Genomic DNA, 115,343 nt, shown 5'->3' on the forward strand with positions numbered 1-115,343 from the left:
CAGCGTCCATGAGAGGATGTACCATGAGATTTAGTACTTGTACTGTCTGTAGAAGTTTCTTCCCATTCACCATGTGCACTATTACCAATTGCCCAACCATAACCAACAGGTTGTGCTAAAGTAGAAACTTTACCATTATGTCTTGATAAAATTTCCATACCTAAATCATTTTTATGGTTTAAAAAAAAGCTTTGATTAACAACCGACCAATCTTTGTCTGTGCTATGTAGAGAATCGTTTTTTAACTCTAATACTTTGTATTTATGTTTATGTACTATTAAATTTTCTGTTTCATCAATCTTCATATCGTCTAAAACAATAGAAAAATCATTACTAGCTATATTTTTTAATATAGCTTGAGAAGGCTCAATAGTAATCGTCTTAACTTCTTTATCAGAAGAACCACAAGATAAAAATAAGATGCTAATTATAGTTGTATATAGAATGTGTTTGGTCATTTTATAAAGTATTTATGTTGGTTATTTTTTTTGGTTTTATTTCTTCTCCAATAAAGCTTTCGATGCTGCCATCATCCCATTTTTCGACTGAAATGCAATTATCTTTTAAGTAAAACTGATAACTTATAAGGTTTTCTGTACTTGTAAAAGTAGTCATATTTCTATAAGATCCTGAAAATGTTTCTTCTAAATTATATTTCTTATTCTCAAATATCAAATAGCCATCTTCAATGATTAAATCTAAATTTATATTATTTAAAGTTAAAGCTTCACTGTATATGACTTCAAATTTCCCTTTGTAAAATTCTACTTCTAAAAATGCTTTTTTATCAGTATTTTCAATTGTATATTCAACACTCATGTTGCCTGTGTTCCAGCTATATTCAGCAATTTCAGTAATAGTCCATTTTTGTTTAAATAGTTTAAATGTAAAGCCAACTTTAAGCTTATTTAATGGATATTTTGATTTGTTTTCAAACATTATTCGATAATTTCTTTGTTACAATGTGGACAAAAACATTGTTGTGATTTCTTTAGATTTCTTATTTCTTCAATATAAGCAGAACTAATTATACCAGTAGGTAAAGCAACAAAACCAATACCTAATAAGGCTATAACAGCACTCATTACTTTACCTAAACCTGTTATTGGGTAAATATCACCATAACCTACAGTTGTAAGCGTTGCAACTGCCCACCAAAGTGCTTGGCCAATGTTTTCAAAAGCTTCAGGTTGCGCTTTATTTTCAATGTAAAACATTAATGTAGATGCTATTATTAAAAGTATAAAAACTAAAATTGCTGAAACCAAAATTTCGTTTTTTGTCTTAACAATAACAGAACGTATAACTGCTAAACTTTTAAAATTACGATTTAATTTTAAAACTCTAAGTAGCCTAAATAAACGTAACAATCTAATAATTCTTAAATCTAAAGTGACAATAAAAGGAAGGTAAAAAGGCAAGATAGAGGCTAAGTCTACAATACCCATAAATGAAAATATGTATTTTAATCTAGCTTTTGTAGGTGATAATTTTGGGTAGATTAAATCTGAAACCCAAATACGAATTATATATTCAGTTGAAAATATTATAATTGAAAAGAGCTCAATAAAAGTGAATACAAATTTATATTTAGTATAAATTGATTGATACGATTCTAGTATGATTGCTAGAACATTAATTAAAATTAAAACAGAAATAAAATACTCTAAAAAAGCTTCACCTTTTGCATTTCCCTTCTCGTCGTCAAAATAATTAGCTATTGTTTTTTTTAAACTCATAGTTATATCATTTTGGTTAGAAAACCTCTTTGTGAAAATTGTTGTTCTATTTTATTAGATTTAAATTGTTTTTGAATCCATAAAATACCTTCTTCTAAATCGTTAAAAGTACTACAGGTAAAAAAATCTAGAGCCACATAGTTGTGTTCAGGCCAAGTGTGTATGGCAATATGACTTTCTTTAATAACAATGACACCACTTATACCAATTGGAGAAAACTGATGAATTGTTGTATTAACAATGTTTAACTGCATTAATTTAGCAGCTTTTTCTAATATGTCAGTAATTGCAGAAACAGAATTAATGATGTCATGGTTACAATTATAAAAATCTACAGTGGTTTGATATCCTAAGCTTTTTTGCATAGCTCAAATATAATATTCCTGTAGGAATATTTTTAAATCATAAAAAAAGATTTACCAATAAAATAAAAAGCCATTACTTGTTTGATAAATAATGGCTTTTAAAACTTATGTTAAGGGACTCTAATTGCTAATGTCTCCAGATCCAGTGACTTTCTTGTCAACATTTGAAGGATTACCTTTATAATGTATATCTCCAGAACCTGTTACTTTAGCTTTTAAACTATTATTGCTGTATACTTTTATACCTCCAGAACCTGTTACTTTTGCTTCAGTATTATCGGATTGTAATTTTTCTCCATGAAAATCTCCAGAACCTGTAACACTAGCGTTTAAGTTTTTAGTGTTTCCTGTTAATGTTAGATCTCCAGAACCTGTTACAGAACCTTCAACTGATGAGGATTGTACATCTAAAGTGACGTCTCCAGAACCTGATACTCTTGCTTCAAAGTTTTTGGAGTTAATGGTTGTATTAGAAGTAACATCTCCAGAACCTGATAATGTTACTTTGTCAATATCTTCAAACGGAACAGTTATTTTAATGGTTTTATTTCCGCTTGGTTTTAAGTTTATATTGTTTTCAATTTTAATTATTAAGCTGTTAGATTTAACTTCAGTTGTAATATAGTTTAATAAGTTTTCTTCTCCTTCTAAAATAATAGTACCTTCTGTACCAGAGACTAATTCAAAATCCATCCAACCTGCTAATTTAATGGCATCATAATCTGATGTAGATCTTTTTATTGTGGTGTAATTTCCGTTACCTTTTATTTTTTTTCCGTTTCCCCATTGTGCGTTACAAGAGGTTAAGCTCATTACAGTTAAGGCTAAGACTAGTGTTGTTTTTAATAGTTTCATGATGATTGATTATTTATTGTTAATTGATTATTTTTTATCAAAGGTTACGCTTCCGTATTCTGAGTTTATTTTAATTAAATTACCAGAAGTATTGTTGTTATGGTAACCTGTGTAATATTTGTCCGAGTTTTTGATGCTTTTGGTTTGTATATTAAAGTCGTCTTCTCCTTTAAGGTTACCATATTCAAGATTGATATCAAAATCAAAAGCATAATCAGGATCAATACCAATTTTGATACCTACATAATCAGATTCAATAGATACGTCACCTGCATTTTTGTTCATTTTTCCTATTTTGATAGAACCATAATCGGCATTTAGATTTACGTTTTTGTAAACATCATCTAGTACTACAGTTAGGTAGTTTCCGTTACCAGATATACTATTTAATTTATTTACACGTAAACTTCCATAGTCACAGTTGTATCTAATGTTTTCGGCTATTTCAACAAGTGTTTTTGTGTAATCGGCAATAATATTAAGATCTTTAGTTTTTGCGACTGTAAAACCACTGTAATCGGCATTAATTTTTCCACTTTGTATATATTCAAAATAACTATTATTAGTGTAGTCAAACTTGATTATGTTATTGTCTGCAAGTAACTCTTTAGTTGTTATTTTACCATAATCGCAACTAATTTCTGCACGACCTTTAAGCGTGTCTAATGTTATATTTCCGTAATCATTATTTAGATTTACATTATTAGTAATTGGTAGTTTTATTATGTAATTAATTTTCATGTTTACATCGTCATTACTAGACCAATTCCACCAAGAGCTTTTTTTCTTTTTACCAATAATAGTTTCAGCAGACACATAACTTGACGTTGCAGAAAACGCTACATCTATTTCATTTAAACGTTTTTGTACATCTTCTAAATCATTACCATTGGTAGTGATTGTAACTTCAATAGCAATGGTATTTCCTGTCCAAGTAACAATATCTAAATTTCCGTATTTGTTAGCTACTTTTAAGGTCGCATTGTCACTTACAGTATATTCTTTATTAATTTTTTTAGTTTTAGTGTGTTTACCTTCCCAAGCACCATTATTTGCTATTGCAAATACAGGTAATAAAAGACAAAGTGTTAGTTTATATAGTAGTTTCATAGGAGTTTTGTTTTAAGTTTTTAACCTCTTCAATTTGTAACAATGTACTTTGTAGTAGGTCTATTCGGTTTTGAAAATTGGTAATCATAGCGTAAATAACACGTTGATCTTCTCCACTTTCAATTAGGTTTAATTTTAAGTTTTGGTATTCGGTTTCAAGTTGCTCTAAGCGTGTTAAAGCATCGTTTACTAGTTTTTGTGTTTCAGGACTTTTTTCAGTATTTAGTTTATTTAATTCAAAAGCAATAGTGTTAGAAAAAAAGTTTTGTGTCTCTGCTAATTGTGGAGAGATACTTGCTAAATCCTTTGTTTTCTGTTCTGGTTTTAAATTAAACGTTAAGGTGACTATTAGTACTATAGATGCTGCTACAGCTAATAGAGGCTTCCAGTAAGTCTTTTTTGTGCTTACTACTACAGTTTCGGTTTTGGAACTGTTTAGTTTGTCTAAAAACCGCTGTTGGTGTCCTAAATTTGGGGTTTCGACATCAAATTGATGGTCTAAACTTTTAAATAATTTATCTATATTGTTGTTCATAACAATTAGTTTAATTGTTCTAATTTTTTTCTTAAACTCTCTTTTGCTCTAGAGACTGTTGTTCTACAATTAGCATAGCTAATTTCCATTATTTGGCTAATTTCTTCGTAATCATAACCTTCAATTAAATGTAGGGTTAGCGCAATTTTATAATTTGATTTTAATTGGTTTAAATAATCTAAAATTTGTTTCGCTTTAACTGATGTTATTTCGGTTGTTGTGTCTACACCTTGATGGTCTTCAATTTTGTATAATACATCATCCAATCCAACTTCTCCGTTTTTTTTATTTTTATTAAAAGCTTTTACGCTATTATTAACAACTATACGCTTTAACCAAGCAGTAAATGTGCTAATTTCTTTTAATTTTTCAAGCTTAGTAAATGCGGTCAAAAAGGACTCTTGCATTATGTCTTCAGCTTCAAAACTATTGTTTACAATTCTATAAGAGGTATTGTACATGGCTTTGTAATATCTGTTATATATTTCCAATTGCGCTAATTGGTTTCCAGATATGCAAAGCGTTACAAGTTGCTCTATAGTATGTTTGGTTAGTGTCAAAAATGGTTTGTTTTATATAAAGAGGAAAGTTAAAATAGTTTGTTACACTTTTTTGAAAAAATATTTTATTTTTTTATTTGTAAGTCTAAATCAACCTTTATTTAATGTTTGAAAAGTCTAAAGTGGCACATTAATTGAATTTTTAATATTGAATGTCTGCTACATTATATTGATAAACTTAAGCATATCAGCATAATAGCAAACTTTAAGTTTAATATTAAAAAAAGAAATAGTCCATTTGAAACTATTTTAGTGACATTTTGACTTATATATATCTATGAAAAAATCAAACTTTATTTCACTTGACAGTTTGTCATTACAAGACTTTGACGAAAACTCAGAGTTAATACCATTAATGACTCCAGAAGATGAAGAAAAAATAGCAAAAGAAGAGCTACCAGAATCTTTACCAATATTATCATTGCGTAATACAGTATTATTTCCTGGTGTAGTAATACCAATTACAGCAGGTAGAGATAAGTCAATAAAATTAATTAATGACGCTAATAAAGGCGGAAAAGTTATTGGTGTGGTGTCTCAGATTGATGAATCTGTAGAAGATCCAAAAGCCGAAGATTTACATAAAATTGGTACAGTTGCCAGAATTTTAAAGGTGTTAAAAATGCCTGATGGTAACACAACCGTTATAATTCAAGGTAAAAAACGTTTTGAAATAGACCAAGTTATTACTGAAGAGCCTTACATTAAAGCTACAGTAAAAGAGGTGCCTCAAGCAAAGCCAGCAGCTAAAAATAAAGAGTTTGCTGCTATTATTGACAGTATCAAAGAACTTGCAGTACAAATTATTAAGGATAGTCCAAATATCCCAACAGAAGCAACCTTTGCTATTAAAAATATAGAAAGCGATTCGTTTTTAATAAACTTTGTCTCGTCTAACATGAATTTAAAAGTAGACGAAAAACAAGCACTTTTAGAAATGAATCATCTGAAAGAGCGCGCTTTAGAAACACTACGTTATATGAACGTCGAGTTTCAAAAACTAGAACTTAAAAACGATATTCAGTCTAAAGTACAAAGCGATTTAAACCAACAACAACGTGAGTACTTTTTAAATCAGCAATTAAAAACCATTCAAGAAGAACTTGGAGGTGGTAATGCTGAGGAAATTGAAGACATGAAAAAACGTGCTAAAACTAAAAAATGGGACGATAAAGTTGGGAAACATTTTGATAAAGAATTAGCTAAAATGCAACGTATGAATCCTCAGGTAGCCGAGTATTCTATACAACGTAACTACTTAGATTTATTTTTAGATTTACCTTGGAGTACTTTTAGTAAAGATAAATTTGATTTACAACGAGCCGAAAAAATATTAGATCGTGACCATTATGGATTAGACGATGTTAAGAAACGTATTATCGAGCATCTTGCTGTTTTAAAACTACGTAATGATATGAAATCTCCAATTCTTTGTCTTTATGGACCTCCAGGAGTTGGTAAAACATCGTTAGGTAAGTCTATTGCAGAAGCTTTAGGTCGTGAATATGTACGCATGAGTTTAGGTGGTTTACGTGATGAGGCTGAGATTAGAGGACACCGTAAAACATACATTGGAGCAATGCCAGGACGTATTTTACAAAGCCTTAAAAAAGCAGGTACATCAAACCCAGTTTTTGTTTTAGATGAAATCGATAAACTTTCAAACTCTCATCAAGGTGATCCATCGTCTGCTTTGTTAGAAGTTTTGGATCCAGAACAAAATGGCGAGTTTCATGATAACTTCCTAGAAATGGGATACGATTTATCTAAAGTCATGTTTATAGCAACGTCAAATAGCTTAAATACAATTCAGCCTGCTTTAAGAGATAGGATGGAAATAATTAACGTTACAGGTTATACTATAGAAGAAAAAGTAGAAATAGCTAAACGTCACTTATTACCAAAACAATTAAAAGAACACGGTTTAACAGATAAGCATTTAAAAATAGGTAAGCCTCAACTTGAAAAAATAGTTGAAGGATACACACGTGAGTCTGGTGTACGTGGTTTAGAAAAACAAATTGCTAAAATGGTGCGTTATGCTGCCAAAAATATAGCAATGGAACAGGATTATAATATTAAAATATCAAACGAAGATATTATTGAAGTTTTAGGTGGTCCAAAATTAGAACGCGATAAATATGAAAATAACAATGTCGCAGGAGTTGTTACAGGTTTAGCTTGGACTAGAGTAGGAGGTGATATTTTGTTTATAGAATCTATTTTATCTAAAGGTAAAGGTACTTTAAATATTACAGGTAACTTAGGTAAGGTAATGAAGGAGTCGTCTACCATTGCAATGGAATACATTAAAGCGCATGCTGAGGAATTAAATATTAAACCAGAGGTGTTTGAAAAATATAATGTTCATATCCACGTACCAGAAGGAGCAACACCAAAAGATGGACCAAGTGCAGGTGTGACTATGTTAACTTCTTTAGTGTCATTGTTTACTCAGCGAAAAGTTAAGAAAAGTCTTGCTATGACAGGCGAAATTACGCTTCGTGGTAAAGTTTTACCAGTTGGAGGAATAAAAGAAAAAATATTAGCAGCAAAACGAGCAAGAATTAAAGAAATATTACTTTGTGAAGACAATAGACGTGATATTGAAGATATTAAACCAGAATATTTAAAAGGTTTAACCTTTCATTATGTTTCTGATATGATGGATGTAGTTAAAATTGCAATTACTGATCAAAAAGTGAAGCAGGCTAAAAAATTATAAATATTACTAATTGAAGAGATTAGACATCCATAATCGTGTTGTTTTATCAATTTAATAAGTTCTACATTCTAAATAATTAAACAACTTAGGTTGATATAAAAAAAAGCTCTTTTATTTTAAAAGGGCTTTTTTCATTCTATACCAATTAGAGTAATACAATAATTGTCAATAGTTTATATTTGTTAAAATAAATCCAATAATTACAATGAAAAACATATTAGTTATAGTCATGTTTTTAAGTGCATACTTAACAAAAGCACAAGATAACCCAGAAGAATTTTTACCAATTATTGTAGAAGATAAAGAGGCTTTTATGTCTACTAAAACAGGTGAATATGTTTTTAGGGCTCATGATAAAACTAATGCAGAGCTATTAAAAACGACACCTAATGGTGTATACTATAATGACATTATTGTACACAATGTAAAACAAGGAGAAACACTAACGACATTATCAAAAAAATATGATATTGATGAAGCACAAATCAAAAAAGATAATTTGCTAAAATCAAATACATTAAAGTCAGGTCAAAAAATAAAAATTATTAATCGTGTTTTAGTGCCTTCAAGTAGTCCAGTTATTAGTTATGCTGGAGAAGAACGCGTTATAGCAAAACTTAGACCTGGTCAATCACCTTCAACAATTGCTCCACCACCAACACAGTCAACACAAGTTGTGGTTCAAGCGTCAACTACAGATAAAACAACTAGTCCTGATGCTAAAAAAGTTATAAAAAATAAAAGTACTTACTCTAAACCATTAATAGTACCTGTTGTTGATAATAGTGAAGACAATAAAATAGAAAACCATGACTCAAAAGAGGTTGCTAAGGCTGAAAAAAAATTAGCTAAAGCCAAAAAGAAATTAGAAGCAGCTAAAAGAAAAGAGGAAAAAGCAAAGGAAAAAGAAAGATTAAAAGCTGAAAAAAAGGCTAGAAAAGAGGTTCAACAAGTTGTTATTCATGAAAAAAATGATGCTGTAGTCTCTGAATCGTTTAAAAATGAATTAGCAACAATTGAAAAAGAAGAAGAAAAAGTTAAGGAGTTAGTTAAAATTGAAAAACAAAAAGAATCTTCTGAGGCTAAAAAAAATATAGCGACAAATAAGCTTCAAGAAGGTGTTGATTATCATACTGTTGTAAAAGGTGATAATCTATTTAGACTTTCAAAAAAATACAATACTACGGTTAAAAAGTTAACAGAACTAAACAACGTAAAATTCAATAATTTACAAATCGGACAAAAGCTAAAATTGAAGTAAAAAATAAATGTTCTTTATCTGCGTTTTAAAGTAGATTTATTTACTTTGCATCCTATGTTTAAAAATAAAATTGTCCCACTTTTTATCCTGCTATTTGGCGCATTTGGTTATGCACAATTAGGTGGACAATCAACATATCAATTTTTAAACTTAGTCTCTTCACCAAGACAAGCAGCTTTGGGTGGTAAAGTGCTAACTAACATAGATTATGACGTTACACAAGGTTTGTATAATCCCTCTGCAATTAATCCAGAAATGGATAACCAGTTTGCATTAAATTTTAGCAATTATTTAGGTGGTATTACTTATGGTACAGCAGCTTATGCTTACACTTGGGACAGACGCACGCAAACGTTTCATGCAGGAATGACCTATATTAATTATGGCGATTTTGATGGTTATGACGAAAACGGTATATCAACCGGAACCTTTACAGGTACAGAAGCAGCTTTGTCGTTAGGTTATGCGTTACAAATTGGATATTCAGATTTTTATTTTGGTGCTAATCTTAAGTTTATAACATCAACTTTAGAGCAATATAATTCGTTTGGTATAGCTACGGATTTAGGGTTAATGTATGTTAATCAAGATTTAGAGTTTCAGGCAGCTTTGGTTGTTCGTAATTTAGGGACTCAAATCACAACATATGCTGGTCAAAACGAAAGTTTACCATTGGATATTACATTAGGTTTATCTCAAACGCTAGAGCATGTTCCATTACGTTGGCATTTAACTTTTGAAAACCTTCAGCAATGGCCAATTGCAGAAGCTAATCCAGCTAGGACAACTACAGATTTAGAAGGTAATCAAACTCAAGAAAAAGTAGGCTTTTTAAGTAATGTAATTAGGCACACAATTTTAGGAGCAGAGCTGTTTCCTGATAAAGGTTTTAATATTAGACTAGGTTATAACTTTAGACGTGCTGAAGAATTGCGTATTGTTGATCAGCGTAATTTTTCTGGTTTATCAGCAGGTTTTGCTTTAAAAATAAATAAACTTAGGTTTAGTTACACACATGCAAAATACACAGCAGCAAGTAATGCTAATTTTTTTGGTTTAAATATAGATTTAAAGTAATACTATTAATTACTTAAATCGCTCTAATTTAATAGTATTCCATTCGCTTTTTAAAATACCATAACAACAAGTATTTCGTCTAAAACCATCATTCATTACAGTGTTTTGACGCAACAAACCTTCTAAGGTAGCACCTAACTTTTCTACAGCTTTTCTGGACTTAATATTGCGTTCATCAATTCTAAATTCTACTTTTTCAAAATCTAAAGTTTCAAAAGCATATTGTAGCATTAAAAATTTCATCTGACTATTTAATCCTGTGCCTTGAAAAGTTTTTCCAATCCAAGTCCATCCAATATGTAAAACTTTATTTTTGTGATGTATTAATCCAAAACGCGTACTTCCAGCAAAAGCTTGTTTGTCTTTATCAAATACAATAAATGGTAATGTTATATTCTGTTTAAATCCATCTAAAGCAACTTGCACATACTGTTTTAAAGTTTTTGGTGTGTCTATTTGGTTAGGTGAGTAGTATATTAAGTCCTTTTCACTAGCAATAGTAGTTAAGTGTTTGTAATTGGTTAAATCTAAAGGTATTAATTTAACACGATCATTTTCCAGTGTTATAGCTTTCATTTTGTGTGCTTTGTTTTGTATTTTTACATTAAAATTAAAGATACATGAAGTATACTAAACAACAAGTAATTACTAAAGCAAATCAAGCTAGTAAAAACACATTAATGGAAACATTAGAGATTGAGTTTATTGACTTTGGTGATGACTTTTTAGTATCTAGAATGCCTGTTACGCCTAAAGTGCATCAGCCTGATGGTGTTTTGCATGGAGGTGCAACTGCTGCGTTAGCAGAAAGTGTAGGTAGTTTTGCTGCTATATTATTTTCTGATCAAGAAAAAGTAATGGTCAGAGGTCTAGAAATTACAGCAAACCATTTAAAAAGCGTAAAATCAGGATTTATATATGCTAGAGCGACGTTTATCCATAAAGGACGTACAACGCAGTTGTTGGATATTCGTGTGACTGATGAAGCTGATAACCTTATTTCAGTGTGTAAATTGTCAACCATTTCTTTACCTAAAAAGAAATAATTTATGACAACACTAGATTTTTTTGAACATTTAAATATTCATTTCAATAATGATTTGCCATTTGTAGCTTATCGTAAGCCAAATGATGGCGTTGTAAAGGCAATGCTTCAGGACGACGCTAAGCTTCATTATACCACCAATTTTAAAGCAAGTGGTTTTGTGTTTTCGCCTTTTCAAAATAAAAACGAAAACATTTTATTTCCTTTAGAAAATTGCAAAACATTAAAAACTAGTTTTAAAATAGAGGATAAGACAATTACATCTAATTCAGCGTTTTCAGTTTCTGAAACATCAAAACAAAAACATTTAGATTTAGTCGAAAAGGCTATAGCCGAAATAAATACAAACACGTTTAAAAAAGTGGTGGTTTCTAGAGTAGAAGCACAAGATTTTTCTAAAACCGAAACATTAAGTTTACTTCAAAAACTATTAAATACTTACACCACAGCTATGGTGTATTGTTGGTATCATCCTAAAGTAGGATTGTGGTTAGGTGCAACTCCAGAAACCTTGTTAAAGGTAGAAGGTAACCGTTTTTTAACCATGTCCTTAGCTGGTACACAACCTTATATTGATACAGAAGAAGTCATTTGGCAAGCTAAAGAAAAAGAAGAGCAACAATTGGTCACTAACTTTATTGTGGATAGTTTACAAGATAATGTAAATACTTTAAATGTTGGTCAAACCGAAACTATAAAAGCTGGTAAATTATTGCATTTACGTACTAAAATTTCAGGATTACTGGATCCAGAAAAAGGACTAGTATCTGTAATTAAACAATTGCATCCAACACCTGCAGTTTGTGGTTTGCCCAAACAAAACGCGCAGCAATTTATTATAAATAACGAAGGTTATAATCGTGAGTTTTACACAGGTTTTTTAGGCGAAATCAATCTAAAACAATCTAAAACAAGAAATACAAACCGCAGAAATGTTGAAAACAACGCTTATGCAACCGTAAAAAGCGTGTCACATGTGTTTGTTAACTTAAGATGTCTTCAAATAAAAGACAATCAAGCTTTAATTTATGTTGGAGGTGGTATTACTAAAGATTCAATTCCTGAAAACGAGTGGGACGAAACCGTTGCCAAATCCAAGACTGTTAAAAACCTCTTATAAACATTTTATTTAGGTTTAGGGTTTCGTATTTTTGTAACACACATGAAACACCCAAAAATACCTTTAGCACAAACCGTTGTTCAGCTTTGTAAAGCCAAGAATATACAACACATAGTCTTGTCACCAGGAAGCAGAAATGCACCTTTAACCATTGGTTTTACACACGATTCTTTTTTTAAATGCTATAGTATTGTTGATGAGCGTTGTGCTGCATTTTTTGCCTTAGGTATTGCCCAACAAATCAAACATCCAGTAGCAGTTGTTTGTACCTCAGGAAGTGCTTTACTTAACTATTATCCGGCAGTTTCAGAAGCTTTTTATAGTAATATTCCATTAGTTGTTTTAAGTGCAGATAGACCAAAATATCTGGTCGGAATTGGTGATGGTCAAACCATACAGCAAGAAGGTGTTTACAATAGCCACATCCAATATCAAGCCAATTTAAAGCAAGATTTAAATCCAGATAATGAAAACGCTTTCGCGGAAGAATTGCCGATAATAAAGAGCATTGAAAATAAAATTGAAAAATATTTAGGGTTGCAACAAAGTGTTCAACACTACAATGAAACCGAAATAAACCAAGCTTTAAATACAGCAATTACCACACAAGGACCAGTTCATGTAAATATTCCGTTTAACGAACCCTTGTATGATAGAGTAGATCAATTATCGGTAAATCCAACAAACGTGATGCCAGTTGTTAATCTTGATGCTAATCAAGATTATAACGCTTTCGCGGAAATTTGGAATGGCTCAAAACAAAAGTTAGTCTTAGTAGGTGTTTTACCTCCAAACAGTGTAGAGCAACATTTTTTAGATGTTTTAGCAGAAGATGAAAGTGTTTTAGTACTTACCGAAACCACGTCTAATTTACATCATGACAAATTTTGTCCAAGTATAGATAAGTTAATAGGAGCCTTGTCTGATAACGAGTTACAAGCCTTGCAACCTGACATTTTACTTACTTTTGGAGGTTTGATTGTATCCAAAAAAATAAAGAAGTTTTTAAGGACTCATAAACCAATACACCATTGGCATGTTGCCGAAAATGGAGCTAATGATACCTTTTTTGTTTTAAATAAAGTGTTTAAGCAAAGTATAAATTCGTTTTTTAAGCATTTTATTCCGTTAACAAAAGCTGTAAAAAGTAATTATAATCCTTATTGGTCTAATCAAATGACTATAAGACGCGAAAAACATGAGCGTTATATGGATTTAATTTCGTTTTCAGATTTTAAAGCTTTTGATTATATATTAAATGGGTTACCAGAAAATATACAATTACAAGTTAGTAATAGTTCGACTATAAGATATGCTCAGCTTTTTGATTTAAACCCTACACTAGAAGTTTTTTGTAATAGAGGTACAAGTGGTATAGATGGTAGTACAAGTACTGCAATTGGTGCAGCTTTAGCTAATCCTAAACCTACAGTTTTTATAACTGGTGATTTAAGCTTTTTTTACGATAGTAATGCTTTATGGAATAACTACATACCTAATAATTTTAGAATAATAGTCATTAATAACGAAGGAGGAGGAATATTTAGGATTTTACCAGGACATAAAAACACAGATAATTTTGACTATTTTTTTGAAACTAAACATCACTTAACAGCAAAACAGTTGTGTGATATGTATGGATTAGTGTACAAAAAAGCAGAAAACAAAACAGATTTGCAGACTGCTTTAAAAACGTTTTATACGCCTTCTAATCAACCTAAACTGTTAGAGGTGTTTACTCCATCCAGAGATAATGATGCTATATTATTAGATTATTTTAAATACGTAAAATAACTTTTACCGATAAAAAATGTAGTTTGTCGTAATTTGTTTTTAAAACCTTGACGTTTAAAAAAAGAAATAAAATTATTGTACCTTTAAATAGCTTAAAAACATTAATCTAAAATTTTTTATTATTATGAGTAAACGTGATGAATTAATCGCAAAATATGCAACTGACTTAAAAGACAAATGTGGTGTGACTCCAGATATGGATTTTTTAACTAAAGTAACTATTGGTTGTGGACCATCAATATACAATAAAGACGCTGCAACTGTTTCTGGATCTGATGATTCTGAATTAGCGACAGTAAAAAACAATTTTTTAATTAAAAAATTAGGTTTAGAAGATAGTGCAGACTTAGATAAAGCTATAGATTCTGTAATGGAAACTTATGGTAGATCAAATAGAAATAAATACAGAGCTGTAGTTTATTATTTACTAGCTAAGCACTTTAAAAAAGAAGCTATTTACAAATAGAATAAAATTTTATATAAAAAAAGCGTTACAGTTCTGTAACGCTTTTTTTATATGCTTACCTTTGCAGTATGATACAGATAGGAGAGTTTAATACACTTGAGATTTTAAGAGACACAGAACCTGGATTGTTTTTAGGTGATGCAGATAATAATGAAGTTTTATTACCAAACAGATACGTACCAAAACATTTTGAAATTGGTGATGATATAGAGGTCTTTATTTATTTAGACAATGAAGAGCGAATGATTGCAACAACTGACGAACCTTATATTGTTAAAGGTGAATTTGCGATGTTGCGTTGTAATGCTGTTTCTAAAATAGGTGCCTTTTTAGATTTTGGTTTAGTAAAAGAATTATTTTGTCCTTTTAAAGAGCAAGCTTTTCCAATGAAAAAAGGAGGTTGGTATCTTGTACATTGTTATTTAGACGAAGTTACAGAGCGTTTAGTAGCTTCTAGTAAAACAAATCGTTTTTTAGATAATAAAGAATTGACTGTAGATCAGTTTGATCAAGTAGATTTAATTGTTTCTCATCCAAGTGATTTAGGTATGAATGTTATTGTTAATAATAAGCATATTGGTCTAATATACAAAGACAATATTTTTCAAGATATTAGTGTAGGAGATCGTTTAAAAGGTATTGTTAAAAAAGTACGTCCAGGAAATAAGTTAGATATTAGCTTAGGTGATATTGGTTACAGAAATATAGAGCCTAATGCAGATAAAATCATGCAAGAGTTAACAGATGGTAATGGTTTTTTAGCTTTAACAGATAAGTCAAATCCTGAAGCAATCAAAGATCAATTGCAGATGAGTAAAAAAACGTTTAAAAAAGCAATTGGTACATTGTATAAGCAAAAGCTTATAGATTTAAAACCAGATGGCATTTACCTTAAGACGCAAGACTAGTTTTGTTGTCAATAGTTGCGTTTCTAGCTTTAGACCAATCAATTGCTTTGTAAAGGTTATCAAATCTTACAATATCTGTTTTAAAAAATAAGCGTTCCATTAAAGCATTAAACCAGCTATTTTCACTTTTTGTTACAACAGCATAACCGTTTAATTGATTATTTGAGTTTCTAAAAAACTTTAACCAATCTGATGGTTTCAAAGAGTAGTTGTTTACACGATTTGAGATGTAACAAACACTTATGTCTGGGCCATAAAAATTATGTGCAGCTTGTATTACTTTTGAGGCTTCATTAAAAGTATAGGTTATTCCTTCATTAATTTCAGAAATAACTATGCCTTCTAAAAAATAAAAATTGCCTTGATTTGTTATGTGTATATCTAATATAGAATCCGCTAGGGTAGAGTCTACTATTTTCATTCGGTAATTGTATTTGATACAAAATTAATAGATTGTAAAGTGTTGTAAAAGAACGGTAAATGTTATTCGATAACAGTTTTAAAAAATCAGTTGAAGAGATGTAAAACGATAAGCTTATGTAATTGAGCTCTATTTTTGTTTGTAGTTAGAGTTAATAGGAATAGGTTGTAATTTTGAAGAACCAATGATTGATTGTTCTAAAAACTGATTAGCAAACTTGTACGCTTTTTTTATTGTCGAAAAGCCTTTATAGGGTATTTTACAGAATTGTTTTTCAATTGAAATATTCATTTTATCAAAATGAGAATAACTAATTATTGCAAACAACTCTAAATTAGGTAATAATTGATTTATTTTGGGGTAGTCTAGGACTTCAATCGAGTAATTGTTTACTCTATTAGAGATGTAAGCAAACTTTTTATTTTTACCATAATAAATATGTATACAGTTTAATAGCTCTTGCGCATTTTCTATAGTTAAATGCTCGCCTTCATTAATTTCAGAAATAATAACATCTTCTAAGATATAAAAAGTTCCGAATTTAGATAAATAGACGTCTTTAACTTGACCTGCTAGTTGACTGTTGATTGTTTTCATAAATATTATAGCGTTTACACAAATTTATATTTAAATATATATTTTAAATAATTGATAGTCTGTGTAATATGAGTTTTCGATTAAGCTACGTTTAGTGTCGATTAAATACAAAATAAGCTATCAAAATAAGGTTAGGGCTTATTAAGATAGCTTATAAGGTTTCTAATTTTGAACTTGGTTAGTATATCAAAGTAATCACGCTATAATTATTTTTAATTAAATTAACACTTTAGGTCTAATATAATTAAAGGCTTCATTTAGACTTTTAAATGTTTTGGACTTTGTATTACCAAAATTGTTTTGTTGAAACTGTTTAGTTTCATTTAAATTAGAATAGTCAACAATACCATAAAAGTGTAAATTTGAAAACAGATTAGTGTACTTGTAACAATCTGAATAATCAATAGTATACACATTAATATTATTAGAAATTAAAGCGAAATTTTGCTGTTTTAGTTCATAAAACATATAAAGTTCCATCAAAATATCTTCAATTGAATCTTTAGTTATGTGTTGACCTTTATTAACTTGTAAAACAGCTACATCTTGAAGCATATATAAATCTCCTAAGCTGTAATTAATTTCTTTTAATACCAAATGGTAAAATGTTGAGTCAATAATATTCATTACTCATAATATTATAAAAATTTAATAGCGAATTAAAACGTAAATATAATAAAATTTATCAAATAGACAAAAAGCATATTTTATAGATAAAGTGTTTTGTTGTGTTTTGTTATTATAGTCTCAATTTACTGTTATTCAATAAGTATCGATGGATTTGTTGTCAATTTATTATATAATTAAAATTTTAAATCATTCTATATATTGAAAGTTAATTATTGTTAGTTAAAAACTAATAATTCCGTATTTTTATACTTTAAAAATTAGATAATAATATGAGTGAAATAAAATGGCAAAAAGCCAAGGATTATGAAGATATAACCTATTCTAAATGCAATGGTGTAGCACGTATAGCATTTAACAGACCAAATGTTAGAAATGCATTTAGACCAAAAACTACTAAAGAGCTATATGACGCATTTTATGATGCAGGTGAGGATACGTCAATTGGTGTTGTTTTATTATCAGCCGAAGGTCCATCTACTAAAGATGGTGTTTATAGTTTTTGTTCAGGAGGAGATCAAAAAGCAAGAGGTCATCAAGGTTATGTAGGAGAGGATGGTTACCACAGACTTAATATACTTGAAGTTCAGCGTTTAATACGTTTTATGCCTAAAGCAGTTATTGCAGTTGTACCTGGTTGGGCTGTTGGTGGAGGACATAGCTTACATGTCGTTTGTGATTTAACATTAGCTAGTAAAGAACACGCTATTTTTAAGCAAACAGATGCAGATGTAACTAGTTTTGATGGTGGATATGGATCTGCTTATCTAGCTAAAATGGTTGGTCAGAAAAAAGCTAGAGAAATTTTCTTTTTAGGAAGAAATTATTCTGCTCAAGAAGCTTATGAAATGGGAATGGTTAATGCTGTTATACCTCATGATGAGCTTGAAAGTACTGCTTATCAATGGGCTCAAGAGATTTTAGAAAAATCGCCAACGTCAATTAAAATGTTGAAATTTGCAATGAATTTAACAGATGATGGTATGGTTGGTCAGCAAGTTTTTGCAGGAGAAGCAACACGTTTAGCCTATATGACAGATGAAGCTAAAGAAGGTAGAGATGCGTTTCTAGAAAAACGTAAACCTAACTTTCCAAAACAATGGATACCATAGTCTATGAATAATACTAAAAAATGGTTGTCAGCAATGCGTTTGCGTACATTACCATTATCAATTTCTGGTATTATTTTAGGATCTTGTTTAGCCAAACTTAATGGTTTTTTTGATATCACAATATTTGTATTTGCAATACTAACAACTTTAAGTTTTCAGATTTTATCAAATCTTGCTAACGATTATGGTGATGGAGTTAAAGGTACAGATAATGACGATAGGATAGGACCAACACGTGCTTTACAATCTGGAGCAATTACACAAAAACAAATGTATAATGCCATAAGGTTTAATGTAATAGTTAGTATTATTTTGACCATTATACTAATATATGTGTCTTTTGGCGCAGACAGTGTTTTATTAGGAATACTATTTTTAATAATTGCTGGTTTTTCTATCTATGCAGCTATAAAATATACTGTTGGAGACAACGCTTATGGATATAAAGGGAAAGGAGATATTTTTGTATTCGTGTTTTTTGGTTTAATTAGTGTGATAGGTTCATATATGTTGTATGCTAAACACGTAGATGTAATAACATTGCTACCAGCCATTAGTATTGGCTTATTAAGTACAGCAGTGCTTAATTTAAATAATATGCGTGATATTGTGTCTGATAAAACCTCTAATAAAATTACATTAGCGGTTAAGTTAGGCGCTGTTAAGGCAAAACAATATCATTATGTTTTGATAATTACAGCTATTATTTTAACTGTTGTATTTGGACTTATTTATTATAAAACACCATTTAATTTAATCTATTTTATTGCTTATTTACCTTTATTATTACATTTAAAAAAGGTAAACGCTGTTACAAATCTTAAAGATTTTGACCCAGAATTAAAAAAATTAGCACTAACCACAGTTTTGTTAAGTATTTTAATAGGTATAGGACAATTATTATAAAACCCATTTTTAAAATGAAAATCACTTTTTACGGTCATGCAAGTTTAGGAATTCAAATAGAGGATACACATCTTTTGGTAGATCCATACATAACAGCTAATCCAAAAGCCAGTCATATAGATATTAACACAATAAAAGCAGATTACATTTTACTAACACATGCACATCAAGACCATATTTTAGATGTTGAGGCTATTGCAAAACAAACAAATGCTGTGATTGTATCTAATTTTGAAATTGTTGCACATTTTCAAAATTTAGGATTTGAAGGTCATCCTATGAATTTTGGTGGAACTTGGGATTTTGATTTTGGTAGCTTAAAATATGTTAATGCTGTACATACATCTTCTTTTCCTGATGGAAGTTATGGTGGACAACCTGGTGGATTTGTTTTAGAAGGCGAACATAAAAATATTTATATAGCTGGTGATACTGCTTTGACTTTTGATATGAAATTAATACCTATGCAAACCAAATTAGATTTGGCTATTTTACCAATAGGAGACAATTTTACAATGGGAATTGATGATGCTATTCTTGCTAGTGATTTTGTAAATTGTGATAAAGTTTTAGGATATCATTTTGATACATTTGGTTACATCGAAATTGATCATGAAGTGGCTAAACGTAAGTTTTTTGATAAAAATAAAGACTTAATGCTTTTAGAAATTGGTGAAAGTATAGATTTATAAAATTTAATTATTTTAATGAAAGCAACTTACCACAAACATATTTTAAACTTCAAAACACCAAGCGGAACGTCAAGAGGCGTTTTAAAAACTAAAGAAACTTGGTTTGTTATAATTGAAAAAGATGGTAAACAAGGTATTGGAGAATGCGGAATTTTAAGAGGTTTAAGTGCAGATGATACACCAGATTACGAAGCGCAATTACATTATACCTGTCAAAATATTAATTTAGGTTTAGAGGTTTTATATACCAAAAACCATGAGTATCCAAGTATTCAAATTGGTCTAGAGATGGCTTTTAATAGCCTAAAAAGTCAAGATCCATTTATTTTATATCCTTCACAGTTTACTAATGGTAAAGCTTCAATAGATATAAACGGTTTGATTTGGATGGGTAATCAAGATTTTATGACAGCTCAAATAAAAGACAAAATTGCGTCTGGATTTAGTTGTATAAAACTTAAAATTGGTGCTATAGATTTTCAAACGGAACTTGATATTTTAAAAGGTATAAGGCAAAATTTCAGCGAAAGCGATATTGAATTACGTGTCGATGCTAATGGTGCTTTTAATCCAAATGAAGCTTTAGAAAAACTGAAGCAACTTTCAGAGTATAACTTACACTCTATAGAGCAGCCTATCAAAGCTGGTCAATTTGAAGCTATGGCTAATTTATGTCAACAAACGCCTTTACCAATAGCTTTAGATGAAGAGTTAATTGGTGTGTTTGATGATAGTAAAAAAGAAACCTTATTGCAAGCTATTAATCCACAATATATAATATTAAAACCTAGTTTTATTGGTGGTTTTAAAGGTAGTGATACTTGGATTAATTTAGCAGAACAACAAAATATTGGTTGGTGGATTACTAGTGCTTTAGAAAGTAATGTTGGCTTAAATGCTATTGCACAATATACATATACTAAACACAGTAAATTACCTCAAGGTTTGGGTACTGGTAGCTTATTTACAAATAATATTAATTCGCCTTTACAGGTTAAAAACGGTACATTGCAGTACATTATTAATACAAATTGGGATTTTAAATTTTAAACTATGGATTTTATAAAACAGGCATTTAAAGTTAAGCACGAATTTTGGCGCTACTTAATTGGGTCTTTAATTATTGCAATATTTGCTTTAATCGGACAAGTGCCTTTTACCATTGCAGCTATTATGAAACATGTTGCTGAAGGTGGTTCTGTTTATGCTGTAGATGAGCAGCGCTTAATGACAATATTAGAGCCAAATTTAAATTTGTTTTTACTATTGTTGTCCTTCGCTTTTGGTTTTTTAGGCTTAATAATTGTTGTTAAATATTTACATAAACAAACCATGTTGTCTGTAACTACAGCTAGATTAAAGGTAGACTGGAAGCGTGTTATGTTTGCGTTTTTGTTTTGGGGTTTAATAAGTTCTGGAATGATTATTATTGATTACTTTGCTTCGCCAGAAAATTATGTATGGAATTTCGAGCTAGAACGTTTTTTAATTTTATTGGTAATAGCTATACTTTTAATACCAATTCAAACCAGTTTAGAAGAATATATTTTTAGAGGTTATCTAATGCAGGGATTTGGTTTATTAGCAAAAAACAGATGGTTTCCGTTATTAATGACGTCAGTTATTTTTGGAGGAATGCACGTCTTTAATCCTGAGGTTGCAAAACTAGGTTATGGTGTTATGGTCTATTATATTGGTACAGGATTGTTTTTAGGTATTTTAACTTTAATGGACGAAGGTATGGAGTTGGCTTTAGGGTTTCATGCAGCTAATAATTTATTTGGAGCTTTATTGTTAACTAGTGATTGGACTGTTTTACAAACTCACTCTGTTTTAAAAGATGTTGCAGAGCCTGGAGCAGGATTTGGAGACATTATTATACCTGTTTTTGTGGTATTTCCTATTTTGTTATTCATTTTTGCTAAGGTTTATAAATGGACTAATTGGAAAGATAAATTATTTGGAAAAATTGAAGAACCAGTAGAAAACGACTACACAATTTTAGATTAAGTTATGACACCTACCTTTAATAAAATTCATAATAGGTTTAAGCTAAACGGAAACTACTTTTCTTTTGATAGCTTAAAAGAAGTTGCTTATAGTTATATTAAGGAAGGTGAAACTTTTGAACAAGAAATTGGTGTATTTTTATTAGATTGGTTAGATGATAACGAGTTTTTATCAGTCAATACTTCAGGATCAACAGGTCAACCTAAAAGCATTACATTAAGTAAGCAAGCTATGGTTAATTCGGCTATTGCTACAGGAGATTATTTTAATTTAAAACCAGGAAACACAGCATTATTATGCTTGCCAGCAAGTTATATTGCAGGAAAAATGATGTTAGTTCGCGCTTTAATTTTAGGCTTAGAAATAGACAACGTACAGCCAACAACAACACCTAAAATTAATCAGAATAAGCATTATGATTTTTGTGCAATGATTCCTGCGCAAGCAGAAAAATCTTCAGATCAATTAGATGCTATTAAAACGCTAATTGTTGGAGGAGCTCAAGTATCTAAAGCATTAAAACAACAATTTTCAGGATTAAAAACTCAGGTTTTTGAGACCTACGGAATGACCGAAACTATTACGCATATTGCTGTTAAGCAAATAAATAATACCACAACTAATATTTTCACCACGCTTCCAGGTATTGCAATTAGCCAAAACAAAAAAGAGTGTTTAGTTATTGATGCTCCACAATTAACAGCTAATCAAATTATTACTAATGACGTTGTAAAATTGTACAGTAACACTACATTTGAATGGTTAGGTCGCATAGATAATGTTATAAATTCAGGAGGAGTAAAGCTGTTTCCAGAGCAAATAGAAGCAAAACTTCAGTCTAAAATTAAAGGTCGTTTTTTTATAACAGCTCAAAAAGATGATACTTTTGGAGAAGTCCCAGTTTTGGTACTAGAAGCAAAAGATAACCAAGTTAATCCAAACACTTTTACAGATTTATCAAACATACAAACGCCTAAAGTTATATTAGCTATTAACGCTTTCGCGGAAACTTCCTCAGGTAAAGTTAATAGGCTAAAAACAATGCAGTTGCTTAAAAAGTAAAGTTCCCTAACCCAAAATGATACTTCACTCATTATTGGTTTTAAAATTCTAAGGATGGTTATAGGTTTGTTTTAAACAAAAAACAACCATTATGAAAACAGGATTAAACTTACTAGTTGCATTATTTATGATGATGCAAGTACAAGCACAACAAAAAACAATTTCAGGAACAATAAGTGATGAAAACGGTTCACCACTTCCATCAGCCAACGTGATTATAAAAGGTAGCACTATTGGAGTAAATTCTAATTTTGATGGGTATTATAGCTTACAAGTAAATGTTGGAGACGTACTAGTCTTCAGTTATGTTGGTTATTCAAGTCAAGATATTACTGTAGGATCATCAAATACAATCAATGTGACATTGCAACCAGACAATAGTTTGGATGAAGTAGTGGTTACAGCTTATGCAATTAGAAAGCAAAAAAAGACTTTTAGTAACAGCGTTAGTAAGATTAGTGCAGAATCTTTGTCAGTGACTAAGAGTTATTCTAATCAATTAGCAGGACGAGTGTCTGGTGTTAAAATAGCAGATTCAAAAACCAAATCAAATAACAATTCTAATATAGTTATTAGAGGTTATACTTCTGTGTCAGGTAATAATACACCTTTATATGTGGTAGATGGTAAAATAGTTTCAAAGTCAAAAGTAGATCAAATTAAATCTAAAAAAGTTGAAGAAATACAAGTTGTAAAAAAGTATGCTGGACAAGCATTATATGGTAGTCAAGGTGCTAATGGCGTAATTTTAATAAAGACTAAACGTAGTAATTATCAGTTTCCTAATATTAATAAAATTGAAAATGAATCTTACACTAAAATACATGAAAATAAATTTAAGTTAGCCAATGCAAACCCATTGTCAACATTCTCAATAGACGTAGATAAAGCAGGATACAGTAACATTAGACGTATGCTTAATAATGGACAAGCAATACCTTCTAACGCTGTAAAAATTGAAGAGATGGTTAATTATTTTAATTATGATTATCCACAACCTAATGACAAGCATCCTTTTTCAATAAATACTGAAGTGGTTAATACACCATGGAATAAACAAACACAATTGGTTAGAATTGGTTTACAAGGTAAAACTTATGAAAACAAAGAGTTGCCAGCAGCTAACCTTACGTTTTTGATAGATGTGTCAGGCTCAATGAATAACCAAAACAAATTACCATTATTAAAAAATGCTTTTAAGTTATTAGTCAATCAATTAAGAGATAAAGATAAAGTTGCTATAGTTGTTTATGCAGGAGCAGCAGGAGTAGTTTTAAAACCAACCTCAGGAAAAAATAAAGAAAAAATTATTGAGGCACTAAATAATTTAAGTGCTGGAGGATCAACAGCAGGAGGAGAAGGTATAGAGTTGGCTTATAAATTAGCACAAGAGAATTTTTCTAAAAAAGGAAATAATAGAGTGATTCTAGCAACTGATGGTGATTTTAATGTTGGTGCATCAACTAATGATGCAATGGAAAAATTGATTGTACAAAAAAGAGAATCTGGTGTGTTTTTATCTGTATTAGGTTTTGGCTACGGAAACTATAAAGATGATAAGCTAGAAATATTAGCAGATAAAGGAAACGGTAACCATGCCTACATAGATACAATGCAGGAAGCACGACGTATTTTTGAAACAGAATTTGGTGGTACTTTGTTTACAATAGCTAAAGATGTTAAAATTCAAGTTGAATTTAACCCTAATCTTGTTCAGGCTTATCGATTAATTGGTTATGAAAACAGATTATTGGCTAACGAAGACTTTGTTAATGATGCAATTGATGCTGGAGAATTAGGTGCTGGTCATACTGTTACAGCTTTATATGAAGTGATACCTGTTGGAGTAGAAAGTCATTATATTAAAGATCAAATTGATTTAAAATATACAAACACAACTGAAGTAAATACTAATTATAAAGATGAATTATTTACTGTGAAATTTAGATATAAAAAACCAGATCAAGATACAAGTATAGAAATGGTGCATATGCAAAAAAACGAAACAAGTATTGCTAGCCCAGACATGAACTTTGCAAGTGCTGTAGCATTATTTGGTATGCAATTGCGACACTCTCAGTTTTATAATGACTCAACTATTAAAGACGTCATAGCTTTAGCTGAAAAGGGTAGAGGGAACGATCAATCTGGTTACAGAGCTGAGTTTATTAGATTGGTTAAAGCGTTTAAGTAGTAGGTTTAGTGGTTGTTTATTATTTAAACTTAAAAAGGAATGCTAAACGCATTCCTTTTTTTTTGTTTAAAATAGATATTAAAAACGTTTTTTAAAGACTATATTTTCTTTTAAGTCGTAAACACGCCAAGTACCCGATTGTTTATCTTTTTTGTATTTTCCAGATATTTTTAGAGCTCCATTAGGATAAAACTCTTGATATTTTCCATGTTTTAAGCCATCTTTAAGTTCTACAATAAATTTAGTTTTACCATTATTGTGTTTCTTTACAAATTGATTAGCTGTTAAATCTGTTGGATAAATTTCATTAATATTAAATACAGTATTTTTATCAATGGTATCGCTATTTACTTCTGGGTTTGTATTGTTTTTAGCTGTAGTTATTACACTATCATTAAAAATGTATTTTGCTTTTACATCTTCTGGTGCTTCATAATCAATTACTATTTTGCTTTCAAAAAAGTTTTTTTCGGGTGTTAATTGTACACCAATTAAAGGAAAGCATATAAAATAATCCTTGTTAGATTTTAATTGTTTTTTGGTAGCATAATCAACAAAATTATATGCATTATTATAAACACTTGGTGTGTTTATGTAAGCAAATATACTAGAGCGTCTATCAAAATTATCACTAAAATCATCAAATGCATCAAAAGTATCAAGAGTTTGTTTGTTGGAGTAAGAGTTAATTATGCTTTTAAGTGTATTTGGCTCGTTACTAAATACTACATAATCTTCAATAATTGTAAAATAAGGTTTTTCAATTTCAGAAAATAAATTACCTAATAGTATTTTAAAAAAGCCTTTAATGGATAAAAAATTGATATCGTATCCTTTATAATTAATAGTTTTAAATTTTACAGGTGAACGTTTCCTGATTTGTTCTAAAATAAAATCTAGGTTTTCTTTAGCATCATCAACATCGTTTGTTTTTAAAACCAAAGCAACATCTTTAGAAGATTCTGAGACATTAGAATGTAATTGAAGTAAAGCAATCTCATCATCAATCCAACTCATAAAATGCTCTTTAAGATTTATTTTTAGAAAGTTTTCAATCTGTTCTGTACCATCTAAATAACGTTTAAATTGCTCAGGACTTTGTTTTTGAATGCTCTCAAAGTTTTCATAAAACTCTTCAAAACTGCTAAACCCAAAGCTTAAGTAAAGTGCAGTTTCTTTTGGAGCCACTTTAACTATTGTGCGTTTACCTTTTCCAGATTTTTGAAGCGCTTTCAAGTATGATGATGCTTGATCGTTAGTGTTGGTTATACCATTGGCTATTATGGTATTATCATCTAAATCAAAACTAAAACCACTAAACTCTAAACTTTTGCTTAAAGTTTCGGTGGTGTAACCAGGTTTATTTGAGAATACTTTTATGTATTCATCCAAATAGTCGTACTGAAAATACAACCTAAACATATCGTCATGTCCAACTTGTTTTTTAACTTCAATAAAATTTAAATTTCGTCCTATTTCAGGTTCAGCATATTGATCTATAGAGGCTTCCACAAGCGTATGGACGTAAGACACAATCATTTGATTTTTTATAAAACTAATGTAAAGTGTCTCTCTGCTTTTAGTATCATAAACTTCAGTGATTTCATGTTCATGATATTTACGTTTACTGACTTTGTAACTGCTATTTATTAAGCTGTTAAGGTTGTTTTTTACTAGGTTTAGTTTAGCTATTTTTTGTAAGTCTACGACATATAAAAAACTGTATTTTTTTGGCGCATAAACATGAGCAGAGATTAAAACCTCACGATTACCAATACGGTTAAAAATACCTTGTTTTTGTTTAAAAATTGTGTCTAGCTTGTTTAAGTTTTTTGCTAGAGTATTAAAGTAACTGTTAGTGTTTAAATGTTTCCAGATATCACTTTTACTTACAGCGTCCCAATTGTCAACAGGTTCTTGACTTTCTATTATATAAACAGCATCTTTAGGAACTAAATATATTGACTGTATGTTGTCATTATTATCAAAATAAAACACATATAATTGATACAAACCATAACCTACAATTAGGGTAAGTAAAATCGAAATTATTGTACGTTTTTTCATGCTAACTATACCTGTAAAACTCCCATGTTAAACTGCTTTTCAATAGGAGCATGGTTTGCTGCCTCAATACCCATACTTATCCAAGTTCTAGTATCTAAAGGATCAATAACTGCATCTGTCCAAATTCTAGCTGCTGCATAATATGGTGACACTTGATTGTCATATCTGGCTTTAATTTTGTTAAATAATTCGTCTTCTTTTTCTTTTGTAATGGTTTCACCTTTCTTTTTAAGTGAAGCGGTTTCAATTTGTAATAACACTTTTGCAGCACTATTACCACTCATAACTGCTAATTCAGCACTTGGCCAAGCAGCAATAAGTCTTGGATCGTATGCTTTACCACACATTGCATAATTTCCTGCGCCATAACTGTTACCTAATACAATAGTAAATTTAGGCACCACACTATTACTAACTGCGTTTACCATTTTGGCACCATCTTTTATAATTCCTGAATGCTCACTTTTGCTACCAACCATAAACCCAGTAACATCTTGAAGGAATACTAAGGGGATTTTTTTCTGGTTACAATTAGCTATAAATCTAGTCGATTTATCTGCACTGTCATTATAAATAACACCTCCAAATTGCATTTCGCCTTTTTTAGTTTTAACTAAAGTACGTTGGTTAGCTATAATTCCCACAGCCCAACCATCTATTCTGGCATATGCTGTAATTATAGATTTTCCGTAGTCTTCTTTATATTCATCAAACTCAGAGTTATCAACTAATCGTTTGATAATTTCTTTCATATCATATTGATCAGCTCTAGATCTAGGTAAAATTCCGTAGATATCCTCAGGGTTTTCTTTAGGTTTTTTTGGTTCGTTTCGGTTAAAACCAGCTTTATCATAATCGCCAATTTTATCAACGATACGTTTAATTTTGTCTAAGGCATCTTTATCGTCAGTAGCTTTGTAATCTGTTACACCACTAATTTCACAGTGTGTTGTTGCTCCTCCTAAAGTTTCGTTATCTATACTTTCTCCAATTGCAGCTTTTACAAGATAGCTTCCTGCAAGAAAAATACTTGCTGTTTTATCTACAATAATAGCTTCATCACTCATAATAGGTAAATAGGCTCCACCAGCAACACAGCTTCCCATTATTGCAGAGATTTGTGTTATTCCCATACTACTCATAACCGCATTGTTTCTAAAAATACGACCAAAATGTTCTTTGTCTGGAAAAATTTCGTCTTGCATAGGTAAGTAGACTCCAGCAGAATCTACTAAGTAGATAATTGGTAATTTATTTTCAATTGCAATTTCTTGTGCACGTAAGTTTTTCTTTCCTGTTATAGGAAACCAAGCTCCTGCCTTTACAGTAGCATCATTAGCAACAACAATACATTGTTTACCTTGTATATAACCCATTTTTACTACCACACCACCTGATGGACATCCACCATGTTCAGCATACATGTCTTCCCCTGCAAAAGCACCTATCTCAATGCTTTTCTTTTTAGAATCTAAAAGGTAGTTAACACGCTCTCTGGCAGTCATTTTACCTTTTGCATGGTGCTTTTTTATACGTTTTTCTCCACCTCCTAATTTAACTTTGACTAATTTATTTTTAAGGTCAGAGACTAGTAATTTATTATGATCTTCGTTTTTATTGAAGTTGATATCCATAGATTATAATTTGTTACGAATTTACAAAAACTAAATGCCTTTTAAAACAGGTTTTTTTATTTAGGTTAATAATTTCTTAAAATAGAAGTCATTGTAAATAGTTTCCTTGGAATATATTATTATTTGTTTTATTTTTGAAATAAAATAACAATTATGACTAAAAAAATTATTGCTTTTGCAGGAAGTAACAGTAAAACTTCAATAAATAAACAACTTGCAACCTATGCTTCAAGTTTAATTAAAGACGCAGATGTAAATGTTTTAGATTTAAACGACTATAAACTTCCTATGTACGGAGTAGATTTAGAGACCGAAAATGGTTTTCCTGAAGATGCTTTAAAGTTTTACAAGCTTTTAAGTAATGCTGATGGATTAATTATCTCATTGGCCGAGCATAATGGAGCATATACTACAGCTTTCAAAAATTTAATGGATTGGTTGTCGCGTGTAGATGCTAATATGTTTCAGGCAAAACCTATGTTATTAATGAGTACTTCTCCAGGAGCAAGAGCTGGTCAGTCTGTGTTTGAAATTGCTGAAGATAGATTTCCTAGGCATAATGCCAATATTGTAGCTAAGTTTAGTTTACCATCTTTTAACGATAATTTTAAAGATGAAAAAGTGATTAATCCAGAACTTAATAATCGTTTAAAGGAAGAAGTTGAGACTTTAGTTAAACACCTGTAATTATATAATGGGAAACTTTGCAGAAGACATAAAGTCTAAATTTGAAAACAACAAAGTAAAGGCGTTGCTTAATGTATTATATACAGCTAATCACATTACTAGTTTGCAAAACGATTTTTTTAAACCTTTTGGTCTTTCACCACAACAATATAATATACTAAGGATTTTAAGAGGAGCGAGAAAACCTATAAAAGTTCAGACTATTAAAGAGCGTATGGTAGAACGTGCTCCAAACTTAACACGTTTAACCGATAAAATGTGTGATAAAAATTTAATCAAACGTATTGCTTATCCTGAAGATAGACGTGTGGTTTTAATTGAAATTACTGAACATGGTTTAGATTTATTAAATAAAATTCAACCAAATAATCCATTACATAATTTGTTAGATAACTTAACCGAAGATGAAGCAGGACAGTTAAGTGATTTATTAGATAAAATGAGATAATATGAAAACCGTTTTACATAAAGCCTCAGACAGAGGATTCGCTAACCATGGATGGTTACAAGCCAATCACAGTTTTAGTTTTGCTAATTTTTTTGATGCCGAAAAAATACAATTTGGAGCATTACGTGTATTGAATGATGATGTTATAGCACCAAGTATGGGTTTTAGTACACATCCTCATGATAATATGGAAATTATAACTATCCCGTTAAAAGGTACTTTAAAGCATAAAGACTCCATGGGAAACCAGTGGGAAACAATTAAAGCAGGAGAAGTACAAGTGATGAGTGCTGGAAGTGGTTTATTACATTCTGAAATGAATGCTAATACAGATGAATATCTGAGTTTGTTTCAAATATGGATCATTCCAAATAAAAGAAATGTAGAACCTAGATATGATCAACAGTTTTTTAAAGCTGAAGATAGGCAAGGTCAATTACAAACCCTAGTAACCTCAATAGACACTAATGACCAAGGTTTAAAAATTCATCAAGACGCTAAGCTATCTAGGATAGATTTAAATCAAGAACAAAAATTTACTTATAACACTAAAACGCTTAAACATGGTACATATGTTATGGTTATTTCTGGCGAGGTTGAAATTAATGAGAAAACTTTAAAAACAAGAGATGCTATTGGTGTTTCAAATACAAAAAGTTTTAATGTAATAACAAATTTAAACAGTCAGTTACTATTTATAGAAGTACCTATGTCTTAGTATTGTGCAACCCATAAATTAAAAAAGCATCCTATTTAGGATGCTTTTTGTGTTAAATAATCGATATTTGTAATTCACATTTTACTAAAAACAGATTATGGCAATGAATAAAAATACTGTGTTAGCTTGGGCTACCACAATAATGATAATAGTAGGATTAGCATTAATAGCACTTGGTGCTTTTAGATATGATGATGTAGCAGGTTGGGGTTTTGCAGCAGTAGGCGTAGGTTTTTTTGCTATAGCATGGGTTTTTTATGCATTAAAAGGACGCGTTTAATTAATATTTAAATTAAAACATTTAAAAAATGTCAGACGATAAAAAAGTAATTTTCTCAATGTCTGGTTTGACCAAGACATTTCAAAGTGCACAAACACCTGTACTTAAAAACATTTATTTAAGCTTTTTTTATGGAGCTAAAATCGGAATCTTAGGTCTTAACGGTTCTGGTAAATCTACCTTATTAAAAATAATTGCAGGAGTAGATAAAAATTATCAAGGTGATGTAGTGTTTTCTCCTGGATATTCTGTTGGATACTTAGAGCAAGAACCACAATTAGACGATGATAAAACAGTAATGGAAGTAGTCCGTGAAGGTGCTGCAGAAACCGTTGCTATTTTAGATGAATATAATAAGATTAACGATCAATTTGGTTTAGAAGAAGTCTACAGCGATGCAGACAAGATGGAAAAACTAATGAACCGTCAAGCAGAATTACAGGATCAAATTGATGCTTCTGGTGCTTGGGAGTTAGATACCAAATTAGAAATTGCTATGGATGCATTACGTACTCCAGATGGTGATAAAAAAATTGGTGTACTTTCTGGAGGAGAAAGACGTCGTGTAGCTTTATGTAGATTACTTTTACAAGAACCAGATGTATTATTGTTAGATGAGCCAACCAACCACTTGGATGCAGAATCTGTACATTGGTTAGAGCATCATTTAGCACAATATAAAGGAACTGTAATAGCAGTGACTCACGATAGATACTTTTTGGATAATGTAGCTGGATGGATTTTAGAGTTAGATAGAGGTGAAGGTATACCTTGGAAGGGTAATTATTCTTCTTGGTTAGACCAAAAATCTAAGCGTATGGCTCAAGAAAGTAAAACAGCGTCTAAGCGTCAAAAAACATTAGAGCGAGAGCTAGAATGGGTTAAACAAGGTGCAAAAGGTCGTCAAACAAAGCAAAAAGCACGTTTGAAAAATTATGACAAATTAATGAGTCAAGACCAAAAGCAATTAGACGAAAAATTAGAAATTTATATACCTAATGGTCCACGTTTAGGTACTAATGTAATTGAAGCGGTTGGAGTAAGTAAAGCGTTTGATGATAAGTTACTTTATGAAGACTTAAACTTTAATTTGCCTCAAGCAGGTATTGTTGGTGTTATTGGACCTAATGGTGCAGGTAAGACAACAATCTTCAGAATGATCATGGGAGAAGAAACTCCTGATAAAGGTGAGTTTAAAACTGGTGAGACCGCAAAAGTGTCTTACGTTGATCAAGCTCACTCTAATATTGATCCAGAAAAATCTATTTGGCAAAATTTTAGTGATGAGCAAGAGTTGGTTTTAATGGGAGGAAAAGAAGTTAATTCAAGAGCTTACCTAAGTCGTTTTAACTTTTCAGGAAGCGAACAAAACAAAAAAGTAAAGTTATTATCTGGTGGAGAGCGTAACCGATTACATTTAGCAATGACGCTAAAAGAAGAAGGAAACGTTTTATTATTAGATGAGCCTACCAATGATTTAGATGTTAATACATTACGTGCTCTAGAAGAAGGTTTAGAAAACTTTGCTGGTTGTGCAGTAGTAATTAGTCACGACAGATGGTTTTTAGATAGAATTTGTACACACATCTTAGCATTTGAAGGCGACTCTCAAGTCTATTTCTTTGAAGGAGGATTTAGTGAGTACGAAGAAAATAAGAAGAAACGTTTGGGTGGAGACTTAATGCCAAAGCGTATTAAATATAAAAAGCTAGTAAGATAAGTTTACTAGTTTATATAAATAAAAAAGCCTGCAATTTGCAGGCTTTTTTATTTATATATGGTAATCAATCTGATTTATAATTTTATTGAAATCATTTTATATTCACTATTTCTCAGGATACCAATCTAACTGCACCACTTCAATATCAGGATTCGCTTCATTTACTATAGTTTTAAATTTGTCTACATCACTTAGTCCTTCAGTACCTCTGTAATGATAAGGATAGACTTGTTTAGGTTTAAAATCTAATACAGCACTTGCAGCACTGTCAACAGTCATGGTGTAAGGTAAATTCATACATACAAAAGCTTTGTCTATACTAGTCAGTTGTCTCATTTCTGGTATATCTTCAGTATCACCAGAGATGTAAATACGTTCTTTATTAATCGTTAATATATAACCATTACCACGACCTTTAGAGTGAAATTTTAAAGCTTCTTCACGTAAATTATACATAGGTATAGCTTGTATGGTAACACTGTTAATCATGGTTACATCATCATTAGCTAAAACACTGTAATTTGGTTTAAAATCTTCAGTAAATTTATCAACAACAGCTTGAGGTGCAACAACCATAGCATTGCTTAAATCTAAAGCTTTTAAAGTTTCTAGATTTAAATGGTCACCATGTATATCTGTAATTAATACTAAAGTTGGTGATTTTTGTCCTTCAAAAGCAGCTTTTCCACCTGTTGGATCCACATAAATTGTTTCTTTACCATAGTTTAAAACCATAGTAGCATGGCTTATAGGTGTGATTTTTAAAGTATTTTCAACAGGAATTTCAGTTTTAGTTTCAGTTAATTCAGCAACATTAGTTTTTGTTTCTTTTTTACAACTAATTAATATTAAGGTTGTTGCTATTAAGGTTAGCGTGATTTTTTTCATTTTAAAAGTTTTGTTTTAAAGGTACTTACTTTTTTTTCTTTTAAATAATTTGTAACAATTTTATAACAAATAATACTGATAATATGAGCAACAAATATTTTCACAACTAATATTTTTTAACGAAATTGCTTTCAATAAATTTATCCAACCTTAAAAACTAAAATATATATGTCTGATGATTTTGATTTATTAGAAACAAACTCTAATGAAAAAACCGAAAAAGTAGATGTCAATTGGGGAAAAGCAATTGATACCATGAAATCTAAACTAGCACAAGAGGACGATCCAGAAAGTCGTCAAAAAATCTTGAATGCGACATTAGATGACGTTGTCGGAATGGCAGAAAAAGATCGTACTACACTTTTAGATGCTATTAAAGATTTAACAGATTACCAAGACGAGGTTGGTATTCTTTTTGAACGTTTTTCATCTTTAAACGAGACAGAACAAAAAGTCATTGACGATGCTCAAAAAGCATTAGAACGTTCTAAAATAGAATTAGAAGATGCACAAAACAAACCAGACACTTGGTGGAATAACCTTTGGGGACGCAAAAGCAAAATTAAAGCTGCCGAAAAAGCTGTAGAAACTGCCGAAAAAGTAAGAGCAGGAGCAGACAACAAAGCAAAAGCTATGTTCCAAGAGCGTATAGAAAGTGCAGATATCCAAACCTTATTAAGTGAACTGTCATACAAATCTCAAGCAGCAGTAACACGTCTTAAAAACCGTGAGGTAGAAATCAAAGAAGTAGAAGATAAGCTACAAGTAGCAATAGTAGAAGCCTCTAAAAACCATACCAAAGCCTTAGAGAAAAAAGCAGAGACAGAAACTAAACTAGAAACACAATACGCTTTACTAAAGCAAGCACGTCAAGCCTTAGAAGAAGTTGCAGATAAACAATCTACAGAATACTCTGAAGCATTATCAAAAGTAACAAAACTAGAGCAAGAAGTAGAAGAGTTAGAAGGACTTAAAAATGCTTACACAACACTAGCAGCATCAAAAGATAGCTTTGTGCACAAGCATAATTTAACAATAAAAGTATTAACATCATTACGTAGTAATCTACAAACACATCGTGCAAAATTAAAGTCAGATACAGAAGAGCGTCTTAAATATTACGACGGTTATGTAGTGGCATTAAAAGCACGTACAGATCAAGAGTTTGCTGCTATTTTAGAGCATTTAGGAGTTAAAACAGATGAGCATATTGGAGAGACCTTAGCATCAATGCATACCGCAAGTGCAAAAGCACGTCAAGAGATGATGGACAACATTCCAGTACACGAAAAAGTTATGCAAGGTGTATACCGTAGTTATGCAGAAGCGTTACAGGAAATCAGAGCTAAAGATGTAGATATCCAAAAGAATTTTGCAGACCGTTATGGTATTGACATGAAAGAGATTTTTGAAGAATATTACAACTCTGACAATGCACCTTCAGGAGACGATGCACCAGCAGGAGCACCAAAACCAGAAGCATCAAACGACGATTTGTTATCTTAAAATTATTATAGCGTTTCCTACTTTAGCTTTTAACTAGCTAAAGTAGGTCAGGCTTTACGTTATATCTTTTGCAAAAAAAAAGCAAAAGGATGCCACTACAATCCTTAACGCGCTTACTCAAAGACTTACTCAGACTATTTAAACCTTAGTTTTAGTCAATAATTACAATTATTATCAAAAAATAAAATGAGTATAAACCACATTGTCACACCATTAGATTCTGCAATACTAGACAGTAAAGAGCAATATGTTTTTTATCATAAAAAAGTAGATTTTGCACTAAAAGAATTAATAGTTGGCGTACAACAAAACGGGTTATGCACACCACAAGAAGTTGTGTTTTTTAAGCAATATTGTGATCTGTTATTATATTCTATAGAAGCCATGCGTGTCAAGTACATGTATGATGAAGAAGATAACATGAAGGTGGATGTTACTGACTCAGGTTTTCCTAATTATCTAGAATTTAGATACCTTTTTAACGACTTGTCATTACGAGATAATTATTTAAACAAACTTAAAGACGTATCAGAACTTCAAGACGAATTTTTAGATCAATTACTTCGTAAAAAACAACCCGTAAAACGCGATAAATTATACCAAGCAGCATCAATAGTTTATTATACTTCAGTAGAGCAGCAATATATTTTTAACCGTTTTGTACAAGGAAAAATAATAAAAGCACCAGAAAATAGCGAAGCCAAATTTATGACTAGCTGGAGTTTTTATGACGTCTCATTAAACAGACCATTTATCTGCTTTATGTATTTTGATTATGATGGTAATGATCCACTTAAAGAAAAAGATGACATCTATGAGACACTAAAAGCAGTAGCAGATCGTAAAATGAATATGGATACCATGGCTTATGGTATTGATAAACGTTTAAAAAATGTATATCCAAAATATTTTAAGCGTATAGATGTAGGTGCTTTTCATAATGTATTTGCTAAAGATGATAATGATTTAACACATACCATACTAGACGCTATTAGTAAAAAAGAAATTCCGTTAGAAGCTTACGCTTTATCCTTAAAAATACACGAAGTATATACAGGAGGCGAATTTAAAGAAGGTGGATATTTTAAAAAACAAATTCTTCAAAATTGGAGTACACCAATCAAAGAAGGTTTCGTGTTTGCACCACATCGTATTATTCAATTATTATACAACAAAAACCCAGAAATTATGAATAAGTTGGCAAAACCACCTTTTCAAGTTTCAGATTTAAAAATCAAATAAATAGACTAAACAGTTTAAGTTTTTAGTATTAAAATTATTAACTGTTAACAGAAAACCCAAAACATGGAACACAATTCAACTTTCCCTATAAAAAAATCAGAATTAGACGTTTTACGTGACGAAGCTTCATCATATTTAAAAAGTATAAGTTGGGAGCAAGGTGGACGTGCTAAAAACAAAGATAAAGAAGCAAAAGACGAGTCTATTTTATTGTACTTATCTAAAGCCAATAATGGGTCTTCAACGTCAATAACTTCGGTTTCTAAAACCATTTTAGCATTAAAAAAACGATTATTACCAGATTCGGTAGCCATACCAATTCTTTTAAATCAAACATTATATGCTGTTCAAGAAGGTTTAACCTTAGGGATTTGGATTAAAGATAGTTATTATGATGCCTCAGGTTTATCTAGTTTAAGCGAGCGTAAATCGACATTTGATACTGATGGTAAACGTGAATATGAAAGTAAAATGCAAACCGCAAGTGCTTTTATGTTATTTGCTTCAGCGTATAAAATTTTACATTTATTAAAACCTCATGCTTCAGACGATTTAAGTGTAATGAAGCAAAAATTTGCAGGTATACCAGAATTGTCATTACTATCACCATTAAAAGCTATATCTTGTGCGTTGTTTTATTATGATAAATATTTAGCACATCCTGATATTGTTAAGTCAGATAAAGATGTTGCTGATTTTACAGTAGTGTTTTTTGAAGCTTTAATAGACGAGATTAACTTACGTAAAAGTAGCCTAGATTTTACAGAAACAATTGTTGATAGAACTTATAAATTAGAAAATAGCGATTTTGCTATTTCTGGTTGGGAAAACACATTTCAAGGCACAGCAAAAAGTATTGAATTTAATAAAATTAAATTTGAACAAATTGTTGGTAACAGAGATGCAAAACACTTTTCTAGACGTTTAACAGAGCGTATGTTAAGCTATGATTTTGAAGCAAAGAAAAATCCTTTTCAAGAGCTTGGTGGATTTATGCCAGTTTTTATGGGTTACGGTATTCCTGGTACAGGAAAAAGTATGTTAATTGCTGCAATAGCAACACGTTTAAAAGAGCATTGTGATAATTTGGATATACCGTTTTTATTTCACCCAATGCCTGACACTTTAATTAGTACTTTTCAAGGTGGATCTGCTGAGAAAATGGTAGATTGGATGAAACCAATGCAAGATCCTACAAAATTAATTTTTGCACCTATTGATGATGCTGAAAACAATCTACAAGAGCGTACAGCTCAAGGTGTGTCTGCAGGTGTAAAGGAAGTTATTGGTGTATTTTTAAGATATACAGAAGGTGCTTATGCGGTAAATTACGGTAATAGCTCGATTGGTTTATTTACTAACCTTCCAGAAATGTTAGATAAAGCAGTTATTTCTCGTGTTCAAGGTCGTTTTAAAATTGATGGAGCAAGAACAGAGCATGATTTTTTAGACCAAGATCATTTATGGTGGAGTAAGTTAGATAAGACTATGCCAGACTTTGTTAATATGCAAGGTCCTGCAGATTATAAATATTTACAAGATCAAGGTTTAGCAACTAATATGGGAGAAATCTTAAAAGTATCTGAAAAACCTACAGAGTTACGTGTGTTAGAAGCGTATGACAAAGCCGAAAAACAACATAAAGCTACAGATCATTTATTTTACGCAACTTTATATAAAGAGATTCAAAAAATATTTCCGTTTTTCTCTTCTCGTGATGTTCGTAACATACAAAGTGCAGTATCATTACGATTAACAGATTTTGATTTAGAACAAAGCTGGTTTGATAATCCAGAAACATATTTCAAAAAAGATTACCAAACTAAATTTAACATGTTACAAGAGTTAATGAAGTCTAACATGAAAGGATTAAACTTTTCTGAAATTAGAAGACAAGAAGTAGTGCGTTATTTAGATAATGTAGCCACCATTGCAGACACTGATTTTAAACGTAAAGTAGATGCTAGAATAAACCAATTAAATATTGAGACTAAAGCTAGAGAGCAGTTTGGTGCATAGTTTTAAGTTTTAATACATTAAAGTCAAGTTTTATATATGAATAACAACCGAATTAAAAATCTTAAAATCAATTTACTTTCTGACCATTGGTATACTTTAAACAAGTTAACTTATGATTATTTACAAAGTAATGGTCAATGGACAGAGGTTGTTAGAGAATGTTATGATAAAGGTGATGGAGCTGTTATTTTATTGTTTAATAAAACAAAAAAAACAGTAGTGTTAACCAAACAGTTTCGTATACCCACTTTTGTTAACGGTAATGAAGATGGTTTTTTAATAGAAGCTTGTGCTGGACTTTTGGATAATGATTTACCTGAGGATTGTATTAAAAAAGAAGTAAAAGAAGAAACAGGTTATAAAATTGAACACGTAGAAAAAGTAATGGAAGCGTATTCTGCACCTGGAGCTGTAACAGAAATTTTACATTATTTTATTGCAGAATACACAGGTGATATGAAAATTAATGAAGGAGGTGGAGCAGTCAATGAAACTGAAGATATCGAGGTTTTAGAAATGTCTTTTGAATCTGCAGTAAATATGATAAATACAGGCGAAATTAAAGATATAAAAACCATTTGTTTGTTGCAGTATGCACAGATAAATAACATATTTATTAATAGCTAGTATAAACTTATGAGCAATAAAACAACTGGTAGTAAATTATCACAATTTGGATTACAAGATTATTTGTCAATTGGTTATTTGTTTTTGTTAATTTTAGGTGTTGTATATGAGACTATTTATTATAAGTTTTTAGGGATTAATATTTTAGAATATTCGTCCGTTTTAGATGTGTTAATTAGTCCCATAGCTGTAATGACAGGAAATTTAATTTTAGGACTGGCAGTTGTGTTTAGTATAATTATGGCTTATGTAATGGTTAAAATTACACCTAAATATTATAAATGGTTAAGCAAAAAGACTAAATATCAATCAGGAAAAAATAAAATTAAGCTAGAAAAAGCACAAGCTAAAATAAATGCTAAAGACGCTGTTATAACCATGATTGCTTTTTATGTCTTTTCAGTTTTTATAGGATTAGGTATAGGTAGTGGTTATAAAACCAACAAACGAGTAGAAACTAACGATTATAATATAAGTCATAAATTAACCTTTGATAATGGTTTAACTCAAGATATTAAAATGCTAGGTAAAAATAGTTTGTATGTATTTTATGTTCTTAAAGATGATAAAGAAGTAATTATAGCACCTATTGAAGGTAATATAAAAATGATTAAAAAATTGAAGAAAGAAAATAATTAGGTGTAATGCAAAAACTTAAACTAGCAAATCTTTACAGAAGCGAACTTATCCCTATTAGTGGTAAACTGGTAGACCGTTATAATCAATGTCTTCAAAAGTTAGGATTCTCACCAACCAAACTAACAAAGTTTTCAATTGATGGTATTGGTTATAGCCCAGAAATAGCTGAAGAAAAAGGGTCAACAATGTATTTAAATAATGGAGAGGCTAATCCACACGCTATAATTATTTCACCATTACAAAAAGGTAAACCTGTGTACTCACCATTTCATAGTTTTGACAGAGAAATGATGAAACAAGTGTTTCAAGTACATGGTCAAAAAATAAATGACATAACCAGGGATTCAGCTATATGTATTGATTTTGATCAAGATATTGATGCGTTTTACGAGCCTCTTGATGTTTTAAAATATAACAAGGTTTATATTAAATTTCATTTAGTTAATAACCTAGATAAAATACAAAAAGAACAACAACAGTTAATAGATACTTTTAGACATGGTAATAATTTTATTGATGAAGAATTACATGCTAAAATTTTAGCTTCGGCTAAAAAATATGGTGATTTACGTGGTCGTGATTTAAGCTTACATAGTCTTCAATATCAAACAGACTCATTTTACACCAAAGCATTTGGAGGTGTTTATATGTTAAGAGATTTTATAACACCAATTGCAGTTTTTGAAGATAAAAAATGGTACAAAGAAGCCATAAAAGATACCATACAAGACGTAACTATATTTCATATTCAACAACCCGAATTAATGGATAAGTTACGCGATCATGTTATTATTGAGCATGATTTGGAAGAAGCCCTAAATACAGACCGTTATCAGCGCATTAAAAAAATGGAATTTGCAATGGCTTTAAAAGATACACAGCATCCATTACGTGATATTTTAAGTGATCCTGTGTTATTTAAAAGTTATTTAAATAAACTGGATATTACAACGCGTAAACGTGTTATGGGTGTCGAACTGTATTTGGACAAACTAGAAGTAAGTAACCAATATAAAATAGCAGACGTGGTAGATGCTAATTTATTTAACGCATTGCATATTCCGCATAGTTCTTTAACAGCAAGGCATCAAGATCTAATTTGGAAGCTTTTAATAAATGTATCACCTAGAGATGTATTGTTTTTATATTGGTATGATAAAGAAGAGTTTTATAGACAATATAATACATGGGATGACTCATTTAAAGACTGGGTGATTGAAACTATTAGTAACAATATTTAAAAATTATAGACTAATTTAGTAGAGGCTATATAAGTAGCTATTATTACTAATCAAAAATAAAACTATGGGTTTAGAAATTATTATATTTTTTGGAGCAATCCTTTTTGGGATTTTCTTGTATTGGACAGAGTCTAAAAGTAATAAGTTATATCGTACTTTTAATAAAATTTTTAATAGCAAAGCATTGCAAATGAAATCTACTGACACGAAAGGTTTTATTTATAAACAAGATGTTTTGCCAAGAGTTTTAACGGTAGCTATTTTATTTTTAGTTCTAGCTTTAATCATTCAGTTTTTAACACCAATAGCTATTTTTGGTAGTTATTATGGTATTTCCTCTTTAGCATCAGCTATTTTTGGAACCTTAATTGGTACGTATGTTGCTAATTTTGTTATTAAATCTGGAGAAGTTTTAGAAGAACAAACAGATAGTCTTGAAGACGTTGTTAAAGATGGCTTAAATAAAGGAAAAGAATTTTTAGAAGACCTTAAAACTCAAGACACAAAAGTTGTACAGGAAGCTAAAAAAGAAATTAAAGAGACACCAAAAGCACCAGAAAAAAGCGCAAGAGAGCGTTTAAAAGACAAAGGATTAATGTAATTTGATTATTAATCAAAACCATCACGATCTAAATGCAAGTTTTCAGCTTAAAGCTGAAAATACTTTAACTAATAAATTATTCGGTTGTAATTATAAATTGTCAACCTAAATATAAAATATATGATTAAAAATTATTGGAATCAAGGCGGAAAACAAAAAACAATAGTTATCATTTTAGGTCTAATTGTATTTGGTTTGTTATTCTTTTTAAGGGATGATTATCAACCATTATTACTATTTTTCCGTAAGTATATTTTTGTAATTTTAATAAGTGCAATTGTTCTGTTTTTTGGATTGCGTAAATTTCGTAACTCTGCTTCAACAGGAACTAGATTAGGTGTTTTAGGATTACTTTTAGCCTTTTTTGGTTTGTTATATGCTGCTGGTTGGCATTTTCAGTTGTATGATTACATGCGTACATACAATGTATTTAATGACTTAAATAAAATTGAAGTTGATGAGTTACCATTAACGCAAAACGAACGTATCCAACCTTTACGTAACATTTTTTCTATGGCTAATGAAAGTGTAGGAGAAACCAAAGATGTATCCTTACCTCATTTAGTACGTATTGATGATCAAAATAAATGGACTATGGCTATTCAACCAACCGAAAAATACGTTTGGCAAGGGATAAGCGATAATACAGAAGAAGTTTTTTCGGTATCAAGTACAACACCTTTTCCTAGATTTTCTAACGAAAACCGAATATCAGCAACCTTCTCTATTGGTGAATCATTAAAATTTAGCCGAAACACATACAATGCAGTTGTGCAACGTTTTAATCCTTGGATGTTATTTAATTACGAGCCAAGTGATACTTTTTACATGAAAAACGATTCTGGTCAATGGGTTGAAGTTGTAAGTTTAATTAAATGGAAAGGTTTTTTCTTTCCTTATCCAACTTTTGGAGGTGTTATGGTAATAGATAATGGTGCACACGATTTTAACGATTATATAGAGCGTGTAACCATCGGTAAAGGGACTTTTATAGCGCCTGACCAAATGAAAAATCATCCTTATTTGACGCGTCAAAATACTTTATCAGAAAAAGTATCTCGTTTGCAAGCCGAATCTTTAAAGTTTTTAGGTGGTTTTAGCGATCCATTACCTTGGAATATGGAAACTGCAGTAAAAATTCCAAACCTTCCTGATGATCAAAACCAGCAACCATTTGTTACAGATTTTGACTTTTCAGATTCAAAGTCAGATGCCTATAGTGGTCTATACCATTGGTTTGGATTAGAACCAGTAGGAGAGGAGCGTACCAGTTTAACGTTTAGTGTTTTTGTACCTGCTGATGGAACAAATAGACTATATTATTATGATCATGCATCAAAAAAACAAGGGTATGCAGGTGTATCTGCAATGCCTTTAAAAGTTATTGAATCTAGAAAAGAATACGATTGGTCAGTAAATAAACCAGTAGAATTTAGACCATATATAAAAAATATTGCAGGTCGCAAACGTATGTTTTTTCTAGGCACAATTTCATCTATAAAAGAAGAAGGTTCACAATTTGATGGAAGTGCAACTCCAGATTTAGCTTTAATAGATAGCGAATACAGAGATGTAGTTTGGATTGATGCTAAACACCCAAGTCAATGGGAAAAATCTGTTTACGACCAATTAAACGAAGCTTGGAGATCTAGTGAAGGTATAGAAGAGTTTTATTTTGACGAAGACAAAGCAACCGAAGCTATTGTTAAAGATTTAAATGATCAATATATGGCTATTGATAGTACAACAACATTGCCTAATGCTACTAAAACCGAATCTTTAGAGGTATTACAACGTAAATATGATTCTATTTTAAAAGAAAAAGAAGCTAGTAAAATTGAAAGTCTAAAGCGTAAAATAGACTCGTTAGAAGGTCTTTAATTTAAACGTTTAAATCGTATTCCATTTTAATGTCTGCACGTTGGTAAGGTGAGTCCGCTTCAAGCACAACCTCTTCAAAACCAAATTTGCGATATAAATAAATAGCGTTTTCCAGTTTTGTACTAGAATATAATAGTAATTTTTTAAAGTTTTGTTGTTTTGCAAAAGCAATACAATGGGTTAGTAGTTGTTGACCTATTTTAAATCCTCTATAGTCAGGAGCAACACTCATTTTTGTAAGTTCAAAACCAGGCTCATTTTTTAAAGGCATAAAAGCATAAGTTCCAATAATGTTATGGTTTAATAAACCAAAAAATATAAAACCACCTTTATCAATAATATATTTTTGAGGTTGACTTAATACAGCTCTATCATAATCCTCAATTATAAAATAACGCTCTAACCATTCTATGTTTAAATCGTAAAATTGTTGAGATAATTTTGGGTCAAAAGGAATGATTTTAATTGTGCTATTAATCATTTTTAATTTAAAATTTTAATAGAAAAAAACAATAATGCTATTGAAATAACAGAAATAAAAAAGGTCAAATTAAATATAGATTTATCAGCTACATTTTTTCTTACCAAATCCACAATCATCCACAATGGAATACCAATGCAAAGTATTAACAATGGTATTGCCATAACTTGAGATAAGCTGTTAAACCAGTTAATAGTAACTTGATTTATATGTAAAAATAAAGGCGTTATAATTAGTGCAAATACAATAACCGTAAGTGCTAATCTTAAATATTCTAATTGTAATTTAGTCATTTTTTTTGTCGTTTGAGCGTATAAAGTCCGTAATTAAATAGCTAATTAATTTACCTATTTGCGGTCCATTTTTCTTTTTGCCTACAGCTTCGCAAATATGTAAATAATTGGCGTTACTATGTGAAGCAAAATGATGTAAAAATTGCCTTGTTTTTTCAACCGAAAAACCACTTGGTGTTTGTGCACTACTACTAATATTTAAAATAGCATCACAATCAATTTCTATCCCAAAATTAGTTTTTCCAACGTGTTTTGTAGCTTGTTTAAGCGCTTTTTTAAATTTTAACTCTTGTCGTACAGCAATAGCTTCGTAAGTGTTATAATCTAAATGTTTATTGTTATTAAATTGACTAAGTATAGATGCTGACGTATAGTTTTCGTGTAACCCAAAAGCATAATATCGTTTTAAAAAACTTTCAGCGTAAGCGTAACTAAAGCCATTACCACTGTGTCTGCCTTCTAAAGCTCTAAAATCTGTATGTGCATCAAGGTTAATACTATTTATTGGTCGCTTTAAAGCCAAGCTAGTCCCTTTAATCATACCATAAGCGTTATTGTGTCCTCCACCAATAGCTATTGGTATTTTACCAGCATTAACAATGGTTGAAACCAAATCAACCACATGTTTATCTATTTGAGCTACTAATTTTCTAGCTCTAATGATTTGCTTTGGATTGTCTTGTTTTAATTTGGTAACTTCTTTTTGTTCTTCCGTAAAATCTAAATGACCTAAAACTAATACTTTACTAGCCTCATTAAAAACATTGTTTTGTGTGTTTAACAAAATTTTAATTACATGCTTCCAGGTGTTGCAAGCTCCTGATTTTCCGTGGTTTGCAAAAACGCCAACATCTTCAGGTAATCCAAATAAAACATACTTAACGTCTAAACTTTTAAGTGTGTCGTATATATTGGAAACACTAGTTAATTTAATGGTTTGTTGACCAAATTTAGTTTCGCCAGAACGCGCATTAATTAAGTGGTCTGAAAAGGAATTATTAAATAAAATTAACTTATTCATTTACTTTTTATGTAGATTTGAAAAAATAAAATTACGTTTTTATTATTACAATAATAATAAGATTTTAAAATTAATGTTTAACTCATAAATTAAAAGATTATGGCAAATAACACAGCAAGTACAGGTTTAAAAGTAGCCTTAGGAATCGCTTTAGCATTATTTATTGGTACAGGAATTTACACTTCTACTTTGTACAAAGAAAAAAAACAAAATGAGGAGCAGTTAACACAAGAAAAAAACGATGTGTTAACAGACTTGAACACAATGGCAGCAAAATATGACGTTGCTTTAAGTGAAACTCAAGTAACAAACCAAAATTTAGTAGAAGCTAGAGATCGTATTCAAGATTTAATAGATTCTTTAAAAGTTTCTGAAACTAACGTAAGAAATTTAGGTCGTTATTACAATAAATATAATGCACTTAAAACTGAAATGGATGCGCTTTTAACTGAAAATGATAGATTAAAAGTTGAAAACATGCAGTTAGCTACAACATTAGATAGTACTAATGTTAGATATGAAGAAAGCAGAATGTTTAATGACTCTTTACTTATTCAAAATACTGCTTTAGCAGATGTTGTTGAAAGAGCTGCAGTACTTAATGCTGTTAACTTAAAAGGTTTTGGAGTTATACAACGTAATAATGGTAAGTTAATACCTACTGAAAGAGCGAAACGTAGTGATAAAATTAGAGTATGTTTTACTGTTACTAAAAATAGATTAGTACAATCTGGCGATAAAGAATTTTATGTTCAAGTTATTGATCCTACTAGTAATATTTTAGGAGCTGATGAGCAAGTTAAATTTGGAGAACAAGTCCTAAATTATAGTCTTATTAGTAAGTTTAATTATGAGAATGATAACCTAGATATTTGTGAGTTTATAGATGCTAAAGAAGATGAAAAATTCCCTGATGGACTTTACCAAATTAATGTCTTTAATGCAAATGAGTTGATATCAAGTACGGAATTCACCCTTAAATAGTAACTTGATTAATATTATTAAATAATCCATTAAAACCTGAAAGTGTTAAGCTTTCAGGTTTTTTTATACTCTATAGATTACTTTAGAAGACAATTATAATTTCTATTTCCATCTAAATAGTTTAAATAATAGTGCCATTAATAATAACTTGATCTATATGGTTATCTCCAAAAGCATAAGGTAAATAGTTATATCCTGAAATAGGTTTAGTTATAATAATGTTTGCTTTTTTGCCTTTAGTAATACTTCCGTATTGCTTAGATATCCCCATTGCATAAGCACCATTTAATGTTGCTGCATTTATAGCTTCTTCAGGTGTTAATTTCATTTTAATACAAGCAGTACTTACAACAAAATTCATATTTCCAGAAGGCGTAGAGCCAGGATTATAATCTGTAGCTAAAGCTAGAGGTAAACCAGCGTCAATAAGTTGTCTTCCTGGTGTATATGGAATACTTAAAAAATAGGAACAAGAAGGTAAAGCTACTGGCATTGTATTGCTATCTTTTAAAGCTTTTATGTCTTCAGTGTTTAATTCTTCTAAATGATCTACACTAATAGCTCCATATTTTACAGCTAATGCAACACCACCAAAAGCGTTAAATTGATTAACATGTATTTTAGGAATTAAATTATATTTTAAACCAGCTTCTAATATTTGTGCAGTATCGTTTAAATCAAAATACCCTTTTTCGCAAAAGATATCAATATATTGTGCTAAGTTTTCTTTTGCTATTTGTGGTAGCATATCATTAATAATTTGATCTAAATAACCTTGTTTATTTGTTTTAAATTCAAGAGGTAATGCATGAGCACCTAAAAAAGTAGCTTTTACTTTTACAGGAAAATCTTTTTTTATCCTCTTAATTACTCGTAACATTTTAAGTTCTGCATCTGGTGTTAAGCCATAACCAGATTTAATCTCAATAGCTCCTGTGCCTAAATGCATTACATCTTTAACACGTTGTATAGATTGGTTATATAAATCATCTTCAGTTGTGTTTTGAAGGGTTTTGGCACTATTGACAATACCACCACCACGATTTGCAATATCTTCATAACTTAAACCGTTAATACGATCTACAAATTCTTGAGATCTATCTCCAGCATAAACTATATGAGTATGTGAGTCACACCAAGTTGGTAATACCACTTTATTTGTAGCATCAATCGTTTTATCGGCTTTTATGCTGCTTACGTCTATCATAGATCCAAAATCTACAATTGTATCATCTTCAATTAATAAGTAGGCGTTAGTTATGCATGGTAATTCTTTCATTTGACTTCCAGAAACTTTTAAAGTATTTTCGTCTCTAACCTGTAGTAATTCCTTGATGTTTTTTATTAAAATTGTCATGTAAAGTGATTCTGTTTTATTTTTAAATATAGATAAATAACATAGTATTGAACGATTTTAGTTAGTTTACTTATTGTTGCTCTTTATTTGCGATACATCGAAAAGATACATCTTAAATAAATAAAAGGTATACATTTATCTGTGTGTAAATTAAAATTATGGTAGCAGAAAAGCAAACATCTTATGAAGATATATATGCTTATATGTGTTCTTTTTATAAAATGTCTATCCAATCGTTTGATTTGATTTTTAATTGTTCAGTGGCTAAAGCATTACCTGCTGGCACTATATTAGATAATTCAGGAGATATACCTGACAAAATTTATTTAATAGTTAAAGGGGTTATGCGTTCTTATGTTAGATTAGAAAGTGGTAAGGAGGTAACAAAGTCTTTATTTACACCAATGACAATAATAGCGTCTTTTGAGGCATTATTAAATAAGACACCTTCTGAAAGCACTTATGAATGTCTGACTGATAGCGAAATCTATGTGTTGGATTTTACTAAATTTAAAGAATTATATAAGTCTAATACTGAAATATTGGGTTTTTATGCTAAATTTTTAGAAGCTTTAGTCTGTGAGAAAGATAAAAAGTATATTGAAGTATTAACAATGAACGCTACTGAACGTTATTTAAATCTAAGAAAAATAATTCCTAATATCGATAACTTAATTCCTCAGTATCAAATCGCTAAATTTTTGAGTATTACTCCTGTTCAATTAAGTAGAGTAAGAGGTAAACTTTAGTTTTATTAACATATGTTAATGTGTGTTATTTAGAATTGTTATAAATTTGAGTGGTTATTTATCCATCCCTATTATTTTTTTATTTAATAACTAACTAAACTAAAAAACCGATAAAGCTTACTTATCGGTTTTTTAAATTTATAAAAGGTTATAAGTGCTTACTTTAAGCTTCCTACCATCTCTTCAGGTTTTACCCATTCGTCATATTCTTCAGCAGTTACATAACCTAAATTAACAGCTTCAACTTTTAGAGTTGTTCCGTTTTTATGAGCAGTATTAGCTATTTCTGCTGCTTTATAGTATCCTATTTTAGTATTTAATGCTGTAACTAGCATTAATGAGTTGTTTAAAAGTTCTTTAATTACTTCGTGATTTGGTTCTATACCTGCAGCACAATTAACATCAAAACTTACACAAGCATCACCAATTAACTGCGCAGATTGTAAGATGTTTGCAGCCATCATTGGTTTAAAGACGTTAAGCTCGTAATGTCCTTGTGTACCACCAACGCTTATAGCAACATCGTTACCCATAACCTGAGCACAAACCATTGTTAATGCTTCACATTGTGTAGGGTTAACTTTTCCTGGCATAATTGAACTTCCTGGCTCATTAGCAGGAATGATGATTTCTCCAATACCTGATCTTGGTCCAGAAGCCATCATACGTATATCATTAGCAATTTTGTTTAAAGAGACAGCTAATTGTTTTAAAGCACCATGACTTTCAACAATAGCATCGTGTGCAGCTAAAGCTTCAAATTTATTAGGAGCTGTAATAAATGGTTGTCCTGTAAATTCAGCTATATATTCTGCAACACGTTTAGAATATCCTTTTGGAGTATTTAGACCTGTACCAACAGCAGTTCCACCTAAAGCTATTTCGCTTAAATGTGGTAGAGTGTTTTCTAAGGCTTTAAGTCCATGCTCTAACTGAGAAACATATCCAGAAAACTCTTGTCCTAAAGTTAATGGTGTAGCATCCATTAAATGTGTACGACCAATTTTTACTACATTTTTAAAAGTTTCAGATTTTTTCTTTAAAGTATCACGTAATTGCTTAACACCAGGAATAGTGTTTTTTACAATTTTTGTGTAAGCAGCAATGTGCATTCCTGTTGGAAAAGTATCGTTTGATGATTGTGATTTATTTACATCATCATTAGGTTGTATTGTTTTATCACCTTCACCAATAGTTTTTCCAGCTAATTGGTGTGCTCTGTTAGCAATAACCTCATTTACATTCATGTTAGACTGAGTTCCTGAACCTGTTTGCCAGATTACTAACGGAAACTGATCATCATGTTCTCCATTTAAGATTTCATCACAAACTGTTGCAATTAAATCTCTTTTTTCAATAGGTAAAACTCCAAGTTCACAGTTGGTATAAGCAGCAGCTTTTTTTAGGTAAGCAAATCCGTAAACCACTTCAAGTGGCATTGATGCAACGTTTCCTATTTTAAAATTATTTCTAGAACGTTCCGTTTGTGCTCCCCAAAGCTTGTCAGCAGGCACTTTAACTTCGCCCATGGTGTCTTTTTCTATTCTATATTCCATCTTGATAATTGATTAAATTATGATTGTAAAATTACAAAATTTTGTGGTTTTAAATTAACACATTTCTACAATAAAAATTAAAAATTAAAGAATATTATTAGTTATTAGTTTCTGCTCAAAAAAAGCTCATTAATTATCGTTAATTCATTTTTAAAAAGATTAAGATATAATAAAAATCAGTTATCTTTATACTCTAAAATGAAGCTATTTTTACAATACTAATGTTTGTATCAAATTCTGTTAAAAATATAAAATATTACCTTATAGCATTAGTGATTTTAATTATTGGTGCTGTATTGTTGAATAGATTATTAAGTGAAAACAATCAACTAGAACAACAAAAAATTGAAGCTGAATTAAAAAAAGCTCATACAGAGGCTATTAATAATGCTAAATCCGGAATACAGGTGTATGCTACTTTAGTCTCTTCAATAAAAAGTTACACTAAAAATTCAGAAACGTTTCCTTCTGAAAAAAATCTTCAAATATATTTAAAAGATTTATTAGGAAACGTAAAGTTTGATGATTCCATACTAGTGAATTATATTGACAAAGACCACGTATTTAAATACGTTGTTACTCCTAATCAAATAGATCCTCAAAAACTAAAAGGAACATCTGGAAAATCTTTTTTATCTCCTGAAAGAACGATTGAGCTAGAGCAACACATGTTGGATGATAAGATTAGATTGTTTACTCCAATTAATTTGCGTGAAGGTTGGACAGGTTTCCCATTTAACTTTTCAGCTAGAAATAATAAAAATGAAATATTAGGTTATTTTTCTCCAGTAATTAATGTCAAGTATCTATTAGATTTTTTTTACACTCATAATCAAGAAAAAATATTTCTTCATAAATTTATAATTAAAGATAGTTTTGATCTTACACGAGAAGGTTATTATAACGACACTAAAATTTATTCTGAAGTTAAAGATGAAGAATATTATAAAAACTATAACATTAATGATTCAGATTATATTTATTCTTCAATCGATTTATTTGGTCTAGAACTTAAAGTCGGTAGTGCCTTTAAAATAAAACCACAAACTAGTATTAAAAATAATTGCTTAGCTTTTGGTTGGTATGCCATATTATCTATTTTAGTACTATTATCTTTGAGTCAATATTTAAAAAATAGACGTTTAAATCAAACTTTAAAGGAGGTTAACAATTTGGTTGTTCAAAAAAATGATGAATTAGAAATTAATTTAAGCAAAATTCAAACCTTAATTAAAGAGATACATCATCGTATAAAAAATAACATGCAAATGGTTGCAGGTATCTTATTAATGCAAGAAAATGAATATGAAGATGAAAACATTAAACAAGCATTAAAAGACAGTCAAAATAGAATACGCTCTATGTCTTTGGTACATGAAAAACTATATGGAAATGTAACTTTAGAAGATGTCAAAACCAAAGAATACGTTGAGCAATTATTAGAATATGTTGAAGATACGGTAAAAAATAAATCAATGTATTTAGTTAAAGAAATAAATATTGATGAAGGTTTGTTTTTTGATGCAGAAACAGCGTCAGACCTTGGTTTAATTTTAAATGAATTAGTAACAAACTCGTTTAAATACAGCTTTAAAAATAATGTCAAAAATAAATTAAGTATCACAATTATTGATAATAGACCTAATTTTAAATTAATCTATAAAGATTATGGAGAAGGTTTATCAGATGATTTTAATTATAAAACCTCAGACTCATTAGGGATGGAATTAATTAATATTTTAACTGAACAATTACAAGGTAAGTTAGAATATAAAAAGTTACCTGAAAGCACTTTTATAATTAATTTTAAACCTCATGAAAAAAGTTTTCATAGTTAATAGTTATAAAATTTATTAATAATACCATTAATAAATTTTTACTTTATATTGTATTAAAAATAAGATTACTTTATATTTGCAATAATAATAAACACGAAACTAAACACAGTATGTTCGAATTTGACCAATATTTAGGCTTTTTAGCATTTTTAACTATCTTAACCATAGGATTTTGGTTAATGATATTTTTAATAACATTTGTAGTTCCTTATTGGATTGGAGGAAGTTTAATTGAGCGTTTAAACGAGATAAAAGAAGAAAAAAAAGCTAAGCGTAATGCTTAGTTTATAATATATAAATAGTTTTATTTAGTTTAAACTCAATAAAATTCAATTTTAAAAAAAAGGAAATCAATTTTGATTTCCTTTTTTTTATGATCTATATTTAAAATAACAGGACTTTGGATATAAAAAAAGCTGCTAGAATTTCTAGCAGCTTTTTATTATGGTATTAATATATTATCCCTCAAATTCATCACCACCACCATCACCATAGTTTCCACGTTGAGTACGCTTCTTTTTCTGGTTAAATCTGTATGTAAATGAAAGATTAAAACTACGTTCTCTCCATTGAAATTCGCTTTCACTAATATAAGTTGGAGTAGTAGTAGTTTGTTGTCTTTTACGGCTATTAAATAAGTCACTAACATTAAATGCTAATGAAGCTCTTTCGTTAAATAAGTCTTTACTAAATGCCATAGATGTTGTGAAAATACCTTCATTATCGTTTTGAGCATCTTGACTTGGACCTCTGTAAAATAAATTTGTTTGCCAATCTATACTAGCAGGTAAAGTAAATTTATTACTTAATCTAGCAAACCAACTTGTGTTTTTATTATCAAGTGACAATCCATTAGGAGTAGTACCTTCTACTTCAGACTGGAAAAAATTAAAGTTAGTATTTATTCTCCATTTTCTTGATGGGTTATAAGTTAAAGTAAATTCGGCACCAACTCTGTCTTCAGTTGCTAAATTAATAGGAGAACGTTGTATAACGTTAACCTCTTGTCCAGAAATTGTAACGACTTCACCTGTGTCAAAACTTATAAAATTAAAACCATCTGTTGCATGTGAATAGTAAGTAGATGCATTAAATGTAAACTTACCAAAACGTCTTAAATATCCTAAATCAAATTGTCCAGAGTAACTTGGATCTAATTCAGGATTACCTCTAAATACGCTTGTTAAGCTTGAAAAAGAAGGAAAAGGATTGATAAAACGAGAGCGTGGTCTACGTAAACGTCTAGCATAACCTAGCGTTACATTTTCTCTGTCACTAATTTCATAACTTAAATTTACTGTTGGGAATAATCCAGTGTAATTACGTTTACTAAAATTTCCACTTGTTGGTTGATCAATAGTTAATCTTGTGTTTTCTAATCTTAAACCTAAAAGGTATGAAAAGTTACCAATTTTACTACCAAATTGAGAATATACAGCAATTAAATCTTCACCGTAGTTAAATAAGTTAGATTGTGTATTGTCAAGCTCTAAAGTGCCTTCATCATTTACAGATTGCACAATAAAATCTGTAGATTGAGTGTTAAAATTACCTCTAAATCCGGCTTCAAATTGACAGTTTTCTCCGATTGGAAGCACGTAGTCTGTCTGTAGTAAGATACGTTCTTGTTCTTCAAAACTAGAAATATCATTAGATATTACGTTATCTGAAAGAATGATTGAATTTTCATTTTCATTATTTTCTTCATATTGAAAATCAAAAGTCAAAGTATGACCACTATCATTAAAATTCTTATTGAAGTTTAATGAATATTGTATGGTTTTATCATCTTCTAGTTCAGGATCTAGACGAACATTTGTAGAAGTGTTTCCTAAGGCGTCTGTTTGTAAAGTTGTGTTAGTTGTGTTTCTTTCGTTATCACTATCTCTGTATAAGAAAGATGTCGTTAAAGAAGCAGAATCATTAACATACCATTCTACACCAAAATTAGTGTTTAAACCTTTTCTAATACGCTCATAATCTCTAGTTTCTTCAGTATAAGTATCTGGATCATCAGAGACTAAATTTCCGTCGTCATCAAATTCTGTATTTAAATATTGCGTGTAAGCGTATGAATTACCTGGTGATTCTCTGTAACTATAACCAGTAGTATTAAAAATATTAATATTTCCTGTTCTATAGTTTATGTTTCCTGATATTCCTGCTGCAGGATTGTAACCTACGTTTGTGGTTATGGCTCCATTTAAACCTTGTAATTTACTTCTTTTTAGTATAATGTTTAGTATACCAGCTGTACCTTCTGATTCATACCTAGCAGATGGAGAAGTAATAACTTCAACTCTTTCAATAGATTCTGCTGGTAATTGTCTTAAGGCATCTGTAGAACTTAAACCAACCAAACCAGATGGTTTTCCATTAATTAATATGCGTACGTTATCATTACCACGTAAAGCCACAGTACCTTCAACATCAACTGAAACCGATGGGACATTATCTAATACATCACTTACAGTTCCACCACGTACAGTTAAATCTTTACCAACGTTGTATATTTTTTTATCTAATCTTATCTCAACAGTAGTTTTTTCAGCAACAATTTCTATTTCGTCTAATGTTTCAGCATCAATTGCTAAATATTGAGTTGGTAATGTTTGATTAGAGTTTATAGATTTATTATTTAATACTTCGGTTTTAAAGCCAATGTATTCAAAACTTACAGTATAATTACCTGTTTTTACTTCAACTGAATAATTACCATTAGCATCTGTAATGCCTCCAGAAACTTCATTGGGTGTTGTAATACTTTTAAATACTACTGTAGCATACTCTAAAGGTGCGTTTGTGTCTTTTTCAAGAATCTTTCCTTTAATGGTTACTGATTTTTGATTTGCATTTTGCGCAAAAGAAAAATTAGCGCATAGTAGCATTAAGCAAAAGGAAATAATATTTTTAGTCATAGATTTTGGTTTGTCAATATGACTACAAAAGTACTTTAAGGTTTAAGCGTGTTTGGTTAAAGCTTTGTTAAATAAAAAAGCATAAATCATAAAGTGGAGTTCTGTTTTGGTTTGATATTAAAAATGCGTTTAGCAGGTTTGCCAACGACTGCTTTTCCTCCGTTTATTACAATTGGACGTTCTATAATGTCTTGATATTCAATCATTATGTCAATCAAGCTGTCGTCGTTAAATTGTTGACCTTCATCTACAAGAGGTTTAAAGTTTTCAATCCATACTTTATTGTCTTTTCTGATTAGCTCATCTGGTTTAACATTTAACAGATTTATAATTTTAATTAGTTTTGGTTTATCTAGAGGTCTATCTTGGTATTTTATGACTTCATGATCATGTTTTGAGGTTTCTAAAATTTCAAGGCAAGCGTTTGAGTCTGACGACTCAGGGTTGTGATATATTATTATCATTAGTTTAGTGAGGGAGTTTGATTGTGCTGAAATAATCGTTAATAAACTATAATATTGTTTTTATCAGTTCAGTAGGTCTACCAATAACAGCTAAATTTTTATTGGTAACAATAGGTCTTTCAATTAGTTTAGGATGGGCTTGTAAAGCCTCAATAATTTGATTGTCTGTTAGGGTTTTGTTTTTGTAGTTGTCTTTCCAAATGGCTTCGTTTTTTCTAACTAGTTCAATTGGCTTAATATTAAGAGCAGTAATTATCTCTCTAATTTCTTTTATAGATAATGGATTGTCAAGATACTTGATGATTTCAAACTCTTGGTTTGTGTCTTCTAATAACTGTAAACCTTGTCTAGATTTACTGCATCTTGGATTGTGGTAAATTTTTATCATTGCTTAAAGGTTTTCAGTATCAATATCTTGTTGTCCCATCATCATAAGATAGGCTTTCAAAAAGGGTTCTATATTTCCATCTAAAACAGCGTCTACATTACCTGTTTCATGGCTACTTCTAACATCTTTTATTAGCTTGTATGGATGTAAGACATAGTTTCTTATTTGGCTTCCCCATTCAATCTTCATTTTACTAGCTTCAATATCTTCACGTTGTGCTAATTGCTTTTGAAGTTCGATTTCATACAACTGTGATTTTAACATCTGCATTGCTCTAGACCTATTGTCATGTTGAGACCTAGTTTCTGAACACGAAATTTGTATTCCAGAGGGTTTGTGTGTAAGTTGTACTTTAGTTTCAACTTTATTTACATTTTGTCCACCTGCACCACTAGATCTAGCGGTTGTAATTTCGATATCAGCTGGATTAATATCAATTTCTATGGTATCATCCACTAATGGGTAAACGTAAACCGAAGCAAAACTAGTATGACGTTTTGCATTACTATCAAAAGGAGAAATGCGTACTAATCTGTGTACACCATTTTCGCCTTTTAACCAACCAAAAGCAAAATCGCCTTCAATTTCTAACGTTACAGTTTTAATGCCAGCAACATCACCTTCTTGAAAGTTTAACTCTTTAACTTTAAAGCCATTTTTTTCGGCATACATTAAATACATACGCATTAACATATTTGCCCAATCACAACTCTCTGTTCCTCCAGCTCCTGCTGTAATTTGTAAAACAGCACTTAAACTGTCACCTTCTCCAGATAGCATGTTTTTAAACTCTAAATCTTCAATTAAAGTTAATGCTTTATTGTAGCGTTCTTCAACATCAGTTAAAGTTGCTTCGTCTTCTTTGTAAAACTCATAAATAACTTCTAAATCTTCAATGTATGATTTAGAATCTTCGTAATCGTTTATCCATTTTTTTTTCTCTCTTAAGGATTTCATGACTAGTTCTGCAGCTGCAGAGTCATTCCAAAAGTTAGGATCAAACGTTTGCTCTTCTTCATTTTGAATCGCAACTAGCTTATTGTCAATGTCAAAGATATTGCCTTAACGATTTAAGGCGTGTGTTAAGGTTTTTGATGTGTTCTGAAGTTATCATAATTTTAACTTTGAGTGGATAACAAAAATAGAATTATTACTAAGATTTAAAAATATTTAACCACAATTTTAATAATTTTATCAAGATTAAAACAAAAGATATGATTATTGATTTAAGAAGTGATACCGTTACAAAACCTAGTTTAGAAATGATGGAAGCCATGATGACAGCTAAGGTTGGTGATGATGTGTATAAAGAGGACGAAACTATTAATGCTCTAGAAGAAAAAGTAGCCCAACAGTTTGGCAAGTCACACGCTATGTTTTTTCCTAGTGGTACGATGGCTAATCAAACTGCTTTAAAACTACATACTAATCCTGGAGATCAAGTTATATGTGACCAGTATGCTCATATATATAATTATGAAGGTGGAGGAGCCTCATTTAATAGTGGTATTTCTTGTAAATTATTAGATGGTCATAGAGGGATGTTTACTGCTAGTCAAGTTGAAGAAGCTATTAATCCTCCTGAATTTTACCATAGTCCTTTAACGACTTTAGTTGAAATTGAAAATACTACTAATAAAGGAGGAGGAGCATGTTGGGATTTTAATGAAATTTTAAAAATTAAAGACCTTTGTAAAACTCATAATTTAGGGTTTCATTTAGATGGAGCAAGATTATGGAATGCTTTAGTTGCTAAAAATGAAACGACAGTACAATATGGAGCTGCTTTTAATACCATATCTGTTTGTCTTAGTAAAGGATTGGGTTGTCCAATTGGATCTGTACTTGTTGGTGATGAAGCAATCATGAAAAATGCTATAAGAATCAGAAAGATCTTAGGAGGAGGAATGCGTCAAGGTGGATTTTTGGCAGCAGCAGGATTATATGCACTAGAACATAATATTGAAAGGTTAGAAGAGGACCATATAAAAGCCAAACAATTAGGTGATGTTTTACTCAAATCTTCCTTTGTAAAAAAGGTCGAACCTGTTGAAACTAATATTGTAATTTTTCAACTTAATGAAAAATATTCAGAAAATGATTTTTTAGAGGTGCTTTCTGACAAGAATATTAAAATCATTAGTATGGGAAATGGGAAATTAAGATTAGTAACCCATCTTAATTATTCTGATAATCAGCACGATAAAGTCGTTAATGTGCTAGAAAAGTTGTAATTTAGACACAGTGTTTGTTAAAATTAAAAACACTGTTCGCTTTTTTACATGTAGTTAAGCTGAATTTTAACACTGTTGGTCGAAATTTTAACTTAGCATTATGAATAAAAGTGACTATTTGTTTGATAAGTATTTTTTTTGAATGAAATTAGAGAACAGTCGTTATTAGTGTTCGACTAAATATGTTTAATAAATAACCATTTAAATTAACAACAATGAAAAAAGTATTACTAACAATTTTATCTTTTGTAGTCTGCTCAGCAGTTTTTGCACAAGATTTACCAACAAATCCTGAACCAGGGAAATGTTATGTACGTTGTGTAACTCCTGATGTATGGGTTAACCAAGACATTACAGTACAGGTAGCACCAGCTTATAAAAAGTTAAGCGTTGTGCCTGCGCAGTACAGAACAGAAAACGAACAAGTTGTAACTCAATCAGCTGGACAAGAATTATCAGTAGTTCCTGCTAAATATGAAACACAAACTTTTGAAGTTGTTACTCAGGAAGCTTCTCAGAAGTTAGAAAAAGTACCTGGATCTACAGATACTACAACTGAAGAAATGATTATTCAACCATCTTATCAAGAGCTTTCGGTAGTTCCTGCTAAGTATGCTACAGAAAACTTTGAGGTTGTTTCTTCTGAAGGAGGTCAAACTTTATCAGTAGTTCCTGCTAAATTAGGAACAGAAAATTTTGAAGTTGTTGTAAAAGAAGCTGGGCAACGTTTAGAGGTTATTCCTGCAAAATATGAAAACAGAACAGAAACAGTATTAGTTGAAGCTGCTTACACTAAGTTACAGTCTATACCTGCTAAATATGAAACAAGAACAGAAACAGTTGTTGTAAAAGAAGCCTCTCAACGTTTAGAAGTTGTTCCTGCAAAATGGACTACAGAAAACGTAACAGTATTAGTACAACCTGAGTCTTCAAGATTAGAAATTGTTCCAGCTAAATATGGTACAGAAACTTTTGAGGTTGTTGTTAAAGAAGCATCTCAACGTTTAGAAGTTATTCCTGCAAAATGGGGTAATGAAACTTTATCATATAAGAAACAAGAGTTTGGTTCTACTTTATCAGTAGTTCCTGCTAAATTTACTCCTGGTTACGAAGTAATCGAGATTAAGCCTGCAACAGCAAAATGGGGAATGAGTGATACTCCAGCAGCCGACTGTGCATCAAGTGATCCTAACGATTGTAGATACTGGTGTTACAAAAATATTCCTGCTCAAAACATTACAATTAATACAACAGAATTAGCTTCTGATGCTCAAGTAATGACAAAGCCAGGATGTGATCAAGCACCTAACAGTTCTTCTGACTGTGGAATGGGTACATATACAAGACGTGTGGTTTTAACTCCAGCTACAACAAGAGTTATTGATATTCCTGCTGTAACTAAAACAGTTAAAAAAACAGTAATGGTAACACCTCCAACAACAAGAACAATTCCAATACCTGCTGTAAATAAAACAGTTAAAAAAACGGTATTAGTATCTCCAGCTACAACAAGAGTAATTGACATTCCTGCTGTAACTGAACAAGTAACTAGAAGAGTAATGGTAACACCTCCAACAACAAGAACAATTGAAGTTCCTGCTGTAACTAAAGAGGTAACTAGAACTGTAATGGTAACACCTCCAACAACAAGAGTAATTGATATTCCTGCTGTAACAAAAACAATGAAACGTACTATAGTAGTTGACGCTGCTACAACAAGAGTAACTGAAATTCCTGCTGTAACTAAAACAATGAAGCGTACTATAATGGCAACACCTCCTACAACAAGAGCGGTTGATATTCCTTCAAAGTCTACTACATTAAGAAAAACTATCATTACTCCTGAAACTACAAGAGTAGTAACTATACCATCTACATCTACAACAATGAAACGTACTGTAATGGCTACACCTCCAACGACAAGAGTTATTGAAGTACCTCAAAAAACAGCTACTTTAAAGCGTACTGTTTTAGCTAACGATGCTAGAGTAGAAGAGAAAACGGTACCTGCTGTTAATAAAACAGTTACTAAAGAAGTATTACAGAAAAAAGGAGGTTTAACAACTTGGAAAGAAGTGGACTGTAAAATCGTTGAATATAACGACTTAAACATAAACTGGAATTTAGGTTCTGCATCATTAACTGCAGCTGCTAAAGCTGAAATCGATGCTAAATTATTACCAGTATTAGCTGATGGTGTATCAGTAGAGATTGCTTCTCACACAGATTCAAGAGGTTCTAAATCATCTAACAGATCTTTATCAGAAAGAAGAGCTCAAGCGGTAACTAACTACTTAATCTCTAAAGGAATCAATTCTTCAAGAATTGTATCTAATGGATATGGAGAGTCTAGATTAGCAAACAGATGTTCTGATGGTGTTTCTTGTACAGAAAGAGAGCACTTAGCAAACAGACGTACTCAATTTAGAGTTATCAATGCTAACTAATTAGTATATTTACATAAAATAAAAAAAGGAAGCCAATTGGCTTCCTTTTTTTATACTTCAACATTAAATTATTTAAACATATCCATTCCTGGTATATTTGGCATACCTTCTTTAGTAATAGCAGCTAATTCAGTTTCATTAATCTCTGTTGCTTTGGCAATAGCCTTGTTTAGTGTTAATATTAAGTAATCTTCAAGTTGTTCTTTATCTTCTAATAAATCATCACTAATAGTAATAGATTTAATTTCTCTATTAGCAGTTAAGGTGACTTGTAATAAATTATCACTACTGTTTTGATCTACTAAAACAGTATTTAATCTCTTTTTTGTTTCCTCTACTTTTTGTTGGGTCTCTTTTAGTTTTCCCATCATACCCATTAAGTCTCCAAACATTTTATTTAATTTTAAGGTTTAAGCTACAAATTTATTAAATTGATAGTTTAAAATTCAAAAAAATTAAATATGAAAAAACAGTTTATGCTAATTATTATAAGTTTTACATTTGTGTTTTCCTGTAAAAACGATATTATAATGACTAAAACTAATGTAAATCCACCTATAGCTAAAAAGGTTGAAAAGCAATTGCAAATTCATAATGACACCAGAATTGATAATTATTATTGGTTAAATCAAAGAGAAGATCAAGAGGTTTTAGATTATTTAAATGCTGAAAACAATTACACTGAGTCAATTTTAAATCATACAGAGGGTTTTCAAAAATCATTATTTGATGAGATGAAAGCCAGAATTAAAGAAGATGACCAAAGCGTGCCCTATAAACAAAATGGGTATTGGTACATCACTAGATATGAGGAAGGTAAAGATTATCCAATTTATACCAGAAAAAAAGAAAGTCTTGCAGCAGATGAAGAAATTTTATTTGATTGTAATCTTATGGCTAAAGGACATAGCTATTTTAAACTAGGTGGTTTAACTATTAGTACAGACAATACTTTAGCAGCCTTTGCAGTAGACACTGTTAGTAGAAGGCAATATACTATCAAAATTAAAAATTTAGTTACAGGGGAAATTTATGATGATGTTATTGTAAATACAACAGGTGGAATGACTTGGGCTAATGACAATAAAACATTATTTTACAGTAAAAAAGATGAAGTTACTTTACGTTCTGATAAAATTTTCAAGCATAAATTAGGTACTGATGCATCAACAGACCAATTAGTTTTTCATGAAAAAGATGAAACTTACAATACTTATGTTTACAAAACTAAATCTAAAAAGTATATAATTATAGGAAGTTCAAGTACTTTGGCTACAGAATATCAAATACTTGAAGCAGATCAACCTGACAATGAATTTAAAGTTTTTAATTCTCGTGAAAAAGATTTAGAATATTCAATAGCTCATTTTGATGATAGCTTTTATATTATCACAAACAAAGATGGAGCAACTAACTTTAAGCTTCAAAAAACAAACGAAAGTAATACATCAAGTGATAATTGGACAGACGTATTACCACACAGAGAAGATGTTTTATTAGAAGATATCGAAATCTTTAAAGATTATTTAGTCGTAAACGAAAGACAAAATGGTTTAAACCAATTAAGAATTATTAGTTGGAATGGAGCAGAGGATTATTATTTAGATTTTGAAAGTGAAACTTATACAGCTCAATTAGGAAATAATCCTGACTTTGAAAGCGAAACTTTGAGGTATGGATTCAATTCGTTAACCAATCCAAGTTCTGTAATAGACTACAATTTTAAAACAAAAGAAAAAACAGTTAAAAAAGAACAAACCGTTTTAGACCCTAATTTTAATAAAGACAACTATCAATCTAAGCGTATTTGGGCAACAGCTAGAGATGGTGAGAAAATACCAATGTCTATTGTTTATAAAAAAGGAATGACACTTAATGGTCAAAACCCAGTTTTACAATATGCTTATGGATCTTATGGATCTACAATAGACCCTTATTTTTCATCTATTAGGCTAAGTTTACTGGATCGAGGTTTTATCTATGTCATTTCGCACATTAGAGGTAGTGAGTATTTAGGAAGACCTTGGTATGAAAACGGAAAACTGTTAACTAAAAAAAATACATTCACAGATTTTATTGATTGTTCAAAGTTTTTAATAGACAATAACTACACGTCACAAAAGCATTTATACGCAATGGGAGGAAGTGCAGGAGGATTATTAATGGGAGCAATTATTAATATGAATCCAGAACTTTATAATGGAGTAGTAGCTGCAGTACCTTTTGTAGATGTTGTAACCACAATGTTAGACGATTCAATACCATTAACAACTGGAGAATATGACGAATGGGGAAATCCAAATGATAAAACCTATTATGATTACATGAAATCTTATTCACCTTATGACAATGTTGCACAAAAGGAGTATCCAAACTTGTTAGTTACTACAGGATTACACGATTCTCAAGTTCAATATTGGGAACCAGCAAAATGGGTTGCTAAATTAAGAGAGTTAAAAACTGACTCAAATTTATTATTATTAAAAACAGACATGGAAGCAGGTCATGGTGGAGCTTCTGGTCGTTTTGAAGCCTTAAAAGAGGTCGCTTTAGAATACGCTTTTCTATTTGATTTGGAAGGAATAAATAAATAGTCAAAAAAAATCATTACTTTTGCATGGTTTGATTTTAAAAATCAAAAAAAATAAGTAGCTTTTAAATAGCATTTATGGAACAAAAAAAACAAGTTTTTGATAACGTATTAGATTTAATTGGTAATACGCCAATGATAAAACTAAAAAAAATGACATCAGGTTTTAAAGGTAATTACCTAGCAAAGGTAGAGGCTTTTAATCCAGGTCACTCTTCAAAAGATAGAATTGCACTTTATATTATAGAGCAAGCAGAAAAACAAGGTATCATCAAACCAGGTGACACTATAATTGAAACTACTTCTGGTAATACAGGATTTAGTATTGCAATGGTTAGTGTAATTAAAGGTTACGATTGTATTTTGGCTGTTAGTTCAAAATCATCTGCAGATAAAATTGACATGTTAAAAAACATGGGAGCAAAAGTTTATGTTTGTCCTGCAAATGTAAGTGCTGATGATCCTAGAAGTTATTATCAAGTTGCAAAACGTCTTCATGACGAGATTAAAGGGTCTGTTTATATAAACCAATATTTTAATCAGTTAAATATAGATGCACATTACCATTCTACAGGTCCTGAGATATGGAATCAAACAGAAGGTAAGATAACTCATCTTGTTGCTTGTAGTGGTACAGGAGGAACAATTTCTGGTACAGCAAAATATTTAAAGGAGCAAAATCCAAATATTAAAGTTATTGGTGTCGATGCTTATGGATCGGTATTAAAAAAATATCATGAAACAAGAGAGTTTGATGATAAAGAAATATACCCTTATCGTATTGAAGGATTAGGTAAAAACTTAATCCCAACAGCAACAGATTTTGATAGTATTGATGAATTTGTTAAAGTTACAGACGAAGAAAGTGCACATACCGCTAGAGAAATAGCTCAAACAGAAGGATTGTTTGTAGGTTATACTTCTGGAGCAGCAATGCAAGCACTTAAACAACTAAATGAATCAAATGAATTTAAGGATACAGATAACGTAGTTGTTATTTTTCCTGATCATGGTTCAAGATATATGAGTAAAGTATACAGTGACAAGTGGATGACTGAACAAGGTTTCTTTGACAGTAAAAATGAAGCTGCAGCACAAAGTATTCAATATATAAAGTAAACGTTACAAAACATAGAAAAAAGTTAATCTTATATTTATAGTAAGATTGACTTTTTTTATTAGAAATACATAGGTTATTTGTTATGCATGAATAATAAAATTGCCTAATTTTGTAACATCTAACTAAAATTTAATAGCTTAAGCTAATTATACCTAACTATGATAGCTTAAAAATCGCATTTTACATGAAAGATTTATTTGAAAAAATATACAAGGACAAAGGACCATTGGGTAAATGGGCTGCTCAAGCAGAAGGTTACTTTGTATTCCCAAAATTAGAAGGAGAAATTTCTAACCGTATGAAATTTCAAGGTAAGGAAGTTATCACATGGAGTATCAACGATTATTTAGGGTTAGCAAATCACCCAGAAGTACGTAAGGTAGATGCAGAAGCAGCTGCTGCTTATGGATCAGCATATCCAATGGGAGCACGTATGATGTCTGGTCACACAGAACTACACGAACAATTACAGAATGAGTTAGCAGAATTTGTTGATAAAGAAGCAGCTTATTTATTAAACTTTGGTTACCAAGGGATGGTGTCTACTGTAGACGCATTAGTTGGTAAAGATGATATAATTGTTTACGATGTTGATGCACATGCATGTATAATTGATGGTGTTAGATTACATCACGGAAAACGTTTTACTTACAAGCACAATGATATTGAAAGTTTAGAAAAAAACTTAGAGCGTGCTACTAAAATGGCTGAAACTACTGGAGGCGGAATCTTAGTGATTTCTGAAGGTGTTTTTGGAATGCGTGGTGAACAAGGTCGTTTAAAAGAAATTGTAGCTTTAAAACAAAAATATAACTTTAGATTATTTGTTGATGATGCTCATGGTTTTGGTACTTTAGGTAAAACAGGAGCAGGAGCAGGACAAGAGCAAGGTGTGCAAGATGATATTGATGTATATTTTGCAACATTTGCTAAATCTTTAGCTAGTACAGGAGCTTTTATTGCTGCTGATCAAGAAATTATTGATTATTTAAAATATAACTTACGTTCTCAAATGTTTGCTAAATCATTGCAAATGCAATTGGTTGTTGGAGCATTAAAGCGTTTAGATATGTTACGTACAATGCCTGAGTTAAAACAAAACTTATGGAAAATTGTAGATGCATTACAATCAGGTCTTAAAGATCGTGGATTTGATATTGGTACAACTCAAAGTTGTGTGACACCTGTTTACTTAAATGGAAGTATTCCAGAAGCTATGGCTTTAGTTAGAGATTTAAGAGAAAACTATGGTATTTTCTGTTCAATAGTTGTGTATCCAGTAATCCCTAAAGGATTAATATTATTAAGAATGATTCCTACTGCAACACATACATTACAGGATGTGTCAGAAACGTTAGATGCTTTTGAAGCAATTAGAGAGCGTTTAGTTAATGGTACTTATAAGCGTATGTCTGCTGCTTTAATTAAAGCAATGGGTGAATAATTATTACGTTTTTTACATATAAAAAAATCCGATTCAGTTTTGAATCGGATTTTTTAGTTTAGATAATTATTTGTTTTCTAAAATTATAATTGTTTTTTAAATGTACAACGTCTCATATATATTTCTGGACTAAAGTGTTTCCATATTTTTTTAATAGCTTCATTGTCTTCTAACTCTGGTGTGCGATAACACATTTTTATACCTCTTTCAGTAAATGTGTTATAATATTCATTAAATATTACTGCATGTACACCTTTATTTTGGTAATCAGGATGTACACCTATTAGGTAAAACATGACATCTTTACTTTCTTTTTTAGCTTTTAATAATTTTAAAAAACCTAAAGGAAAAAGTTTTCCATTTATTTGTTGTAAAGCTTCTGCAAAACCAGGCATAACTACTGCAAATGCAATTAATTTATCATCACTATCTACAACAAATTTTATGTATTCTGGATTTATAAAACTAATAAACTTCTTTTTAAAATATTCTTTTTGAATATCTGTGATAGCTACAAAAGAGGATAGTGAAGCATAAGTTTCGTTAAATAAATCAAACATCTTATCTGCATAAGGCATGACTTCTGATGTCTTTTTTAAATCTAAAGCTCTCAGTTTGTAACGTCGTTTTATTAATTCTTGTGCTTTATAGAAAAATTCAGGTTTAACATTTTCAAAAGGGAATCTGCTTTCTATATATTTTTTTTCAACAGTAAAGCCATGGGCTTCGTAGTGTTTGACATAATAACTATGATTGTACCATGTTACCATGTTACTTAAGTTGTTATAACCTTCGGTCATTACTCCAACTTTATCTAAGTTAGAAAAGCCAACAGGACCTTCACTATATACTAAATGATGTTTTTTACCAATGGTATAAACTTCATTTAAAAGCGCTTTACTAACTTCTAAATCGTCAATAAAATCAAACCAGCCAAAACGCATTTTTTTTAAGTCTTGATCTTTGACTTCTAACCAATTTATAATTGCAGCAATACGTCCTACAACTTTGTTAGCTTTATAGGCTAAAAATAATGTAGCTTCGGCATCATTAAATATTGGGTTTTTCTCTTTATCAAATGTGGCTAGTTCTTGACTAATAATAGGAGGTACCCAATATTTAGAATCCTTATATATTTGAAAAGGGAATTTAACAAACGTTTTATAGTCTGCTTTTGTTTCTACTTTTTTAATTGTAATCATATGGTAAAAAAGGCCTAGTTAGTTTTCGTCATCAAAATCAATCTCCTTAGTTTCTTTTTTACGTTTTCCAGAATCTGAAGGAGTGTCAGAATCATCACCTTTTTTCTTGTTTTTCTTATTACGGTTGGCTTTACGCTCGTATTCTTCTAAAACATTTGTACCATTATCTATGTCAGTATCTGGATCTTTATGAAAGTCTAAACGATAAGAAGCTCCAAAGTTAAAGCTAAATACAGAAGGTGTGTCTTTAGTATTAAATGTAACTGCAGTATCTAACTGAAAATCTTTATTCCATAAATACGCTCCACCAAATCTAAAAAGGTTATCAGCATAGTAGTCACTTTTAATACCTTCGGTCTCACCAAAAAGTACCCATTGTTGGTTGATGGCTTTTGTTAGTGTTAAGATGTATTGAAAATCCGAATAATCTGAACCTATCCTATCTTTAGCAAAATTCATTACTAAAACCCAACCGCTATTAAAATTGTGTTGTGTTGAAATCATCACTTTTGGCGAAAATCCACCTTCGTAATTAGGTCGTGTCAAAGGATTAGTATATGGCACGTATGAGTTGTTTTTTGCATCATAGTTGGCTCCAACATAAATAGAAACAGCCGGAATCAAGCTACTCCATCTAAATTTACGATTAGCATGATAACTAAAAATATTTGGTTTTTCTTCACCTAGTTTTTTGTAAGGATCATAAACTAAGTATTTAGCACCAAGTGTCAAATATCTAAAATTTGCGCGATCTGTTTCAATAGGAGAGTTTACAGATCTGTTGTCAGTAAATGTGTCATTTTGATACGTTCCTTCTATATTTAATTCTAGTTGTTCCCAAAGCAAACCATATCTGGCAGCAAAATCAATACCAAAACCAGAAGCTTCATTTTTTAAAGGTGTATGTTCTTCTTTAACAAGGTAAGGTCCAACTTCAAATTGAGCCACATTTTTACCAACAGAAAACGCACTTCTTGACACACCAGGTCTGTTAGAGTTAATAACTTCAGTGTATTGCGCAGTAGCAGTAAAACTTGCTAATAGCAATACATAAGTGAATACTATTTTTGGGTTAAGCATAAATATTTGTTTAAAGTCAAATATAAGATTTTATATTTTTTTTATGTATTTAAAACTTAATTTAAAACTGAAGAATTGTATTTTTGTTAAAGAAATGATTACTTATTAAATATTACAACATGGGTTTATTAAGAACCATCCTTATAATTATATTAATTTATTACGGTTTAAAAATCTTATCTCGTTTGTTTGCTCCTGCGCTTTTTAAATATGCAGCCAAAAAAGCAACACAACGTTTTGGTGGTGCTTTTAACCAGCAAAGACAAGAACCACTAAAAAAAGAAGGCGAAATTACCATAGATAAAATGCCTGAAAATAAATCTTCAAATAAAAATGTTGGTGAGTATGTAGATTACGAAGAAATTGAGTAATTTTCGACCTCACAGTTTTTAAAATCATTTATGCAATTCTCTTTTAAAAAAATCTTACCTCATTTTTTAATTTTGGTAGGGTTTATTATCTGCTCATTAGCTTATTTTAGTCCTGTTTTACAAGGAAAAGTCATTTACCAAAGTGATATTGTTCACTACACAGGAATGGCCAAACAACAAAAAGATTTTAAAGCCCAAACAGGTCAAGAAACCTATTGGACAAACAGTGCTTTTGGAGGTATGCCAACCTACCAATTAGGTGCAAAATATCCTCACAATTATATTAAAAAGTTAGATTTGTCTTTAAGGTTTTTACCTAGGCCAGCAGACTATTTATTCTTATATTTTTTAGGTTTTTATGTTTTACTCTTAGTTTTAAAAGTCGATTGGAAATTAGCAGCTCTTGGTGCTTTGGCATTTGGTTTTTCTACCTATCTTATAATAATATTAGGTGTTGGACATAATAGTAAAGCGCATGCTATAGCTTACATGCCTTTAGTTTTAAGTGGTATTCTTTTAACTTTTAGAGGTAAGTTTATAGCAGGGTTTTTATTAACTACTGTAGCTATGGGTCTCGAGTTGGTTGCTAACCATTATCAAATGACCTATTATTTGATGTTATTAGTTTTAGTATTAGGTGGCGCATATTTGGTTGACGCGTATCGTAAAAAAATGATACCTCATTTTTTTAAAGCTGTAGGTGTATTGTTAGTTGCTGTAATTTTAGCAATAGGTTTAAATGCTACTAATATATTAGCTACTCAGGAGTATGTTAAAGAAAGTACTCGTGGGCAAAGTGAGATTACCATTAATGCAGATGGTTCTAAAAAAGAAATCACAAACGGGTTAAGTAAAGATTACATTACAGAATACAGTTATGGTAAATTAGAAACCTTTAACTTGTTTGTGCCAAGATTTTTAGGAGGAGGAAGTGGAGAAGACGTCGGAAAAGATTCTGCAATGTATGATTATTTTGTATCTCAAGGTGTACCACCTGTTCAAGCTAGAGACTATGCTAACGGATTACCAACATATTGGGGAAGCCAAACCATCGTTGAAGCTCCAGCCTATATTGGTGCTGTTGTTATATTTTTATTTGTACTTGGTTTATTTTTAGTCAAAGGACGTTTAAAATGGTGGCTTGCTGGCGGAACGGTTTTGTCATTATTACTGTCATATGGTAAGAATTTAGAGTTTTTAACTAACTTTTTTATAGATTTTGTACCGCTTTATAATAAGTTTAGAGCAGTCAGTTCTATTCAGGTTATTATGGAATTGTGTATTCCTGTTTTAGCTGTTTTTGCATTAGTTAGACTATTTAATGATGTTGTAAAAACCGAAGAAAAATTAAAAGCTTTAAAATATACCGTTTATACAACAGCAGGTTTAGCAGTTTTGTTTTTAGTAGCAAAATTTGCAGGACTTATAAGTTTTGTTGGAGGATCTGATGGACAAATAAGAGCCAGTTACGGTCAAGCCTTTTTGGATGCTTTAAAAGAAGACAGAGCAAGCTTTTTTACTAATGATACTCTCAGGACTTTAGTTTTTGTTTTATTAGCAGCAGCAGTTATTTATTTCTTTTTAAATAAAAAAATAAACGAAACTAAAGTTGTAGTAATTATGGCTTTATTAATTGTTATAGATCTTGTTGGTGTTGATAGACGTTATGTTAACAACGAAGATTTTGTATCTAAACTAAAAATGGAACGTCCATATCAAGCTAATGGAGCAGATTTAGAAATCCTTAAAGATAAAGACAACTTCCGTGTGTTTGATATTACTTCAGGAGGAGCAAAAGCTAGTTATTTCCATAATGCATTAGGTGGTTATCATGCTGCAAAACCAAAACGATATCAGGATTTATACGAGTTTTATATTTCTAAAAATAATATAAACGTGTTAAGTATGCTTAATGCAAAATATATTATCGGTCAAGCCGAAAACAACCAGCCATTTCCGTATGTTAATAATGATGCTAATGGTAATGCTTGGTTTGTGCAAAACATGAAAGAAGTTGCTAGTCCTACTGATGAAATATTAGCATTAGATACATTAAAAAGTAAGGAAACAGCCATTTATTCAAGAGAGCAAATTAAAAGTATTAACTTACCTAAGACATTTAAAACGGACTCTTTAACATCAATTAAAGTAGCGAGTTATAAACCAAACTATATAAAATATCAATCTGATAATACAAACAATGGTTTTGCTGTGTTTTCAGAAATGTACTATGGTAATGGATGGAATGCTTATATCGACGGTCAAGCTAAACCACATTTTAAAGTTAATTATGCTTTAAGAGGTATGGAAGTACCAAAAGGTAATCATACTATTGAGTTTAAGTTTGAGCCAAAGGTGGTTGAAACAGGAAGTACTATTGCATTAGCAAGTTCATTAATATTTGGACTGCTTGTATTTGGTGGTTTATTTTTAGGATTTAAAAGTTTTCGTAAAAAGGAAACTGCTTAATCATACTTGGCTTAATTTCCGCGAAAGCGTTATATCATGGATAAAAAAAAGGTACTTATAATTACATATTATTGGCCACCAGCAGGAGGACCAGGAGTACAGCGTTGGTTAAAATTTGTAAAGTATTTACCAGAGTTTAATATTGAGCCAATTGTGTATTGTCCTTCTAATGCTAATTACCCTATTTTAGACCAGTCTTTACAGTCAGAAGTTGATCCAAGTATAACTATTTTACAACAGCCCATTAAAGAGCCTTATAAACTTGCACAATTGTTTTCTAAAAAAAGTAAAACAATTAGTAAAGGGATTATTGCCGAAAAAAATAAACAAAGCTTAATCGAGCGTTTGATGTTATTTGTTAGAGGTAATTTTTTTATACCTGATGCTAGAAAAAATTGGGTTAAGCCTTCAGTAAATTATTTATCTACTTACATTTTAGATTTTAATATTGATACAATTATTACTAGTGGTCCTCCACATAGTTTGCATTTAATTGGTATACAATTACAGCAAAAATTAGGTGTTAAATGGATAGCAGATTTTAGAGATCCGTGGACAAGTATAGGTTACCATAAACAATTAAAACTGACTAAAACATCTGCTAAAAAACATAAAAATTTAGAGTATAAAGTGCTTAATAGTGCCAACCAAATTATTGTAACTAGTCCTAGTACTAAAACGGAGTTTGAACAGATAACTAATCAGTCAATTTCTGTCATAACTAATGGTTATGACAAAGAAGAAGTTGTTGTAAATCAGTTAGATAAAAAGTTTACTTTATCGCATATTGGGTCTTTGTTATCCAAACGAAACCCTCAAGTTTTATGGAAAGTACTCCAAGATTTAAAACAGGAAGATCAAGATTTTGCAAATCAGTTTCAGTTAAATTTAGTAGGTTCAGTTGGTGAAGAAATACTTCAATCTATCGCTAAATTTGATTTAACTAATAGTTTAAATAATGTTGGTTATTTAACTCATATTGAAGCAATTGAGTATCAAAAAAAATCCCAATTATTATTATTGATTGAAATAGATAGTGAAGATACAAAAGCAATCATACCAGGAAAAATATTTGAATACATGGTTGCTAATAGACCAATTATTGCAATTGGTCCAAAAGGTGCAGATGTGGCTTCGATTATTAAAGACACAAACACTGGAGTATTTTTTAATTATCAAGAATATGAAGCTTTAAAACAAACCATAAAAAATCATTTTGAAGCTTATAAAAATAATAATTTGTCGACCAATCCTGTTGGATTACAACGTTACTCAAGACGACAATTAACCAAAAAATTAGCAAGCTTAATTAACCCTTGCTAACTTAGTTTTTAATCCACCACTACCTTATGGGAATCGTTGTTAATCAATCTATCAAAAATACTGTAATTACATACATTGGATTTGGTGTTGGAGCTATTAATGTCATTTTTTTATATACTCAATTTTTAAGTGAAGCTTACTTTGGATTAATAACTTTTATATTATCTACAGCTAATATTTTAATGCCTTTAATGGCTTTTGGTGTACATAATACTATTGTTAAATTTTATTCTTCCTTTAAGACTAGACAATCTCAAAATAGCTTTTTAACCTTAATGTTAGTGTTGCCTTTAGCAGTAGTAATTCCTGCAGGAATTGTAACACATTTTGGTTATGATTATATCGCAAATTGGTTATCTAAAAAAAATAGTATAATCAAAGATTACACATGGTTAATATATGTTTGCGCAGTTATGTTTGCTTATTTTGAAGTGTTTTATGCTTGGAGTAGAGTGCAAATGCAAAGTGTTTTTGGAAACTTTATGAAAGAGGTGTTTCATAGAGTATGCATTATGGTTTTATTGTTGCTATTGCATTATAAATACCTATCTGTAGATCAATTAATATACAGTATTGTTTTGGTTTATATTTTAAGAACTTTAATAATGAAATTGTATGCGTTTAGCTTGAGACTTCCTGTTTTAAAGTTAGTTAAGATTCCAAATTTAAAATCGGTTTTAAAATATTCTGCTTTAATAATTATTGCAGGCTCTGTAGCAAACATAGTTTTAGAAATTGATAAGTTTATGCTTGGTCAGTTTGAAGCTATTACTAATGTAGCGTATTATGGTGTAGCTATTTATATTGCAGCTGTTATTGGTGTGCCTTCAAGAGCTATGCATTTAATAACGCATCCAATTACTGCTAAGTTGTTAAACGATAAGGATAAGATTGGTCTAAATACTTTGTATCAAAAAAGCTCTATTAACTTGTTTATAATTAGTGGGTTTATTTTTTTATGTATTATCATAAATATTAATCAACTGTATTTATTAATTCCTGATAATTATAGTGAAGGCTTTATGGTGGTTTTAATAATAGGATTAGCTAAACTGTCAGATAGTTTAACAGGAAATAACAACGCTATACTTTTTAATAGTGACTATTATAGAATGGTTTTGGTTTTTGGAGTGATGTTAGCAATTTTGACGGTATTATTAAATTATATGTTTATTCCGTCGTTTGGATTAAACGGAGCAGCTTACGCAAGCGGTATTACTATTGTTTTATATAACATGGTTAAACTGCTGTTCGTTTACAGTAAGTTTAAGATTCAACCCTTTACAATTTCAACTTTAAAAACTTTAGTTTTAATAGTTGTTTTTGGTGTAGCACTTTATTTTTGGGAGTTTAGTTTTAATCCAATACTTAACATTGTTTTAAAAACTATAATTTTAATAATCGCTTATGGAGTTTCTGTGTATAAATTTAATTTATCCGAAGATATTTCTGTTATAGTAAAACGTTTTATCCCATAAAAAAAAATCCTATTTAAATTGTTTGATTAACAATCTATAATAGGATTTTTTGACTATTCAAATGTGTCTATTTCTATCTTCTAGATCTTGTGCTTCTTGATTTGCTTGAAGATTTACTTCTAGAGTTTGTACTTCTTGTAGTAGATTTGGCTCTACTAGTATTTCTAGTGCTTTTTGTTTTAACAGCACTTCTTGTTCTTGGCTTAGCAACAGATGTTTTTGTTCTAGTTCTAGGTATACTTGTTCTAGTGTTATTAGTTCTAGGTTTAGAGGTTACCGTTTTATTTGTTCTAGTTCTTGGTGTACTAGTCGTAGCTCTATTGTTTCTAGTTCTAGGAGTAGAAGTTGCAGTTTGGTTACCTCTAGTTCTTGTGGAAACAGTTTGGTTTCTTCTTGTTCTAGGTGTTGAAACAGCATTGTTTCTTGATCTAGTTGTACTTGTTGCTCTTGGAGTTCTTCCATTTGTTCTAGAGGCTAAAGCTCTGTTTCTAGAGATAGTGTTTCCTCTTCTGTTAGCAACAGCTGTTCTACGTCTGCTATTGTTTAAATATGGTCTATCATATCTGTATCTAACAGGTCTGTAATGTTGTCTATACGGTGTTGTATATAATACTCTGTAATGTACAGTAGGTAAGATATAGTAGTTGTGCCATGGTCTATAAACATAGGCTCTGTTGTAAATGTTTATAAATCCAGTACAATGTGAGTATCTGTTATAACGGTTATAATGAACATATAGTCCTCCAACACGTGTTACATAGCCTCTGTTGTTATAGTTTATGTATACATTTCCAACTTGAGTAACACGACCGTAATAATCATAATAAACAGGTGTGTTTTCTACTTGTATAACAGCTCCATATTCGTCATACTGTACATAAGCACCATAATCATAACCAGTGTTAAAGCTAATACTAATGTTTCTAGTATTGATGTTTACATTAACTTTAGGACCATAATTAGGCATATAAAAGTCAAACTGACCATCTGCATAAACCGAAAACTCGATACCTGCTTCTTGAAATATAAATTGATTACCATATCCTCTTACATAAGAGTTGTTAATAATACCATTATCTACTGTGTTGTTAGTGTCTGCATTAACAGTAAATCCGCTAAGGAATAAAGCTGATAATAAAAGGAATAAATGTTTCATAACTAATTGTTTTAAGATTGAACAATTAACTAATTACAAGCATCGTGCCAAAAACAAAAATGTAACAATATCAAGGGTTTATGAAGGTTGTTGCTTTTTAAAACAACAAAAACCCATAACGCTTGTTTATGGGTTTTTTATATTTAAAATGTAAAAAGGGTATTATCTTTTTCTAGTTTCTGTTACAATCTTTTTTTGTTCTTGTCTATAATAATAGTTGTCATTGTTATTTTGGTTATACTCATAATGACCATTATTAGTTTGGTTAACAATAGGAGTGGAGTTATGGTTATTATTATATCTGTTTATTTGACCTATAGTTCTTACCAATTGACCAAATCTGTTATATTGTAAACGCATACCACCAATTTGACTAACAAAACCTTGACGGTTATAACTTACATAAACCGATCCTAATCTTTTAATTTGCCCGCTTCTGTTATAATTTAAAAACACATTACCAACACGTCTAACTTTACCATCTCTATCATGTGTAATGATAACACCATTGTCTCTTGGGTTAAAATATTGTGTTCCAGGTGCACCATAAGTAGTATTTAAAGCACGTCTTTTATTAGTGCTTTGTCTATAATAATTGTCACCTTGAGTTTGTGATAACTGTGTGTTAAAATCAAAAGTTCCGTCATTAAATAATAAAAACTCAACACCACGTTCAATAAAAGTAATAGGTTGTGTGTAATAATTTCTGTTTTGTACTAAATCTTCACCTTGCGATGCAGACTTAGTTTCTGCTGTAACGGTTGTTAATCCCATTAACAAACCTGTAAATAATAGTACTAATTTTTTCATAGTAAAAAGGATTTAGATTTTGCCTACTTATCAAGCGTTTCGGCATTCGCTATATTGACTAGTTAGTTTCAATAGCTGTGCCAAACTTGTTAAGTGTTGATTTCACTATGCTTTTCAGCTTATTTTTAAAGTGTTTTTTATTCGGTTAAACCGAAATTAAAGCGCATGATAAATACGCTTGCCAGCTAATTTGAAATTTACTAACAAAAATTTTAAGACTGTTTCAAACCGAAACATTGTTTCAAGATCTATAACTTCTCTTTTAAGTACTGGGCAGTTAAACTGGCTTTTTCTTTAACAACGTCTTCTGGAGTACCAAAAGCAACTAAATGACCACCATTTTCACCTCCTTCAGGACCTAAATCAATAATATGATCGGCACATTTTATTAAATCTAAATTATGCTCAACCACAATAATTGAATGTCCTTTAGCAATTAAAGCATAAAACGATTTTAATAACTTTTGAATATCATGAAAATGTAAACCAGTCGTTGGTTCGTCAAAAATAAATAAGGCTTTATCTTTAGTGTTTCCTTTACCTAAAAAGGTTGCTAATTTTATACGTTGTGCTTCTCCACCAGATAAGGTTGAACTACTTTGCCCTAAAGCAACATAACCTAGACCAACATCTTGTAATGGTTGAAGCTTGTTTTTTATTTTAGTTACTCCGTTTTTATCAAAAAAGGCAATAGCATCATCGATAGTCATATTTAATATATCGTCAATGTTTTTATCGGCAAAGGTGACTTCTAAAACTTCTTTTTTAAAGCGCTTGCCTTTACAAGTTTCGCATTCTAAATGGACATCAGCCATAAATTGCATTTCAATAGTTACAACACCTTCACCTTTACAGGTTTCGCAACGTCCACCATCCACATTAAAACTAAAATGTTTAGCAGCATAATTGCGTATTTGACTTAATTTTTGCTTGCTATAAAGCGCTCTAATATCATCATAAGCTTTGACATAAGTAACAGGATTAGATCTTGAGGATCTACCAATTGGATTTTGGTCAATAAACTCGATATTTTTAATATTAACAAAGTTACCTTGAAGTTCAGAGAACTGTCCAGCTTTATCGCTAACACCTGTTAAATGTTTTTGAATAGCAGGATATAATATTTTTTTAACCAATGTACTTTTTCCACTTCCGGATACACCAGTAATTACAGTTAGCATCTCTAAAGGAAAGGATACGTCAATATTCTTCAAGTTATTTTCTCTTGCTCCAATAACATCAATACTATATTTACTAGTACGTCTGGTTTTAGGGACTTCAATTTGAAGGGATTCGTTTAAATACTGTGCAGTTAAAGATTTAGATTTTAAAATATCTTTAAATGTACCGACTGCGACAACCTCACCACCTAATGTACCTGCTTCTGGACCAATATCTATAATTTGATCGGCTTCTTTCATGATGTCTTCATCATGCTCTACCACAATTACAGTATTACCTAAATCTCGTAATTGTTTTAATACTAGTATTAAACGTTCGGTATCTTTTGGATGTAAACCAATGCTAGGTTCGTCTAGAATATACATGGATCCAACCAAGCTACTACCTAAAGAGGTGGCTAGATTAATACGTTGACTTTCACCACCAGATAAGGTATTTGACTTTCGGTTTAAGGTTAAATAATTTAAACCTACATTATGTAAAAATTTTAGTCTGTTTTTAATTTCGACTAATAATCGTTCTGCAATTTTAGTATCGTATTCATTTAATTTTAAGTTCTCAAAAAATACGGATAACTTGTTTAAAGGAAGTTCGACTAAATCTGTAAGTGTTTTATCTCCAATTTTTATAAAATTAGATTCTGGTCTTAAGCGTTTACCATGACATACTTTACACTGTGTTTTACCTCTGTAACGCGATAACATTACTCGGTTTTGAATTTTATAAGCTTTGCTTTCTAACTCTGCAAAAAAGCTATTAAGACCTTCAAAGTGTTTATTACCATTCCAAATAAGATTTTTATGAGCTTCGGTTAATTCAAAATAAGGTTTATGTACAGGAAAATTAAATTTATGAGAATTGTTAACCAGTTGGTCTTTGTACCAACTCATACTGTCTCCACGCCAAGGATAAATAGCGTTTTCGTAAATTGATAAGGCAGTGTTTGGTATGACTAATTCTTCATCAATACCAATAACATCACCATATCCTTCACATTTTGGACAAGCTCCATAAGGATTATTAAAGCTAAATAAATGAACATTTGGTTCTAAAAACTGAAGTCCATCTAATTCAAATTTATTACTAAAATGACGTAAGGTTTGATCTGCTAAGGTTTCGATATAGCAATTGCCTTTACCTTCAAAAAACGCAGTTTGTATAGCATCAGCTAAACGGTTGTAAAAGTCATCATCATCTTTAGTTACAATCCTATCAACAACTAAAAATACGCCTTCTGTAGAGGTTAAATCTTTAGCATCATCAATACGTACAACTTTATCTTTGACTTTTAGTCTTGCATACCCTTGAGCATTTAAAGCTTTTAGTTTGTCTTGTAATTCTCGACCTTCTTCTAAAAATAAAGGTGCTAACAATAAAAGTTTTTGATTTAACTCTAAAGTTTTTATGTGATTTATAACATCTGTTACAGTATCTTTTTTTACTTCCTGACCAGAAATAGGAGAGTAGGTACGTCCAACTCTAGCAAATAATAGTTTTAAATAGTCGTAAATTTCGGTGGTTGTACCAACGGTTGATCTTGGGTTGGTGCTATTTACTTTTTGCTCGATTGCAATTGCAGGAGCAATACCTTTAATATAATCTACTTTTGGCTTGTTTAATCTACCTAAAAATTGTCTAGCATAACTGCTTAAGCTTTCTACGTAACGTCGTTGACCTTCAGCATACAATGTGTCAAACGCTAAGCTGGATTTTCCAGAACCCGATAATCCAGTTATGACCACTAATTTACGACGTGGTATAACAACATCTATATTTTTAAGGTTGTGCAATTTTGCACCTTTAATAATAATATTTTCTTTTGGATTTACTTCAGAAAGTATAGTGCTCATAGTTATTTTAGCCTGTAAGAATGCAAAGATAACATAAGTTACGCACCTTTTAAAACAGATTATTGTGCAATAGAATGTTAAAAGTTTAATTTATTTTTGTTTTTTCGGAATGATTGTTGTTATATTTGAACCGTGTAAAACCCGAATAAAACTTTTAGCCTATACTATAACATTACTTTTTAATTTATAACCCCCAACCAGAACACTTTTTTGGTGCCTAAAAGTAATGATTATGCGAAAAGACACAATTACAGATGCTATTCTTGTTAGTAACTATATTAAAGGAGAGGAATCTGCTTTAGAAGTTCTAATCACAAAACACAAACAACGTATTTATAGTTTTATTTACTCAAAAGTCTACGACAGAGATGTTGCTGAAGACGTATTTCAGGATACCTTTATAAAGGTTATCCGAACTTTAAAACGAGGAAAATATAACGAAGAAGGTAAGTTTTTACCATGGGTTATGCGTATTGCACATAACTTGGTGATTGATCATTTTAGAAAAAATAGTAGAATGCCTAAATTTGATAACTCAGGCGAGTTTAATATTTTTTCAGTCATTAGTGATAATGCATTAAATGCAGAAAAAGTGATTATTAAAGAGCAAGTTGAAGCTGATGTAAGACGTTTAGTTGATGAGTTACCAGAAGATCAAAAAGAAGTTTTAATGATGCGAATGTATAATGATATGAGTTTTAAAGAAATATCAGAACGTACAGGAGTTAGTATTAATACTGCATTAGGACGTATGCGATATGCTTTAATAAATATGCGTAAGGTTATTGATAAGCATAATATTGTTTTGACCAACTAAAGGTGCAATAAAGTTATTTTTTTGTCGTTATCTTTTAAGAACAAAACTAAAGATATATGGCAAAAATTTACTCTGAAGAATCTAATACCCCAAAAAAGCAGGATTTTAAATTAAATCCTAAAATTGAAACGATTAGTTTTATTTTAAATTACTCCAAGGCTTTAAGTGTTATAAATTATAAAAATTTGAAGTTTGAAGCACTTCAAAACTAAATTTTAAAAACGTCCTGAAAATAGCTTCAGGACGTTTTTTTATAGTAATCATTGCAATTTAAGGCTGTTAATAGGTGTATTAATACAGCATTATTTTTTTGCATATTCTTTTAAAACAGATGCACGACCTATAGTTTTTGTTATAATATCTTTATCCAAATCCCAACCTCTTGCTGGCGAATATTCGCGACCATACCATATAATTTGAAGATGTAAATCATTCCATAGTTCTCTAGGAAATAATCGTTTAGCATCTTTTTCGGTTTGTTGTACGCTTTTTCCATTAGTTAAATTCCAACGATACATCAATCTATGTATATGTGTGTCCACAGGAAAAGCAGGTACACCAAAAGCTTGACTCATAACTACGCTAGCGGTTTTATGACCTACAGCAGGAAAAGTTTCTAAAGCTTCAAAAGATTCTGGTACAACTCCGTTATAATCTTCGACTAACATTTTAGATAAGCCATAAATACCTTTACTTTTCATTGGAGATAAACCACAAGGTCTGATAATGTCTTTAATTTCATCAACACTCATTTTAATCATATCATAAGGATTATCTGCTTTTGCAAACAGTAATGGTGTGATTTGGTTTACCCTAACATCTGTACACTGAGCAGATAATAATACAGCTACTAGCAAAGTATAAGGGTCTTTATGGTCCAATGGAATAGGTATTTCTGGATATAACTTTTTTAACGTATTTATAACAAATTCTACCTTTTCTTGCTTAGTCATTAGTTGTATTTTTGAATGAAACCAAAATTACAACTATGAACACATTAAAACAAGGTGATAAAGTACCTAATTTTACAGTAAATGATCAGGATGGAAACCCTATATCTTTATCTGATTATAAAGGAAAAAAACTAGTGGTTTTCTTTTACCCAAAAGCGAGTACACCTGGTTGTACTGCTGAAGCTTGTAATTTAACAGATAATTACACTGCTTTACAAGACAAAGGTTATGAAATTTTAGGTGTTAGTGCAGACTCTGAAAAAAGACAAACTAATTTTAGAAATAAATACAGTTTTCCGTTTCCATTATTAGCCGATGAAGACAAAGAAGTTATTAATGCTTTTGGTGTTTGGGGTTTAAAAAAGTTTATGGGTAAGGAATATGATGGTATCCATAGAAAAACATTTTTAGTAGATGAAAATGGAGTAGTAGCACATGTTATTGACAAAGTAAAAACTAAAGATCATGCAGCGCAAATACTTGAACTGTAACCTTATAAAATAGACACAAAATTAAAAAGCGACCATTGGTCGCTTTTTTTATTTATAATAGTGGAATAGACTAATCTTCGGTTTCTTCCATTGTGTGATAGACGTTTTGTACATCATCATCTTCTTCTAACTTTTCTAATAATTTTTCTACGTCAGCAGCTTGTTCTGGAGTTAATCCTTTTGTGACTTGTGGTATGCGCTCAAAACCTGAAGATAATATTTCTATTTCACGACTTTCTAATTCTGCTTGAATAGCTCCAAAGCTTTCAAAAGGTGCGTAGATTAAAATTCCGTCATCATCAGCAAAAACTTCTTCTGCTCCAAAATCTATAAATTCTAATTCTAATTCTTCTGGATCTAAACCTTCTGCATTCACTCTAAAGTTACAAGTGTGGTCAAACATAAAAACTACAGATCCTGACGTCCCTAAGCTACCATCACATTTATTAAAATAACTACGTACGTTGGCTACTGTTCTTGTATTATTGTCTGTTGCAGTCTCAACTAAAACAGCAATACCATGAGGAGCATAACCTTCAAAAATAACTTCTTTATAATCGCCTTGTCCTTTTTCGCTAGCTTTTTTAATGGCACGTTGCACATTATCTTTAGGCATGTTTACTGCTTTGGCATTTTGTATAACTGCACGTAAACGCGAGTTACTAGCTGGATCTGGTCCACCTTCTTTTACAGCCATTACAATATCTTTACCAATACGTGTAAAGGCCTTACTCATAGCAGACCAACGTTTCATTTTACGTGCTTTTCTAAATTCGAAAGCTCTTCCCATGTTATATATGTTTTTAAATTTCCGCTACAGCGGAAACTAAATAGTTAAATTTTTAATAGTTACAAATTTAAAAAAACTTTAATTTTTTGATGCAGTCGGTTTGAATAATTTTAAAATTGATTACTTATTGACTGATTTTAATTAAATCCTTTAAAATATTATAGCTTTCTGCAATATAAACATCTTTAGATAATTGTAAAATGACGTCTTGATTTAAACGATTGTCATCTGGATTTTTATCTAATAATTGTTGTGTAGGTTTTGTGTTGTTAACAGTTATTAACGCTTGGTTAGTTTGCTCTTGGAAAACTTGATTGTATAATGCAGTTTTGTTGTTTTGATTTTTTAAAACATCATCTATTGTAAGTGTATATTTTTTACCTTTATTATAAATACTTTGTTTTAGTTTTATGTTACTATTGGCTATATTAGTAAATGTAGAGTCAGACTTTAAGCGTTGTTTGTGATTGTTAATAACATAATTATAATCAAGTTTAGCTAATGGATTATGTTTTAAGGTTGGCGTTACACTATGATTTTTTAGCGCATAACTATAGTATTGCTCTTGACTATTTAGATTGTCATAGATAGATGGTAATTTAATATCTGGTATTACACCTATGGATTGGTGGCTTTGTCCTGTTACGCGATAAAAGGTTTCTACGGTAATTTTGCAAAACCCTAAGTTTTTTTCAATATCAAGCGGAAGTATACCTTGTGCACTAGATTTACCGTGAGTTGTAGATCCAACAATTAAAGCGCGATTATAATCTTGCATTGCAGATGCAAAAAACTCTGACGCAGAAGCGCTATAAGAATTAACTAGTACAGCTATTGGTTTATTAAAAAATGTGCCACGTTTAACGTCTCTAATGGTGTAAGTTTCTTTTTGATTGGTTTCAATAATTGTGACAGGTCCACGATCTATAAGCATACCTATTAACTCGATTGCTTCTTGCATAGATCCACCACCATTAAAACGCAAATCTATAAGTAAACCTTGAATTTGCTGTTTTTGTAGTTTGTATAATTCTTTTGCAAAATCAGAGGATACACCACGACCATTTAATGATTCGTCATTAGTATAAAAACTTGGTATTTTTATATATCCTAAATCTTGATCAGAACCAATTAAATAACCTCTAATAGCATTGTCTTCGACTTTAATTTTAGTTTTAGTAATGCTTATTGTTTGTATGGTTCCGTTTTTCTTTTTTATAGTAAAAGCAATAGTTTTATGACCTTCTTTATTACTAAATGCTTTTATGGCGTCATTAGACACGCACAAAGTATTGAAGGTTGTTCCGTTTGCAGTTAAGGATATAATGATGTCGTCCACTTCAAAGTTTCCGTTAATAAAAGCAGCACTTCCTGGAGTAATTTGTGCTATTGTGATTTGTCCTTCTTTATTTTTTTCGGTAGTAATACCAAAAGACAATTGGTTGCTTGATAGCTCTCCTTCATATATTAACTTTTCGGTTGGATTAAAAAATACAGAATGCGGATCATGATATTGTAAAAAGGCATTTATAAATGCGTCTTTTACATATCTATCTAAACCACCACTATTAGTAGTAAATTCTTCTAAGACACAGAGTTGGTTTTTTACAATGTCTAATCTAGATTTAACTTCTAAGGTCTCAAAATTGTCTTTTATATATTGAATATCATGATTAGTATTTAATACGTCTTTTAGAACTTTTAGAGCAACAACTTTTTCAATATTTAAAGCTAAAGCATCTAAGTTTTTAGCATAGGTATACTCTTTTTCAGGTAAGTATTGCATTATTAAACCTCCAGAATAATCCGGTGTTTGGGTGTTTAATGACTCTAGGATTGTTTTTGTGTTTTTTATACGTTGTGCTAATACCGTTTTAAAAGAATCAATAAATAAACAATTGTCAGTATTTAAATACTCGTCAAATTGTAATTGTTGGGTTTTAAATTGTGCGATGTCTGATTGTAAAAAAAAATCTTTATCATTATCTAAATTAGTGATAAATAAATCGAATACAGCTTGTGATAGGCTGTCATTAATAGCTTTAGGTTGGTAATGTTTGTCTGCCACTAATTGTTTTACAGCGACTAATTGCTGACAAAAAATAGAGTCGTTTTGAGCTAAAGAGACATTAAAAAATAAGGTAATAAGTAGGAGTAAGGGTTTATACATTTAGGGCATTTATTGTTTTAGTCTTCTTCCTCTTCAACAATATGCTCTATTGCTAACGCTAATTTAAAATCTTTATCAGTAACACTTCCAGCATCATGTGTTGTTAATGTTATTTTTAAGACATTATACTCGTTGGTCCATTCTGGATGATGGTTTAATGCTTCGCACTCAAAAGCAATACGACTCATGGCACTAAAACAATCTTTAAAGTTTTCGAATTCAAATTCTGCATGAATCGCATTATCATAATATTCCCATTCAGGAAGCCTAAGTAAACGTTGTTCAATTTCTAATTTGGTAAGTGCTGTCATAAATTTTTTATTTAAAAATAAGAAATTTATACTTCTAAATCTGTTAAAATATCTTGACTTACTAATTGTAAATGGTCTGGAAGTTTATTTTTACTTGATAATACAGCAAGATAACGGTCGTTATTGGTTGTAAATACTTGCTTAAAGATAGGTTTGTTGACTCCAAGCGAATTTAAAATTTCTTTAAAAAAATCGTCATGATGCACTAAATCTTCACTTCCTAAGTGAAAAATTCCAGATTTATTCTGATTAATGATATAGTGTATTTGTTGGGTGACTTTACTATCAGTAGTCACATTCATTATTAAATTAGGAAAGACCTCAATGGGTTGTTTTTCTTTTAAAAAAAACTTTATTTCTTCTACTCTAGGTGAGTAGGCGCCAAATACCATTGGTAGTCTAATTATAGCATAATGTTGTTTTGGAAGACGCAACAACATGTTTTCTATTTTAATTTTAAAATGACCATACATACTATGACTTAAGGTTTTGTCGTCTTCATAGCTTGGAAACTTGCTGTAAGCGTCAAATACATTTGCTGAAGACAAGAATATAAGTTTACTATCGTTGGCAACTAGATATTCGGTAATATGATGATGAGCTATAATTTGAGCCGAAAAGTTACCACGTAAGGCCGAAATAATTATGGTAGGTTTTACTATATCAAGGATTTCAAAAATATCGTCTTCTTCTATATTATATTGAAAATAATGCTGGTTTTTACTAAACGCATAATTGTCCACAAAATAGGTTCCGTAGGTGTTAAAGTAGCCACAAAGCTCTTTATACAAAGCTTGTCCTAAAAAGCCACTAGCACCTAAAATTAGTATACGATGTTTGTTATTTATCCCTTTCATTATAAAATATAACGTTTAGAAAATGGATAAATTGGTTTGGGTAGTAAATTGCTCTAAAGCTTGCATGCCAATTAATGAGTTTCCTTTGGCATTTAAACCAGGAGCCCAAGTCGTTATAACATATTGATTAGGTAATAAGGCAACAATACCACCACCAACACCACTTTTACCAGGTAAACCAACCTCAAAAGCAAACTCACCAGACTCGTCATAAAAGCCACAAGTTAGCATGATTGCATTAATACGTTTGGCTTGACTGCTTGAAATGTGTTGTTTGTTATTAACACAACGTCCTTTATTAGCAAAGACATAAAAGGCTTTAGCAACCTGAGAACAAGTCATCTCTAAAGCACACTGATGAAAATAAAAATCCATAACAACATCTACATCGTTATTAAGATTACCAAAAGACTTTAATAAATTAGCAGCAGCTAGATTGTTAAAACCTGTTTCTTTTTCTGAAGCTGCAACTTTTAAATTATAGTCAATAGATTGGTCGTTAGCAATAGCTCTAACATACTGTAAAAACTCTTGTTTTGGGTTTTTAAACTGACTACATAATATGTCTGCAATTACAATTGCACCAGCATTTATTAACGGATTTCTAGGAATACCGTTTTCTAGTTCTAATAAAGATAAATGGTTAAAGGGGTTTCCAGACGGTTCTACATCTACACGTTTCCAAATGTCATTATTTTCAAAAGCTATTGCTTTGGACAAGGATAATACTTTGGAAATACTTTGTATAGAAAAAGGCACTTCGGCATCACCAACACTGAAATTTTCACCATTCATGTGTTGTATAAAAATACCAAACTGATTAACATCTTGTTTGGATAACTCTGGAATATAAGAAGCAACAACACCCTTAACGACATTGTCTTTTAAGTTGTTATGGATGTTGTTTATAATTGTATTAAAATCTTGCATATAGTATTTACGCCTTGTAAAACGGAAGTTTTACAACAGTTGCAGCAACTGCTTTTTTACGTATTTGAATATTAATTTTACTGTTTACATCTGCAAATACCGTTGGCACATAACCAAGACCAATCCCTTTACCTAACATTGGCGACATAGTACCAGAGGTTACAACACCAATAGTTTTACCTTGACCATCAACAATATCATAACCTTGTCTAGGTATACCACGTTCGTCAAGCTCAAAAGCGACTAATTTACGATCTACACCTTTACGTTTTTGAGCTTCTAAAGCTTCACTATTAGTAAAGGTTTTAGTAAATTTTGTTACCCAACCTAAACCAGCTTCAATAGGTGATGTTGTATCATCAATGTCATTTCCGTAAAGGCAATAACCCATTTCTAAACGTAGCGTATCTCTAGCAGCTAATCCAATTGGTTTAGCACCAGCTTCAGTAACTTTGTCCCAAATTTGTTTGACTTCGTCATTTTTGCAATAAATCTCAAAACCACCACTTCCAGTATATCCAGTTGCAGAAATAATTACATTGTCAATACCAGCAAAATCACCAACTTTGAAGTTGTAAAATTTAATTTCTGATAAATCATGACTAGATAAAGCCTGCATTTTTTCAACTGCATTTGGACCTTGAATTGCTAATAACGAGTAGTCTTCAGACAAATCACGCATATCTGCACCAACTGTGTTTTTAGAGCTAATCCAGTTCCAGTCTTTTTCAATATTACTAGCATTAACCACTAATAAATACTGTTCTTCTTTTAATTTATAAATAATTAAATCGTCAACAATTCCGCCATCATCATTTGGTAAACAAGCATATTGTGCTTTACCTATAGTTAACTTAGACGCATCATTACTACTTACACTTTGTATTAAATCTAAAGCCTTAGGACCAGAAATTAAAAATTCTCCCATATGTGATACATCAAACACACCACAGTCTTTTCTAACTGCTTCATGTTCTATATTTACACCATCATATTGTACAGGCATATTGTAACCTGCAAAAGGGACCATTTTTGCACCAAGTGCTTCGTGTGTTGCTGTTAAAGCTGTGTTTTTCATGAAATATATTTTTGTTTTACCGTCAAGCGGAAATTTTAAAACCTTGTCTAACAAAAGTATTGAAAATTATTGATTTGGTTTTTACGTTTTCAGGTAATATCAAGTTAAAATTTAGGATTCTGTTAGAATGCTTTTGTAGCAAAAAAATGAAAGTAACATATTATACAATGTTAAGTGTTACAAATCTTAGTCATTTAATGCCATAAACAAAATTACCTAGTATAAATATTTATACTAGGTAATTTTATATTAGATAATTGGAGTATTTAAATCTCAAATACTTCTAATTGCTTATCAAGAAGTCTTTTGACGTATAATATATCATTATAGATTATTAATTGACTGTAACCAGTTGTATTGTTGTTGTTGGATTGAATAATTTTAGGAGATTCTGTTGGTGTATTTAAATCAAAACTATACAAATTAGTACTACCTATTTGACTGTAGTAAATCTTATCTTCATGGATATCAAACCCTAAAATATAACCTTCATTGCCTATAGCATCTTCAATATCTTCTGCAGTGTAAACAATTGACGAGCCTTGAGAAGGTGAATTTAAATCTATTCTATGAACTTTGTTTTCTGAAGAAAAATATAAGAAGTTATCTATAACTTTACCGTTTTTAGGAATCACAAATTCGTCAGTAGCGACTAAATTATCAGTGCCAGAAGTATTAAACTGATAAAAATTATTTATTGGTGACAATCCATTTGGACTAGATACATAATATAAGTTAGTATGGTTTTTTATTAGTAAGGATCTAGGAGTATCAATAACAGGTGTTACTTGCGTACCTCCTGCAATATTATTGACGTCAAGTTGTTTTATACTAGAAAATGCAGGCCAATAAGTCTGATAATATAACTGATTATTAATTACTTTTAAGGTTACAGGTGCTTCATCATCTTCTATAATTAATTCAGCGGTAGCATTATCATCTTCAAGATTAATGCGGTATATGTTATATTGATAATCAAAATACAAATATCCATTATCAATATCAAAAGATTCAATTTCAGAAACATAATCAATAGAGCTAGAAAAGTCCATTGTTTTAATATATGTTGGTTCTGAAGATTCTTCAATAACCACAGGTGTGGAGATGTTGTCATCAACTGCACCTGTAGTGATGTTGTTATCAAACTTTTCATTAGAACAGTTAAAGCACAATAATAATGTTTTGAATTAGGATAATACTTGAGTGTTTCATTTAATATTTTAATATGGTTAGTGTTCAACATCAAGTATACAAGAGGTCTTTAAAATAAGTATATTATTGATGTTTTACACAAACAAATGTAATATTCAGTTTCACCTGTTTTTATTTATTACTGTTAATTAAATATCAATTAACATTAATTAACATTAATATCAAAAGTATAAACAAAAGTGATGTTCTTCTATTTAAAGTATTACTTACTGTTAAGTTTAAAGTAAGACAAATAATATGTTTTTTTGCTATAACGTTTACTCCCAAGTATTACTCTTGACTAAAGTTAGCCAATCCATGACTTGATTACTTAAGGTTTCTAGTTTAGCAACATAATTAGGGTTAGGTTTATACCAACTTTGTGTTAAGTAGTAATCTTGAATCACTTTTGTTTTAAAAACATAACCTTTAATAGCGAAGGGTAAATTTCTTAATATTTTGTATGAATCCTCATCAATGGATTTTGTACACGTTTTATTATCTTCTTTATAAAATATAATATCATGTGGCAAATTATGTTTAGTGTAATCAAATACATCATAATAGTCTTTCATGTACGTAGCGCTAGAGTAGAGGCTTAATTCGCCTTTAGGCTTAAAGTTTTTCTTTTTAAAACTAATTATGCCACTATTGGTAATAAACTTTGTGTCTTTTGCTTTACTGTATTCATTTACATGATTAAATACTCTACCATCCTCAATACTCCATTCTTTTTTATCTTCAAAAAAAGTATTAGAAATATTAAAATCTTGGTTATTTCCCATATCAATATTAAGAGTAAAGTCATCTATCTGATTATTTCCCCATCTATTGGCAGCAGTTAAAATATAATCAAAACTATATCTTTCTAAGACTGATCCTGACATATTAAAACGGTAGGTATGTTTGATGGTATTTATACCAGGTTTAAAATTAGCATTAAAATAATATACGTAGTAAAACTCTGGGCTATTGCTATTAAAGTCCTCTCCAATAACTTCTGCTTCAGTTTTTGCATCAATTGCACCATTAATGTAATAATTATTAGTGTTTACCATAGCGGTTTTATGTTTCAAAAACTGATTATTCATTATCACATCAAAATTTGATATGTATGGATGTGCGCCATTTTTAGGATAGCCATTAACATCTCCAAAAGGTGAAGGAGCTTCAAAACCCACTAAAATAGTTTTGTTTTTACCTGAATTAAAAAAAGTGTAATCCACAGTAACATATACATAAGTTTCTCCATCTACAACTTTTCTAACAAGTGTTAAAACCTCTTTAGTAACTGTAACATCAGTCTCGTTAATAGGTATTAATTGGTTTCCGGAAGCGTAATAAGCTCCATCATTTGCAAAGCAGTTAAATCCAAAAAGGAATAGGAGTAAACCCAATTTAAAATTCATTATATACTATTTAAAAGTTTTATGTTTTTACCGTCAAGCGGAAAATAAGCCTGTGGTCTAACAAAAGTATTGAAAATTAAATTGCCAATTTAAAGTATAACAGCTTATATATAGCTTTAAGTTTTCAGCTGAAGCTTATTGCTTTAATTTAAAATATACATTAATGAAAATACAGATATAAAAATCCATAAACTAACTGCTAAAAGTACAGGTTTACTTCCCAAAGCTTTTAAGTCCTTGATGTATAAAGTAGATCCAACAACAAATAATGTTAATACCAAAAGACGTTTGGCAATTGTAACAATGCTTAAAGTTATGTTTTGAGGTAATAGTTGGTAGCTATTAATAATTATAGCAATTATAAAAAGAATAATAAAGTATGGTATTTTTATTTTTTCGCCTTTAGTTTTAAAATAAAACATCGTGAAAATAGATAACGGAATAATCCACAATGTTCTAGATAATTTAACTGTAGTTGCAATTTTTAAAGCTTGATCTCCGTAAGTTAATGCAGCTCCAACAACAGAGCTGGTGTCATGAATAGCTATAGCACACCATAATCCAAATTGCTCTTGAGTAAGGTTGAAAGCATGACCTAAGGCAGGAAATACAAATAAGGCAAACGAATTTAATAAAAACACAATCCCTAAAGCAATACTAATAACACTACTTTTTGCTTTAATAATTGGTGAAATTGCAGCAATTGCACTACCACCACAAATAGCAGTTCCAGAGGTAATTAAATGTCCTAATTTTAAATCCATTTTTAAAGCTTTAGCTAATAAAACACCAAAGGTTACTGTTAATACAATAGAAAACACTGTTAATCCAAATCCTTGTTTTGTGGTTTGTAATGTGTCTTTAAAAAGCATACCAAAACCTAATCCAATAATTGATAACTTAAGTAAATAGCTAATAACTTTATGACTGTAAGTTTTAAAAGGGTTATCAAAAAGTAATGTAAATCCAAATCCTAACAACAATGCTGAAGTACTATTTATGTAACCCAAAGCAATAGTTATTACAATAACAAGGTATAAGATTTTAGATAGTTTAGATTTCATATTACAAAATTAATGCAATACAAAAGTAAACTTAACAAATAACTAATTAGAGTATTAATTTGTTATTTAGTATAACTATAGGTTATAGTTGTTTGTGATAAAAGTCTCAAAATAATCAAGCATATTAGATTGAAAACCAGTGCGTTTAACAAAGTAAAACCATCTTTGGATGGATAGGTTTTTTATGTCAATAATTTTTAATTGATTGTTTACTAAGTCCTTACTTACTGAATGTATTGATAATAAAGCATAATGATCAGAATGGTACAAGTAGTTTTTAATAGACTCTGTACTATTTAGTGTTACAACTGTGTTTAAGGATTTAATATTATTTTTTAATAAAAACTGATCTATAATATCCTTAGTTCCAGATCCGTTTTCACGAACTATCATTGGTAGACTTTGTAAAGTTTGTGTGTCAATGCTTCCATTTTTAAAAGCAGGATTATTACTACTTGTAACCAATACAATTTCGTCTTTAATAAACTTATCATAATGTAGTTTAGGGTTGGTTTTAGTACCTTCGGTTATACCAAAATCTAGATCTTCGTTTAAAATTAAGTCTTCAATAGTCTCAGAGTTATTACTAATTATTTCAAATTTAGTTTTTGGATATTGTTGTCTGAATTTTGAAATAACTTTAGGTATAATGTAATTAGATACTGTAGTGCTAACACCAAAGCTAAAGTGTTCAGGGAAAGTATCGTTTTTATGTAAAAACTGAGTGTCCATTTGATTATAAACGGCTAATATTTTATTAACATATAACAAAAAAGATTGACCCTCTGTGGTTAACTCAATCGAGTTTCGTTTTCTTACAAAAAAGGTTGTTTTATATTCTTCTTCAAGATTTCTAATAGATTTTGAAACTGCAGGTTGCGATATAAACAATTGTTCAGCAGCCTTAGTAAAACTTAAAGTTTTAGCTACAATCTTAAATATGTGTAATTTAGTTTTCATGTACTGATAATTGAAGTCACAATATACAAAGCTTACTAGTAGTTTAGCTTTAATTTATAGCATAGAAATGTTAAAAATATTAGTAAACATGGTGTTTTTGCCTTGCTTTATACTAAACTATAGTTAAACCAAGTGTTATAATTTGGTGTTATCTAATGTGTTGATTAACTTGAAGTATGGAAAATATATTAGTAGCAGGTGCCAACGGTACCACAGGAAAAAAAATAGTAAATCTTTTAAATCAATCTCAATATTTTAACCCAATTGCAATGGTTAGAAAAGAAGAGCAAAAAGCTTTTTTTGAGGCCAAGCAAATAGATACTGTTTTAGGTGATTTAGAAGACGATATATCTCATGTATTTAATAATAAAACTATAGATAAGGTTTTGTTTGCAGCAGGATCTGGAGGAAAAAATGTAGTTGAAGTTGATCAAGAAGGCGCAAAACGTATGGTTGATGCATCTAAAAAGAATAACATTAAAAAGTTTGTGATGCTAAGTTCAATGGGAGCAGACCAACCTGAAAAAGCTGAGCAATTACAAGACTATTTAAAAGCTAAACATAATGCAGATGAGTATTTAAAATCCTCTGGATTAAACTATAGTATTGTTAGACCTGGATCTTTAACTAATGGAGAGTTAACCAATAAGATACAGCTAGATCAAAAATTAGATACACAAGGCGAAATTAGTAGAAATGATGTTGCACAAACTTTAGTTAGTACATTAAATGATGATGTTGCCAATCAAGTAACTTTTGAAATTTTAAAAGGTGAGACCTTAATTGGTGAAGCTTTAGATAAAGTATCTGCAGTTAATGCATAAGATTAATTTTACTATTAATTTTGAATAAAAAAAAGCTACCATTTGGTAGCTTTTTTTATGGATTTTTATCTGTATATATGGCTTTTAAGTAGTTGTTTTAAATTCATAAAATTGTTCAAATTCTGATTTTTTTTTGAACTATTAATCTTATAAAGTTTCTATAACTTTAATTCTTATGCCAATAAAACAATCGTCCTCACATTGATTATTTTCATAACCACAAGTCGAAATCATTCCATTATTTTCAGTTTCAAAGTAAGTTGTCGTATTACTTCTTTCAATTAGCCAATCATTTTGAGCTTTATCATAAACTTCATCTAATGTAATTGGTTCAGCTCCGTTTTCGTGAGAACCTATTTCAGAACCTGTTTCTGTCCATTGGATTTCGTCTGGCTGAATGTCAGTTGATATGCCATCTGTAACCGTGTATTCAAAATCTCTTTGAGTTACAATTCCATTTTCAACGATTATAGTAGTTTCCCAAACGAATCCTACCCACGAACCAAGTGTTACAATGTATTTGTATGAGTTGTTAGAACTTTCTTTGAAATTTAACCAAGTTTTTTGACTGATTTCAAATTTGTCTTGGTATTCTAAATCATCTGAATCACAAGAGTTGAATATACTCCCGATTAATAATAGAATAATTAAATAAGCTTTATTTTTCATTTTTTATAGACGTTTTTTTTATTCATTTGATTGCTATTAAATGTTTTGTCCTAAAATTTGGAATAGGTTAAAATTGAATTATGCTGATAATTTATATACGCTAATTTAGTGTTTTAAATTTATCTAAAGATAAGCTTAATATTATTTTTTGTATAATCAATTGCGTTTTGTTAAGATTACTTAATACGTTCTACGTTATTAAAAGTTTGGAACCGATAAAATTTGCCTTTTAAGATGATATTTGAATGTTCAGACATTTCTTCTTAGTAACAATGAATTTATTCTGTCATACTAATGTCTATTTTTTTTCTTTTGAGTATTTTTGTGTTTGGTGTCTTTAGCTTGATAAATATCCTTATTACAATGATTAATATTTACTTCGGGAAATTCATTTTTAGCGACATTAAGTTTCTTAAAAAGTTATTTAACTTCGACACTTAAATTTGTTCAAGTTCTATTTCTCTCTCCTTTTTATATGTCGGTATTTTGTAATTTAATTATTAAAAATAAATCAAAGTGAAGTCTTCCCTAAAGATAGGTTAGTTAATAATTCAAATTCACTAATTTTTAAATTCAAACTGTCACAATCTAAAGAAGCAAATCTAGTGATAGTAAAAAGCTGTAAGCGTTTATTGTCATTTACGATAGTAAACTTGAAGCTTTAGCAATAGATGTATAACTATCTTATTTTGAAAAAATATTGTAGAATGCTTAAATAATTATTTATCAAACTTTAAGATGTCTTAAAAAGGTGAAGACTTAAAAGTATATTTCTAACAAAGGAAAATTAAAAGTATTTCTTTTTTAAATTTTCTTTTTTTATAATTTCTGTTTCAGCTATAAACTTCATACATAAATATATTGATATTACGTGTGTTATAGTAATCAAAACAGTAAATGTTTGTGTAAAATATATAAACTCGTTAATTGGTGTTAAAGCAATATGAAACATGCAAAATATACCAGATGTTAGTATTAACGTGGCATTATCATAATAGTCATTTATATAAATAATAGCACATGATATAACATAAGTAATTAATATAAAAGTAATCATGATAGTATACACTAAATTTGTGTTTGATAGGTGTTTAATAAGTAAATCTAATACAGAATATATTATATAACTGGCCAATAATAAACCAATTAACACAGATAAAAACAGGATATTTTCTAGTTTAGATTTATTTAAATATTGTTTTAATATAAGACTACTACAAATTAGATAAATAGATGTTAAAATAGTTATCCAAGAAAATAATTTATCAAAATCTTTAAAAGTTAAAATGTCAGAAATAATGATAGCTATTAATCCTATTATATATAAATAGTTAGGCTTACCTTTTGTAATATTAATGTATTTAAGTAATAATGTAAAAATAACCACAGGTGTAAAATAGATTAGTGTGTTTTTTTCCATTACAACACTGATTAAAATGGTTAGCGCAAAACTTAAATAAAATAATAAATCATACAAATAGCCTTCTTGTTTAATAAAATTTAAATAAATTGATTTTAAATTAAACATTTATGCTTCTAGGTTAGAGTAGTTGTTATAGTCTAAATATAACCAATAGTTTCTATACTTAGACTAATAATTGCTATCCACTTTTTTAATTAGCGTATAAAATTAACCCAACACCAATCAATATTCCGATTAAAGATATTAATTTTTGTCTCTTATTTTTCTCTTTAAAAACAAGTCCACCAATAACAACAGCTATAATAATTTGACTTCGTTTTATTGCAGAAAGTAACATAATTAAAGCGTCAGGATCCTGTAGCGCCTTAAAGTAAAAATAATCTGCAGACTGTAATAAAATACCAACTGCTATAATAGACCATCTAAAGGTAAATGCTTTACGTTTTTCGGCATAAGGAAACCACGTTATGGTTAGAATTACCAATAAAATTAAAATGGTGTATAAACAAAACCAAAACTGTAAAGTTTGTGGATTTAAACTTAAATTCTGAATTAAAAATTTATCATATAATCCACTAGAAGCACCTAAAAAAGTGGCTCCAATAATGGCAAAAATCCATTTATTTCGTTTAAAATTTATGCCTTCTTTTTTACCAATTCTAGAATATAATATTACCGAAAAGATAATGAGAAAAAATCCAATCCATTGGTAAGCATTTGGACTTTCTTTGTAAATTATTATTGCACCAATAAAAGTAAAAAATGGTCCAGCAGATCGTATTGGTGTGACAATTGTTATGGGTAAATGTTTTAAAGCTTGATAAGCTAACACCCAAGAACTAGCCATTATCATAGATTTTATAAAAATAAAACCATGTGTTGTTGCTGTAATATCTTGAAAATCGTAACCTTTTTCTAAAGCATATTCTGAATTAAATTTTGAAAACAAATAAAAACCAGCTATAAATAAAAATCCGCTAGAAACAGTTCCTAAAAGTACCGGAAACACTTCGTTTCCTTGTACTGCATGTTTTTTACACAAGTTGTGTAATCCTAAAAAAAGTGCTGCTAATAAGCCTAAATACATCCACATGACGCGAATATACTTTATTGTAGTGTTTTGCGATTATTTTTTATAAAATTAATCAGATTTGGTTTTATCATAGTGCATAAAAATATTGATCCAAATATTTCTAGATAACCTTAAAATAATTGGTAAACACAGTAGCATAAATAAAACAAGTATAATGTAAGATATTAATAATGAAAACTCTAAAACCATATAAGAAATAAATAAAGAAAATGAACCAAATATTAAACCAACAGGATAACTAACATACATAGCTCCAAAAAAGAATGAGGGTTCAATCTTGTATTTGGTGCTACAGTGACTGCAACGTTCTTCCATTGTTAATGTACTTGTAACTTTGTATGGATTATTTACAGTGTACATACTTTCATTTTGACAAACAGGACAACTACCTAATAGTATACTGTTTAGTTTTGTTCCTTTTAAAAAACTCATTATTAACCTAAAATTGAATAAACTAGCTTTGTTACTTTAATATTTTTAATATTAACTTATATTACTTTGTAAAAGTAGTTTAAACACTTTATAATTAAATAGTATCAATGTTGCTGTTTTTTGTATATTTAGGACATTATAATATGAAAAAGTTACCAGTTTTAAATATAAATCAATTTAAGAATCAAGAAGAATTAACTGATTTTTATAGTAATGATTTAAACGTGCATTTAAAACAAAATTCTAAAATTGTACATAAACCTCATAGTCACAATTTTTATTTATGTGTTTGTTTTACAGAAGGAAATGGTACCCATGAAATAGATTTTGATAGTTATACTATTTCTAAAGGAAGCGTCTTTTTTTTACGTCCAGGACAAATGCATCGTTGGCATTTTACAAGTTTAGTTAATGGATTTATCTTTTTTCATACTCAGGAATTCTTTCAACTTAATATTATAAATACTAATTTAAATGAATTCCCATTTTATTTATCATTAGAAAACACTCCTAAACTTCAGCTTGATAATTATCAATTAAATAAAATAGGTACTATCTTTCAAAGTATTAATGATGAATTTAATGGTCAAATGTTTTTTAAAACTGAAAAAATAGCAAGTCTAATAAATTTGGTTTACATTGATTTATCGAGGTTATATTCTGAAAAAGACTCTAAAACGATAAATGTGTCATCGTCTTATTTAAATATTTTAAGAATTTTAGAACAAAAAATAGAGCTACATTTTAAAACAGAAAAAACTGTTCAGTTTTATGCAAATCTTTTAAATATTACTCCTAAGCACTTAAATAGAGTTGTAAAATCTACAATAGATAAAACAACTTCAGAGTTTATTACAAATCGAGTTTTATTAGAAGCAAAACGATTAATTGTACATTCTAAAAATCCATTATCACATACTGCTGAAACTTTAGGATTTTATGATTACGCTCATTTTTCAAAATTATTCAAGTCTAAAATTGGCATTACAGCTATAGAGTTTAAGACTAAACATAGATTGTAATTATTCTGACTGAAAACTGTGTCTTTTTTCCTGAGTAGAAGAGGCCTCCAATAAGGTGTTAAAAGTTTTAATTGAATCAAAATTTTGTGTTATTGCAGATGAAATAGCTAAACCAGATATACCTGTTTTTAAAATTGGCTTGACATCATCAGTAGTTATTTCACCAAAACCTAAAATTGGAGTTTCTGTATTTAATTCTTTGATAATAGATTTAAAACCATCAAGGCCTAAACTCTCTAAAGTTAAACTATTATTTTCATTTTGTTTAAAAGGGCTTAAGGTAATATAGTCTGTTTGCTTTTGTAAAACAGTTTTACAATCTTGTAAGTTATTTACAGTAACACCTATTATTTGCCAAGTATATAAATGTTGTCTAACAGTAGGAGTGAAGTCTTTTTTATTTTTAAAGTGCACACCATCTGCTTTGATGGTTTTTGCAACTTTATAAAACTGATTAATGATTAATCTAGTCTGAAAATGAGAAGTAATTTTTATAGCTTCTTTCGCTATTTTTAATACTTTTTTTTCTGAAGCATTTTCAATTTTTAATTGTACTAATTCAGCACCAGATGTACAAGCTTTTTGAATATTTTCTAATATTATTTTAGTAGATTCACCTTCAGTGATGTAATGTAATTTAGGTATTACCATTGTAATAAAGCTTTATTAGGTTTGCAAAAGTACAATTATTATAATCTAAATGACATTACATACAACTTAGGTTTTTATTATATTATTTTTTATTTAATCCAGCTTCTCTATATCTTCTCCAGCTAGTTCCTTGTGTACATCTACAACCTGTTAATCCTTGTAAAAAGTCTATACCAATTGTTATTGCATGTGTACCAGAATTAAAACTAGATAAGTCATTCATAGTAATTTGGTAAGAATAGGCAAAGTAAAATCCATTTTTCATGATTCCAGCCATAGGTCCAAGATTAAGAGGTCTAAATGGTTGATCATTTAAAAAACGATATGAAGCTCCTGCCCAATAGTAATCACCAGAACGATTAAATTTTCTATATTTCAAATTGACATCTGTACTGGAACGACCATCGTTATTATATCTTTGGTAAAAGATAGAAGGCTCTAACTCGGTGTTTTTTGATGTTTGAAAAATATAACCAGTATAAGCTTGAAAGTTTAATAATTTACTAGGTTCAATTCCTGTAAAATTATCGATGTCTTTGTCTAAAATATTATTAGCATTTAAACTAGCATAAAATAGCTTATAACGGTATAAAATACCAACATCAAAATTACTATTATTAATAGACCTGTCATCTGTTATACTTGGATCAACAATTGGCATTTCATCATTACCTTCAAAATTTTCTATATCAACTCTAAAACTATTTAGGTTATACGATAAACCAAAGGATAGGTATTGTTGAGAATAATCACTCAAAGTAATATGATAAGCAAAAGAAAATTTAGCTCCTTTTTGTCTAGTATTACCATTTTTATCATTGTATAATGATAAACCAACTCCTGTTTGATTTCCTATTCTAAAATCTGCATACAATGCTTGATTGTCTGGTGCATTTTTTATACCAACCCATTGTGTTAATCCATTGGCTCTAATTCTAACATTATCACCAATACCAGCATAAGTAGGAGAAATAACAAAATCGTTATCTGCTAAATACTGAGTAAATACAGGTAAATTTAATTCTTGCGCAAAGGAGAAAGAAGTAAAAAGAACAACGATGTATAGTGCTAATTTTTTCATTTGTCTATTTTTTTAAATTCTTTTTATCTGTATAATGTGAAATGTCCAACATACTCTTTATCTAATAATGTACTGTTTGTTTTTACAACATACCAGTAATCTCCAGTTGGTAATTCTGTTCCATCATATTTACCATCCCAATATTCTCCAACTCTGTAAGTCGCTACTTTACGACCATATCTGTCAAAAATATCAAAAGTTAAATCTGGGAAATCTTCTACACAACCTGGAGCCCAAGTATCTGCAACACCATCATTATTAGGTGTAAAGTAATTAGAAATACAAGGTCCAACAACATCTATATCTATTGATGCTTCAGCTTGACATCCAGCACTGTCAGTTACAATTACTATGTAAGTACCAGTTTGAGTTACAAAAAATTGATTTGTACTTCCGTGATTAGTATTATTTAATGTGTAAGTATAATCACCTGTACCACCAGTTGTTTCAGCAATAATTTCTCCAGGACCACTTCCTTCAGACAATATTAAAGCAAGAGGTTGATAATCTTCAATAGTAAAGAACTCGGTGTATTGTACACATCCATTTGTATGAGTCACCTCTACAGAATGGTTTGTTCCAACAGGTACATTATTAAAAATGTTACTTGATTGAGGAGTTCCACCATCTAATGAGAATTCTAAAAGACTCATATCCGTAATACTTTCATCAAACAATACAGTAACGATGTTAGTCAATATATTATTATCACATAAGTAATCAACTTGAACTGTTGGATCAATAGTGACAGAATCTGGGAATGTGATATTCCATTCAGATTCACAACCTGCAGCATCTATAATGTATACAATATGATCACCACCACCTAAATTTGTGAAGTCAAAAATAGTTTGTGTTGGACCACCTGTTGTATATGTTGCATTAGGGTCATCAAGGACTACACTGTAAGGTAAGCTACCTCCAGATATTTCAATACTAAATGCTCCATCAGCTTCACCTTCACAAGTTTCGCCCATTAATGAGTCTGGAACTATTTGAATTAATACAGCTTGAGGATCAACAATCGTAAACGTATCAGTATAGTAGCAACCTAATTCATCTTGAGCAATAAAAACATAATCACCAGCTTCTAAGTTTTCAAAGATATTAGTATCAAAGAATTGGTTTAATTGTGGTGATAGTGCATATTTTATTACACCAGTTCCGCCTGTAGCATTGATTTCTAATGTACCATTATCTTCACCGCTACAAGTAATATCTGTAGCTACAAATGTAACTTGTAATGCAGATGTAGGTTCTGTAATAGTTATAGTTTCAACTTCAGTTAAACAGTTATCACTAACTACTTCAACTTGGTAAGTTCCAGCAAATAGATCTGTGAAACTTGCAGGACTATCTGTTGTAGTTTCTATAACAGTTCCTGATCCGTCTAATAAATTATAAGTATAGTTTCCTAATCCACCTTGAGCTGTAGCTACAATGCTTCCGCTATTATCTCCAGCACAATTGATTGTTGGATTATCACTTTGTAAGTTAATTACTAAATCTTGCAATGGTTCTATAGTTATTTCATTTGAAACCATTGCTGTACAGTTATTAGCATCTGATACATAGTATTGGTGTGTACCAGTTGATACTGGAATTGTAGTAGATGTTGTAAACGTACCTAAAATATTTGTAAAGTTACTATCATCACTATAGCTATAAACACCTGTTCCTCCAGTTGCTGATAAAGTAAGCTCATAAGCTACAGGACAAACATTTGTACTAGAATTAACTAGACTAACAGCTATTTGTTCTGGTTGTCCAATAACAATATCTGCAGAAGTAAATGTACAATTTAAACCATCTGCTACAGATACTGTATATGTACCAGCAGCTAAGTTTGTAAATACATTTGAAGTTTGAGGTCCAGAGTTACTTGCTGTAGGAGAAGAACTATTTAAAATATAAGTATAGTTTTCACCTTGGCCACCAGTTACATTACTTACAGTAATACTAGCATCTTGATCTCCGAAACATAACAATGTTGAAGCACTTGCAGTAACAGTTGCATCAATAGGAGTTGGTAAACTTAAAACAACAACTTCTGAAACGATACATCCTTGGAAGTCTCTTACACTAACTGTATAAGTACCAGCAGATAAATCTGTAAACGTTCCATTAGAAGAATACGGTACAGTAGCATCACCAGATAATTCATATTCTAAATTACCCCATCCACCTGTTCCAACAGCTGAAATACTTCCCATACCATCAAGACATGTTACTGATGTTTGTGTTGTACTTAAAGCTAAAGTTTCTATTGGTCTTGTAATTGTAAAACTTTGACTAACAGTACAGAATGGAGTAGATGTTAAAGTCGCATTTACTGTATATGTACCACCTACTAATCCTGAAACTGTTACTGGTCCAGCATCTGTAGTTGTTCCAGAATTAACAGTTGTACCAGAACTATCTAAAATAGTGTAGTCAAATGGTCCTGCTTGATCTGGGTTGTTTGCATTAATAACTTGATCTATAAAAGTAATATTTACACTTCCATCATTGTCATCAAAACAAGTTACATCTACAACAGTATCTATTAATAATTCAAATGTATTTGGATCATTAACATAATGTGTGTCTTGTAAACTACAACCAGTATCTAAATTAGTAACTGTAATTATATAGTTAGTGACATCTAATCCTGTAAATACTCCTGTAGTATTTGTTTGACTATAAACACCACCTGTTACAGATCCAGTGACATCTTCTAAAGTAAATTCTAAATTAGTAGGTGTACCATTAGTAGCTGATACAGTTACTGTAATATCTTCAAGATTAGTACAAGTAATAGCATTATCAACTACAACTGTTATAGCATCTAAATCAATGTAAGGGTCAATAGTTACTGTACTAGCTGTTGTACCTAAACATCCTTGGTCATCATAAACATTAATTGTATATGTTCCACCAGAACTATCAGATTCAGTATAAACATTACTAGTTCCTGATTGAACAACAGTACCACCTTCAACAAATTCATAAATTGTATAAGTACCAGATCCGCCTATTACAGTATCTACTGTAATAGAGGCATAATTAATAGTGTTTGTTCCTGTAGTACATTCATATTGAACAACTGTTGGAGCAGATACAACTATTATGTTAGGTTCTGCAATTACTACATCTTCAGTAGCAAAACATCCTCTTCCAGAATTAACTTGTACAGTATAAGTACCAGCAGCTAATCCTGTAAATATGTTTGAGTTTTGTGGACCAACTGTAATTGGTGCAGTTATTTGATATGTATAAATTGGGTTATCATTACTTGCAGGTAAATCTACAGTAATAACTCCATTACTTTCACCATTACAAGTAACATCATTTACACTAGTAGTAAATGTTACTGGTGTTGCAGTATCTAAAGTTATAGTAGCATCATTAGTACATAAAGTAGTTGTATCCGTAATTGTTACGACATATGTACCAGAAGGCACTCCTGTAAATACATTACCTGTTAAAGTTATTGATGCAGGATTTGGACTAATTGAATATGCATAGTTACTAGTTCCACCAAAACCAGTTGCTGTAATTTGACCATCATCATCACTACAACTTGGAGATATTCCTGCAAGTGAAACAGCTACAGGATCTTCAATTAAGTAAGTTACTGTATCTGTACAACCATTAGCATCTCTAACTGTTATAGTATAAGTTCCAGAAGTATTAACTGTAAATGTAGAACTAGTTTGGAATCCATTACCAATACTATATTCAAAAGGAGCAATTCCTGAAGCAACATTTACTGTAAATGTGTAGTCGTTTGAAGGACTTGGACATTGAGAACCAGTAACTGCAATACCAGATGGAATTGGATCAGTATCAATTGTTATTGTTAAAGGCGTTGTAATTACACAACCATTAGTATCTTGTACGTATACATCCCAAGTCGTAGAGACTGCTGGATCTAATACAGCTGAATTTGAACTTGAATATGTTCCTGCTGGCGAACCACTAACTACAAATGAGTAGCTGTAATTTCCGTTTCCACCTGAAGCACTAACGCTAACTTGAGCACCATCATTACAATTTGCATTTACAAATGCATCAGCAATTAAATCTAAAGGAGCCGATTGATCAACGTCAATTGAAGCAGTAGCTGTACAGCCTGTAGCTTCGTCAGTAATCATTATTGTTTGTGTACTTGCAGATGTTAATCCAGAAACTGTAACTGTTGGGTTAGTTTGCCCTGTCACAACTGGAGCTCCGTTTATAGAATAGCTGTAAGTACTTTCAAAATTAGAAATTGTAAACGTCACTTCTCCATCTGTTCCAGGATTACAAGTTACGTCACTTACTAATTGACCATTTACTTCTATATTTTCTACATCTTCAATAGTGTAAAGTTCTTCATAAGTACAGCCATTTGCATCTGTAACTTGGAAAGTATAATCACCTGTTGTTAATCCAGTAAATATTCCATTTGATGCACCTGATGTGTTAACTGTAGCACTTGCAGGTGAAAGTATTTCAAAACTTAAAGCAGTAGTACCTCCAGTTGCTGTAACTGTAACGTCACTTGTGCTTACTAAACATGTAATTGGAGTAGAGGTGAAGTCTAAGTCTGTTGGTGGATCTAAAGGATCTACCATTACAGATCCTGTTACTTCACAACCATTAGCATCTCTAACAATATAAGTTATAGTTTGAACTGTCCCGTTATCATTTACGGTATAGGTATTTGTTGTTGAAAAACCATTTCCGTTAAACTCATAGAAATATTCACCAGCAGTTGTTGGTGTACCATCTTGACCTAATACAGTAATAATAGTTTCAATATCACAATTAGTTATTGCTGATAAAGAATCTGTAGCAGATAAAATAATTGGCTCATCAATAGTAATAGGCGCACTTACATAAGTACAAGAACTAGCATCTATTACTGTTACAGTATAAGTTCCTTGAGTTAAACCAGTAAATACATTTGAACTTTGAGTTGTTCCTGAATCTAATTGATACATGAAAGGACCTGTAGCAGATGTTGTTGTTACTGTAATAGTACCGTCATTTCCTCCATTACAGCTTACATCTGTCTCTACAGTTGTAAATGTCGTTGGTTGGATAGGATCTAATGTATAAGTTGTGGTAGACTCACAACCTGCAGCATCCGTAACCATAAAAGTATAGGTTCCAGCAGCAGCAGCAGAATACACATTGGTAGCCATTGGACTAAATGTTATGCCGTCTGTTGATACTTCATAAGTATAAGTCGTATTATCTCCACCTGTAGCAGTTAAAGTAATTTCTGCATTTGGTGTTGCAGTACAGTCTAAAGGACTCGTTAATGCTGCACTTAATAATAACTGATCATTAACAATATACGGTGTTGAAGCCACACATCCATTTCCATCTTGAATATACAAAGTATATGTTCCTGGAGAGGATACTGAGAAATCAGGACTAGAAACAAATGTTGTTCCATTCATACTGTATAATGGACTACCAACAGATACACTACCTGTAATTGTGATGTTTATTGGATTACCATCAAAACAAGGTGCTGTTTGAGGATCAATAATAGGCTCTGCATCTCTAGTTAAAGTTAAATCTACATCTCTAATACATCCATAAGCATCTATAGCATATACAGTATAAACATCAGCTGGTACATTAAATGTATTTGCAGAACCCCAAGCTGTGCTAGTTGCATCTGGAGCAGTATCAGTTTCTAATAAAATTTGATATTGATAAGGTGCAGTTCCATCTGTTGCAATACCTGTTATTACTCCTAGATCATTACAATTTTCGTTAGAGGTTACAGAAGCTGTAAGACCAAAACTAATCGCTGATTCTGTTATATTAAAAGTTGAAGTTATCACTCCACAACCTGCATTTGGACCAGAAGTTTCAGTAATTAAAACATAATAGTTACCATAAGGTAATGGACCTAAATTGTTAACTGGTAAAGTTCCATTTGCTGGTACAGTTCCCGTTCCAGTTATACCGGTTGAAGTTAAAGATAATGAATTAAAAATTTCATAATCAACATCAATAGCCGAAGTTTCAGGATTATTTACTGTAAACGATACGTTACCATCTGCACTTCCTGTACAAGTTATGTTATTTGAAGTTTGATTACTAATTGATAACGTCGAATTAGTTGGAATAGGTGTAGAAGCAGTTTCAAAATATGTACAACCAGTTAAAGAATCATATACAATAAAAGTATAAGTAACTCCAGATGTTAGACCTGTAAATGTTACTGATCCTGGAGATGTCTCTAGTTGCCAAGTTCCTCCTGGTGGTGGTGGTGGAATAGTTCCATCATAAATATCAAAATAGAATGGTCCATTTCCTGCTAAAGCAGTACTTACTGTAACTACAGCTTCACCTCCTGTTGTACAATCAACTGTTGTATCTATAACTATATCTAAATCATCTGGAGGAGATGCTACTAATACATCTTGTATTAATACAGAACATCCATTGCTATCAACTATGTTTATTTGGTATAATCCAAAATCAACAACATCAAAAGTTGTAGAAGTATCTCCAATATTATTTAATTCTGATTCATCATAACCATTAGTTCCTGTTACAAAGTAGTTATAAGGACCTGTACCACCTGTTACACTATCTACAATAACTGATCCTTGTGAAGTTCCGTTTGTTGTATCACAAGTAATTGGTACTGTAGAGTGATTTACTATAATAGCATCTGGTTGGTTAATTGTAATAGGTTCAACTTCTGTACAACCATTTGCATCTGTTACTGTTACAGTATAGTCTCCTGCTGGTAGACCTGAAGTTTGAGAACCATAAGAAGTACTTGTCGTTGTATTATATACTTCATAATCGTAAGGTGCTTGACCTACAGTAGTATCTGGTGTTATTGAAATTGAAGCAGTTTCTTCTGCATTACAATTAATAAATCCTGTTTGAGTTACTGTAATATCTGGAGTAGTTGCTGGAGTAATTTCTATAGCTGTTGTTGTTTCAACAGTACAAGTATTAGCATCAGTTACCATAAAAATATAACTTCCTGGAGTGTTAGTATTAAACACATTACTAGCTATAGTTGTAAAAGTTGTACCTCCATCAGTTGAATAGGCATAAGTATATGTTGTAGCATCACCACCAGCAGCAGTTAATGTAACTTGAGCTTGATCTGGTAATGCACATGTTATGTCTTTATCTAATACTGCAGAAAGAGATAATTGAGGGTTTACAGTTACGGTATCTGTAACAGTACAACCATTTCCATCTCTAACCGTTATTGTATAAGTACCAGCTGTTACAGTAAATGTGTTACCAGATTGAAAGTTTGTACCATCAATACTATACATTAACGTAGCAACACCTGTTGCAGTTGCAGTAATATTAAAGTTATTTCCTGTTCCTGTACATTGATTATCAACTGTAGCAGTAACAGTAGGTAAAGGATCACTAATAATAGTAACAGTTTCCATAACAGCACAATTATTACTGTCCATTACATAGACATCAATAACTAAACCTAATATAGCTGTATCAACTATTGTATTTGTTCCATAGTCACCAGTTAAAGGTGCGCTACCTCCAGAACTTACATATGCATAAGTATAGCCACCAGAACCACCAGTTAAACCAGTAAAACTAATAGTGGATTCTGTTGTATTACAATTTACATTAGTAGCAGATGCTGTAAAAGTAATTTGCGTTGTAGGATCTATTGTAATTGATGCAGAGTCAGAACAACCTGTTGCTGTATCTATAACATCAAAAGTATATGAACCTGTTGGTAGGTTTGTGATCGAAACTTCATTATCAGTCTGAGTGATTGTTCCAGCTGAAGGAGTTAGAGTATAGGTATAGTTACCTAAACTACTAACATCTGTCATTGTAAATACAGCAGAACCATCATCTGAACCAAAACATACTTGATCTGTATTAGTTTGAGCAATAGCTATGTTAATTGCTGGATCAATTGTATGAGAAGCACTAACAGTACATCCATTTACATCTGTAATCTGGAAAGTGTAATTACCAGGTGCTAAGTTTGTAAATGTTCCAGAGGTAGCTCCTGAAACGTTTGATGTTTCTGAAGCTGGAGCTGTAATTTCATAGCTAAATGGAGCTACACCATCAATCGGAGTAACTGTTACATCTGTAGTAGTATCATTACAAGTAATTACATTAGAATCCGCAAATGTCATACCTGTTAAAGGATTGTATGGCGGAATGTCTATAGTTTCTGTATCAATACATCCATTTGCATCTCTCACAGAGTAAGTAATAGTTTGTGTAGTAGTTGTATTAGTTACAGTTAAAACATTATTAGCTGTATAAGATGTACTTCCGTTAAAACTATATACGTAATTTCCTGCACCACCTGTAGCACTAACTGTAATATCTGTAGTTGTACTACAATTAGTATTATTAGAAAGTGTAGCAGTAGCTTCAACTTCTGTAGGGTTATCTAATATAATAGTATAAATTGGAGACAGACAGTTATTACTATCTTGTATTTGATAGGTATATTCTGTAGTAGTAGCAGTTGTTGTATTTGCATCTAATCCATCATAAAATGAAGTTGAAGTAAAGGCTCCACCATTAAAGCTAAAAGTATAACCTCCAGAACCACCATCTGCAAATAATTGAATTTCTCCATTGGCATCATCAAAACATAAAGGATCTGTTCCATCTGCAGTTCCTGTTGGTGTTGATATTGCATCAATGGTATTTACTTCTGATTCTGCAATACAACCAAGAGCATCTGTTACCTGAAATTGGTATGTTCCATCAGTAGTTGCAGAGTAAGTAAATGGAGTACCTGTAGTCCCTAAATCTGTATATGCACCACCATTTTCTGAAACAGCGTAAGTGTAAGGAGCAGTTCCTCCTGTAATAGTTCCGGTAATTACAGCATCTGGTGATGTTGTACAATCTAAATCTTTAGTAATTATAGTATTTAAAACTAATTCAGGTTCTATAGTTTCTGCTGGCAAAGTAACTTCACATCCATAAGTATCTCTAACAATTATAGTGTAAGTACCTGGAGTAAGGTTCTCAAAAGTATTTTCATCTTGAAATTCACCACCATTTATATTGTATTCATAAGGTGCTACACCACCAGAAGCAGTAACTTCTAAAGTGGCACCATTAGCAGCGTCATAACAATAGTCTGAAGTTGTACTAATGGTTGCAGTTGGAGCAACAGGTGCATCTAAAACTAACGTTGTAGAGTTTGTACAGTTAGCTGCATCAGTTACTTCAACTGTATATGTTCCAGGAGCAACATCTGTTAGGACACCATTATTAAAATCTGTAGCTGTAAAAGGAGCTACAGTATCAATTAATTGAAAAGAATAACCAGGAGTACCATCAGTAGCTGAAGCTGTAATTGTTGCTCCTTCAAGACATGTAACTTCTGTATTAGTTATATTAATTGTCAAAGGATCAGCTGAAGTAATAGTTTCAGTAAAATCTAATTGACAGGTATCGGCTTCATCATCATATCTAACACTAATATTATAAGTATCATCTGTTAACCCTGTAATTGTAAAAGGAGAAGTTGATTGTGCAATCCAAGTCACTCCATTATCAATTGAGTATTCAAATCCATTTGTTGTATCAAAATTTTGTACAGCTATAGTTACTTCACCATCTGCATTACCTGAGCAGCTTACCATTGATGTACCAGTAATATCTGCAGTAAAAGCATTTCCTGAATCAATAACAAATGGGAAGTCTACTACTGTAGTACAGGAAGCTGGTAATTGATATACTTTTAGATCATCAATCGCTACGTCATTTCCACTTGTTTGCTGTACGTTAGATCTTAAAATAAATGTTAAAGAAGTATTATTTCCTGGGTCTAATGTAATAGGAGTAGTTGGATACTCTATCCAGTTTTCTGTTTTAGGAATATCTCCTGTATTGTAAAATGAAATCTCAGTACCACTTCCGTCTACTAAAGCTACTCTTAAATCTGGATTGAATTGGTTATTATTTGTTTTTAGTAAGTTAATGGCTGCAAACTCAACTTGAATCGGTTGATTTGGTATGATATCATCAATTACTTTTTCATATAAAATTTCTGTAGCTGGAATTGTTGCACCAATATTTACTACTAAATATCGACCATCAGCGGTTGGAGGAGTAGTAGCAGGCGTATAATCGTTTGGATTAATCCAAGCACCAAAAGGATTTTCTATGCTAGATGTAACTGAATATTCACCATCATTAATATGTGTACTATTGCCACATTGTGTTGCTGCAACTTGTTGCTCAAAACAATAATATACTGGATTAATTCCTGGTGAAGTTGTGTCTTCTCCATACCCAAACGTTTCGTATAATAAATTACTAAATGTAGGAACATCAATTAAAGTATATTCTACACTAATTGTATGAGAACCTGAAGGTACATCCGTAAAAATTTCAGGGTTTGAAGTATTTGGGTTTAATACTCCATCAAGATAATAATCGTAAGAATAATTTGAACCACCATTGTTAGTTACTGTTACAGTAGCATTACCAGATCCATCACAATTATAAACTGTGTCACCAACTACAATAGTTGGAGCAGGAGGTTCTTGATCTAAAATTATATCCTGCATTACAAAAACACAACCATTAGCATCACGTATGTAAACTGTATAAGTTCCAGGTGTTACATCAGCTTCATTTGTTGTAACCCAAGTAGCTTGATTATCAAAACTATATTCATATGGGTTTGGCTCTGGAAAAGGAGTACCTCCTTGAGGGTTAGTAATTCTAATAGTTCCTTCTCCATTTGGTCCACAGCCAGCTAAAGCTGAAATACCAGCAGTTGCACTCAAGGCAGCATCAGGCTGATTTATTGTTACAGTTTCAGGGGTTGTAAAACATTCTGAACCATCTAGCTCATAACTGATAACAACTTCGTAATCGCCAGCATCTAAATTATCAAATGTTGGGTTAGCAGAAAATGTAGTTCCATTATCAATACTATATTCTAAAGTATAACCATTAGCATTAGTGATAGTAATATCAATTTGACCATTTGCATCATTATAACATAAAATATCTGTACTATTTATTGTATAGTCTGGAGCTGGAATATCGTCAATTGTAATAGTAGTAGTAGCAATACAGTTATTAGAATCTACAACTGTAATGTCATAAGTTCCAGCTGAAGTAACAACTACTTCAGGAACCGTTTGAAAATCTGTTGTACTATTTATAAAATAGAAGTAAGGAGCAGTTCCACCATCAGGATAAATTGTTATTTCACCATCATTACAAGTTAAAGGACTTGTAACTGCTGCAGTTACAGTTAATAAAGGTGGTTCTACAATAATTACATCTTCAGTGTAAGTACAACCATCTTCAGTTTCGACTGTAGCGGTATAAGTTCCAGGGTTTAAATTTTCAAAAGCATGAGTGTTTTCTAATATTGGGCCAACACTATTAACTAGAGTTCCGTTTTGGAATAGTTCAAAAGTATATTGTGGTTCTACATCATTAGCTGCTAGTTGTATGGTTCCTAAATCACCATTACAGAAAGGCTGAATAATTGTAGATGATACAGTAAAATCACGAACTCTTATTTGAACATCTGGTACTGTAAATACACATGGATTAGTATCTACACCGACCTGTCTTATATATACAGTATAAATTCCAGCTGCTGTAACAGTAAAAATATTACTTGATTGATAATTAACATCATCTAAACTATATTCATAACCAGAAGGCACGTCATTTACAGTAATACTTCCATCAGTTGTACAAATTATATCTGTTGATTCAACTGTAGGATTTAAAACATTTTGGTATACATTAAAATAAAATTGAACAAAACATCCTCCATCATAATTAATTGTTATTCTAAATTGTCCAGATGTATTTGCTAAATAGTTTGGTCCATTTGCAACTTCATTCCACACACAACTATTATCCTCATTTGCACAATCGCTATTTGAAACAGCAGTACAACTAGTTTCATCTAATTGTTCCCATATAACAGATTCGGCACCAGCTATATTTGTTTCTATAAGAGTTGAATCATTAATACCACATAAAAATATATTTGGTAATAATTTTCCGTTATCAGGACAAGTGACTACTTCGTCGGCATAAGGAATAACTGGATTTTCAATATTACCTCCAAAAAGTTCTACAACAAATTCCTGTTGAATAGATTGACATGGTGCAATAGCTGTATTATAAACATAGTATGTACCTGTTTGATCAACAGTAATATTTTGACCTGTACCAATCACAGGTGTACCTGATTCATTAGTTGACCAAGAATAAGAGTCATATCCATTTGCAGCAGTTAACTCTAATGTCGCTCCACAAAGAATTTCATTTTGTGTAAATTCACAATCTAAATTCGCTAAAAAGTTAGTAGCTTGAGGCGTAATTAAACACCCTGTATTAGCATTTAAACTAGGATCGTCTGTAATTTCAAAATTTGGATTGAAAAATCCATTGTATGTTGCATAAGCTTGATTGTTAATTATATTAGAACAAGCATCTGCTAGTTGGTTACAAGCATCAACTACACGTGCCTCGATCCTAATCTCATAAACAGGATCATTTTCTTCTACTAAATAATCTTCAATATCTAAAATTAATTCACGTGTAATTGGATCGTAACTAGCTACAGAAACTCCTGGTGGTAAAATTAAATCCGTTGGATAGTCAAACAAAATATTAACAGGAAGTATATCTCTTATTTGAAAATTAGTAGCATTATCATTTCCTGTATTTTGAAAACCAATAACATAATTTAAACTATCACCTAAACCTACTTCAAGTCCTCCAATATTATTACCCGCATCATCCTCTACAATTTTTGTTAAAACAATGTTAGGTTCTATTATCTCTACCGCAAAAGCGAAAAAATAAGGAAAATAAGTATCTCCACTAGTTTCTAATCTAACGGTAGCAGAAGTGGCATCATTTGCAATTACAGAATTGCCTGGGTTTGGTATAGATAATATACCTGTATCAAACCCTAATGTGTTTGTACTGTTAGGATTACGGTTATTTACTGGAGTAGCATCTAATTGAGTAACAGAACTATTAAAAAAGTTGTTTACGGGTCTATCCGCAGCAGATAGTGCAGTACCATTTAATCTTAATCTATCTCCAGGAATTGGTTTATCACCTTCTAAAGCTGCAAAAGCAAAATTAGCTCTAACAGGTGCAGGACCTGGTATCGTTCTAAATCCATTAATAGGGATATCTGCTGTCGGGTTTTGAGATGCACTTATAGCACTAAAACCATCAAAACTTGTGATAGATTTTCCTGGCAAAGTTGGGTCTTCAAAAACTATAAATAAAGACCATCCAGCTGATTGACCAGTTCCATTATAAGGTGTGAAGTTAGAGGTTTCTCCGGTACCAGATGATACGTTGGCTACAGTATATGTACCTAAATCATTACCTAATGCTGTAACTATGTTTGTGACATCAGCATAACATGCGTAGGAAAAACTATTACCACCATCAACTGAGTTACCATTAGCATCATAAATAACTGTTCCTTGGATATCTATATAATCACCTACTGGACCTTTGAATTTGATATCTCTTATGGGTTCAGTACCTGGATTTACTGCTCCCCAATATAAACCAGCATATTTAATTTCATAACAGTTAGGATTTGGTATCTCTAAATCAGCACTAGAAGAACTAAATGTGGTATTGTCATTATCAATATCAATATAGTTCATTTCTACATTGTGATTGAAAGATGAGTTATTATTGAAAGCATTATTACTTGGGCCTAAAATATTATTCCCAATTAATAAAATATCTCCTTTTAAATCATCATCAAATCGAGGTGTAAATCCTTGAAAGTTTTGAGCGACCATTGAATAACTACATAGGAACAGTAGAAATAAAATGGTAATCTTAGAATAAGTAGGTTTTTCCATGATACTATTATTTTTTTAATCTATTTTCAAAGGATGTTTTCTGATAATAGATAAGGGATTAATTTACTTTATTATTATTCAATCTTTACAATTGACATGTTTTTATTGTATGGCTTATCTTTTATTGAATTAGAAGCCTTATTTGCATTTTGAATACTATTATATTTATCGTAATAGATATAATATTTACTTGTATTTACATCATAAAAGAAATTAATATCATTACGACCTGCTTGTACAGCCTTAGTTAAAAATTCATCACGTTTTTTAACATCAGTATGAACTGCTAATACTAAATAAAATCCTTTTTCTTCTCTATTAATATTTTTAAGAATTTCTATACCATTTTGTTTTTCACCAAAATCAAAATCTTCTTCTGTTAATGGTGTATTACTTAATGTAGTTGTTTCTTTTATTTTCTTTAGTGCTGCACGATCTTCTTCATAGCGCTCTCCTTCATCAACAAAAGTTGCTCGTTTGATACTTCTTCTTTTTTCAAATTCTGTAGAGATTTTGATATCTTCTAATCTTGCTTCTAATCTACTTTTAGCATTAATAGCTAATGCTTGTTCAGATTCTAATTCTTTAATCTTTTTTGTAAAGAATAAATTTACATTATCTAACATTTCAACATCAGAATTAGATTGCTCTTCATAAAGCTTTTTAAGATTTGTAATCTCTTCGTTTCTTTCAGCTATATTAGTTTCTAACTGTAATTTAATTCTATTTAATCTATTATTTTCTTCAGTAATACTTTTGAAAGCTCTCTGTTTTACAGCAATTCCTTGTTCTACTAAATCATTTTCTTCTTTTAAAGTTTTAAGATCATCATCTTTAACTTGAATAATATCCTCAAAACGTTGTAATAAATCGTCTTGATCATCTTTAGATTTATCTGCTTGTTTTGTTAGAGCTAATAATTCTTTTCCCGCATCAGTAATAGGCTCTATTTTTGTTTCTTCTTTAGCTTTTTGTTGTGCTAAACGTGCTGCTTCAGCATCAGCTTCTTCTTTAGCTTTCTGTTCAGCTAAACGTGCTGCTTCTGCATCAGCTTCTTCTTTAGCTTTTTGTTGTGCCAAACGTGCTGCTTCTGCATCAGCTTCTTCTTTAGCTTTTTGTTGTGCCAAACGTGCTGCTTCAGCATCAGCTTCTTCTTTAGCTTTCTGTTCAGCTAAACGTGCTGCTTCTGCATCAGCTTCTTCTTTAGCTTTTTGTTGTGCCAAACGTGCTGCTTCAGCATCAGCTTCTTCTTTAGCTTTTTGTTGTGCTAAACGTGCTGCTTCAGCATCAGCTTCTTCTTTAGCTTTTTGTTGTGCTAAACGTGCTGCTTCAGCATCAGCTTCTTCTTTAGCTTTCTGTTCAGCTAAACGTGCTGCTTCAGCATCAGCTTCTTCTTTAGCTTTTTGTTGTGCCAAACGTGCTGCTTCAGCATCAGCTTCTTCTTTAGCTTTCTGTTCAGCTAAACGTGCTGCTTCAGCATCAGCTTCTTCTTTAGCTTTTTGTTGTGCCAAACGTGTTGCTTCTGCATCAGCTTCTTCTTTAGCTTTTTGTTGTGCTAAACGAGCAGCTTCAGCATCAGCTTCTTCTTTAGCTTTGTTTTCTTTTAAATTGTTTAACTCAGCTAGTCTCTCTGCTTTAAGATTTTCTCTTTCTTGTAATTTCGCTAATCTTTTTGCTTCTAATTCAGCTTTTTCTAGTTTTTTTCTTTCAGCAACAGCTTTACGATCTACTTTTACTGTTGATGTTCTTTTATTTTTTCTAGGATTTCCGGACAAAAGACTACTAATTTCATCATCACCACTATAATAGTAGCGTTTTTTGTTTTTAAACCTATAGGCTAGTGATATTTCATGTGATGGACCAAAATCTGTTAAGTCTCCAATAGCTTTTTCAAAATTGTATTCAATTGCTATTTGATTTGTAATATTTAAACCTAATCCTGCAGATGCACCATATAAAGTGTTATATCCAATTTGTCCCCAAATACCTTTAGGAACAGTCCACATTGCTAAACCAGAGATGATAGTTTTATCTTTTGTAAACTCAGACTTTATCAAACCAGAAAATTTGGTTTCGTCAAAAAAACCACGTGTATCAAAATAACCTGTATACATTAAATGAGCTTGAATACCTTGTTCGGGATTATCTTCGAGCATTAGAGAAGTTTGCAAATTATAGGCTACTATATTTTTTAGAGAAACACCAAAATCAAAAAAACCAGTACCATAATTAATTCCTGGATTAACGGTTAACAAGAAATTTTCTGGAACATTTTCAATTGATGGATCATCAAAATTAACAACAATACTTCCTGTATTTAAACCACTTTTGTATGCACCAATATTAAGACCAAAAGTTAGGTTACTATCTCTGTCTAATTCTACATTATAGGCAAAATTTAAAATCCCTCCAAATGTTGTTAGTACACCATAATTTTGCTGAAATACTCCTATTCCTGCACCAATATTTTCACCAAATCGTCCGGAATAACTAGCCAAATAGGTTAGGGGAGCGTTTTCAAACTGAACCCACTCACGTTTATTAGATATACTAATATATTTATTTTGCTCTCTTACAAAACTAAATGTAGGATTTATTGTGTAACGATTAAATGTTAATGAGTTTCTTAAAGGCATATTGAATGCAACAATCCCATCATCTACCTGAGATAATGAGACTTGAAATGTACATATACATAAAAGTAAAATTAAAAAATACTTATTCATTTTATTTTATGATGGTTATCGAACCTTTTTTTACTTGGTTATCTGATGTTGTAATAATGTAATAAAACACCTTGTTTATATTAGTTAGTTCAAGATCGTTTTCTGGCCAATTATTTAAATATTCATTAGATTGAAAAACGACTTCACCACGGTTTGTTAGAATTGTTATTTGGGTATCAGAACCAGCAGTGTATTCCTGTGGTATTATCCATGTATCATTAATATTATCTCCATTTGGACTAATAAGGTTTGGGATTTTATCAATATCTGGAAAAGGATTAAAAGGCTCAATTATTGAGAAAAAGAAAGACACAGAAGTCTCACAACCTTGAGTTTCTGTGACTATTATTTCGTAATC

96 protein-coding genes (2 of these 96 running past the window's edge) are annotated in these 115,343 nt (G+C 30.7%); 46 read left to right on the plus strand and 50 right to left on the minus strand.

Annotation, left to right across the window (positions count from 1 at the left end; all coding sequences use genetic code 11):
- The 8 genes from JAO71_RS03155 to JAO71_RS03190 form a co-directional block, all read right to left on the minus strand.
- Positions 1-458, minus strand: the 5' portion of a protein-coding gene (locus JAO71_RS03155) for a hypothetical protein (protein WP_202998777.1). 310 nt of this gene lie to the left of the window's left edge; 458 of the gene's 768 nt are visible here — the first part of the coding sequence; the start codon lies at positions 456-458; its stop codon lies beyond the left edge, outside the window.
- 1 nt (position 459) lies between these two features.
- Positions 460-939: a DUF4178 domain-containing protein gene (locus JAO71_RS03160; RefSeq protein WP_202998779.1), complete on the minus strand. Its 480-nt coding sequence runs from the start codon at positions 937-939 to the stop codon at positions 460-462.
- Positions 939-1,739, minus strand: a complete 801-nt coding sequence (locus JAO71_RS03165) for an ion transporter (protein WP_202998781.1) — start codon at positions 1,737-1,739, stop codon at positions 939-941. Before JAO71_RS03165 ends, JAO71_RS03160 begins: the two co-directional genes overlap by 1 nt.
- A gap of 2 nt (positions 1,740-1,741) precedes the next feature.
- The gene (gene speD / locus JAO71_RS03170) at positions 1,742-2,104 is read right to left on the minus strand and encodes an adenosylmethionine decarboxylase (RefSeq protein WP_054851172.1); all 363 of its coding nucleotides are present in this window, start codon (positions 2,102-2,104) and stop codon (positions 1,742-1,744) included.
- Positions 2,105-2,224: 120 nt separating this feature from the next.
- Positions 2,225-2,959: a head GIN domain-containing protein gene (locus JAO71_RS03175; RefSeq protein WP_202998783.1), complete on the minus strand. Its 735-nt coding sequence runs from the start codon at positions 2,957-2,959 to the stop codon at positions 2,225-2,227.
- Between the two features lie 27 nt (positions 2,960-2,986).
- On the minus strand, positions 2,987-4,069 hold the full coding sequence (locus tag JAO71_RS03180; RefSeq protein WP_054851170.1) for a hypothetical protein: 1,083 nt from the start codon (positions 4,067-4,069) through the stop codon (positions 2,987-2,989).
- Entirely contained in the window at positions 4,053-4,604 is a 552-nt protein-coding gene (locus tag JAO71_RS03185) for a hypothetical protein (RefSeq protein WP_202998785.1), read from the minus strand. Before JAO71_RS03185 ends, JAO71_RS03180 begins: the two co-directional genes overlap by 17 nt.
- Positions 4,605-4,609: 5 nt before the next feature.
- On the minus strand, positions 4,610-5,164 hold the full coding sequence (locus tag JAO71_RS03190; RefSeq protein ID WP_202998787.1) for an RNA polymerase sigma factor: 555 nt from the start codon (positions 5,162-5,164) through the stop codon (positions 4,610-4,612).
- 277 nt (positions 5,165-5,441) lie between these two features.
- Here JAO71_RS03190 and lon point away from each other — a divergent pair, with 277 nt between their 5' ends.
- The 3 genes from lon to porQ all read left to right on the plus strand — a co-directional run bounded on the left by lon (position 5,442) and on the right by porQ (position 10,227).
- Positions 5,442-7,889 (plus strand): endopeptidase La, encoded by a 2,448-nt coding sequence (gene lon / locus JAO71_RS03195; RefSeq protein WP_028290900.1) that lies wholly within the window; start codon positions 5,442-5,444, stop codon positions 7,887-7,889.
- 205 nt (positions 7,890-8,094) lie between these two features.
- Positions 8,095-9,150 carry a LysM peptidoglycan-binding domain-containing protein gene (locus JAO71_RS03200; protein ID WP_236011149.1) on the plus strand — a complete coding sequence of 352 codons (1,056 nt, stop codon included), beginning with the start codon at positions 8,095-8,097 and terminating at the stop codon, positions 9,148-9,150.
- A gap of 54 nt (positions 9,151-9,204) precedes the next feature.
- Positions 9,205-10,227, plus strand: a complete 1,023-nt coding sequence (gene porQ, locus JAO71_RS03205) for a type IX secretion system protein PorQ (RefSeq protein WP_116822896.1) — start codon at positions 9,205-9,207, stop codon at positions 10,225-10,227.
- 9 nt (positions 10,228-10,236) lie between these two features.
- Here porQ and JAO71_RS03210 read toward each other — a convergent pair whose 3' ends face one another.
- Entirely contained in the window at positions 10,237-10,803 is a 567-nt protein-coding gene (locus JAO71_RS03210) for a GNAT family N-acetyltransferase (protein ID WP_116822895.1), read from the minus strand.
- Between the two features lie 44 nt (positions 10,804-10,847).
- On the opposite strand from JAO71_RS03210, the gene JAO71_RS03215 reads away from it, so the two are divergent.
- The 5 genes from JAO71_RS03215 to JAO71_RS03235 all read left to right on the plus strand — a co-directional run bounded on the left by JAO71_RS03215 (position 10,848) and on the right by JAO71_RS03235 (position 15,560).
- Entirely contained in the window at positions 10,848-11,273 is a 426-nt protein-coding gene (locus JAO71_RS03215) for a PaaI family thioesterase (RefSeq protein WP_028290896.1), read from the plus strand.
- Between the two features lie 3 nt (positions 11,274-11,276).
- Entirely contained in the window at positions 11,277-12,392 is a 1,116-nt protein-coding gene (locus tag JAO71_RS03220) for a chorismate-binding protein (RefSeq protein WP_202998789.1), read from the plus strand.
- A 42-nt stretch (positions 12,393-12,434) separates the two neighbouring features.
- Positions 12,435-14,186: a 2-succinyl-5-enolpyruvyl-6-hydroxy-3-cyclohexene-1-carboxylate synthase gene (gene menD, locus JAO71_RS03225; protein ID WP_116822893.1), complete on the plus strand. Its 1,752-nt coding sequence runs from the start codon at positions 12,435-12,437 to the stop codon at positions 14,184-14,186.
- Positions 14,187-14,310: 124 nt separating this feature from the next.
- Positions 14,311-14,652, plus strand: coding sequence for a DUF2853 family protein (locus JAO71_RS03230; RefSeq protein WP_028290893.1), 342 nt, complete (start codon positions 14,311-14,313; stop codon positions 14,650-14,652).
- A 68-nt stretch (positions 14,653-14,720) separates the two neighbouring features.
- Entirely contained in the window at positions 14,721-15,560 is an 840-nt protein-coding gene (locus JAO71_RS03235) for a CvfB family protein (RefSeq protein ID WP_202998791.1), read from the plus strand.
- Here the strand turns inward: JAO71_RS03235 and JAO71_RS03240 are convergent.
- From JAO71_RS03240 to JAO71_RS03250, 3 genes are all read right to left on the minus strand, one after another.
- Positions 15,544-15,981, minus strand: a complete 438-nt coding sequence (locus tag JAO71_RS03240) for a hypothetical protein (RefSeq protein WP_116822891.1) — start codon at positions 15,979-15,981, stop codon at positions 15,544-15,546. The two genes, JAO71_RS03235 and JAO71_RS03240, sit on opposite strands and share 17 nt — an antisense overlap.
- Positions 15,982-16,110: 129 nt before the next feature.
- Positions 16,111-16,578 carry a hypothetical protein gene (locus JAO71_RS03245; RefSeq protein ID WP_116822890.1) on the minus strand — a complete coding sequence of 156 codons (468 nt, stop codon included), beginning with the start codon at positions 16,576-16,578 and terminating at the stop codon, positions 16,111-16,113.
- A gap of 216 nt (positions 16,579-16,794) precedes the next feature.
- Positions 16,795-17,205: a hypothetical protein gene (locus JAO71_RS03250; protein ID WP_054851159.1), complete on the minus strand. Its 411-nt coding sequence runs from the start codon at positions 17,203-17,205 to the stop codon at positions 16,795-16,797.
- Positions 17,206-17,477: 272 nt separating this feature from the next.
- On the opposite strand from JAO71_RS03250, the gene JAO71_RS03255 reads away from it, so the two are divergent.
- From JAO71_RS03255 to JAO71_RS03285, 7 genes are all read left to right on the plus strand, one after another.
- Positions 17,478-18,317: a 1,4-dihydroxy-2-naphthoyl-CoA synthase gene (locus JAO71_RS03255; protein ID WP_028290889.1), complete on the plus strand. Its 840-nt coding sequence runs from the start codon at positions 17,478-17,480 to the stop codon at positions 18,315-18,317.
- Between the two features lie 3 nt (positions 18,318-18,320).
- Positions 18,321-19,223 (plus strand): 1,4-dihydroxy-2-naphthoate octaprenyltransferase, encoded by a 903-nt coding sequence (gene menA, locus JAO71_RS03260; protein ID WP_202998807.1) that lies wholly within the window; start codon positions 18,321-18,323, stop codon positions 19,221-19,223.
- Between the two features lie 14 nt (positions 19,224-19,237).
- Entirely contained in the window at positions 19,238-19,915 is a 678-nt protein-coding gene (locus tag JAO71_RS03265; RefSeq protein ID WP_202998809.1) for a metal-dependent hydrolase, read from the plus strand.
- Between the two features lie 15 nt (positions 19,916-19,930).
- The gene (locus tag JAO71_RS03270; protein WP_202998818.1) at positions 19,931-20,965 is read left to right on the plus strand and encodes an o-succinylbenzoate synthase; all 1,035 of its coding nucleotides are present in this window, start codon (positions 19,931-19,933) and stop codon (positions 20,963-20,965) included.
- A gap of 3 nt (positions 20,966-20,968) precedes the next feature.
- Complete coding sequence (locus JAO71_RS03275; protein WP_028290885.1) at positions 20,969-21,925, plus strand: CPBP family intramembrane glutamic endopeptidase; 957 nt, start codon at positions 20,969-20,971, stop codon at positions 21,923-21,925.
- Positions 21,926-21,928: 3 nt separating this feature from the next.
- Positions 21,929-22,987, plus strand: coding sequence for an AMP-binding protein (locus JAO71_RS03280; RefSeq protein WP_202998820.1), 1,059 nt, complete (start codon positions 21,929-21,931; stop codon positions 22,985-22,987).
- Between the two features lie 91 nt (positions 22,988-23,078).
- A complete protein-coding gene (locus JAO71_RS03285) occupies positions 23,079-25,181 on the plus strand; it encodes a VWA domain-containing protein (protein WP_202998822.1) in 2,103 nt (700 codons plus the stop codon).
- Between the two features lie 78 nt (positions 25,182-25,259).
- Here the strand turns inward: JAO71_RS03285 and JAO71_RS03290 are convergent, their stop codons facing one another.
- Positions 25,260-27,248, minus strand: a complete 1,989-nt coding sequence (locus tag JAO71_RS03290) for a DUF3352 domain-containing protein (RefSeq protein ID WP_202998824.1) — start codon at positions 27,246-27,248, stop codon at positions 25,260-25,262.
- A 5-nt stretch (positions 27,249-27,253) separates the two neighbouring features.
- A complete protein-coding gene (locus tag JAO71_RS03295) occupies positions 27,254-28,882 on the minus strand; it encodes an acyl-CoA carboxylase subunit beta (protein ID WP_202998826.1) in 1,629 nt (542 codons plus the stop codon).
- A 153-nt stretch (positions 28,883-29,035) separates the two neighbouring features.
- Between JAO71_RS03295 and JAO71_RS03300 the strand changes: the two genes are divergently transcribed.
- The 5 genes from JAO71_RS03300 (at position 29,036) to ettA (ending at position 32,735) form a co-directional block, all read left to right on the plus strand.
- Positions 29,036-29,569 carry an NADPH-dependent FMN reductase gene (locus JAO71_RS03300; protein WP_202998828.1) on the plus strand — a complete coding sequence of 178 codons (534 nt, stop codon included), beginning with the start codon at positions 29,036-29,038 and terminating at the stop codon, positions 29,567-29,569.
- Between the two features lie 7 nt (positions 29,570-29,576).
- A complete protein-coding gene (locus JAO71_RS03305) occupies positions 29,577-30,017 on the plus strand; it encodes a MarR family winged helix-turn-helix transcriptional regulator (RefSeq protein ID WP_202998830.1) in 441 nt (146 codons plus the stop codon).
- Between the two features lies 1 nt (position 30,018).
- Positions 30,019-30,735: a pirin family protein gene (locus JAO71_RS03310; RefSeq protein WP_116822884.1), complete on the plus strand. Its 717-nt coding sequence runs from the start codon at positions 30,019-30,021 to the stop codon at positions 30,733-30,735.
- Positions 30,736-30,832: 97 nt separating this feature from the next.
- Complete coding sequence (locus JAO71_RS03315; RefSeq protein WP_028290877.1) at positions 30,833-31,015, plus strand: CAL67264 family membrane protein; 183 nt, start codon at positions 30,833-30,835, stop codon at positions 31,013-31,015.
- Positions 31,016-31,043: 28 nt separating this feature from the next.
- The gene (gene ettA, locus JAO71_RS03320) at positions 31,044-32,735 is read left to right on the plus strand and encodes an energy-dependent translational throttle protein EttA (RefSeq protein ID WP_028290876.1); all 1,692 of its coding nucleotides are present in this window, start codon (positions 31,044-31,046) and stop codon (positions 32,733-32,735) included.
- A 105-nt stretch (positions 32,736-32,840) separates the two neighbouring features.
- Here the strand turns inward: ettA and JAO71_RS03325 are convergent, their stop codons facing one another.
- Positions 32,841-33,623: an MBL fold metallo-hydrolase gene (locus JAO71_RS03325; RefSeq protein WP_202998832.1), complete on the minus strand. Its 783-nt coding sequence runs from the start codon at positions 33,621-33,623 to the stop codon at positions 32,841-32,843.
- A gap of 168 nt (positions 33,624-33,791) precedes the next feature.
- Here JAO71_RS03325 and JAO71_RS03330 point away from each other — a divergent pair, with 168 nt between their 5' ends.
- The 8 genes from JAO71_RS03330 to JAO71_RS03365 all read left to right on the plus strand — a co-directional run bounded on the left by JAO71_RS03330 (position 33,792) and on the right by JAO71_RS03365 (position 43,379).
- Positions 33,792-35,129 (plus strand): coiled-coil domain-containing protein, encoded by a 1,338-nt coding sequence (locus tag JAO71_RS03330; protein ID WP_202998834.1) that lies wholly within the window; start codon positions 33,792-33,794, stop codon positions 35,127-35,129.
- A 186-nt stretch (positions 35,130-35,315) separates the two neighbouring features.
- Complete coding sequence (locus JAO71_RS03335; protein ID WP_202998836.1) at positions 35,316-36,371, plus strand: hypothetical protein; 1,056 nt, start codon at positions 35,316-35,318, stop codon at positions 36,369-36,371.
- Between the two features lie 63 nt (positions 36,372-36,434).
- A complete protein-coding gene (locus JAO71_RS03340) occupies positions 36,435-38,390 on the plus strand; it encodes an AAA family ATPase (RefSeq protein WP_202998847.1) in 1,956 nt (651 codons plus the stop codon).
- A 36-nt stretch (positions 38,391-38,426) separates the two neighbouring features.
- Positions 38,427-39,017 carry an NUDIX domain-containing protein gene (locus JAO71_RS03345; protein WP_202998849.1) on the plus strand — a complete coding sequence of 197 codons (591 nt, stop codon included), beginning with the start codon at positions 38,427-38,429 and terminating at the stop codon, positions 39,015-39,017.
- A gap of 9 nt (positions 39,018-39,026) precedes the next feature.
- Positions 39,027-39,656: a hypothetical protein gene (locus JAO71_RS03350; protein ID WP_028290870.1), complete on the plus strand. Its 630-nt coding sequence runs from the start codon at positions 39,027-39,029 to the stop codon at positions 39,654-39,656.
- 5 nt (positions 39,657-39,661) lie between these two features.
- A complete protein-coding gene (locus JAO71_RS03355) occupies positions 39,662-40,897 on the plus strand; it encodes a DUF6638 family protein (RefSeq protein WP_028290869.1) in 1,236 nt (411 codons plus the stop codon).
- A gap of 64 nt (positions 40,898-40,961) precedes the next feature.
- Complete coding sequence (locus JAO71_RS03360) at positions 40,962-41,498, plus strand: hypothetical protein (RefSeq protein ID WP_116822879.1); 537 nt, start codon at positions 40,962-40,964, stop codon at positions 41,496-41,498.
- Positions 41,499-41,618: 120 nt separating this feature from the next.
- A complete protein-coding gene (locus JAO71_RS03365) occupies positions 41,619-43,379 on the plus strand; it encodes a hypothetical protein (protein ID WP_116822878.1) in 1,761 nt (586 codons plus the stop codon).
- Position 43,380: 1 nt separating this feature from the next.
- Here the strand turns inward: JAO71_RS03365 and JAO71_RS03370 are convergent, their stop codons facing one another.
- Genes JAO71_RS03370 through JAO71_RS03380 form a run of 3 tightly spaced genes read right to left on the minus strand, consistent with a single transcriptional unit; the run spans position 43,381 to position 45,174 of the window.
- Positions 43,381-43,860, minus strand: coding sequence for a GNAT family N-acetyltransferase (locus tag JAO71_RS03370; RefSeq protein ID WP_036600356.1), 480 nt, complete (start codon positions 43,858-43,860; stop codon positions 43,381-43,383).
- A 2-nt stretch (positions 43,861-43,862) separates the two neighbouring features.
- Positions 43,863-44,153 (minus strand): hypothetical protein, encoded by a 291-nt coding sequence (locus tag JAO71_RS03375; RefSeq protein ID WP_116822877.1) that lies wholly within the window; start codon positions 44,151-44,153, stop codon positions 43,863-43,865.
- On the minus strand, positions 44,146-45,174 hold the full coding sequence (locus JAO71_RS03380) for a formimidoylglutamase (RefSeq protein WP_116822876.1): 1,029 nt from the start codon (positions 45,172-45,174) through the stop codon (positions 44,146-44,148). The genes JAO71_RS03375 and JAO71_RS03380 overlap by 8 nt, the downstream gene beginning before the upstream one ends.
- A 99-nt stretch (positions 45,175-45,273) precedes the next feature.
- Here JAO71_RS03380 and JAO71_RS03385 point away from each other — a divergent pair, with 99 nt between their 5' ends.
- Positions 45,274-46,158: a hypothetical protein gene (locus JAO71_RS03385; RefSeq protein ID WP_028290863.1), complete on the plus strand. Its 885-nt coding sequence runs from the start codon at positions 45,274-45,276 to the stop codon at positions 46,156-46,158.
- Between the two features lie 121 nt (positions 46,159-46,279).
- On the opposite strand, the gene hutI is transcribed toward JAO71_RS03385, so the two are convergent.
- Positions 46,280-47,515: an imidazolonepropionase gene (gene hutI / locus JAO71_RS03390; RefSeq protein WP_116822875.1), complete on the minus strand. Its 1,236-nt coding sequence runs from the start codon at positions 47,513-47,515 to the stop codon at positions 46,280-46,282.
- Between the two features lie 221 nt (positions 47,516-47,736).
- Here hutI and JAO71_RS03395 point away from each other — a divergent pair, with 221 nt between their 5' ends.
- Positions 47,737-48,264 (plus strand): Crp/Fnr family transcriptional regulator, encoded by a 528-nt coding sequence (locus tag JAO71_RS03395; protein ID WP_162874835.1) that lies wholly within the window; start codon positions 47,737-47,739, stop codon positions 48,262-48,264.
- 158 nt (positions 48,265-48,422) lie between these two features.
- Here the strand turns inward: JAO71_RS03395 and fumC are convergent, their stop codons facing one another.
- Positions 48,423-49,820 carry a class II fumarate hydratase gene (gene fumC / locus JAO71_RS03400; RefSeq protein ID WP_028290861.1) on the minus strand — a complete coding sequence of 466 codons (1,398 nt, stop codon included), beginning with the start codon at positions 49,818-49,820 and terminating at the stop codon, positions 48,423-48,425.
- Between the two features lie 221 nt (positions 49,821-50,041).
- Between fumC and JAO71_RS03405 the strand changes: the two genes are divergently transcribed.
- Together JAO71_RS03405 and JAO71_RS03410 are read left to right on the plus strand one after the other, a co-directional pair.
- The gene (locus tag JAO71_RS03405; protein WP_116822873.1) at positions 50,042-51,658 is read left to right on the plus strand and encodes a sensor histidine kinase; all 1,617 of its coding nucleotides are present in this window, start codon (positions 50,042-50,044) and stop codon (positions 51,656-51,658) included.
- A gap of 110 nt (positions 51,659-51,768) precedes the next feature.
- Complete coding sequence (locus tag JAO71_RS03410; RefSeq protein ID WP_162874834.1) at positions 51,769-51,942, plus strand: hypothetical protein; 174 nt, start codon at positions 51,769-51,771, stop codon at positions 51,940-51,942.
- 174 nt (positions 51,943-52,116) lie between these two features.
- On the opposite strand, the gene JAO71_RS03415 is transcribed toward JAO71_RS03410, so the two are convergent.
- The 4 genes from JAO71_RS03415 to prfB form a co-directional block, all read right to left on the minus strand.
- A complete protein-coding gene (locus JAO71_RS03415) occupies positions 52,117-54,576 on the minus strand; it encodes an outer membrane beta-barrel family protein (RefSeq protein ID WP_202998851.1) in 2,460 nt (819 codons plus the stop codon).
- Positions 54,577-54,662: 86 nt separating this feature from the next.
- Entirely contained in the window at positions 54,663-55,040 is a 378-nt protein-coding gene (locus JAO71_RS03420) for an ArsC/Spx/MgsR family protein (protein ID WP_028290858.1), read from the minus strand.
- 46 nt (positions 55,041-55,086) lie between these two features.
- Positions 55,087-55,428, minus strand: a complete 342-nt coding sequence (gene arsC, locus JAO71_RS03425; RefSeq protein ID WP_054851130.1) for an arsenate reductase (glutaredoxin) — start codon at positions 55,426-55,428, stop codon at positions 55,087-55,089.
- A gap of 3 nt (positions 55,429-55,431) precedes the next feature.
- Positions 55,432-56,542 (minus strand): peptide chain release factor 2 gene (gene prfB, locus JAO71_RS03430; protein WP_202998853.1). Its coding sequence is split into 2 segments (ribosomal slippage): positions 55,432-56,478 and positions 56,480-56,542, totalling 1,110 coding nucleotides; the frame shifts between segments, so codons are not numbered across the junction.
- A 100-nt stretch (positions 56,543-56,642) separates the two neighbouring features.
- On the opposite strand from prfB, the gene JAO71_RS03435 reads away from it, so the two are divergent.
- Together JAO71_RS03435 and JAO71_RS03440 are read left to right on the plus strand one after the other, a co-directional pair.
- Positions 56,643-57,662 carry a threonine aldolase family protein gene (locus JAO71_RS03435; protein WP_202998855.1) on the plus strand — a complete coding sequence of 340 codons (1,020 nt, stop codon included), beginning with the start codon at positions 56,643-56,645 and terminating at the stop codon, positions 57,660-57,662.
- A gap of 215 nt (positions 57,663-57,877) precedes the next feature.
- Positions 57,878-60,109 (plus strand): OmpA family protein, encoded by a 2,232-nt coding sequence (locus JAO71_RS03440; RefSeq protein ID WP_202998857.1) that lies wholly within the window; start codon positions 57,878-57,880, stop codon positions 60,107-60,109.
- Positions 60,110-60,177: 68 nt separating this feature from the next.
- Here JAO71_RS03440 and JAO71_RS03445 read toward each other — a convergent pair whose 3' ends face one another.
- Positions 60,178-60,501: a YbaB/EbfC family nucleoid-associated protein gene (locus JAO71_RS03445; RefSeq protein WP_202998859.1), complete on the minus strand. Its 324-nt coding sequence runs from the start codon at positions 60,499-60,501 to the stop codon at positions 60,178-60,180.
- Positions 60,502-60,570: 69 nt separating this feature from the next.
- Here JAO71_RS03445 and JAO71_RS03450 point away from each other — a divergent pair, with 69 nt between their 5' ends.
- The 3 genes from JAO71_RS03450 (at position 60,571) to JAO71_RS03460 (ending at position 65,263) form a co-directional block, all read left to right on the plus strand.
- Positions 60,571-62,703, plus strand: coding sequence for a S9 family peptidase (locus JAO71_RS03450; RefSeq protein WP_202998861.1), 2,133 nt, complete (start codon positions 60,571-60,573; stop codon positions 62,701-62,703).
- Between the two features lie 74 nt (positions 62,704-62,777).
- Positions 62,778-63,818 carry a PLP-dependent cysteine synthase family protein gene (locus tag JAO71_RS03455; protein WP_028290851.1) on the plus strand — a complete coding sequence of 347 codons (1,041 nt, stop codon included), beginning with the start codon at positions 62,778-62,780 and terminating at the stop codon, positions 63,816-63,818.
- Positions 63,819-64,003: 185 nt separating this feature from the next.
- Positions 64,004-65,263 carry an aminotransferase class I/II-fold pyridoxal phosphate-dependent enzyme gene (locus JAO71_RS03460; protein ID WP_028606198.1) on the plus strand — a complete coding sequence of 420 codons (1,260 nt, stop codon included), beginning with the start codon at positions 64,004-64,006 and terminating at the stop codon, positions 65,261-65,263.
- 83 nt (positions 65,264-65,346) lie between these two features.
- Here the strand turns inward: JAO71_RS03460 and JAO71_RS03465 are convergent, their stop codons facing one another.
- Both JAO71_RS03465 and JAO71_RS03470 read right to left on the minus strand, forming a co-directional pair.
- Positions 65,347-66,465: a GTP cyclohydrolase gene (locus tag JAO71_RS03465; protein WP_202998862.1), complete on the minus strand. Its 1,119-nt coding sequence runs from the start codon at positions 66,463-66,465 to the stop codon at positions 65,347-65,349.
- An 18-nt stretch (positions 66,466-66,483) separates the two neighbouring features.
- A complete protein-coding gene (locus JAO71_RS03470) occupies positions 66,484-67,545 on the minus strand; it encodes a transporter (protein WP_202998864.1) in 1,062 nt (353 codons plus the stop codon).
- 119 nt (positions 67,546-67,664) lie between these two features.
- Here JAO71_RS03470 and JAO71_RS03475 point away from each other — a divergent pair, with 119 nt between their 5' ends.
- From JAO71_RS03475 to JAO71_RS03490, 4 genes are read left to right on the plus strand one after another with little or no spacing between them, the layout of a single operon-like run.
- Positions 67,665-67,916: a DUF4834 family protein gene (locus JAO71_RS03475; RefSeq protein ID WP_028290847.1), complete on the plus strand. Its 252-nt coding sequence runs from the start codon at positions 67,665-67,667 to the stop codon at positions 67,914-67,916.
- 30 nt (positions 67,917-67,946) lie between these two features.
- Positions 67,947-70,385, plus strand: a complete 2,439-nt coding sequence (locus JAO71_RS03480) for a YfhO family protein (RefSeq protein ID WP_202998866.1) — start codon at positions 67,947-67,949, stop codon at positions 70,383-70,385.
- Positions 70,386-70,421: 36 nt separating this feature from the next.
- Positions 70,422-71,708: a glycosyltransferase family 4 protein gene (locus JAO71_RS03485; RefSeq protein ID WP_202998868.1), complete on the plus strand. Its 1,287-nt coding sequence runs from the start codon at positions 70,422-70,424 to the stop codon at positions 71,706-71,708.
- Positions 71,709-71,734: 26 nt separating this feature from the next.
- Entirely contained in the window at positions 71,735-73,186 is a 1,452-nt protein-coding gene (locus tag JAO71_RS03490) for an oligosaccharide flippase family protein (RefSeq protein WP_116822862.1), read from the plus strand.
- Between the two features lie 73 nt (positions 73,187-73,259).
- Here JAO71_RS03490 and JAO71_RS03495 read toward each other — a convergent pair whose 3' ends face one another.
- The 3 genes from JAO71_RS03495 to uvrA all read right to left on the minus strand — a co-directional run bounded on the left by JAO71_RS03495 (position 73,260) and on the right by uvrA (position 78,184).
- On the minus strand, positions 73,260-74,342 hold the full coding sequence (locus tag JAO71_RS03495) for a hypothetical protein (protein WP_202998870.1): 1,083 nt from the start codon (positions 74,340-74,342) through the stop codon (positions 73,260-73,262).
- Between the two features lie 162 nt (positions 74,343-74,504).
- Positions 74,505-75,152 (minus strand): hypothetical protein, encoded by a 648-nt coding sequence (locus JAO71_RS03500; RefSeq protein ID WP_202998872.1) that lies wholly within the window; start codon positions 75,150-75,152, stop codon positions 74,505-74,507.
- A 248-nt stretch (positions 75,153-75,400) separates the two neighbouring features.
- Positions 75,401-78,184, minus strand: coding sequence for an excinuclease ABC subunit UvrA (gene uvrA, locus JAO71_RS03505; RefSeq protein ID WP_202998882.1), 2,784 nt, complete (start codon positions 78,182-78,184; stop codon positions 75,401-75,403).
- Positions 78,185-78,416: 232 nt separating this feature from the next.
- Between uvrA and JAO71_RS03510 the strand changes: the two genes are divergently transcribed.
- Together JAO71_RS03510 and JAO71_RS03515 are read left to right on the plus strand one after the other, a co-directional pair.
- Complete coding sequence (locus tag JAO71_RS03510; protein ID WP_054851116.1) at positions 78,417-79,001, plus strand: RNA polymerase sigma factor; 585 nt, start codon at positions 78,417-78,419, stop codon at positions 78,999-79,001.
- A gap of 56 nt (positions 79,002-79,057) precedes the next feature.
- Entirely contained in the window at positions 79,058-79,213 is a 156-nt protein-coding gene (locus JAO71_RS03515) for a hypothetical protein (protein WP_162874833.1), read from the plus strand.
- A 90-nt stretch (positions 79,214-79,303) separates the two neighbouring features.
- Here JAO71_RS03515 and JAO71_RS03520 read toward each other — a convergent pair whose 3' ends face one another.
- A complete protein-coding gene (locus JAO71_RS03520; RefSeq protein ID WP_054851115.1) occupies positions 79,304-79,954 on the minus strand; it encodes an endonuclease III domain-containing protein in 651 nt (216 codons plus the stop codon).
- Positions 79,955-79,989: 35 nt separating this feature from the next.
- On the opposite strand from JAO71_RS03520, the gene bcp reads away from it, so the two are divergent.
- Positions 79,990-80,445 carry a thioredoxin-dependent thiol peroxidase gene (gene bcp, locus JAO71_RS03525; RefSeq protein ID WP_028290838.1) on the plus strand — a complete coding sequence of 152 codons (456 nt, stop codon included), beginning with the start codon at positions 79,990-79,992 and terminating at the stop codon, positions 80,443-80,445.
- A gap of 70 nt (positions 80,446-80,515) precedes the next feature.
- Here the strand turns inward: bcp and JAO71_RS03530 are convergent, their stop codons facing one another.
- The 10 genes from JAO71_RS03530 to JAO71_RS03575 all read right to left on the minus strand — a co-directional run bounded on the left by JAO71_RS03530 (position 80,516) and on the right by JAO71_RS03575 (position 91,205).
- Complete coding sequence (locus tag JAO71_RS03530) at positions 80,516-81,235, minus strand: YebC/PmpR family DNA-binding transcriptional regulator (RefSeq protein ID WP_028290837.1); 720 nt, start codon at positions 81,233-81,235, stop codon at positions 80,516-80,518.
- A gap of 124 nt (positions 81,236-81,359) precedes the next feature.
- Entirely contained in the window at positions 81,360-83,405 is a 2,046-nt protein-coding gene (locus tag JAO71_RS03535) for a carboxy terminal-processing peptidase (protein WP_116822858.1), read from the minus strand.
- 17 nt (positions 83,406-83,422) lie between these two features.
- Positions 83,423-83,716 (minus strand): 4a-hydroxytetrahydrobiopterin dehydratase, encoded by a 294-nt coding sequence (locus JAO71_RS03540; RefSeq protein ID WP_028290835.1) that lies wholly within the window; start codon positions 83,714-83,716, stop codon positions 83,423-83,425.
- Between the two features lie 26 nt (positions 83,717-83,742).
- On the minus strand, positions 83,743-84,573 hold the full coding sequence (locus tag JAO71_RS03545) for a sugar nucleotide-binding protein (protein ID WP_028290834.1): 831 nt from the start codon (positions 84,571-84,573) through the stop codon (positions 83,743-83,745).
- Between the two features lie 15 nt (positions 84,574-84,588).
- Positions 84,589-85,503, minus strand: a complete 915-nt coding sequence (locus JAO71_RS03550; protein ID WP_028290833.1) for a glutaminase — start codon at positions 85,501-85,503, stop codon at positions 84,589-84,591.
- Between the two features lie 7 nt (positions 85,504-85,510).
- Entirely contained in the window at positions 85,511-86,581 is a 1,071-nt protein-coding gene (gene gcvT / locus JAO71_RS03555; protein ID WP_116822857.1) for a glycine cleavage system aminomethyltransferase GcvT, read from the minus strand.
- A 266-nt stretch (positions 86,582-86,847) separates the two neighbouring features.
- Positions 86,848-87,753, minus strand: a complete 906-nt coding sequence (locus tag JAO71_RS03560; protein ID WP_202998884.1) for a hypothetical protein — start codon at positions 87,751-87,753, stop codon at positions 86,848-86,850.
- A 297-nt stretch (positions 87,754-88,050) separates the two neighbouring features.
- A complete protein-coding gene (locus tag JAO71_RS03565) occupies positions 88,051-89,181 on the minus strand; it encodes a YARHG domain-containing protein (RefSeq protein WP_202998886.1) in 1,131 nt (376 codons plus the stop codon).
- Between the two features lie 143 nt (positions 89,182-89,324).
- On the minus strand, positions 89,325-90,245 hold the full coding sequence (locus tag JAO71_RS03570) for a YeiH family protein (RefSeq protein WP_202998888.1): 921 nt from the start codon (positions 90,243-90,245) through the stop codon (positions 89,325-89,327).
- A gap of 75 nt (positions 90,246-90,320) precedes the next feature.
- The gene (locus tag JAO71_RS03575) at positions 90,321-91,205 is read right to left on the minus strand and encodes a LysR family transcriptional regulator (protein WP_202998890.1); all 885 of its coding nucleotides are present in this window, start codon (positions 91,203-91,205) and stop codon (positions 90,321-90,323) included.
- 176 nt (positions 91,206-91,381) lie between these two features.
- Between JAO71_RS03575 and JAO71_RS03580 the strand changes: the two genes are divergently transcribed.
- Positions 91,382-92,029, plus strand: coding sequence for an SDR family oxidoreductase (locus JAO71_RS03580; protein WP_202998892.1), 648 nt, complete (start codon positions 91,382-91,384; stop codon positions 92,027-92,029).
- 147 nt (positions 92,030-92,176) lie between these two features.
- Here JAO71_RS03580 and JAO71_RS03585 read toward each other — a convergent pair whose 3' ends face one another.
- The 4 genes from JAO71_RS03585 to JAO71_RS03600 form a co-directional block, all read right to left on the minus strand.
- Positions 92,177-92,698: a hypothetical protein gene (locus JAO71_RS03585; protein ID WP_202998894.1), complete on the minus strand. Its 522-nt coding sequence runs from the start codon at positions 92,696-92,698 to the stop codon at positions 92,177-92,179.
- 787 nt (positions 92,699-93,485) lie between these two features.
- Positions 93,486-94,118 (minus strand): hypothetical protein, encoded by a 633-nt coding sequence (locus tag JAO71_RS03590; RefSeq protein ID WP_148638356.1) that lies wholly within the window; start codon positions 94,116-94,118, stop codon positions 93,486-93,488.
- A 193-nt stretch (positions 94,119-94,311) separates the two neighbouring features.
- Positions 94,312-95,214, minus strand: coding sequence for a DMT family transporter (locus JAO71_RS03595; RefSeq protein ID WP_202998896.1), 903 nt, complete (start codon positions 95,212-95,214; stop codon positions 94,312-94,314).
- Between the two features lie 48 nt (positions 95,215-95,262).
- Complete coding sequence (locus tag JAO71_RS03600; RefSeq protein ID WP_202998898.1) at positions 95,263-95,646, minus strand: DUF983 domain-containing protein; 384 nt, start codon at positions 95,644-95,646, stop codon at positions 95,263-95,265.
- Between the two features lie 143 nt (positions 95,647-95,789).
- Between JAO71_RS03600 and JAO71_RS03605 the strand changes: the two genes are divergently transcribed.
- Positions 95,790-96,668 (plus strand): AraC family transcriptional regulator, encoded by an 879-nt coding sequence (locus JAO71_RS03605; RefSeq protein ID WP_202998900.1) that lies wholly within the window; start codon positions 95,790-95,792, stop codon positions 96,666-96,668.
- On the opposite strand, the gene JAO71_RS03610 is transcribed toward JAO71_RS03605, so the two are convergent.
- From JAO71_RS03610 to JAO71_RS03630, 5 genes are all read right to left on the minus strand, one after another.
- Entirely contained in the window at positions 96,669-97,319 is a 651-nt protein-coding gene (locus JAO71_RS03610) for a thiamine phosphate synthase (protein WP_202998902.1), read from the minus strand.
- Between the two features lie 82 nt (positions 97,320-97,401).
- Complete coding sequence (locus tag JAO71_RS03615; protein WP_202998904.1) at positions 97,402-98,400, minus strand: PorP/SprF family type IX secretion system membrane protein; 999 nt, start codon at positions 98,398-98,400, stop codon at positions 97,402-97,404.
- Between the two features lie 23 nt (positions 98,401-98,423).
- Complete coding sequence (locus tag JAO71_RS03620) at positions 98,424-112,259, minus strand: T9SS type B sorting domain-containing protein (protein WP_202998920.1); 13,836 nt, start codon at positions 112,257-112,259, stop codon at positions 98,424-98,426.
- Between the two features lie 74 nt (positions 112,260-112,333).
- A complete protein-coding gene (locus JAO71_RS03625; protein WP_202998928.1) occupies positions 112,334-114,985 on the minus strand; it encodes a PorP/SprF family type IX secretion system membrane protein in 2,652 nt (883 codons plus the stop codon).
- A 1-nt stretch (position 114,986) separates the two neighbouring features.
- Positions 114,987-115,343 carry the end of a T9SS type B sorting domain-containing protein gene (locus JAO71_RS03630; protein ID WP_054851098.1) on the minus strand. The gene runs 1,107 nt beyond the window's last position, so the window shows 357 of its 1,464 coding nt (coding positions 1,108-1,464); its start codon lies beyond the right edge, outside the window; it ends in the stop codon at positions 114,987-114,989.

Source organism: Olleya sediminilitoris, from assembly GCF_016785945.1.
Classification (GTDB): domain Bacteria; phylum Bacteroidota; class Bacteroidia; order Flavobacteriales; family Flavobacteriaceae; genus Olleya; species Olleya sediminilitoris.

Coding starts and splice junctions, on each gene's coding strand:
- JAO71_RS03380 (WP_116822876.1), bottom strand. CDS start 45,174: ATGAATAAGTTAATTTTATTTAATAATTCCTTTTCAGACCACTTAATT.
- JAO71_RS03355 (WP_028290869.1), top strand. CDS start 39,662: ATGCAAAAACTTAAACTAGCAAATCTTTACAGAAGCGAACTTATCCCT.
- JAO71_RS03330 (WP_202998834.1), top strand. CDS start 33,792: ATGTCTGATGATTTTGATTTATTAGAAACAAACTCTAATGAAAAAACC.
- JAO71_RS03490 (WP_116822862.1), top strand. CDS start 71,735: ATGGGAATCGTTGTTAATCAATCTATCAAAAATACTGTAATTACATAC.
- JAO71_RS03530 (WP_028290837.1), bottom strand. CDS start 81,235: ATGGGAAGAGCTTTCGAATTTAGAAAAGCACGTAAAATGAAACGTTGG.
- JAO71_RS03325 (WP_202998832.1), bottom strand. CDS start 33,623: ATGAAAAAAATCACGCTAACCTTAATAGCAACAACCTTAATATTAATT.
- JAO71_RS03315 (WP_028290877.1), top strand. CDS start 30,833: ATGGCAATGAATAAAAATACTGTGTTAGCTTGGGCTACCACAATAATG.
- JAO71_RS03250 (WP_054851159.1), bottom strand. CDS start 17,205: ATGAATATTATTGACTCAACATTTTACCATTTGGTATTAAAAGAAATT.
- lon (WP_028290900.1), top strand. CDS start 5,442: ATGAAAAAATCAAACTTTATTTCACTTGACAGTTTGTCATTACAAGAC.
- JAO71_RS03535 (WP_116822858.1), bottom strand. CDS start 83,405: ATGTATAAACCCTTACTCCTACTTATTACCTTATTTTTTAATGTCTCT.
- JAO71_RS03580 (WP_202998892.1), top strand. CDS start 91,382: ATGGAAAATATATTAGTAGCAGGTGCCAACGGTACCACAGGAAAAAAA.
- JAO71_RS03165 (WP_202998781.1), bottom strand. CDS start 1,739: ATGAGTTTAAAAAAAACAATAGCTAATTATTTTGACGACGAGAAGGGA.
- uvrA (WP_202998882.1), bottom strand. CDS start 78,184: ATGAGCACTATACTTTCTGAAGTAAATCCAAAAGAAAATATTATTATT.
- bcp (WP_028290838.1), top strand. CDS start 79,990: ATGAACACATTAAAACAAGGTGATAAAGTACCTAATTTTACAGTAAAT.
- JAO71_RS03160 (WP_202998779.1), bottom strand. CDS start 939: ATGTTTGAAAACAAATCAAAATATCCATTAAATAAGCTTAAAGTTGGC.
- JAO71_RS03605 (WP_202998900.1), top strand. CDS start 95,790: ATGAAAAAGTTACCAGTTTTAAATATAAATCAATTTAAGAATCAAGAA.
- JAO71_RS03515 (WP_162874833.1), top strand. CDS start 79,058: ATGGCAAAAATTTACTCTGAAGAATCTAATACCCCAAAAAAGCAGGAT.
- menA (WP_202998807.1), top strand. CDS start 18,321: ATGAATAATACTAAAAAATGGTTGTCAGCAATGCGTTTGCGTACATTA.
- JAO71_RS03370 (WP_036600356.1), bottom strand. CDS start 43,860: ATGATTAATAGCACAATTAAAATCATTCCTTTTGACCCAAAATTATCT.
- JAO71_RS03270 (WP_202998818.1), top strand. CDS start 19,931: ATGAAAGCAACTTACCACAAACATATTTTAAACTTCAAAACACCAAGC.
- JAO71_RS03450 (WP_202998861.1), top strand. CDS start 60,571: ATGAAAAAACAGTTTATGCTAATTATTATAAGTTTTACATTTGTGTTT.
- JAO71_RS03300 (WP_202998828.1), top strand. CDS start 29,036: ATGACTAAAAAAATTATTGCTTTTGCAGGAAGTAACAGTAAAACTTCA.
- JAO71_RS03345 (WP_202998849.1), top strand. CDS start 38,427: ATGAATAACAACCGAATTAAAAATCTTAAAATCAATTTACTTTCTGAC.
- hutI (WP_116822875.1), bottom strand. CDS start 47,515: ATGACAATTTTAATAAAAAACATCAAGGAATTACTACAGGTTAGAGAC.
- JAO71_RS03565 (WP_202998886.1), bottom strand. CDS start 89,181: ATGAATTTTAAATTGGGTTTACTCCTATTCCTTTTTGGATTTAACTGC.
- JAO71_RS03420 (WP_028290858.1), bottom strand. CDS start 55,040: ATGATAATAATATATCACAACCCTGAGTCGTCAGACTCAAACGCTTGC.
- JAO71_RS03620 (WP_202998920.1), bottom strand. CDS start 112,259: ATGGAAAAACCTACTTATTCTAAGATTACCATTTTATTTCTACTGTTC.
- JAO71_RS03415 (WP_202998851.1), bottom strand. CDS start 54,576: ATGACTAAAAATATTATTTCCTTTTGCTTAATGCTACTATGCGCTAAT.
- JAO71_RS03245 (WP_116822890.1), bottom strand. CDS start 16,578: ATGAAAACAATCAACAGTCAACTAGCAGGTCAAGTTAAAGACGTCTAT.
- JAO71_RS03540 (WP_028290835.1), bottom strand. CDS start 83,716: ATGACAGCACTTACCAAATTAGAAATTGAACAACGTTTACTTAGGCTT.
- JAO71_RS03625 (WP_202998928.1), bottom strand. CDS start 114,985: ATGAATAAGTATTTTTTAATTTTACTTTTATGTATATGTACATTTCAA.
- JAO71_RS03220 (WP_202998789.1), top strand. CDS start 11,277: ATGACAACACTAGATTTTTTTGAACATTTAAATATTCATTTCAATAAT.
- JAO71_RS03385 (WP_028290863.1), top strand. CDS start 45,274: ATGGCAAATAACACAGCAAGTACAGGTTTAAAAGTAGCCTTAGGAATC.
- JAO71_RS03445 (WP_202998859.1), bottom strand. CDS start 60,501: ATGTTTGGAGACTTAATGGGTATGATGGGAAAACTAAAAGAGACCCAA.
- JAO71_RS03410 (WP_162874834.1), top strand. CDS start 51,769: ATGTTCGAATTTGACCAATATTTAGGCTTTTTAGCATTTTTAACTATC.
- JAO71_RS03480 (WP_202998866.1), top strand. CDS start 67,947: ATGCAATTCTCTTTTAAAAAAATCTTACCTCATTTTTTAATTTTGGTA.
- JAO71_RS03200 (WP_236011149.1), top strand. CDS start 8,095: ATGAAAAACATATTAGTTATAGTCATGTTTTTAAGTGCATACTTAACA.
- JAO71_RS03575 (WP_202998890.1), bottom strand. CDS start 91,205: ATGAAAACTAAATTACACATATTTAAGATTGTAGCTAAAACTTTAAGT.
- fumC (WP_028290861.1), bottom strand. CDS start 49,820: ATGGAATATAGAATAGAAAAAGACACCATGGGCGAAGTTAAAGTGCCT.
- JAO71_RS03305 (WP_202998830.1), top strand. CDS start 29,577: ATGGGAAACTTTGCAGAAGACATAAAGTCTAAATTTGAAAACAACAAA.
- JAO71_RS03405 (WP_116822873.1), top strand. CDS start 50,042: ATGTTTGTATCAAATTCTGTTAAAAATATAAAATATTACCTTATAGCA.
- JAO71_RS03435 (WP_202998855.1), top strand. CDS start 56,643: ATGATTATTGATTTAAGAAGTGATACCGTTACAAAACCTAGTTTAGAA.
- JAO71_RS03595 (WP_202998896.1), bottom strand. CDS start 95,214: ATGTGGATGTATTTAGGCTTATTAGCAGCACTTTTTTTAGGATTACAC.
- JAO71_RS03510 (WP_054851116.1), top strand. CDS start 78,417: ATGCGAAAAGACACAATTACAGATGCTATTCTTGTTAGTAACTATATT.
- JAO71_RS03520 (WP_054851115.1), bottom strand. CDS start 79,954: ATGACTAAGCAAGAAAAGGTAGAATTTGTTATAAATACGTTAAAAAAG.
- JAO71_RS03570 (WP_202998888.1), bottom strand. CDS start 90,245: ATGAAATCTAAACTATCTAAAATCTTATACCTTGTTATTGTAATAACT.
- JAO71_RS03185 (WP_202998785.1), bottom strand. CDS start 4,604: ATGAACAACAATATAGATAAATTATTTAAAAGTTTAGACCATCAATTT.
- JAO71_RS03310 (WP_116822884.1), top strand. CDS start 30,019: ATGAAAACCGTTTTACATAAAGCCTCAGACAGAGGATTCGCTAACCAT.
- JAO71_RS03485 (WP_202998868.1), top strand. CDS start 70,422: ATGGATAAAAAAAAGGTACTTATAATTACATATTATTGGCCACCAGCA.
- JAO71_RS03235 (WP_202998791.1), top strand. CDS start 14,721: ATGATACAGATAGGAGAGTTTAATACACTTGAGATTTTAAGAGACACA.
- JAO71_RS03585 (WP_202998894.1), bottom strand. CDS start 92,698: ATGAAAAATAAAGCTTATTTAATTATTCTATTATTAATCGGGAGTATA.
- JAO71_RS03360 (WP_116822879.1), top strand. CDS start 40,962: ATGGGTTTAGAAATTATTATATTTTTTGGAGCAATCCTTTTTGGGATT.
- JAO71_RS03295 (WP_202998826.1), bottom strand. CDS start 28,882: ATGGATATCAACTTCAATAAAAACGAAGATCATAATAAATTACTAGTC.
- JAO71_RS03230 (WP_028290893.1), top strand. CDS start 14,311: ATGAGTAAACGTGATGAATTAATCGCAAAATATGCAACTGACTTAAAA.
- JAO71_RS03175 (WP_202998783.1), bottom strand. CDS start 2,959: ATGAAACTATTAAAAACAACACTAGTCTTAGCCTTAACTGTAATGAGC.
- JAO71_RS03545 (WP_028290834.1), bottom strand. CDS start 84,573: ATGAAAGGGATAAATAACAAACATCGTATACTAATTTTAGGTGCTAGT.
- JAO71_RS03465 (WP_202998862.1), bottom strand. CDS start 66,465: ATGATTACAATTAAAAAAGTAGAAACAAAAGCAGACTATAAAACGTTT.
- JAO71_RS03255 (WP_028290889.1), top strand. CDS start 17,478: ATGAGTGAAATAAAATGGCAAAAAGCCAAGGATTATGAAGATATAACC.
- JAO71_RS03265 (WP_202998809.1), top strand. CDS start 19,238: ATGAAAATCACTTTTTACGGTCATGCAAGTTTAGGAATTCAAATAGAG.
- JAO71_RS03210 (WP_116822895.1), bottom strand. CDS start 10,803: ATGAAAGCTATAACACTGGAAAATGATCGTGTTAAATTAATACCTTTA.
- JAO71_RS03615 (WP_202998904.1), bottom strand. CDS start 98,400: ATGAAAAAATTAGCACTATACATCGTTGTTCTTTTTACTTCTTTCTCC.
- JAO71_RS03590 (WP_148638356.1), bottom strand. CDS start 94,118: ATGGAAAAAAACACACTAATCTATTTTACACCTGTGGTTATTTTTACA.
- JAO71_RS03365 (WP_116822878.1), top strand. CDS start 41,619: ATGATTAAAAATTATTGGAATCAAGGCGGAAAACAAAAAACAATAGTT.
- JAO71_RS03550 (WP_028290833.1), bottom strand. CDS start 85,503: ATGCAAGATTTTAATACAATTATAAACAACATCCATAACAACTTAAAA.
- JAO71_RS03600 (WP_202998898.1), bottom strand. CDS start 95,646: ATGAGTTTTTTAAAAGGAACAAAACTAAACAGTATACTATTAGGTAGT.
- JAO71_RS03470 (WP_202998864.1), bottom strand. CDS start 67,545: ATGCTTAACCCAAAAATAGTATTCACTTATGTATTGCTATTAGCAAGT.
- JAO71_RS03475 (WP_028290847.1), top strand. CDS start 67,665: ATGGGTTTATTAAGAACCATCCTTATAATTATATTAATTTATTACGGT.
- JAO71_RS03215 (WP_028290896.1), top strand. CDS start 10,848: ATGAAGTATACTAAACAACAAGTAATTACTAAAGCAAATCAAGCTAGT.
- JAO71_RS03610 (WP_202998902.1), bottom strand. CDS start 97,319: ATGGTAATACCTAAATTACATTACATCACTGAAGGTGAATCTACTAAA.
- ettA (WP_028290876.1), top strand. CDS start 31,044: ATGTCAGACGATAAAAAAGTAATTTTCTCAATGTCTGGTTTGACCAAG.
- JAO71_RS03275 (WP_028290885.1), top strand. CDS start 20,969: ATGGATTTTATAAAACAGGCATTTAAAGTTAAGCACGAATTTTGGCGC.
- JAO71_RS03350 (WP_028290870.1), top strand. CDS start 39,027: ATGAGCAATAAAACAACTGGTAGTAAATTATCACAATTTGGATTACAA.
- speD (WP_054851172.1), bottom strand. CDS start 2,104: ATGCAAAAAAGCTTAGGATATCAAACCACTGTAGATTTTTATAATTGT.
- JAO71_RS03280 (WP_202998820.1), top strand. CDS start 21,929: ATGACACCTACCTTTAATAAAATTCATAATAGGTTTAAGCTAAACGGA.
- gcvT (WP_116822857.1), bottom strand. CDS start 86,581: ATGAAAAACACAGCTTTAACAGCAACACACGAAGCACTTGGTGCAAAA.
- JAO71_RS03455 (WP_028290851.1), top strand. CDS start 62,778: ATGGAACAAAAAAAACAAGTTTTTGATAACGTATTAGATTTAATTGGT.
- JAO71_RS03285 (WP_202998822.1), top strand. CDS start 23,079: ATGAAAACAGGATTAAACTTACTAGTTGCATTATTTATGATGATGCAA.
- menD (WP_116822893.1), top strand. CDS start 12,435: ATGAAACACCCAAAAATACCTTTAGCACAAACCGTTGTTCAGCTTTGT.
- porQ (WP_116822896.1), top strand. CDS start 9,205: ATGTTTAAAAATAAAATTGTCCCACTTTTTATCCTGCTATTTGGCGCA.
- JAO71_RS03495 (WP_202998870.1), bottom strand. CDS start 74,342: ATGAAACATTTATTCCTTTTATTATCAGCTTTATTCCTTAGCGGATTT.
- JAO71_RS03500 (WP_202998872.1), bottom strand. CDS start 75,152: ATGAAAAAATTAGTACTATTATTTACAGGTTTGTTAATGGGATTAACA.
- JAO71_RS03290 (WP_202998824.1), bottom strand. CDS start 27,248: ATGAAAAAACGTACAATAATTTCGATTTTACTTACCCTAATTGTAGGT.
- JAO71_RS03440 (WP_202998857.1), top strand. CDS start 57,878: ATGAAAAAAGTATTACTAACAATTTTATCTTTTGTAGTCTGCTCAGCA.
- JAO71_RS03460 (WP_028606198.1), top strand. CDS start 64,004: ATGAAAGATTTATTTGAAAAAATATACAAGGACAAAGGACCATTGGGT.
- arsC (WP_054851130.1), bottom strand. CDS start 55,428: ATGATAAAAATTTACCACAATCCAAGATGCAGTAAATCTAGACAAGGT.
- JAO71_RS03180 (WP_054851170.1), bottom strand. CDS start 4,069: ATGAAACTACTATATAAACTAACACTTTGTCTTTTATTACCTGTATTT.
- JAO71_RS03375 (WP_116822877.1), bottom strand. CDS start 44,153: ATGACTAAATTACAATTAGAATATTTAAGATTAGCACTTACGGTTATT.
- JAO71_RS03340 (WP_202998847.1), top strand. CDS start 36,435: ATGGAACACAATTCAACTTTCCCTATAAAAAAATCAGAATTAGACGTT.
- JAO71_RS03240 (WP_116822891.1), bottom strand. CDS start 15,981: ATGAAAATAGTAGACTCTACCCTAGCGGATTCTATATTAGATATACAC.
- JAO71_RS03395 (WP_162874835.1), top strand. CDS start 47,737: ATGTCTATCCAATCGTTTGATTTGATTTTTAATTGTTCAGTGGCTAAA.
- JAO71_RS03335 (WP_202998836.1), top strand. CDS start 35,316: ATGAGTATAAACCACATTGTCACACCATTAGATTCTGCAATACTAGAC.